This window comes from Pseudomonadota bacterium (genome assembly GCA_034189865.1).
Taxonomy (GTDB): Bacteria; Pseudomonadota; Gammaproteobacteria; order UBA5335; family UBA5335; genus JAXHTV01.
Window position 1 is genome coordinate 1 of record JAXHTV010000001.1, and the last position, 115,343, is coordinate 115,343.

111 protein-coding genes (1 of these 111 running past the window's edge) are annotated in these 115,343 nt (G+C 57.6%); 56 read left to right on the forward strand and 55 right to left on the reverse strand.

Annotated features, from left to right (window positions below; genetic code table 11):
- The 8 genes from prmA to SVU69_00040 form a co-directional block, all read left to right on the forward strand.
- The coding region (gene prmA, locus SVU69_00005; protein ID MDY6941374.1) for a 50S ribosomal protein L11 methyltransferase at positions 1-692 on the forward strand (692 nt) is incomplete at its 5' end.
- Between the two features lie 6 nt (positions 693-698).
- Positions 699-1,571: a zinc-ribbon and DUF3426 domain-containing protein gene (locus SVU69_00010; GenBank protein ID MDY6941375.1), complete on the forward strand. Its 873-nt coding sequence runs from the start codon at positions 699-701 to the stop codon at positions 1,569-1,571.
- 400 nt (positions 1,572-1,971) lie between these two features.
- A complete protein-coding gene (locus tag SVU69_00015) occupies positions 1,972-2,262 on the forward strand; it encodes a helix-turn-helix domain-containing protein (protein MDY6941376.1) in 291 nt (96 codons plus the stop codon).
- A 72-nt stretch (positions 2,263-2,334) separates the two neighbouring features.
- Positions 2,335-3,897 (forward strand): bifunctional phosphoribosylaminoimidazolecarboxamide formyltransferase/IMP cyclohydrolase, encoded by a 1,563-nt coding sequence (gene purH / locus SVU69_00020; protein ID MDY6941377.1) that lies wholly within the window; start codon positions 2,335-2,337, stop codon positions 3,895-3,897.
- 166 nt (positions 3,898-4,063) lie between these two features.
- Positions 4,064-5,350: a phosphoribosylamine--glycine ligase gene (gene purD / locus SVU69_00025; protein MDY6941378.1), complete on the forward strand. Its 1,287-nt coding sequence runs from the start codon at positions 4,064-4,066 to the stop codon at positions 5,348-5,350.
- Positions 5,351-5,382: 32 nt separating this feature from the next.
- The gene (locus tag SVU69_00030; protein MDY6941379.1) at positions 5,383-6,021 is read left to right on the forward strand and encodes an ATP-dependent zinc protease; all 639 of its coding nucleotides are present in this window, start codon (positions 5,383-5,385) and stop codon (positions 6,019-6,021) included.
- Positions 6,018-7,559, forward strand: coding sequence for a UUP1 family membrane protein (locus SVU69_00035; GenBank protein MDY6941380.1), 1,542 nt, complete (start codon positions 6,018-6,020; stop codon positions 7,557-7,559). The genes SVU69_00030 and SVU69_00035 overlap by 4 nt, the downstream gene beginning before the upstream one ends.
- Positions 7,559-8,494: an alpha-L-glutamate ligase-like protein gene (locus SVU69_00040; protein ID MDY6941381.1), complete on the forward strand. Its 936-nt coding sequence runs from the start codon at positions 7,559-7,561 to the stop codon at positions 8,492-8,494. The genes SVU69_00035 and SVU69_00040 overlap by 1 nt, the downstream gene beginning before the upstream one ends.
- Positions 8,495-8,507: 13 nt before the next feature.
- Here SVU69_00040 and SVU69_00045 read toward each other — a convergent pair whose 3' ends face one another.
- From SVU69_00045 to trxA, 3 genes are all read right to left on the reverse strand, one after another.
- Complete coding sequence (locus SVU69_00045; GenBank protein MDY6941382.1) at positions 8,508-9,170, reverse strand: class I SAM-dependent methyltransferase; 663 nt, start codon at positions 9,168-9,170, stop codon at positions 8,508-8,510.
- Positions 9,171-9,252: 82 nt separating this feature from the next.
- Complete coding sequence (rho, locus tag SVU69_00050) at positions 9,253-10,512, reverse strand: transcription termination factor Rho (GenBank protein MDY6941383.1); 1,260 nt, start codon at positions 10,510-10,512, stop codon at positions 9,253-9,255.
- Positions 10,513-10,733: 221 nt separating this feature from the next.
- The gene (trxA, locus tag SVU69_00055; GenBank protein MDY6941384.1) at positions 10,734-11,060 is read right to left on the reverse strand and encodes a thioredoxin TrxA; all 327 of its coding nucleotides are present in this window, start codon (positions 11,058-11,060) and stop codon (positions 10,734-10,736) included.
- Positions 11,061-11,351: 291 nt separating this feature from the next.
- Between trxA and SVU69_00060 the strand changes: the two genes are divergently transcribed.
- The 4 genes from SVU69_00060 to SVU69_00075 all read left to right on the forward strand — a co-directional run bounded on the left by SVU69_00060 (position 11,352) and on the right by SVU69_00075 (position 15,051).
- Positions 11,352-12,662, forward strand: coding sequence for a DEAD/DEAH box helicase (locus SVU69_00060; protein ID MDY6941385.1), 1,311 nt, complete (start codon positions 11,352-11,354; stop codon positions 12,660-12,662).
- Positions 12,663-12,690: 28 nt separating this feature from the next.
- Positions 12,691-13,512, forward strand: coding sequence for a 3'(2'),5'-bisphosphate nucleotidase CysQ (gene cysQ / locus SVU69_00065; GenBank protein ID MDY6941386.1), 822 nt, complete (start codon positions 12,691-12,693; stop codon positions 13,510-13,512).
- A 113-nt stretch (positions 13,513-13,625) separates the two neighbouring features.
- A complete protein-coding gene (locus SVU69_00070) occupies positions 13,626-13,844 on the forward strand; it encodes a hypothetical protein (protein MDY6941387.1) in 219 nt (72 codons plus the stop codon).
- Positions 13,845-13,980: 136 nt separating this feature from the next.
- Entirely contained in the window at positions 13,981-15,051 is a 1,071-nt protein-coding gene (locus SVU69_00075) for a glycerol-3-phosphate dehydrogenase/oxidase (GenBank protein MDY6941388.1), read from the forward strand.
- A gap of 23 nt (positions 15,052-15,074) precedes the next feature.
- Here the strand turns inward: SVU69_00075 and SVU69_00080 are convergent, their stop codons facing one another.
- Together SVU69_00080 and SVU69_00085 are read right to left on the reverse strand one after the other, a co-directional pair.
- On the reverse strand, positions 15,075-15,587 hold the full coding sequence (locus SVU69_00080) for a disulfide bond formation protein B (protein MDY6941389.1): 513 nt from the start codon (positions 15,585-15,587) through the stop codon (positions 15,075-15,077).
- 63 nt (positions 15,588-15,650) lie between these two features.
- Complete coding sequence (locus SVU69_00085; protein MDY6941390.1) at positions 15,651-16,127, reverse strand: YiiD C-terminal domain-containing protein; 477 nt, start codon at positions 16,125-16,127, stop codon at positions 15,651-15,653.
- 187 nt (positions 16,128-16,314) lie between these two features.
- Between SVU69_00085 and SVU69_00090 the strand changes: the two genes are divergently transcribed.
- On the forward strand, positions 16,315-17,079 hold the full coding sequence (locus SVU69_00090) for a GNAT family N-acyltransferase (protein ID MDY6941391.1): 765 nt from the start codon (positions 16,315-16,317) through the stop codon (positions 17,077-17,079).
- Positions 17,076-17,903, forward strand: a complete 828-nt coding sequence (locus tag SVU69_00095) for a lysophospholipid acyltransferase family protein (protein ID MDY6941392.1) — start codon at positions 17,076-17,078, stop codon at positions 17,901-17,903. Before SVU69_00090 ends, SVU69_00095 begins: the two co-directional genes overlap by 4 nt.
- A gap of 133 nt (positions 17,904-18,036) precedes the next feature.
- Here SVU69_00095 and SVU69_00100 read toward each other — a convergent pair whose 3' ends face one another.
- The 3 genes from SVU69_00100 to SVU69_00110 form a co-directional block, all read right to left on the reverse strand.
- Complete coding sequence (locus SVU69_00100) at positions 18,037-18,372, reverse strand: cytochrome c (protein ID MDY6941393.1); 336 nt, start codon at positions 18,370-18,372, stop codon at positions 18,037-18,039.
- A gap of 16 nt (positions 18,373-18,388) precedes the next feature.
- Positions 18,389-18,715, reverse strand: a complete 327-nt coding sequence (locus SVU69_00105; protein ID MDY6941394.1) for a c-type cytochrome — start codon at positions 18,713-18,715, stop codon at positions 18,389-18,391.
- Between the two features lie 158 nt (positions 18,716-18,873).
- Positions 18,874-19,680, reverse strand: a complete 807-nt coding sequence (locus SVU69_00110; protein MDY6941395.1) for an SDR family oxidoreductase — start codon at positions 19,678-19,680, stop codon at positions 18,874-18,876.
- 180 nt (positions 19,681-19,860) lie between these two features.
- Between SVU69_00110 and SVU69_00115 the strand changes: the two genes are divergently transcribed.
- From SVU69_00115 to SVU69_00125, 3 genes are all read left to right on the forward strand, one after another.
- Positions 19,861-20,709 (forward strand): MaoC/PaaZ C-terminal domain-containing protein, encoded by an 849-nt coding sequence (locus SVU69_00115; protein ID MDY6941396.1) that lies wholly within the window; start codon positions 19,861-19,863, stop codon positions 20,707-20,709.
- Between the two features lie 153 nt (positions 20,710-20,862).
- Entirely contained in the window at positions 20,863-21,330 is a 468-nt protein-coding gene (locus tag SVU69_00120; protein ID MDY6941397.1) for a peroxiredoxin, read from the forward strand.
- 61 nt (positions 21,331-21,391) lie between these two features.
- Positions 21,392-22,219, forward strand: coding sequence for an acyl-CoA thioesterase II (locus SVU69_00125; protein MDY6941398.1), 828 nt, complete (start codon positions 21,392-21,394; stop codon positions 22,217-22,219).
- Positions 22,220-22,268: 49 nt separating this feature from the next.
- On the opposite strand, the gene SVU69_00130 is transcribed toward SVU69_00125, so the two are convergent.
- The 4 genes from SVU69_00130 to glpQ all read right to left on the reverse strand — a co-directional run bounded on the left by SVU69_00130 (position 22,269) and on the right by glpQ (position 26,270).
- A complete protein-coding gene (locus SVU69_00130; protein MDY6941399.1) occupies positions 22,269-22,904 on the reverse strand; it encodes a hypothetical protein in 636 nt (211 codons plus the stop codon).
- 115 nt (positions 22,905-23,019) lie between these two features.
- On the reverse strand, positions 23,020-23,220 hold the full coding sequence (locus tag SVU69_00135) for a DUF2905 domain-containing protein (protein MDY6941400.1): 201 nt from the start codon (positions 23,218-23,220) through the stop codon (positions 23,020-23,022).
- A gap of 3 nt (positions 23,221-23,223) precedes the next feature.
- A complete protein-coding gene (locus SVU69_00140; protein ID MDY6941401.1) occupies positions 23,224-25,329 on the reverse strand; it encodes a S9 family peptidase in 2,106 nt (701 codons plus the stop codon).
- A complete protein-coding gene (gene glpQ / locus SVU69_00145) occupies positions 25,326-26,270 on the reverse strand; it encodes a glycerophosphodiester phosphodiesterase (protein MDY6941402.1) in 945 nt (314 codons plus the stop codon). The genes SVU69_00140 and glpQ overlap by 4 nt, the downstream gene beginning before the upstream one ends.
- A 115-nt stretch (positions 26,271-26,385) precedes the next feature.
- On the opposite strand from glpQ, the gene SVU69_00150 reads away from it, so the two are divergent.
- From SVU69_00150 to SVU69_00165, 4 genes are all read left to right on the forward strand, one after another.
- Positions 26,386-26,955, forward strand: coding sequence for an acyl carrier protein phosphodiesterase (locus tag SVU69_00150; GenBank protein MDY6941403.1), 570 nt, complete (start codon positions 26,386-26,388; stop codon positions 26,953-26,955).
- Positions 26,952-28,310: a PQQ-dependent sugar dehydrogenase gene (locus SVU69_00155; protein MDY6941404.1), complete on the forward strand. Its 1,359-nt coding sequence runs from the start codon at positions 26,952-26,954 to the stop codon at positions 28,308-28,310. The genes SVU69_00150 and SVU69_00155 overlap by 4 nt, the downstream gene beginning before the upstream one ends.
- A gap of 63 nt (positions 28,311-28,373) precedes the next feature.
- On the forward strand, positions 28,374-29,372 hold the full coding sequence (locus SVU69_00160) for a complex I NDUFA9 subunit family protein (GenBank protein MDY6941405.1): 999 nt from the start codon (positions 28,374-28,376) through the stop codon (positions 29,370-29,372).
- A 22-nt stretch (positions 29,373-29,394) separates the two neighbouring features.
- Positions 29,395-30,558 (forward strand): multifunctional CCA tRNA nucleotidyl transferase/2'3'-cyclic phosphodiesterase/2'nucleotidase/phosphatase, encoded by a 1,164-nt coding sequence (locus SVU69_00165; GenBank protein ID MDY6941406.1) that lies wholly within the window; start codon positions 29,395-29,397, stop codon positions 30,556-30,558.
- On the opposite strand, the gene SVU69_00170 is transcribed toward SVU69_00165, so the two are convergent.
- A complete protein-coding gene (locus SVU69_00170) occupies positions 30,526-31,320 on the reverse strand; it encodes an undecaprenyl-diphosphate phosphatase (protein ID MDY6941407.1) in 795 nt (264 codons plus the stop codon). The two genes, SVU69_00165 and SVU69_00170, sit on opposite strands and share 33 nt — an antisense overlap.
- Before the next feature lie 52 nt (positions 31,321-31,372).
- The gene (locus SVU69_00175; protein MDY6941408.1) at positions 31,373-32,449 is read right to left on the reverse strand and encodes an SAM-dependent methyltransferase; all 1,077 of its coding nucleotides are present in this window, start codon (positions 32,447-32,449) and stop codon (positions 31,373-31,375) included.
- Positions 32,450-32,620: 171 nt separating this feature from the next.
- On the opposite strand from SVU69_00175, the gene SVU69_00180 reads away from it, so the two are divergent.
- Complete coding sequence (locus tag SVU69_00180) at positions 32,621-33,382, forward strand: pteridine reductase (protein ID MDY6941409.1); 762 nt, start codon at positions 32,621-32,623, stop codon at positions 33,380-33,382.
- On the opposite strand, the gene SVU69_00185 is transcribed toward SVU69_00180, so the two are convergent.
- The 4 genes from SVU69_00185 to SVU69_00200 form a co-directional block, all read right to left on the reverse strand.
- Complete coding sequence (locus SVU69_00185) at positions 33,376-35,082, reverse strand: glycosyltransferase family 39 protein (GenBank protein ID MDY6941410.1); 1,707 nt, start codon at positions 35,080-35,082, stop codon at positions 33,376-33,378. The genes SVU69_00180 and SVU69_00185 overlap by 7 nt on opposite strands.
- A gap of 32 nt (positions 35,083-35,114) precedes the next feature.
- Positions 35,115-35,852: a glycosyltransferase family 2 protein gene (locus SVU69_00190; protein MDY6941411.1), complete on the reverse strand. Its 738-nt coding sequence runs from the start codon at positions 35,850-35,852 to the stop codon at positions 35,115-35,117.
- 207 nt (positions 35,853-36,059) lie between these two features.
- A complete protein-coding gene (locus SVU69_00195; GenBank protein MDY6941412.1) occupies positions 36,060-37,295 on the reverse strand; it encodes an acyl-CoA dehydrogenase family protein in 1,236 nt (411 codons plus the stop codon).
- Complete coding sequence (locus tag SVU69_00200; protein MDY6941413.1) at positions 37,292-38,479, reverse strand: acyl-CoA dehydrogenase family protein; 1,188 nt, start codon at positions 38,477-38,479, stop codon at positions 37,292-37,294. The genes SVU69_00195 and SVU69_00200 overlap by 4 nt, the downstream gene beginning before the upstream one ends.
- A gap of 560 nt (positions 38,480-39,039) precedes the next feature.
- Here SVU69_00200 and SVU69_00205 point away from each other — a divergent pair.
- The 3 genes from SVU69_00205 to SVU69_00215 all read left to right on the forward strand — a co-directional run bounded on the left by SVU69_00205 (position 39,040) and on the right by SVU69_00215 (position 42,958).
- Positions 39,040-40,167 (forward strand): acyl-CoA dehydrogenase family protein, encoded by a 1,128-nt coding sequence (locus SVU69_00205; protein ID MDY6941414.1) that lies wholly within the window; start codon positions 39,040-39,042, stop codon positions 40,165-40,167.
- 40 nt (positions 40,168-40,207) lie between these two features.
- Entirely contained in the window at positions 40,208-41,413 is a 1,206-nt protein-coding gene (locus SVU69_00210; protein MDY6941415.1) for an acyl-CoA dehydrogenase family protein, read from the forward strand.
- A 204-nt stretch (positions 41,414-41,617) separates the two neighbouring features.
- On the forward strand, positions 41,618-42,958 hold the full coding sequence (locus SVU69_00215) for a diguanylate cyclase (protein ID MDY6941416.1): 1,341 nt from the start codon (positions 41,618-41,620) through the stop codon (positions 42,956-42,958).
- Positions 42,959-42,993: 35 nt separating this feature from the next.
- Here the strand turns inward: SVU69_00215 and tal are convergent, their stop codons facing one another.
- From tal to SVU69_00235, 4 genes are all read right to left on the reverse strand, one after another.
- Positions 42,994-43,953: a transaldolase gene (gene tal / locus SVU69_00220; GenBank protein MDY6941417.1), complete on the reverse strand. Its 960-nt coding sequence runs from the start codon at positions 43,951-43,953 to the stop codon at positions 42,994-42,996.
- A gap of 46 nt (positions 43,954-43,999) precedes the next feature.
- A complete protein-coding gene (locus tag SVU69_00225) occupies positions 44,000-44,449 on the reverse strand; it encodes a DUF4124 domain-containing protein (GenBank protein ID MDY6941418.1) in 450 nt (149 codons plus the stop codon).
- Between the two features lie 86 nt (positions 44,450-44,535).
- Positions 44,536-45,339 (reverse strand): TatD family hydrolase, encoded by an 804-nt coding sequence (locus tag SVU69_00230; GenBank protein ID MDY6941419.1) that lies wholly within the window; start codon positions 45,337-45,339, stop codon positions 44,536-44,538.
- Between the two features lie 53 nt (positions 45,340-45,392).
- On the reverse strand, positions 45,393-46,127 hold the full coding sequence (locus tag SVU69_00235) for a DUF3592 domain-containing protein (GenBank protein MDY6941420.1): 735 nt from the start codon (positions 46,125-46,127) through the stop codon (positions 45,393-45,395).
- A gap of 99 nt (positions 46,128-46,226) precedes the next feature.
- Between SVU69_00235 and SVU69_00240 the strand changes: the two genes are divergently transcribed.
- Together SVU69_00240 and SVU69_00245 are read left to right on the forward strand one after the other, a co-directional pair.
- Positions 46,227-46,949 (forward strand): TetR/AcrR family transcriptional regulator, encoded by a 723-nt coding sequence (locus SVU69_00240; GenBank protein ID MDY6941421.1) that lies wholly within the window; start codon positions 46,227-46,229, stop codon positions 46,947-46,949.
- Between the two features lie 217 nt (positions 46,950-47,166).
- On the forward strand, positions 47,167-48,255 hold the full coding sequence (locus tag SVU69_00245) for a 2Fe-2S iron-sulfur cluster-binding protein (GenBank protein ID MDY6941422.1): 1,089 nt from the start codon (positions 47,167-47,169) through the stop codon (positions 48,253-48,255).
- A gap of 10 nt (positions 48,256-48,265) precedes the next feature.
- Here SVU69_00245 and SVU69_00250 read toward each other — a convergent pair whose 3' ends face one another.
- The 3 genes from SVU69_00250 to SVU69_00260 form a co-directional block, all read right to left on the reverse strand.
- Complete coding sequence (locus SVU69_00250) at positions 48,266-50,707, reverse strand: EAL domain-containing protein (GenBank protein MDY6941423.1); 2,442 nt, start codon at positions 50,705-50,707, stop codon at positions 48,266-48,268.
- A 255-nt stretch (positions 50,708-50,962) separates the two neighbouring features.
- Positions 50,963-51,727, reverse strand: coding sequence for an exodeoxyribonuclease III (gene xth / locus SVU69_00255; GenBank protein ID MDY6941424.1), 765 nt, complete (start codon positions 51,725-51,727; stop codon positions 50,963-50,965).
- Positions 51,724-53,763 carry a M3 family metallopeptidase gene (locus SVU69_00260; protein ID MDY6941425.1) on the reverse strand — a complete coding sequence of 680 codons (2,040 nt, stop codon included), beginning with the start codon at positions 53,761-53,763 and terminating at the stop codon, positions 51,724-51,726. The genes xth and SVU69_00260 overlap by 4 nt, the downstream gene beginning before the upstream one ends.
- 209 nt (positions 53,764-53,972) lie before the next feature.
- Here SVU69_00260 and gorA point away from each other — a divergent pair, with 209 nt between their 5' ends.
- From gorA to SVU69_00275, 3 genes are all read left to right on the forward strand, one after another.
- Entirely contained in the window at positions 53,973-55,325 is a 1,353-nt protein-coding gene (gene gorA, locus SVU69_00265; protein MDY6941426.1) for a glutathione-disulfide reductase, read from the forward strand.
- Between the two features lie 11 nt (positions 55,326-55,336).
- Complete coding sequence (locus tag SVU69_00270) at positions 55,337-55,870, forward strand: gamma carbonic anhydrase family protein (GenBank protein MDY6941427.1); 534 nt, start codon at positions 55,337-55,339, stop codon at positions 55,868-55,870.
- A gap of 126 nt (positions 55,871-55,996) precedes the next feature.
- Positions 55,997-56,992, forward strand: coding sequence for a potassium channel family protein (locus tag SVU69_00275; protein MDY6941428.1), 996 nt, complete (start codon positions 55,997-55,999; stop codon positions 56,990-56,992).
- Positions 56,993-57,009: 17 nt separating this feature from the next.
- On the opposite strand, the gene SVU69_00280 is transcribed toward SVU69_00275, so the two are convergent.
- From SVU69_00280 to SVU69_00290, 3 genes are all read right to left on the reverse strand, one after another.
- Positions 57,010-57,621, reverse strand: a complete 612-nt coding sequence (locus tag SVU69_00280; GenBank protein ID MDY6941429.1) for a hypothetical protein — start codon at positions 57,619-57,621, stop codon at positions 57,010-57,012.
- 199 nt (positions 57,622-57,820) lie between these two features.
- Positions 57,821-58,099, reverse strand: coding sequence for a DUF427 domain-containing protein (locus tag SVU69_00285; protein ID MDY6941430.1), 279 nt, complete (start codon positions 58,097-58,099; stop codon positions 57,821-57,823).
- Entirely contained in the window at positions 58,059-58,343 is a 285-nt protein-coding gene (locus tag SVU69_00290; protein ID MDY6941431.1) for a hypothetical protein, read from the reverse strand. The genes SVU69_00285 and SVU69_00290 overlap by 41 nt, the downstream gene beginning before the upstream one ends.
- A 141-nt stretch (positions 58,344-58,484) precedes the next feature.
- Between SVU69_00290 and SVU69_00295 the strand changes: the two genes are divergently transcribed.
- The gene (locus tag SVU69_00295) at positions 58,485-58,871 is read left to right on the forward strand and encodes a hypothetical protein (GenBank protein MDY6941432.1); all 387 of its coding nucleotides are present in this window, start codon (positions 58,485-58,487) and stop codon (positions 58,869-58,871) included.
- A 71-nt stretch (positions 58,872-58,942) separates the two neighbouring features.
- On the opposite strand, the gene aroE is transcribed toward SVU69_00295, so the two are convergent.
- From aroE to SVU69_00350, 11 genes are all read right to left on the reverse strand, one after another.
- Positions 58,943-59,767, reverse strand: coding sequence for a shikimate dehydrogenase (aroE, locus tag SVU69_00300; protein MDY6941433.1), 825 nt, complete (start codon positions 59,765-59,767; stop codon positions 58,943-58,945).
- A 26-nt stretch (positions 59,768-59,793) separates the two neighbouring features.
- Positions 59,794-60,801, reverse strand: a complete 1,008-nt coding sequence (gene hemB / locus SVU69_00305; GenBank protein MDY6941434.1) for a porphobilinogen synthase — start codon at positions 60,799-60,801, stop codon at positions 59,794-59,796.
- 6 nt (positions 60,802-60,807) lie between these two features.
- Complete coding sequence (locus SVU69_00310) at positions 60,808-61,674, reverse strand: methyltransferase domain-containing protein (protein MDY6941435.1); 867 nt, start codon at positions 61,672-61,674, stop codon at positions 60,808-60,810.
- A gap of 133 nt (positions 61,675-61,807) precedes the next feature.
- Positions 61,808-62,752 (reverse strand): LysR substrate-binding domain-containing protein, encoded by a 945-nt coding sequence (locus tag SVU69_00315; GenBank protein MDY6941436.1) that lies wholly within the window; start codon positions 62,750-62,752, stop codon positions 61,808-61,810.
- Between the two features lie 73 nt (positions 62,753-62,825).
- Positions 62,826-64,124, reverse strand: a complete 1,299-nt coding sequence (locus SVU69_00320) for an HDOD domain-containing protein (GenBank protein ID MDY6941437.1) — start codon at positions 64,122-64,124, stop codon at positions 62,826-62,828.
- A complete protein-coding gene (gene hemF, locus SVU69_00325; protein MDY6941438.1) occupies positions 64,121-65,053 on the reverse strand; it encodes an oxygen-dependent coproporphyrinogen oxidase in 933 nt (310 codons plus the stop codon). Before hemF ends, SVU69_00320 begins: the two co-directional genes overlap by 4 nt.
- Positions 65,046-65,630 carry a Sua5/YciO/YrdC/YwlC family protein gene (locus SVU69_00330; GenBank protein ID MDY6941439.1) on the reverse strand — a complete coding sequence of 195 codons (585 nt, stop codon included), beginning with the start codon at positions 65,628-65,630 and terminating at the stop codon, positions 65,046-65,048. The genes hemF and SVU69_00330 overlap by 8 nt, the downstream gene beginning before the upstream one ends.
- A 33-nt stretch (positions 65,631-65,663) precedes the next feature.
- Entirely contained in the window at positions 65,664-67,982 is a 2,319-nt protein-coding gene (gene topA, locus SVU69_00335) for a type I DNA topoisomerase (GenBank protein MDY6941440.1), read from the reverse strand.
- Positions 67,983-68,341: 359 nt separating this feature from the next.
- Positions 68,342-68,821 (reverse strand): DUF494 domain-containing protein, encoded by a 480-nt coding sequence (locus SVU69_00340; GenBank protein ID MDY6941441.1) that lies wholly within the window; start codon positions 68,819-68,821, stop codon positions 68,342-68,344.
- A 10-nt stretch (positions 68,822-68,831) separates the two neighbouring features.
- Positions 68,832-69,962 carry a DNA-processing protein DprA gene (gene dprA / locus SVU69_00345; GenBank protein ID MDY6941442.1) on the reverse strand — a complete coding sequence of 377 codons (1,131 nt, stop codon included), beginning with the start codon at positions 69,960-69,962 and terminating at the stop codon, positions 68,832-68,834.
- 33 nt (positions 69,963-69,995) lie between these two features.
- Positions 69,996-71,156: a LysM peptidoglycan-binding domain-containing protein gene (locus SVU69_00350; protein MDY6941443.1), complete on the reverse strand. Its 1,161-nt coding sequence runs from the start codon at positions 71,154-71,156 to the stop codon at positions 69,996-69,998.
- A gap of 241 nt (positions 71,157-71,397) precedes the next feature.
- Between SVU69_00350 and def the strand changes: the two genes are divergently transcribed.
- The 7 genes from def to SVU69_00385 all read left to right on the forward strand — a co-directional run bounded on the left by def (position 71,398) and on the right by SVU69_00385 (position 78,708).
- Positions 71,398-71,925, forward strand: a complete 528-nt coding sequence (def, locus tag SVU69_00355; GenBank protein ID MDY6941444.1) for a peptide deformylase — start codon at positions 71,398-71,400, stop codon at positions 71,923-71,925.
- An 85-nt stretch (positions 71,926-72,010) separates the two neighbouring features.
- On the forward strand, positions 72,011-72,973 hold the full coding sequence (fmt, locus tag SVU69_00360; GenBank protein ID MDY6941445.1) for a methionyl-tRNA formyltransferase: 963 nt from the start codon (positions 72,011-72,013) through the stop codon (positions 72,971-72,973).
- Positions 72,970-74,292, forward strand: coding sequence for a 16S rRNA (cytosine(967)-C(5))-methyltransferase RsmB (gene rsmB, locus SVU69_00365; protein MDY6941446.1), 1,323 nt, complete (start codon positions 72,970-72,972; stop codon positions 74,290-74,292). The genes fmt and rsmB overlap by 4 nt, the downstream gene beginning before the upstream one ends.
- Positions 74,293-74,387: 95 nt before the next feature.
- On the forward strand, positions 74,388-75,761 hold the full coding sequence (gene trkA / locus SVU69_00370) for a Trk system potassium transporter TrkA (GenBank protein MDY6941447.1): 1,374 nt from the start codon (positions 74,388-74,390) through the stop codon (positions 75,759-75,761).
- 31 nt (positions 75,762-75,792) lie between these two features.
- Complete coding sequence (locus SVU69_00375; GenBank protein ID MDY6941448.1) at positions 75,793-77,244, forward strand: TrkH family potassium uptake protein; 1,452 nt, start codon at positions 75,793-75,795, stop codon at positions 77,242-77,244.
- A gap of 12 nt (positions 77,245-77,256) precedes the next feature.
- Positions 77,257-77,574 (forward strand): hypothetical protein, encoded by a 318-nt coding sequence (locus tag SVU69_00380; protein ID MDY6941449.1) that lies wholly within the window; start codon positions 77,257-77,259, stop codon positions 77,572-77,574.
- A 186-nt stretch (positions 77,575-77,760) separates the two neighbouring features.
- On the forward strand, positions 77,761-78,708 hold the full coding sequence (locus SVU69_00385) for a homoserine kinase (GenBank protein ID MDY6941450.1): 948 nt from the start codon (positions 77,761-77,763) through the stop codon (positions 78,706-78,708).
- 48 nt (positions 78,709-78,756) lie between these two features.
- Here the strand turns inward: SVU69_00385 and SVU69_00390 are convergent, their stop codons facing one another.
- Positions 78,757-79,671: a lysophospholipid acyltransferase family protein gene (locus SVU69_00390; protein MDY6941451.1), complete on the reverse strand. Its 915-nt coding sequence runs from the start codon at positions 79,669-79,671 to the stop codon at positions 78,757-78,759.
- A gap of 173 nt (positions 79,672-79,844) precedes the next feature.
- Here SVU69_00390 and typA point away from each other — a divergent pair, with 173 nt between their 5' ends.
- The 11 genes from typA (at position 79,845) to tatC (ending at position 87,804) form a co-directional block, all read left to right on the forward strand.
- The gene (gene typA / locus SVU69_00395; GenBank protein MDY6941452.1) at positions 79,845-81,662 is read left to right on the forward strand and encodes a translational GTPase TypA; all 1,818 of its coding nucleotides are present in this window, start codon (positions 79,845-79,847) and stop codon (positions 81,660-81,662) included.
- 471 nt (positions 81,663-82,133) lie between these two features.
- Positions 82,134-82,571 carry a D-aminoacyl-tRNA deacylase gene (gene dtd, locus SVU69_00400; protein ID MDY6941453.1) on the forward strand — a complete coding sequence of 146 codons (438 nt, stop codon included), beginning with the start codon at positions 82,134-82,136 and terminating at the stop codon, positions 82,569-82,571.
- Positions 82,572-82,695: 124 nt separating this feature from the next.
- Entirely contained in the window at positions 82,696-83,289 is a 594-nt protein-coding gene (gene hisB, locus SVU69_00405; protein MDY6941454.1) for an imidazoleglycerol-phosphate dehydratase HisB, read from the forward strand.
- 31 nt (positions 83,290-83,320) lie between these two features.
- Positions 83,321-83,968, forward strand: a complete 648-nt coding sequence (gene hisH / locus SVU69_00410; protein ID MDY6941455.1) for an imidazole glycerol phosphate synthase subunit HisH — start codon at positions 83,321-83,323, stop codon at positions 83,966-83,968.
- Positions 83,969-84,003: 35 nt separating this feature from the next.
- Positions 84,004-84,741 carry a 1-(5-phosphoribosyl)-5-[(5-phosphoribosylamino)methylideneamino]imidazole-4-carboxamide isomerase gene (gene hisA / locus SVU69_00415; GenBank protein ID MDY6941456.1) on the forward strand — a complete coding sequence of 246 codons (738 nt, stop codon included), beginning with the start codon at positions 84,004-84,006 and terminating at the stop codon, positions 84,739-84,741.
- A 30-nt stretch (positions 84,742-84,771) separates the two neighbouring features.
- Positions 84,772-85,545: an imidazole glycerol phosphate synthase subunit HisF gene (hisF, locus tag SVU69_00420; GenBank protein MDY6941457.1), complete on the forward strand. Its 774-nt coding sequence runs from the start codon at positions 84,772-84,774 to the stop codon at positions 85,543-85,545.
- Positions 85,546-85,694: 149 nt separating this feature from the next.
- Positions 85,695-86,087, forward strand: a complete 393-nt coding sequence (hisI, locus tag SVU69_00425) for a phosphoribosyl-AMP cyclohydrolase (GenBank protein ID MDY6941458.1) — start codon at positions 85,695-85,697, stop codon at positions 86,085-86,087.
- Positions 86,077-86,430: a phosphoribosyl-ATP diphosphatase gene (locus SVU69_00430; protein ID MDY6941459.1), complete on the forward strand. Its 354-nt coding sequence runs from the start codon at positions 86,077-86,079 to the stop codon at positions 86,428-86,430. The genes hisI and SVU69_00430 overlap by 11 nt, the downstream gene beginning before the upstream one ends.
- A gap of 8 nt (positions 86,431-86,438) precedes the next feature.
- Entirely contained in the window at positions 86,439-86,678 is a 240-nt protein-coding gene (locus tag SVU69_00435) for a Sec-independent protein translocase subunit TatA (GenBank protein MDY6941460.1), read from the forward strand.
- A 56-nt stretch (positions 86,679-86,734) separates the two neighbouring features.
- The gene (tatB, locus tag SVU69_00440; protein MDY6941461.1) at positions 86,735-87,028 is read left to right on the forward strand and encodes a Sec-independent protein translocase protein TatB; all 294 of its coding nucleotides are present in this window, start codon (positions 86,735-86,737) and stop codon (positions 87,026-87,028) included.
- The gene (gene tatC / locus SVU69_00445; protein ID MDY6941462.1) at positions 87,025-87,804 is read left to right on the forward strand and encodes a twin-arginine translocase subunit TatC; all 780 of its coding nucleotides are present in this window, start codon (positions 87,025-87,027) and stop codon (positions 87,802-87,804) included. The genes tatB and tatC overlap by 4 nt, the downstream gene beginning before the upstream one ends.
- A 23-nt stretch (positions 87,805-87,827) precedes the next feature.
- Here tatC and SVU69_00450 read toward each other — a convergent pair whose 3' ends face one another.
- Complete coding sequence (locus SVU69_00450) at positions 87,828-90,602, reverse strand: pitrilysin family protein (protein MDY6941463.1); 2,775 nt, start codon at positions 90,600-90,602, stop codon at positions 87,828-87,830.
- Positions 90,603-90,953: 351 nt separating this feature from the next.
- On the opposite strand from SVU69_00450, the gene SVU69_00455 reads away from it, so the two are divergent.
- Entirely contained in the window at positions 90,954-91,742 is a 789-nt protein-coding gene (locus SVU69_00455; GenBank protein ID MDY6941464.1) for a sulfite exporter TauE/SafE family protein, read from the forward strand.
- Between the two features lie 86 nt (positions 91,743-91,828).
- On the opposite strand, the gene SVU69_00460 is transcribed toward SVU69_00455, so the two are convergent.
- Positions 91,829-93,235, reverse strand: a complete 1,407-nt coding sequence (locus tag SVU69_00460; protein ID MDY6941465.1) for a DegQ family serine endoprotease — start codon at positions 93,233-93,235, stop codon at positions 91,829-91,831.
- A gap of 610 nt (positions 93,236-93,845) precedes the next feature.
- Between SVU69_00460 and SVU69_00465 the strand changes: the two genes are divergently transcribed.
- The 4 genes from SVU69_00465 (at position 93,846) to SVU69_00480 (ending at position 98,229) form a co-directional block, all read left to right on the forward strand.
- Complete coding sequence (locus tag SVU69_00465; GenBank protein ID MDY6941466.1) at positions 93,846-95,996, forward strand: adenosylcobalamin-dependent ribonucleoside-diphosphate reductase; 2,151 nt, start codon at positions 93,846-93,848, stop codon at positions 95,994-95,996.
- 110 nt (positions 95,997-96,106) lie between these two features.
- On the forward strand, positions 96,107-96,787 hold the full coding sequence (locus tag SVU69_00470; protein MDY6941467.1) for an NrdJb: 681 nt from the start codon (positions 96,107-96,109) through the stop codon (positions 96,785-96,787).
- Between the two features lie 53 nt (positions 96,788-96,840).
- The gene (locus SVU69_00475) at positions 96,841-97,524 is read left to right on the forward strand and encodes an RES family NAD+ phosphorylase (protein ID MDY6941468.1); all 684 of its coding nucleotides are present in this window, start codon (positions 96,841-96,843) and stop codon (positions 97,522-97,524) included.
- 27 nt (positions 97,525-97,551) lie between these two features.
- Complete coding sequence (locus tag SVU69_00480) at positions 97,552-98,229, forward strand: acetoacetate decarboxylase family protein (protein ID MDY6941469.1); 678 nt, start codon at positions 97,552-97,554, stop codon at positions 98,227-98,229.
- A gap of 48 nt (positions 98,230-98,277) precedes the next feature.
- Here SVU69_00480 and SVU69_00485 read toward each other — a convergent pair whose 3' ends face one another.
- The 6 genes from SVU69_00485 to SVU69_00510 all read right to left on the reverse strand — a co-directional run bounded on the left by SVU69_00485 (position 98,278) and on the right by SVU69_00510 (position 105,504).
- On the reverse strand, positions 98,278-100,173 hold the full coding sequence (locus SVU69_00485; protein ID MDY6941470.1) for an EAL domain-containing protein: 1,896 nt from the start codon (positions 100,171-100,173) through the stop codon (positions 98,278-98,280).
- Positions 100,174-100,506: 333 nt separating this feature from the next.
- Positions 100,507-100,758, reverse strand: coding sequence for a hypothetical protein (locus SVU69_00490; GenBank protein MDY6941471.1), 252 nt, complete (start codon positions 100,756-100,758; stop codon positions 100,507-100,509).
- A 186-nt stretch (positions 100,759-100,944) separates the two neighbouring features.
- Positions 100,945-101,832, reverse strand: coding sequence for a peptidylprolyl isomerase (locus SVU69_00495; protein MDY6941472.1), 888 nt, complete (start codon positions 101,830-101,832; stop codon positions 100,945-100,947).
- Positions 101,802-103,592 (reverse strand): DUF3604 domain-containing protein, encoded by a 1,791-nt coding sequence (locus tag SVU69_00500; protein MDY6941473.1) that lies wholly within the window; start codon positions 103,590-103,592, stop codon positions 101,802-101,804. Before SVU69_00500 ends, SVU69_00495 begins: the two co-directional genes overlap by 31 nt.
- A gap of 219 nt (positions 103,593-103,811) precedes the next feature.
- The gene (locus tag SVU69_00505) at positions 103,812-104,819 is read right to left on the reverse strand and encodes a hypothetical protein (protein MDY6941474.1); all 1,008 of its coding nucleotides are present in this window, start codon (positions 104,817-104,819) and stop codon (positions 103,812-103,814) included.
- Positions 104,820-104,865: 46 nt separating this feature from the next.
- On the reverse strand, positions 104,866-105,504 hold the full coding sequence (locus SVU69_00510; GenBank protein MDY6941475.1) for a hypothetical protein: 639 nt from the start codon (positions 105,502-105,504) through the stop codon (positions 104,866-104,868).
- Positions 105,505-106,236: 732 nt separating this feature from the next.
- On the opposite strand from SVU69_00510, the gene SVU69_00515 reads away from it, so the two are divergent.
- On the forward strand, positions 106,237-107,070 hold the full coding sequence (locus tag SVU69_00515; GenBank protein ID MDY6941476.1) for a mechanosensitive ion channel: 834 nt from the start codon (positions 106,237-106,239) through the stop codon (positions 107,068-107,070).
- An 80-nt stretch (positions 107,071-107,150) separates the two neighbouring features.
- Here the strand turns inward: SVU69_00515 and SVU69_00520 are convergent, their stop codons facing one another.
- The 7 genes from SVU69_00520 to SVU69_00550 all read right to left on the reverse strand — a co-directional run bounded on the left by SVU69_00520 (position 107,151) and on the right by SVU69_00550 (position 113,444).
- Positions 107,151-107,633 carry a cytochrome c gene (locus SVU69_00520; protein ID MDY6941477.1) on the reverse strand — a complete coding sequence of 161 codons (483 nt, stop codon included), beginning with the start codon at positions 107,631-107,633 and terminating at the stop codon, positions 107,151-107,153.
- Positions 107,634-107,709: 76 nt separating this feature from the next.
- Positions 107,710-109,437, reverse strand: a complete 1,728-nt coding sequence (locus tag SVU69_00525; GenBank protein MDY6941478.1) for an EAL domain-containing protein — start codon at positions 109,435-109,437, stop codon at positions 107,710-107,712.
- Between the two features lie 171 nt (positions 109,438-109,608).
- The gene (gene gloA, locus SVU69_00530; protein ID MDY6941479.1) at positions 109,609-109,995 is read right to left on the reverse strand and encodes a lactoylglutathione lyase; all 387 of its coding nucleotides are present in this window, start codon (positions 109,993-109,995) and stop codon (positions 109,609-109,611) included.
- Between the two features lie 181 nt (positions 109,996-110,176).
- On the reverse strand, positions 110,177-111,349 hold the full coding sequence (locus tag SVU69_00535; protein MDY6941480.1) for an acyl-CoA dehydrogenase family protein: 1,173 nt from the start codon (positions 111,347-111,349) through the stop codon (positions 110,177-110,179).
- A gap of 48 nt (positions 111,350-111,397) precedes the next feature.
- Positions 111,398-112,555 (reverse strand): acyl-CoA dehydrogenase family protein, encoded by a 1,158-nt coding sequence (locus SVU69_00540; protein MDY6941481.1) that lies wholly within the window; start codon positions 112,553-112,555, stop codon positions 111,398-111,400.
- A gap of 187 nt (positions 112,556-112,742) precedes the next feature.
- The gene (locus tag SVU69_00545; protein MDY6941482.1) at positions 112,743-112,940 is read right to left on the reverse strand and encodes a hypothetical protein; all 198 of its coding nucleotides are present in this window, start codon (positions 112,938-112,940) and stop codon (positions 112,743-112,745) included.
- Positions 112,941-113,045: 105 nt separating this feature from the next.
- Entirely contained in the window at positions 113,046-113,444 is a 399-nt protein-coding gene (locus SVU69_00550; GenBank protein MDY6941483.1) for a hypothetical protein, read from the reverse strand.
- A 222-nt stretch (positions 113,445-113,666) separates the two neighbouring features.
- Here SVU69_00550 and SVU69_00555 point away from each other — a divergent pair, with 222 nt between their 5' ends.
- Positions 113,667-115,343, forward strand: the 5' portion of a protein-coding gene (locus SVU69_00555; GenBank protein MDY6941484.1) for a tetratricopeptide repeat protein. It continues 540 nt past the right edge of the window; 1,677 of the gene's 2,217 nt are visible here — the first part of the coding sequence; its start codon is at positions 113,667-113,669; its stop codon lies off the right edge, out of view.

Consider the following 115,343-nt stretch of genomic DNA (forward strand, 5'->3'; position numbering starts at 1 on the left):
ACGAAATCGAAACCCTCTTGCGCCTGTGCGCGCAACTGGGCGTGGCGAAACTCCCCAGCCATCGATTCGAGACGCTGGACGACCAGGTTTGGGAACGGGCCTGGATGGATGCCTACCAACCGATTCAATGCGGAAAACGTCTCTGGGTCTGCCCGAGTCATTGCGCGCCCCCGGATGCCAGCGCGATCAACATTCGACTGGATCCGGGCTTGGCGTTTGGCACGGGAACCCACCCGACAACGCGTTTGTGCTTGGAATGGCTGGCGGAGCACGATTTAACGCGGCAACACATTTTGGACTATGGTTGCGGTAGCGGCATCCTGGCAATCGGCGCCGCCCTGTTGGAGGCAAGTCAGGTATGGGCCGTCGACATCGACCCTCAAGCACTAACGGCAACTGACCGCAACGCGGCCTTGAATGGTGTCTCGGCACGGTTAGAGGCCATGCACCCGGACTCGCTTCCCATGGTGACTGCCGACGTGGTTGTAGCGAACATCCTGGCAGGCCCACTGCAGCGGCTAGAAGCCCGACTCGCCGAGTACACCAAACCCCACGGTCAGATTGTCCTCTCCGGGATTCTCGAACGACAAGCGTCGGCCGTTATAGACAGTTATCAGATGCACTTCAGCCTCGTCAGCACAAAAATCTCGGAGGGTTGGGCCCGCATCGAATTACAGCGGCGGGCCACCTAAGGAACCATGTACACCGAATGCCCGGCCTGCAAAACGCTTTTTCGAATCCAGGCACATCACCTACGGACCGCCCACGGAGTCGTGCGGTGCAGCATCTGTCACACCACCTTCGACGCATTGGATTACCTACAGGACGATCTCGCCGAACAGCCGCCGGAACTGACGACCGCAACCGAACACGAGGAGGATGCGAGTCAGACTGAACCCGAGGCCGAAGCGTCCACCGATGCCACCGCGTCATCGACGGAAGAACTCGAGTGGGTACCGGAACAAGAAAGCGAACCCGTCACTGATACCTGGGAAGAAATCGAACCAGAACCCTCAGATAGCGAAGACGATTCGCGCGCGGCCGCCTTCTTGCCCACGAACAAGCCGCGCCGTCCCAAGCGTATCTGGCTATGGGGCATCTTGTCGTTTCTCGCGGCGACCGCCCTGTTGACCCAGTGGGCTTGGTACACGTTTCCCGCGTGGTCACAGAACCCGAACATGCGGCCCGCAATGGAGCGTGTTTGCGGCCGACTGAACGAGTTGTTTTCCTACCGGTGCGATCTGCCACCGCTGGCTGACCTGGCCGCCCTGCGACTGATCGATTATGAATTTACCAGCCATCCGAACCGCGAAGATGGCTTGTACTTTAGAGCGATTCTGGTCAACGATGCAGAGTTCTCTCAACCCTACCCGTTGGTATTTATCAGTATGGACGACGTATGGGGAGAAACCGTCGCGGTCGGACACTTCGGCGCCGCCGACTACCTGGATGAACCCTTAGGTGCCAACGCCGGCATCTCCCCTCACGCGCAAGTCCCCATTCGTCTGGAGCTAAAAGATCCCGGCGCACAGGCCACCGGATTTCGTTTTGACCTGCAATCCCTGCCGTAGCATGGCGTTAATAGCACACGCCACGAGGAACGTAGCAGCCCGTCCTTGAGGACCGAGTAGAGCCGTTCTATTATTAGCACACGTTCGCTAAGCGTACCGCGTTGCCAAGCCCGGCATGTTGTCCCGTAGGCGGGCCTTTTACGAAGAGCCGTCGGCAAAAGTGCGCTTATTCGACGAGTGATGTACTCGAGCGCATCGCCGCTAAATCTGCTTTACCACTAAAACGGCAAGATCGGTACCAAAAATTATACCGATGACGCGGCAAACCCCGGTCATCGGCTAGTGAATAGCATCACCCAATAAGATCGCTCCGGAGTCGAAGAAACTCCTGGGTATTATATCGTATCGATGGTTAGCACGAGAGACCGGGGTCACAAGAATTATGAAGGAATTGGCGCCAATGGAAAACGCGAAGCGGATCGGCACGCCCTATGCGGTCTCAGTCGAAAATGAATTCGAACCCCTCCATGTCTGTGTGGAACGAGCGATTCAACGCTACTTGGATGATTTGGGGGACTTTCCACCGGGAGAGATGTACCGAATGGTACTGGAAGAATTTGAGCGCCCCCTTTTGAAAACCGTCATTAAACATACCAACGGCAACCAGACCACCGCCGCCGATATTCTGGGTATCAACCGCACGACGCTTCGCAAAAAATTGCGGCATTACCAACTGGACAACATCAGTTAACCGCCGGCGTAACCTCGGCACGCGAAGTGCCTCCGAATAATCCCCCGCCTTTTTAAGGGAGCAGCCAAACCTATGGCTAAGCTACAACGCGCTCTGCTTAGCGTGTCAGACAAAACTGGCATCATCGAACTCGCCCGAACACTCGCCGATCTGCACGTAGAAATTCTCTCTACAGGCGGTACCGCCCGCCTTCTGGCGAGGCATGGAATCGCCGTCACCGAAGTATCGGCCTATACCGGTTTTCCCGAAATCATGGACGGTCGAGTGAAAACCTTGCACCCGCGAATTCACGGTGGGCTGCTGGGCCGGGCGGGGTTGGATGATGCCACCATGGCGGACCACAACATCCCGTCCATTGATCTGTTGGTGGTGAATCTTTATCCGTTCGAACAAACCGTTGCCATGCCGGGATGCAGCCTGGAAGAAGCTATCGAAAACATCGATATTGGCGGCCCGGCCATGCTCAGAGCCGCCGCGAAGAACCATCATCGCGTCACCGTCGTCGTTGACCCCAGCGACTACGACGAAATTGCCCAGTCGTTGAGAAGCGAAGGTGGCGTGGATCAACCCCGCCGACTGGAGCTGGCCAGCAAAGCCTTCGCGCACACCGCCCGCTACGACGGCGCCATCGGCAACTTCCTGACCGGACTTCAAAGCGACGGGACGGCTGGCGAGTTCCCCAGAACGTTGAGCCGACAGTGGCACAAAATCGAAGACATGCGTTACGGCGAAAATCCACACCAAAACGCGGCGTTCTATCGGGACTCAACCACGCCACCCGGCACCATCGCTGGCGCCAAGCAACTTCAGGGGAAACCCCTGTCCTTCAACAACATTGCTGATGCCGATACCGCGCTGGAATGCGTAAAGCAATTTGAACAAGCGACCTGCGTCATCGTCAAACATGCCAATCCTTGTGGCGTGGCGGTCGCTGAGAATTTGATCAGCGCGTACAACCGCGCGTTCGCCACCGACCCGACCTCGTCGTTCGGAGGAATCATTGCGTTTAACCGCACACTGGACACCCAAACCGCGTCCACGATAGTCGAGCGACAATTCGTAGAGGTCATCATCGCCCCTGATTTCGAGCCGGCGGCCGTCGAAGCACTGGCTAAAAAACCCAACGTACGGGTACTCGCCACCGGCGAACTGTCGGCTTCCTCACCGAACCAGTGGGAGTTACGGACGGTGGGCGGCGGCTTGCTCGTGCAGCAGCGGGATGGTTTAGCGCTCAACCCCGACGCCCTTCGCGTGGTGAGCCAGCGCGCGCCGTCTGACGAAGAACTTCAGAATCTCCTGTTTGCCTGGAAGGTTGCCAAGTTCGTGAAATCCAACGCCATCGTCTACGCCGGCGCGGGCTACACCATCGGCATCGGTGCCGGCCAGATGAGCCGGGTTTACAGTGCACGTATCGCCGGCATCAAGGCGGCAGACGAAGGCCTGGAAGTCAAAGGCTCCGTGATGGCATCGGACGCGTTCTTTCCCTTCCGCGACGGGATCGACGCAGCAGCCGAGGCAGGCGTGACGGCCGTGATACAGCCCGGCGGGTCGGTTCGCGACGAGGAAGTGATTACGGCAGCAGACGAACACGGTCTCGCTATGGTCTTCACCGGGATACGACACTTTAGACACTAGCTCGGGCGTATAAGTTGTGCATCCCCGTCCGCGAGGGCGGGGCCGCTGACAGCCCGCATCGTCAGGCTTGAACGGCGACCCGAACGCTGGATTAGTGCTATGCTTAGCCGCCGAAACGGGCACGAAAACATCGTGCCCCCGGGGTTGAGTGTGGAATGGAGCAGACATGAAGGTTCTGATTTTAGGTGGTGGTGGACGTGAACATGCGTTGGCATGGAAGTGTGCTCAGTCTGCCCAAGTTCGAACCGTCTTCGTCGCGCCCGGAAATGCGGGCACCGCAGCCGAACCCAAAGTTCAAAACATTGCCATTGCGGCGGATGATATCGACGCACTCGTGAAGTTCGCCATTTCAGAGCTGATCGATCTCACGATCGTCGGCCCCGAAGTTCCCCTGGTTGCCGGCGTAGTCGACCGTTTTCGAGAAAACGGACTGCCATGCTTCGGACCGACGCGCTCGGCAGCGCAGTTGGAAGGCTCGAAGGCATTCTGCAAGGCATTCATGGAACGCCATGGCATTCCAACGGCCCATTATCAATCCTTTACCGAGCTTGCGCCGGCCCTGGACTACTTAAAGCATCAGTCATTGCCTATTGTCATCAAGGCCGATGGTCTGGCGGCGGGCAAGGGTGTGGTCATCGCCAACACCGCGCGAGAAGCCACTGCCGCGGTGGAAGACATGCTTTCCGGCAACGTGTTCGGCGAAGCCGGGCATCGTGTGGTCATTGAAGAGTTTTTACAGGGCGAAGAAGCCAGCTTCATCGTCATGGCGGACGGTCAGCATGCCCTGCCCTTGGCCAGTTCACAAGATCACAAGGCACGAGACGATGGCGACACCGGACCCAACACCGGCGGCATGGGCGCCTATTCGCCGGCGCCGGTTGTGACACCCGAAATTCACGATCGGGTAATGGCCGAAGTCATCGAACCAACCATTCGCGGCATGTCGACGGAAAACATGCCTTATACCGGATTTCTCTATGCCGGACTCATGATCGGCAAAGACGGCTCGCCGAAAGTGCTGGAATTCAACTGTCGATTCGGCGATCCTGAAGCCCAACCGGTGCTGATGCGTCTGAACACGGATTTGGTGGAACTATGCCAACTGGCGCTGGCCGGACGTCTCGACGAGGCCCATGCCGAATGGAATCCTGACACCGCCTTGGGTGTGGTCATGGCAGCCGGTGGCTATCCAAACCAATACCGACGCGGTGATATCATTACCGGACTGGATAGCCAGTGGCCGGAAAACACCAAAGTGTTTCACGCCGGCACATCTCACGGAACAAACAACAATCAAATTGTGACCAATGGGGGACGCGTACTGTGTGTGTGCGCGCTCGGATCAGATACGGCCGATGCCCAGGCCCGAGCTTATGATGCGGTCGGCCGCATCGATTGGCCAGGGGTGTACTTTCGGACCGATATCGGACATCGAGCGATTGGTCGATCTTAATATTTAAAGCATCTCTAGCGGAGAGGTTGTTGATGAATATCATGCGTGCTGCCGCATTGGTCGCGTGCGTGTGTCTTCCCCCTGTGGTTTCTTACGCCGAAACAACTGACGACACGTTCTCAGCGTTGGACGCGACATGCTCCTGCGGCAATGGGCTGGAAACCGAGCGGGATCGGGAGATTACTGCAGACGACGATACCGATTCCTCCGTTGATGAACCAGCGCGCGAACTGAAAGAACGTCTCATACTGGGTTGGGCGGAACCGATTCGTCTGGAGCCTTGGGGCATCACCGTGGAAGCGCGGCTGGATACAGGCGCCAAGACATCTTCTCTCCATGCCACCAACATCGAGCGGATTCGACACGGCGAAGAAAAATGGGTGCGTTTTCAATTCGACCCCGATGACGAAGAGCCGACGACTATCGAGGCGCCGCTTGTTCGCAACGTCATTATCTTACGCCACGACGGCGACCATCAGCGGCGCCCCGTGGTTAAGCTTGGCTTCTGCCTCAATGGAAAACAGTTCGAAGGTCAATTCAGCCTCATCGACCGCAATGAACTCACCTATCCAGCTCTACTGGGACGCAGATTCCTCAGGAACGTTGCGCTGGTCGACCCCGGCCACCGTTTTTTGACCAAGCCGACGTGTGGTGACGAGGCCACGAAATGAAAGACCTCCGGGTGTGGCTGATAGCCGCTACGCTGGTCACACTGGGTTGTGCCTTGTTCATCTACAAGTGGCAATACCTGCAATTCCCGTTACATCCAGAGCAGCGCAGCGCGCTCTGGATGGTGGAAGCTCGGGTGGCTCTGACGCCGAAATCCGGTGTGCCGGTTCAAGTTCAAATGCAATTACCCGGCCCGTTCAGTTCGTATGCCCTGTTGAGCGAAGACTTCGTATCACGCAAATTCGGCTTGACGACCGAGACGTATGACGATTTTCGTCAAGCCAATTGGGCCATCCGCCGCGCCAACGACGAGCAAGTTTTATACTACCGTGCGGTGCTCCACGAGCAGCCGACGGCCAAAGGCGCAGACAGCTCAAGCCGCCCACCGTTTCCCGAAGTACCGGAATACGAAGAACCTTATCGATCCGCCGTGATGACTTTGCTGGACGAAGTCAGAAGCCGTTCCGCTGACATCACCACGTTTACCAGCGAACTATTGGTTCGCATGAACGAACCCAATGGGGATGAAAACGTCAATATACTCCGTCGCGGCCACGACGATCGCGCCGATTGGGTCAGACAATTGGTTCGGGTTCTGGCGGGTGCCCGCATTCCAGCTCGCCCGGTTTCCGGGCTCAAACTGTCGGAAGGTCTCACGACGGCCGAGCTGGAGTGTTACCTGCAGGTTTTTAATGGCCGGCGATGGGTCATATTCGACCCTTATACCGGCCGTCCCGGCTTGCCTGACAACTTTCTGGTTTGGCATGTGGGCGAAGAGCCCATCATCCGAACGCGTGGGATTTCCGACGCAGAAGTGAAATTCTCCGTCGCCAAAACCTACCGCGAAATGATTGCCGTCGCTCAGCAGGAAGCGTTGATCACCAACCCCGGCCTGGCGCGATTCTCGCTGTTGAGCCTGCCGGTACAAACACAGAACATCTACCGCATCCTGCTCACGGTGCCCATCGGCGCCCTGCTGGTTGTTTTCTTGAGAAACCTTATCGGCATCAAAACCTTTGGTACCTTTATGCCGATTTTGATCGCCTTAGCCTTCCGCGAAACCCAACTTTTGTGGGGCTTGGTGATGTTCGTCCTATTGGTCGGCGTCGGGCTCGCGATTCGATTCTATCTTGAACAACTCAAGCTATTGCTCGTCCCACGGCTTTCCGCGGTATTGATCATCGTGGTTCTTCTGATGGCGGCATTCAGCATTCTCAGCCACCGCCTGGGTCTGGAGCGTGGCTTGTCCGTGGCATTGTTCCCCATGGTCATCATGGCCATGACCATCGAACGCATGTCGATCGTTTGGGAGGAACATGGACCGAACGAGGCCATCCGGCAAGGTGCCGGTAGCCTCATGGTGGCCGTTGCAGGCTACTTGGTGATGACCAACGTCTATGTGGCCCATCTGGTGTTCGTCTTTCCCGAGCTGCTGCTACTGATCCTTGGCATCACATTGGTCATGGGGCGATACACCGGATATCGGCTAACCGAGCTACGCCGGTTCCGGGCGCTCGTCAAGGAAGACGGAACGGATTGATGTTCGGCATCCGGTCACTCCAGAAGCAAGGTGTGTTAGGAATGAATCGGCGTAACGCCGATTACATCTCCCGATACAACCCCCGTCACCTCTACCCACTCGTGGACGATAAAACGCGAACCAAAACGCTGGCCCTGGAAGTGGGTATCCAGGTTCCCGAACTCTTCGGCGTCATAGAAGTCGAGCACCAGCTCAGATCTCTCGGCGATATCGTGGCGCGTCACGATGCGTTCGTGGTGAAACCTGCCAACGGCAGCGGCGGGAACGGCATCCTGGTGATCGATGGCCGGATGAACGGACAGTTTCGGAAACTCAACGGCCAATTCCTCCATCTCGATGAGATCGCTCACCATATATCGAACATACTGAGCGGTATGTACAGCTTGGGTGGCCAACCCGATAAAGCCCTCATCGAATACCGCGTGGAATTCGATCCTTTGTTCGAGAAGGTGAGCTACCAAGGTGTCCCGGATATTCGAATCATCGCATTTCAAGGCGTGCCGGTCATGGCCATGGCACGACTACCCACCCGACAATCCGGTGGTCGCGCCAACCTTCATCAGGGTGCCGTAGGGGTCGGTATCGATATCGCCAAAGGCATCACAACGGGCGGCGTATGGCGAAATCGCGCAGTCAGCGTCCACCCCGACACCGGCGCAGATATCGCCAACATCGCCATCCCCCGGTGGGACCATCTTTTGGAACTCGCCGCTCGCTGTTACGACTTGACCGGCCTGGGATACTTGGGTGTCGACGTCGTCTTGGATCGTCATTTAGGCGCTTTAGTGCTGGAAATGAACGCTCGACCGGGTCTGAGCATACAGATCGCCAACCGCGCCGGGCTGTTACATCGACTCCGTCAGGTGGAGGCCTGTGCGCCATCGGCGTCCGATCCGTTGGCGCGTGCGCAACTTTGTGTGGCGCTGTTTGCCTGATCCCTACGTCCCGCTAGCGTTTACGGATCAGCGTTAATCCATCCGCCAGGGGAATCAAGCTGATGTCAACCCGCTCGTCCCCGAGCAGCATTTGATTGAAGGCGCGAATCGCTTGGGTGTCTTCGTCCTGAACACTCGGATCGGCCACATGACCCGACCACAACGTGTTATCGACGCAGATTAAGCCGCCTCGCCGCAGCAAAGGCAGGCTGGCCTCATAGTAAGCCAAGTAGTTTTCCTTGTCGGCGTCGATGAAGACAAAGTCAAACGACTCCCCATGGCCGCCCTGCATCAAAGCTTGCAAGGTTGCTAACGCCGGGGCCAGACGCAAATCGATCTTCTGTTCAACCCCCGCCCGACGCCAGTATTTTCGAGCCAGAGTCGTCCACTCAGTGTTCACGTCACAGGCCACCAACCGGCCATCTTCCGGCAGCGCGAGGGCCGTCACTAGGGCGCTATAACCCGTAAAAACACCGATCTCGATCGCCCTGTTGACGCCAATGAGTCGCAGCAACATGGCCATAAACTGCCCCTGCTCGGGGGCAATTTGCATTTGTCTTTCAGGTAATCGGTCCGTCGCTTCACGCAGTTCACGCAAAACGGGTGGTTCACGCAGGGAGACAGAGAGGAGATAGTCATGCAAACGTGAATCGAGGGTGAGCGTTTTTCGAGTCATCCCAATTCCCCACTGAAACTCAGGGCTCGTGAACGATATTGCGACTCAAATGAGAATGAAGTTAACCCTCAGCACCTATCGATCATCCGCGTTTCATGGAGTCGAAAAACTCCCCATTGGTCTTGGTGTTTTTCATACGATCCAAAATAAACTCCATCGCGGCCAATTCGTCCATCGGATGCAACAGTTTTCGAAGAATCCAAATCTTCTGCATCTCTTCGGGGTCGGTGAGCAACTCTTCTCGGCGGGTACCGGAGCGATTGATGTTGATGGCGGGGAAAATGCGTTTCTCGGCAATTCGGCGATCCAAGTGCAGCTCCATGTTGCCGGTGCCCTTGAATTCCTCGTAAATCACGTCATCCATTCGCGAGCCGGTATCAATCAGGGCCGTGGCGATAATTGTCAGGCTGCCACCTTCCTCCACGTTTCGCGCAGCACCGAAAAATCGCTTCGGCCGCTGGAGTGCATTGGCGTCGACACCACCGGTCAACACTTTACCCGACGATGGGACGACGGTGTTGTAGGCGCGAGCCAAACGGGTGATCGAATCCAGCAGAATCACCACATCTCGCTTGTGCTCGACCAGACGCTTGGCCTTGTCGATTACCATTTCCGCAACCTGAACGTGGCGACTGGCCGGTTCGTCAAAGGTACTGGAGATCACCTCCCCCCGGACAGAGCGCATCATTTCAGTCACTTCCTCCGGACGCTCGTCGATCAACAATACGATCAAGTAGCATTCGGGGTGGTTGGCAGCGATGCTCTGGGCGATATTCTGCAGCATCATCGTCTTACCCGCTTTGGGTGGCGAAACGATCAAGCCGCGTTGCCCTTTTCCGATGGGTGAGACCATGTCGATAGTTCGGGCCGTCAGATCTTCGGTGCTGCCATTGCCCTGCTCAAGCGTTAACCGCTCTTTGGCAAACAAAGGCGTGAGATTCTCGAAGAGAATTTTGTTGCGTGAGGCTTCGGGCTTTTCAAAATTGATTTCGGTGACTTTTAACAAGGCGAAGTATCGCTCGCCTTCTTTCGGAGGCCGGATACGTCCCGCCACCGTGTCCCCCGTTCGCAAGTTGAACCGTCGAATTTGGCTCGGCGAGACGTAGATGTCATCTGGACCGGCGAGATAAGAGCTATCCGCTGATCGCAAAAAACCGTAACCATCCTGGAGTATTTCCAGCACGCCGTCGCCGTATATTTCGTCACCGTTCTTCGCCACCTGTTTCAGGATTGCGAAGATGATGTCTTGTTTCCGAGATCGGGCCGTACCCTCAATGTTCATCGACAAAGCCAAATCGATGATTTCACCGGCGGGTTTTTTCTTGAGTTCAGTCAAGTTCATGATTAATGACTCGGGGGGATATCGGTATGAGCCGCGGATACACGAAACGGGTACCGTCAATTCATACCTTTAATAAGGACTAATGCGAGGACAATACTCTTGGGGGTTAAAAACTCAATGCTTGCTCATTCGGTGGATACAATCGAACAACAACCGTATGAGCGAGGCACCGCCTGACGCAGCCGATCAGGCGGAAACCACATAATTCGTCTAAAATTTATTCAAATATTGCTGTCGAGGAAGGCATTGAGCTGTGACTTGGACAGCGCACCAACTTTCGTTGCCTCGACGTTTCCACCTTTGAAAATCATCAGGGTCGGTATACCCCGAATTCCGTACTTCGGTGGTGTACTAGGATTCTCATCGATATTCAGTTTAGCAACTTTCAGCCGACCGCTATACTCGGCTGCGACTTCATCCAATAAAGGCGCCACCATTTTGCACGGGCCGCACCATTCAGCCCAGTAGTCCACCAACACCGGCTGCGCCGATTTGAGGACCTCTTCGTCAAAACTGTCGTCGGTAACGTGGGTGACCACACCGCTCACGAACTTTACCTCCGGATTCGAATCAAATGCTGTGAGTTAAATCGGGGGAGATTCAAGAAAGCCACCTGAGTCGGGGCATTAATGTGACGCAGCCCCCCAGTTAAGGCACAATACTAAAAGGAATGGATGCCATCGACGTGCCGCTTATGAATGGTAAAGATAACGGCAGGTCCCGCCCGATGCAAGTACTCCCTTAAAGATCGAAATCCGAGTCTCAAGCGGAACCCAGCATGCATCCCGCACCACAACCTTCACTGGCCAGCGGCCCGGAGCTGTTAGACAACACCCGATATGAGTAACAAAACCCATTTAACGCAACTCGCTTTCGAGGAACTCGGCTTGCCCGAACCCCTGCTCGAAGGCGCGAAATCCGCTGGCTTCGAGTATTGCACCGCAATCCAGGCAGCGACCCTTCCGATAGCCATGAAAGGAGTCGACCTGGCCGGTCAAGCCCAAACGGGAACTGGCAAAACCGCAGCCTTTTTGCTGGCCGCCATGCATCGGCTCCTGACGCGGCCGCCATCACCGAAACGACGCCCGAACCAACCCCGCGCCATTATCCTGGCGCCCACTCGTGAACTGGCGATACAAATCCACAACGACGCGCAGGCGCTCGGGCAGCATACGGAGCTTCGCTTGGCTTTGGTATATGGCGGAACAGGCTACCAGAGCCAGCGCCAACAGCTCGAAGAAGGCGTCGACATTCTCATCGGCACACCCGGCCGGATCATCGACTACTTCAAACAACGCGTGTTCGATTTGCTCGCCATCGAAGTGGTGATATTGGACGAAGCGGACCGGATGTTCGATCTGGGTTTCATCAGCGACGTACGTTACCTGCTGCGACGCATGCCAGCGCATGATCGGCGCTTAAACCTGTTGTTCTCGGCCACTTTGTCCTATCGCGTGACGGAGCTGGCATACGAGCACATGAACAACCCTGAACTGATCCGGATCGACGCTGAGCAAGTGACCGCCACCGGCGTGCGGCAAGCAATGTACCACGTGGCCATGGAGGATAAACTCCCGCTGCTACTCGCTCTGCTTGCCGAGATGCAACAAGAACGTGTGATCATTTTCGTGAATACGAAGCGCGCTGCGGAACAGGTCACCGCGACCTTAGATAGCAATGGCCACAAAACCGCACTGCTCAGTGGCGATGTGCCGCAGAAAAAAAGACAACAACTGCTGCACGCATTCAATCAGGGCGATGTCAGCATTCTAGTCGCGACCGACGTCGCCGCCCGAGGGCTGCATATTCCGGAAGTCTCGCATGTGGTGAACTTCGACTTGCCGCAAGATGCGGAGGACTATGTCCACCGCATCGGTCGCACGGCACGGGCAGGAGCCGAAGGTGATGCGGTCTCATTCTGCTGCGAAGAGTATTGTTATTCGCTGCCGGAGATTGAGGAATATGTCGGTGAAAAGATTAACGTCAAGGCGGTACCCGCAGAACTCCCGACACCAGCACCGGCGGCCAAATCCCCTCGGTCTCGCCGCGGCGGCAAACCGACCCACCCGCGGAATCGGTCGAAACAAGGATCCAAGCAGCGCAGCGGGCGCCAAAATCGGGCTTCCGACGCATCAGATACCCACAATTAAACCAAGCGCATCTCGGAGTGAATAGCGTATGACCATCAAGCAAGAACTCCTCGAGGCCGTCAATCGCATTGGCCGCGAAGCAGGACAAAAAATTCTGGAAATTTACGCCACCGATTTCGGCGCCGAAGAGAAAAGCGACAACTCACCCCTGACCGCAGCCGACATGGCCTCACACGAGGCCATCCTAGCGGGACTCGAACCGCTCTTGGAAAACACCCCAGTCTTATCCGAAGAATCAGGCCTCGCGGACTACGAGACACGAAAAAAATGGTCGCGCTATTGGTTGGTGGACCCGTTGGATGGAACCAAAGAATTCATCAAACGAAACGGCGAGTTCACCGTTAACATCGCCTTGATTCAAGACCACCGCCCTGTTTTGGGGGTCGTTTACGTACCGGCGAAGGCCATGGGCTACTATGCCGCCGAAGGTGTGGGCGCGTTCCGATTCGAAGAAGGTCAAAAGCCCGTTTCGATTCATGTTCGCCGGCTCGCCCCCGGTCAACCCATCATCGCGGTAGCCAGCCGAAGCCACCAAACGCCCGAGGTCGCCGGTTTCCTATCGAAACTCGGGGACCACGAAGTCACCTCGATGGGCAGTTCTTTAAAAATTTGCTTGGTTGCCGAAGGCCTCGCCGATATCTATCCGAGACTGGGGCCCACTTGCGAGTGGGACACGGCGGCCGCCCAAGCGGTGCTCGAAATCGCGGGCGGCCAGCTCACCGACACCGACATGGCGCCGCTTCGGTACAACACCAAAGATTCGCTGCTCAATCCCTACTTTCTCGCCTTTGGCGACGCAGCCCACAACTGGTCCGACTGCTTGCCTGATCTCCCATCCGATGCGAGCTAGTCGGCCCGGGATCGGAGAACTCAGCGTAGCTGCTTGCCGTGGTAGAACGACCCACCTAAACTGAAGGATCAACCCCATGAGAGGGTGGGGTGTGCTTTAGGAGGAACCCGGTCATGTTGGTTTTCAAAGTGGTTGATAAAAATAAAAACCCAGTCAAAAAAACGAAGGTTACAGTTAAAGTCACAGATGGCGGCGATGCCACCGCCTGGACTGACAAACAAGGCTTTGTCGCCCAACCCATCACAGGCGGGCAACATGGAAAAGTATTGATCAACGGCAAAGAGGTCTACGAAGGCCCCCTATACGTCGATGAAATCGTTGCGGACATTTAAGCGGCCGACAGGTGGCAGCGGGACGTAAAAACCCGTTCGCCACCACCCATAAACACGCACGCCGAAAGGCACCCCTGACAGTCCGGAGAAGAACACTTCGACGTTTCACGACGGTAAATAACAAAGGAAAAACCGTTTGAGAGTTGCAATCGTCGGGGGAGGAATTAACGGGATCTGTAGCGCCTGGGCCTTGGCGCGGCGCGGCCATCAAGTCGACCTGTTCGAGTCGGGCCAGTTGGTGCGGGCCACCAGTTCCGCATCAAGTAAACTACTCCATGGTGGTCTTCGCTATCTTGAGCACGGTGAGTTTCGCTTGGTTCGCGAGGCACTGCGAGAACGACGTTGGTGGATCGATCGAGCCCCACATCTTGCCCGGCGACTGACCTTGTTGCTTCCGATCTATCGTCACAGTCGCCGCCCCCGCTGGCTTGTCAAAATGGGCCTCGCAACCTACGACTTGCTGGCTGGAAGATCCGGCTTGGGACGCCATCGCTGGCTGAGCCTCGCTGAGTTAGAACAGACCTCGCCCGAGCTACGCCAAGAGGGACTGCTTGGCGCTTATCGCTTTTTCGATGGGCAGATGGATGACTTGCGATTAGGGCTGTGGGCGGCGGAACAGGCCCGAAACGCCGGCGTGACCATCCACGAACACTGCCGGATTCTTAAGGTCACGACCCGTGGTGGACTTCGCCATCAAAACGGTGAAGTTGAGTACGATCGTATCGTCAATGTTGCAGGCCCTTGGGCCGAATCACTGTTGAACGAAAGCGGGATCGACCATCGTTTCAAGCTGGATCTTGTGCGCGGAAGTCACCTGCTGATTGAAGGCCGACTCGACAATGGTTTTCTTCTAGAAACAGGCGTCGATCAACGCATCTTCTTTGTTCTCCCGTATGGTGAACAAACGCTGATTGGCACCACGGAAGTTCGACAATCACTGGATGATCCGATTGTCTGCAGCGCAGCCGAGCAAGACTACCTACTGACGGCCTATAACCGCTACTTTTCTCGCCCAATCAAGGCGGACGATATTGTCCGGACGTTTGCCGGCGTGCGACCGCTCATTCACTCGGCCGACGATCCAAGTTCTGTCAGCCGGGAATACAGAATCACCCGCAATGGTCGTCTCGTCACAGTCTATGGCGGAAAATGGACAACCGCACGCGCACTGGGCGAACAGGTGGCCAACGTTTCCGAGCGCCCGTAGCCGACCGCTGTCCGTGATGGCCATCAAGTTTGACTTTGTCGTGTTCGGCGTCCGAGCCACTCATTCGTCACGACGCCGCCCCCGCCTAGAACAAGGAACCAGACCAAAGCCCAACCAGGGATCGTCAATCCCAAGAAACGCCAATCCACGTTGGCGCAACTCCCTGACCCCCGCAAAACGGTGTTGATGGTCTCTTGCAGGGGGAAATTGCGCAGCATAAATGCCAGGTCGGGTCCGCACGCGGGAACGCGGTCCGGCGGAAGGCTCTGGAGCCAGAGGTGACGAATGGCCAAGGCGATCCCGGCCACGGCCGTCAATACCAGCAACGCAGTATAGACGTGTCGCCCGAAACCTTTCGGATTATGCAAAGCGGCGGCCAGAAACACCAAACCCAACGCTAAAAATGCCACCCGTTGAATGATGCAGAGCGGACAGGGATCGAGCCCTTGTCCGTATTGCAAGTAGTAAGCAAAGGCCAGTAACCCGGCGCAGCCAAGAAATCCCAGTAAATTGGTGTAGCGCGGATTGATTGACAAGCCGTCACCTGATTCCATCTGTGCGTTCATTGGTTCTACTCTCTCGGCGTCTCCCCATTCGCCTCAATCACCCGTCCGCTCAATCGCCATATAAGCGCCGGTGAATTCCATGGCGTTTTTTCCATTCTGTTGGATTACGACATCCAAATCCAGACGGGCGCGACCTCTGTTGTCGAGTTCCTCGAAGTATCGGTCCCATGAGAACGCTTCGGCGACCACACAATAGCTTTCAAGGTCGGCGGTTACCGGCCGCAGAAAACGGCTTTCGGCACGATAGATCACCGATTCGCCCGGGAAATGCCGGGCTCGAAGTTGCAATTCCAACAGCGCCCAGCCTGTCACCACCGATAGCGCTTCCAGACTTCCACCGAACGCGGCGCCCTTGTGGTTCCGGTTTTTCTCGTAAGGCGCCCGCAAGCGGATAGAGCGGTGATCGCAGGCGACCAACTCGACCCCCATACACTGACACAAGGGAATCCCTTCGCCCAAGATCTGGCGAACGGTCTCCACCGCATTCTGATTGACCGAACTAATCGCCACTCCCCCCTCTATTGTCCTTGTTTTTGTGTACTACGCTTCTGTTTCAACTCGGTTTCACGAAAGCAGCCACCAACCGCCGACTGCGCGACGAAAAACGCCTGACAATCACGGAAACGTCAACGGACAGTAACACATCGGTCATAGATCGCGCCTAACCTTCCGGGAAATTCACTATCCGGAGGCTTGTATGCGAATCGAATCTGCCATTGCACCCCAGCGACCGCGGGTCGGTCCACGTCTGCAGGCGCGATTCGCCATCACTGAAGACGAAATTCGTGAAGCGCAGCGATTGCGCCACGCGATTTTCGCCGGCGAAATGAACGCCAAACTTAAATCGCCCACCCCGGGATTGGATTCCGATCTGTTCGACGACTACTGCCAACACCTCACCGTCATCGACCGAGCCACTGACACACTGGTGGGTTATACCCGCATCTTGACAGAAGAACGAGCCGCCGAAGCGGGCGGGTTCTATTCGCAAACCGAATTCGCGCTTGAGCGAGTGCTCAGTCTACCTGGGCGGTTCATGGAAATCGGCCGTACATGCATCCATCCGAACTATCGCTCCGGAGGTACCATCGCGGTGCTATGGAGCGCTCTGGCCGATTTCATCAGCACACATGGCTACGACCACCTGATCGGCTGCGCAAGCATCCCGTTACAGAGCGGACATGCCGCCGTGCGCACCCTGATCCGGAACCTGCGGACCGATCAAACCATTCACCCCGACTTTGCCGTGGTTGCCAAACACCAGCTGCCGCAACACAGTCCGGCCATTGCCCACAGCAGCGTTCAGATGCCCGCACTGATACGCGCCTATTTAAGGCTTGGCGCGCAGCTTAGCGTCGATCCCTATTGGGACCGAGATTTCAATGTCGCGGACGTTTTGGTTCTTCTCTCCCAGAACCACGTCAATCCGCGCTATGCACGTCATTTTCTAGCCGCAGCGTGAACTGGGCTTCCTCGATTCGCTCGTCGCTGAAACTGGCGACACTCTTGTTGCTTTTGGGTTACGCCCTCTTACTCGGGGTGTTTCTCGTAATCGGATCAAAACTCGTCGCCCCGAACCGGGCCCGCCAAGCTCGTCAGGCGCTGACGGCTCATTGGTTCGCCGGGCTGGCGCGGGTATTGTCATTACGCATCACGGTTCATGGCGCCCCCAGCGATACACCCGCCCTGATCGTCGCCAACCATATCTCGTGGCTGGACATCGTGGCATTGAATTCGGTGCTTCCGCTGCGTTTTATCGCCAAAGCAGAAGTGGCGAACTGGCCCCTGATCGGCTGGCTGGCCCGACAATGCGAGACACTGTTTCTGCGCCGTGGTCAGGGCACCAGCTCCAAGCAGCTGTGTGATGATATCGTTGTGAGCCTGCAGAACGGCGACCGCGTGGTTTTGTTTCCAGAAGGCACAACAAGCAATGGTGTGCGACCGCGGCGTTTTCACCCCAGACTCTTCCAAGCGGCACTCAATACCGACAGGCCTGTTCAACCGGTCGCGATTCGCTACCCCGACCGTGATGGTGATGGCCGCGGCATGAACCCGCTGGCGCCTTTCGTGGACGAGGACACGCTACTGCGCCATTTGCTGGCGCTTCTGAAAGCCGAAAGCCTTTGCATTGAGCTGTTTTTCATGGCGCCTATAACAGCGACCGGAACGCGAACCGCACTATGCCAGGCGACCGCGAACGCGATCCGTGCGGCCATAGACCACGCGGAATCCGGCGTGAAATGCCCTGAGATCACTCCCGAAAACCCGGCCTGCCCATCCACATAAAATCTGTCCATACGGTTGATGGCCCAAAAAAAAGCGCCCGTTTTGAAACGGACGCTTTATTGTGGCTTCGCCTGACTGCTGCTGGCCCCGGACCGTCTGACAGCCGCCAAATCGGGAATCCACTGCGTGATAATCAGTAATCCTTGATGACTAATCCTTCCTGGGCCTCGAAGTATGCCGCCAGATCACGCATGTCTTGCTCACTCAAACTTTTCGCAAATCCGGCCATGATGGCATTACTGCGAGTACCGTCCTGGTAACTTTTTAACGCCTGATAGAGGTAGTCGGCATATTGCCCCGCCAAGACGGGATAGTTGGGGGCCACGGGGGCCTTACCACCCACGCCATGACAGGAAACACAAACCTGAGCCTTTCCTTTGCCTGCCTCCGGATCGCCGGCAGCCGCATATCCCGGCGCCACCGATAAACTCGCCAGCAACAGCGCGAACGAAATCAATCTTGTGGTCATCAACGAGATCCCCTTCCTAGTCGTTACCCGCAGCAAAATATGCTGCCATATCGCGCATCTGCGCTTCGGTCAAAGAAGCCGCCTGGGCCTGCATCGTGGCGTGGGTCCGTTCACCGGACTTGTAGGCCTTCAAGGCCGCTACGATGTATTCGGCCTGCTGTCCGCCGAGTTTCGGCCGCGGATAGCTGGGATACGTATCCGTCTGGGTCGCGGAACCCGCGCCGTGACAACCCATGCAGGTATCCGCGAGTACGCGACCTGCTTCAACATCTCCCTGCGCGAGGGCAGGCCCCGCAATGACCATCGTCGCAATCAGCGACACCGTGGTAAATAAACGCATCATTGTTCTGTTCAGCCTCTTCTTTAGACTCGATAATGGCGTAAATCGGGCAACCGAATTACGCAGGTCAGTCTGCCGGCGGAAAATGATCGGAGCGCAGATTATAGGGAAGTCAATGCGCGAGTGATAGCCAAGACGCGACCGACGTCATCAACGCACGACTACGCATCGGTATTTCGGCGGATCAGCGCCAAAAAAACGGACTCCGGAAGGAGGCGTCGAAGCAGCAACAATGGGCGCGCGTACAAGCCCCCCGCGTAACGAAAACGACGAGAAGGATCGGTGGCGGCACGATATATCAACTGCGCCAGTTCACGGGGCGGCGTTCCGGAGGTGCCCGCCTTCAGCCGCTCGGTCAGTCGACGAATACGATCCCGATAGAAAGGAATGTCCATCTCACCCAGAATCAGCCCCTTGGTCGCGAATTCGGTCTGAGTAAACCCCGGCTCGACCACCTTGACCCGCACACCGCTGTCGTAGAGTTCGTACCACAAGGCCTCCGAAGTCGCTTCCAAGGCGTGCTTTGCGGCGTTGTAGTAACCGTAAAACGGGAAGGCGAACCGACCACCAATGCTGGTGACAGTAATGACCGTACCCTGGCCGCGATCACGCATCTCGGGAAGAAACGCACGCATCACCCGAACGGTGCCGAAATAATTGGTATCGAATGACGCCCGAATCTGCGCCTCAGAACAGGTCTCAATGGCACCGGTCAGACCGTAACCGGCGTTATTCACCACCACATCGACACTACCGAATCGAGACAGAGCCTCCTGCTTGGCAGATTCCACACTCTCGGCATCGTCGAGATCCAAAGCCATGGGGTGGACGTTGGATGGCCAGTTAAATTCTTCGGCCCGATCAGGACGACGCATAGTGGCGATAACATCCCAACCGTGGTTCGCGAACAATTCGACACAGGCTTTCCCGATGCCCGATGAAGTACCCGTGATCAAGACTGTGGGCATCACGCCCTCCTTTTATTCCTTTGCATGGCGGTAACGGCAAGAGGTATGGTATCGCGCTGTTTCAAAACCTTGGACCATAACGAGGAGACGGCGTTTCCTTGACGATACCCTCATGGTCTACCTACTATCTGTCCGTAACGATCATTCACCTCTGTTGACGGACCAGCAGGACTAGTAACTATGGCAAAAAAAATCTCACCCGATCTCGTCGGCGAAACGTTCAATCCAATGCCCGCATCCTGGACCAAGAAGGATGTTCAATTGTACGCATTGGGCGTGGGATGTCAGCCCGACAAGGAACTCGAATTCGTCTATGAACAAAAGGGCCCGAAAGTCCTTCCCACCTATGGCGTGATTGCTGGCATGATGTCCATGGGCGGCATGATGGGCAAAGTCGAGATGAACTTGGCCAATCTGCTCCATGGCGAACAGGCCATTACGCTTCACCGACCGATTCCGCCGCAAGCCAAAGTGGAATGCATCGGCAAAATCACCGAGGTATGGGACAAAGGCAAGGCCGCCGTATTGGGCGTAGAAGGTCTCGTCCAGGACAAAGACGGCCCCATCTGCACGACCCACGCGACGATTTTCTTGAAAGGTGCCGGTGGCTTTGGTGGTGAACGCGGGCCGAGCTCCGAAGGCATCAATGAGGCGCCGGATCGTGAACCCGATCACGTCATCACCTATCCCACCCGCCCGGAGCAAGCCGCCCTGTATCGGCTCTCGGGTGACCCGAACCCGATTCACATCGATCCGGCTTTTGCCATGATGGCGGGCTACAAGAAACCGTTCCTGCACGGATTGTGCACCTACGGATTCGTCGGACGGGCGATCCTGCACACCCTATGCGGTGGCGACCCGGCCCGGTTTGGCTCGTTCGAAGCCCGGTTTGCGGACCAGGTATATCCCGGTGATGACATTGTCACCAAGCTCTGGGTGGTGGGCGACGGCGAAGCCATCGTTCGCGCAGAAACGCAAAACGGCAATACCGTGTTGTCCAAATCCAGATGTACTTTCAAGCCTGAATAAGGCCGGCTGCACAGCACAAGATGAAAGGGCCCGCTACGGGCCCTTTTTTATGACCAGGATAATGCGTCCGTTGATCTGCCCGCGGTTTCACTTCATGATCTAGCTGAGCAAAACAAGATGATTTCGTGCGCACCACGGAGAGGAGAAACCAGGATGGCGAAAACCACCATTGAGGTCGGCCAGACGGCCCCGGATTTCACGCTTCCGACCCAAGACGGGGCCACCGTCACCCTATCGAGCTTCCGGGACAAGTGTCCGGTGGTCGTGTATTTCTACCCGAAAGACGACACGCCAGGCTGCACGGTTGAGGCCTGTACCTTTCGTGATCAATATGAAGATTTTCGAGAAGCCGGCGCCGAGATCATTGGCATTAGCGCCGACTCGCCGGATTCCCACCAACGCTTCGCGTCCAAACACAGTTTGCCGTTCATCTTGGCAAGTGACGAGCAGGGCACCGTTCGCAAAGCTTACGGCGTTTCGAAAACACTCGGGCTTTTACCTGGGCGGGCAACGTTCATCATCGACAAAGGCGGTATCGTCCGCCATACATTCTCCTCACAATTGCGAGCCAAACAACACGTGGCCGAAGCACTGGAAACACTGAAGTCACTATCCACTTAAGGCCCTTGGACGCATTCCACGGAACAACGTGCACAAGCGCACGGACCTTTCCTGTTGCCACATGAATCTGGAAGATCTCAAAAAACTGCTTGATCTCGAACCACTGGAAGACCTTCTCTTCCGCGGCGAGAGCTGGGACGTGGGGGGGCGTATGGTTTTCGGTGGCCAAGTGCTGGCTCAAGCGCTGATGGCCGCCGGCCGAACGGTTCCCGCAGAGCGCCATGCTCATTCCCTACACGCTTATTTTCTTCGACCCGGCGCCATGGATCAGCCCATCGTTTTTCGGGTCGAAACTCCGCGCGACGGCCGAAGTTTCACCACGCGTCACGTGGCGGCGATCCAACGCGGCCGCCCCATCTTTCAACTGTCTGCATCATTTCAAATCGACGAAACCGGACTGGATCATCAATCCCCCACGCCGCAGGTTCCCGATCCCGCCACACTCACGCGCACGACCCCACCGCGGCGGTCTCGACCGTTCGACTTCAGACGCATATCGCCTTCGGAGCAAACCTCACAAGACGCTAGACCGAACGAGCAGCAACTGTGGCTCAAAACCCGGGGCGAACTGGAGGAAAACCGCCTGCTGCACCAGTGCGTGCTGGCTTATGTATCGGATTTCCATCTGCTGAGCACTGCGCTATTGCCCCACGGACTGACGTTCCAAGCACCCGGTGTACGCGGTGCGAGCCTGGACCATGCCATGTGGTTCCACCGACCGTTTCGGGCCGACGACTGGCTCCTATACAGCATGGAAAGCCCCAATGCCACCGGCGGGCGTGGCTTGGCGCACGGCCGGTTTTACGACACCAACGGCCAACTGGTCGCCTCTGCCAGTCAGGAAGGCCTTTTGCGATACCAAAACCCGGCTCCTGAAAGCGACAAATAAAAAGGGCGCCGTCAAGGCGCCCTTCCGGAAAACCACTCTCGCGGCGAACTTAGAAGCTAAAACGGGCTCCGACTCGCCATTCGGACAACTCGAGCGTATCGAGATCGTCATCGTACTCACCGCTAAAGTAGGAAGCCAGAACCCCCAGCTTTTCGGTGAACTGGAACACACCACCGACGGTATAGCCCAGGAGCGCCGTATCCAAATCGGTATTTTCGGCGGACAAATCACTGTAGTCGACCGAAACGAACAACTCCAGGAAGTTATCAATGCCCACCCGGACACCGGCCTCTGCACCATATCCGTCGAGTTTGCCGACTCCGACCACGTCATCGGATTGGCGATCGTAGGATAAGCCGCCGTAGAGATCCAAAGAGGCCTTTCGATAAACATCCGCAAAGGTGTAGTGCGCACCGGCACCTATTGACAAGGTATCGTAGGCAAAAATGGTTCCCGACACGTCGAGATCGCGACCGGTAGCCTCGCCAGCGACGTAGAAGTAATCGCCTAAACCCACAGACGCCTCGATGCCATAGCCATCTCCGTCAATGCCACTGGCCGATTCCAGCTCGGTATTCACGACGTAGCTCAGGTCGACATAATCGTAGGCCAGGGGGGCCGCCATCACCGGAAGACTGGCTGCCGTCATCGCGACGGCGCTCGCAAACGCAACTCGCTTATTCAATGTCATCTACTCCGTTGGTTAACCGATGAGCGGCGCATACAACCGTCCGCCAGGCCGCATGTTAGCTGCTATCTCGCCTGAGAAACAAGGGATTATGTCGTGACACGAGAATGTTTCAACGATTAAACAACCAGAACAACAAGGTAAGCGCAAGACTCACCAAAATGGAGGTCGTTAACGGGAAATAGAAGCTGAAATGCTCTCCGCTAAAGACGAAATCGCCCGGCAATCGGCCAAGTCCCGACCGCCGAATCGCTGGCCAAGCCAGCCCCACGAGCACCAACACCACGCCGATCAGAATGAGTGTTTTCTGCATGACCTAACCTTGACCCGTCACCTTGATTCGAGTGGTTTCGTCTTCCGCCGCGTGTACGCAACCCAGGGCGTCCAGTAAAAATGCATAAACGTCGGCCACTTCCCGCAGCATAGGGTAACGTCCAGCTACCCCGGCGTGGCCCACGTCCATATCGGTCTTCAGAAGCAAAACGCCCTCACCCGTTTGGCACGCCCTCAGACGAGCCACCCATTTGGCGGCCTGCCAATAGGGCACGCGAATATCCTGAAAGCCGGTGGTCACCAACAAGGAGGGATAAGCTCCGCGGCGAACATTGTCCAACGGCGCATAGGACAGCATGGTGCGGTAGTCGTTTAAATTCGCCGGATTACCCCATTCCTCGTACTCGATGATCGTCAGTGCTTGGCCGGGATCCATCATACTGGCCAGCACATCAACAAACGGCACCTCGGCCACGGCCGCACAGAACCGCTCCGGCCAGCGATTGATCGCGGCGCCCACCAGCAAGCCGCCCGCACTGCCCCCGGATATCGCCAGGGCATCGGCACGGGTGATGCCCGCTTCGACCAATCCTTTGGCCGCCGCGGCGAAATCGCCAAATGTGTTCTCTTTCGCAGCCAAACGCCCGGCATGGTGCCATGCTTCCCCCAGCTCCCCACCACCGCGGACGTGAGCCACCGCGTACACCACCCCGCGCTCCAACAGGCTCGGCCGAGTCAAGGAAAACTCGGGATCCAGGCTCGCGCCGTAGCTGCCGTAGCCATAAAGCACCGTGGGCGCCGGACCGGACGCCAGGACGTCTCGCCGGGCCATCAACGAAACCGGAACCCGAACGGCGTCGGCTGCTTGAACCCATACCCGCCGGCACTCGTAGCGGCTGGAATCGTAACCGCTGCCGACTCGTTGTTGCTTCAACAAGGTGGCGAGCCGGCGCGTCGGATCGTAATCGTAGACCGAATACGGCGTCAGCCAGGATTCATACTCCAAGCGTAGCTGATTCGATTCATAGTCCGGATTGTCCACCGTATCCACGGTGGACAAGGGTTCGGGAAACTCAACGGTATGCCACTGGCGGTCACCGAAATCATAAACGCGAACCTTAGCCGACCCCGATTCGCGAACGGAAAGTGCCAAGAACCTGCGAAATACGTCCAGCCCTTCCAGCTTGACCGATGCATCACCCGAGACCAAAGCCGGCCAGTCCGACACACCATCCCAGGCCAGCGGCGGGCGAACCTCCGGCGGGGTGCGAAGCAGTTCAAAATTGTCCACGCGCAAGTTGGTGAGCAGTAGAAAACATCCCTCGTGGGACTCCACCTGATATTCCACACCGGTGCGTCGGGGCAGAAAAAGCCGAAGCTCGGCGGCCGGATCGCACGCGTCCAATAGATAAGTGCAGGAGCTGGTGTGGCTGGCCGATTCGATCAGAAGATAGCGGCGATCTTTGGTCTGTCCGAGGGACAAATGGCACGCACCATCCGGCTCTTCAAGGACCAACCGATCGGCGACTGTAGACTCACCAATACGGTGCCGAAATACCCGCCATGGCCGGCGGGCCGCATCATCCACCGTATAGAGCACCGTCCGGCTGTCCTCAGCCCAGATCAGATCGCCGTGAACAGGCGTGATCACCTCCTCCAGAAGCGCACCGGAGTTGAGATCTTTGATTCGGAGCATAAACGTCTCGGAGCCGTCACGATCTTCGGTCCACGCCAGATACCGGTGATCGGGACTCACGGCCCAGTCGGCGATATCAAAATAGGGGGCGTCGGACGCCCAGGCGTTGACATCGAGAATGACCTCTTCCGCTCCATCCCGGAAACGACGGCAATGAATGGGGTGATCTCGCCCCCGCTCCACGCGGCTGTAATAGGCGTAGTCGTCCACCACCACCGGAACAGACTGATCGTCTTCTTCCAGGCGCGCCACGAACTCCCGATACAATCCCTCGCGGATCGGTCTCAGGCGTGCGAGCTCGTGCTCGGTATAGGCGTTCTCCGCCTCCAGATACGCCATCACCGCCGGATCGTCCGGATTCTCCAACCAGGCGTAGGGATCGACCCTGGCGTGACCGTGGGCCTCTCGGCGCTCGGGTTGCACGCGCGCGATGGGAGGACGAGGCCGGTTCACGGCTCTACGGCCGTTTCAGCCAGCGTCCGCAAGCAGTGCATGACGCGATCGGTATGGTCCGTGAACAGGCCGTCCACGCCGTAATCCTTAACGAATCGCTGTATTTCACTGAGCAGCGTGGCATGCGCTGCTGGCAGGTCATCATCGCGGAAAGTCCAGGGATGCACTTGTAGACCCATGCCTTGGACCTGACGAACCCAGTCGGCTCCGCCGGTGGACTCACCATCGGCCGACTCGATTCGGCCTTTCCACGGGCCCACGGCCTGCGCATAGGAGGCAATGAATGCCAGCCCGCCCGGTTCGGTCATGGCGTCCTCTTCGGCGGTGTCACCGATGAGTTGCACCAGTGGAAGCTCAGTGCCCAGGTCGTGACGCAATCGCTGCAGATTCTCGGGCTCAAAGGACTGGATAAACACCGGCGCACTCGCCCCCCTGTAACCATAGCGAGTCAACAACGCCAATAACGGCTCTTCGAGCGCTAATCCGGCCGCCCGGTGCCAAGCGGGGGATTTGGTCTCGGGGTATACCCCGACGCGGCGACCGGTAGCCCGATTGAGTTCAGCCACGAGCTGCAGGATTTCTTCGAAAGTGGGGATGGAAAACCCGCCGCCATCCTGTCGATAGCGGTCCTCCAGGCGTTCCCGCGCTTCCAACTGTTTGATCTCGGCCAAGCTGAAATCGGCGGCATACCAGTGCCCATCAGCCCGCGCCCGACCTGGAAATCGTACGGCGACATTGCTGGTTTCATCCAGCGTGATGTCGTGCCGTGCGATCAAAACGCCGTCGGCGGTCATCACCAAATCGGGCTCCAAATAATCCGCGCCGTAGGCATAGGCCATCGCATACGCCGCCAGCGTATGCTCCGGCAAGTAACCGCAGGCGCCGCGGTGGGCAATGACAATCGGTCGTACGGCGCCCATACTATCGGAAGCTTCTCTCACGTGGCGATACCGTCTCGAAATGGCGCGCAGCTTGCGCCCGCCGACCTATACCATGAATCATCTTTGTCATCTTGTACTCTCTGAAAACGAACCCCTGGCCCAAGTGGGAAATCTCATGGGAGACTTCGTCCGCGGAGCCATCGACCCAAGCTATCCCGAAACCGTTCGCCGCGGAATTCGGCTGCACCGACGAATGGACAGCTTTGCGGATCGCCACCCATTATTTCAGCGTAGCCGAGCACGTTTGCAAGCGCCCTACCGACGGTTCGGCGGGATATTGATTGACATCTTCTACGATCACTACCTGGCCGTTCACTGGGACCGTTTCAGCCCCTTGCCTTTGGAAGTCTACAGTCGACAAGTCTATCGTTCACTGGCTCGTCACCATCGGATCATGCCAGCGCGGATGCGCCAGTATGTCGGCTACATGACCCAGCGGGATCTGCTCACCAGCTATCGCGGCATCGACGGGATTCGAAGCGCCTTGAGCGGGGTGTCGAGACGCCTGAGCCGACCCAATCCCCTGGCGCAGGCGGACCAGGAGCTGGAACGCCTGAGAGCAGAGTTGGAAGAAGATTTTCTGGCATTCTTTCCGCAACTGGTTACTTACGTCCGAGGCGAAGTGCCCGCGAACAGCGCCCTCAGCCTGGATCACGCCCACGTGACCGAGGATAAAGCAACATGAAGCGCATTTGGATCCCGCTGCTCGCACTTCTGGCATCGCCGATCGCGATCGGCGATGCCCTATCCTCAAACTGCCATACGGAAGACGCCGGTATCGTCTTGCCACCGGGATTTTGCGCCACGATCTTCGCAGACGGACTCGGGACCGCACGCCATCTGGCGGTACGCGATAACGGAGATGTGTTGGTGATGAGCCCGGATACGGACGGCGGCACCTGGATGGGTAAGCCCCGGGTTTCGGGACGGGGCGTTGTGGTTGCGCTGCGCGATGAAGACGAGGATGGTCGAGCCGACCGGGCGCAGCGCTTTGGCCAAGGTCGCGGTACCGGCATCGCCTTATCCGAGAACCATCTTTACCTGGGTCTTAACGACGCAGTGGTGCGCTATCGCATCGACCCGGACGCGTTTGTCCCGACCGGATCGCCGGAGGTTATCGTTCGTAGTTTTCCCTACCAGCTGCAGCATGCCGCAAAATCCTTGGCCCTGGACGGGGATGGCGGACTCTACGTGAACGTGGGCGCCCCCTCCAACGCCTGCCAGCGAATACCCCGCACGCCCGGAATCGAAGGCAAGGACCCCTGCCCGCAAAGGGAGCTGCAAGCCGGAATCTGGCGCTTCGCCGCCGATCGAACAAACCAGCGCCACGGAACCGACGGCCACCGGCTGGCCGCCGGCGTGCGCAACGCCATAGCCTTGAGCTGGCGCGCCCAGGACGGACAGCTCTATGCCGTGCAACACGGACGCGACCAACTCCACCAACTGTGGCCCGAATGGTATGACGCCGCCCAAGGCGCCGAGTTGCCGGCGGAAGAATTTCTGCGTCTGGATACCGGCAGTGACTTTGGCTGGCCCTATTGCTACTACGATCACCAGCGCGCGCAGCGAATGCTGGCGCCGGAGTACGGCGGTGACGGTCGCTTACATGAGCGCTGCGACAACTACCCACCACCCATTGCCGCGTTCCCCGGACACTGGGCACCCAATGCCTTGGTGTTTTACGACCGGCAGGCGTTCCCGGAGACCTACCGCGACGGCGCATTTATCGCTTTCCATGGTTCGTGGAACCGCTCGCCACAACCCCAGCAGGGCTACCGGGTCACCTTTCTGCCGTTCGACGAGAGCGGCCCCAGCGGGCCACCCATCACCTTTGCGCACGGATTCGCCGGATCAGAAGCCATCAGCTCACCCCGTCAGGCCCGTTTTCGGCCCACGGGTCTGGCGGTGGCGCCGGACGGCGCGCTATTCATCGCCGACTCCCAGCAGGGCCGTATCTGGCGCGTCCACTATCAACCGACAGCCGAGAAAACCGCCGCTCGATCAATATCAGGTTACCCAAAGACCTCCCCGGTGCCATAAAATGGCTACACATCCATCACCATAATCGGCAAGCTCGCCCAATACGAGGAAGTGCGAAGCATCATGAAAAAACGGGATATCTGCATCCTGGGGGGTACTGGGTTTGTAGGGCATCATCTGGCACAGGTTCTGTGTAACCGGGGACACCGGGTCAAGATCTTCAGCCGTCATCCACAGCGGCATCGTGACCTCAACGTCCTACCCAACGCCAAAGTCGTCGCCGCCGAGCTGAACGACGAATCGGCCTTGGCCCAGGCCTTCTCCGGCAGTGACGTCGTTATCAACCTGATCGGCATCCTCAACGAGCGCGGCCACGACGGCAGCGGCTTTCGGTTAGCTCACGTCGAGTTGCCGGCACGTCTTTCCCGCGCCGCGGCCAAGGCGGGTGTTAAACAATTCCTGCACATGAGCGCATTAGGGGCGGACAGCGCCCGGGGTTCCAGTGATTATCTCCGCTCCAAGGGCGAAGGCGAGCAGCAAGTGCGCTTGAATGCCGGCGACCGTACGGCCGTGACGATTTTCCGCCCATCGGTCATTTTTGGGCCGGGCGATGCCTTCATTAATCGCTTCGCGGGCATGTTGCGCCTGATCCCCTTTGCTTTCCCCCTGCCAACTCCCGATACCCGCATGGCACCGGTTTACGTGGGTGATGTGGTCACGGCCATGGCCGATTGCATTGATCGCCGCGATACCCACGACCAACGTTTCAGCCTCTGCGGACCGAAGATTTATACCCTGAAGCAAATCCTCCAATTCACCGCCGAAACCGCCAGTGTGAAACGCTGGATCATCGGTCTACCACCTGCGCTATCACGCCTGCAAGCGACCATCTTGGAGTATGTGCCGGGCAAGCCTTATTCGCTCGACAACTACCGCTCATCGCAGGTCGACAGCGTTTGCGAGGACAACCACCTGGTGAGCTTCTTTCAACGGCAACCGGCGGCCATAGAGACCGTGATCCCCAGCTACCTCGGCCAGACCAGCAGCCGCGGCCGATTCGCGAACCTGGTTCGGCAAACACGTCATGAGTTCGGTCAACACCGAGAAACCGGTCAAAGCTGAGCCGGACCGAGATTGCGCCTAGGTGGTCGCGTTGGAAACCTACCTGGTAGGCGGTGCGGTCCGCGACGCGCTGCTCGGCTTGCCTGTCCATGAGCGAGACTGGGTGGTCGTCGGGGCCACGCCGGAAGAGATGAAAGCGCGCGGATTTCTGCCGGTGGGCAAGGACTTCCCGGTCTTTCTCCACCCCAAGACGCGGGAGGAGTACGCCCTGGCCCGGACTGAGCGCAAATCGGGGCCCGGCTATCACGGGTTTACCTTCTACGCGGCGCCGGATGTCACCTTGGAGCAGGATCTGCGCCGGCGCGACCTGACCATCAACGCCATGGCCCGCGCCCCCGACGGAACCCTGATCGATCCCTACGAGGGACAGCGCGATCTCAAAGCCCGGGTGCTACGCCATGTTTCACCGGCCTTCAGTGAAGACCCGCTGCGGGTCTTACGGGTCGCGCGCTTCGCCAGTCGGTTTTCACCACTGGGCTTTCGCATCGCCAAAGAAACCCAGCGATTGATGGTCGCCTTGGTCGAAGCCGGCGAGATCCACGCCCTGGTCCCGGAGCGGGTATGGCGGGAAATGGAACGGGCATTGGGAGAAGCGGCGCCGCACGTATTCTTCGAGGTGCTTCTGGAATGCGGCGCTTTGGCCGTGCTGATGCCGGCGCTGGCCAACGCCCTAGAATATGACCGCCGGGCGCTTGATGCACTTCGTCTCGCCGCAGAGCGCGGTCACAAGCCCTCTATCCGCTATGCGGCGCTACTGGAATTCGCGCTGGACGACGAAACCCACGTACGCACGGAGAGCAAACGGGTGAAAGCACCGAATACCTTCGTGGACCTGGCGACCCTGGCCGCACGCCACCGCGACTCGATACACCAAGTGATGGCGAGCAATCCCGAAAGGCTACTGAGCCTGCTGGAGGCGGTGGATGCATTTCGGCGCCCACAGCGCCTGGATGATCTGCTGGCGGTTTTGCGAACCGACGCCACCATTCGCGCCAAGGCCGACGATTATCCCCAGGAAAAACGCCTGCTGGCGGCCTTGACGGCCGCACGGCAAATCAAAGGTCAGACATTGGCCGAGCAGGGTTTTTCCGGGCCGGGGTTGGGTGAGGCTTTACACCGGGCACGCCGCGATGCCATCGGCGCGCTGGAAAGCTCAGAAAACGACCAGCAACAGCAAGCCGAGTAGCAAACGATAAACCACGAACGGCAACATACCGACCCGCTCGACCAAACGCAGAAAGAAATCGATGGTCAGATAGGCCGTGACCGCCGAGATCAAGCCACCGACCAATAAAGCCCGCCAGTCGAACAAGCTCGGGTCCGCCCACAACTTGGCACCCTCGTAACCGCCGGCCAACACGATGACCGGCACGGCCAGTAGGAAGGAAAAACGAGCCGCCGCCGTTCGACTGAGCCCCATCGCCAAACCGGCCGTCATGGTGATACCGGAGCGCGAGGTCCCGGGGATCAAAGCCAAGGCCTGCGCGACACCGATTACCGCGACATCCCTCAGCGTCACACCGTATTCGCCTCGATCACCGCGGCCTGTCCGGTCGGCCCACCACAGCAACAATCCGAAGACGATGGTTGCCCAAGCGATGACGGTCGGGGAGCGTAAGTAAGTCTCTACCCAGTCATCGGCCAACAGCGCCGCCAGACCCACCGGAATGGTCGCCAACACCACCGCCCAAGCCAGACGGGCATCGGCCGTCATGCCGCGGCCGATCATGGATCGCAGCCAGTCACGCAGCATTCTTGCCAGCTCGTGCCGAAAATAGACCACCACCGCGAGCAAGGTTCCCAGATGAACCGCCACATCGAACATCAAGCCTTGGTCCTCCCAGCCGGCAAGCACCGGAACCAAAATCAGGTGCGCGGAACTGGAGATGGGTAAAAACTCGGTAAGTCCCTGAAGCAGGGCCACGATCCAGAGGGCAAATGATTCCATGCGATCCTCAAAGTCCATGTATGACGGGGTGTAGACGGCGACGCCAGATAATCTAGCGGGCAAACGGATAGAGCCGATCGCGCAAATCTCTATGATGCATCCCCGAGAGGGCAGGCACATCGCCCTTGGATAAGGCCATCACCTTGAATCGCTCGCCCATCTCCCCCGGCAGGAGCAAGCGCTTCGCGCCCTGAGCCAACTCGTACTGAGCCACGGCATCGTCCGCCGCGGCGGCCAGGTAGCGCTCCATGCCCGAGCCCAGTAAAAAGTGCGCCTGAGTCGTGTAGCCAGACACGTCTAACCCCTGTGCCAGAGCGGCTTCTGCCAGCGCGGTAAAATCAACCCAGGCCGTGATGTCCTGCAACCCGGGCCAAAAGTACGGGTCATCATGTGCGCGATGCCGGTAGTGGCACCTCAATGTGCCACAGCGTCGCTGTGGCTGATAGTACTCATGACGCGCCATCCCGTAGTCAATGAACAAAAGCACACCCTGAGACAAGCATCCGGCGACCGTCGCGAGCCATGGCGCCAAGTTCACGTTAATCTCGGATTGATAGCCCTCGGGCAAATCATATCCCAGCGCGGTTTCGAGACCCTGCAAGCGCTCAATCAGCACCTTATCGGCTGGTTTGGGCGCATCCTCGAAACCATCGGGGCCGAGGCTTACGCCGATCTCTTCCCACCCGGCTTCGGTCCTTTTAAACCGTTTGACCACCAGCGCATCGATAATCTCGTTGCCCACCACCACACCGGCGAAGGGCGCCTCGGGCGGACCATCGAGCCACCGCACTCGGGAGGCCAAATCCGGCGCTTGCTGCCTGAGCACGTCGTGCTGCCGCTGCCGCAAGTCCGCACTGACTTCGACGATAAGGTAACAATCGGGAAGGCAATCCAAACGGGCCAGTGTACGGAGCATTTCAACGGCCATTTTTCCTGTACCCGCGCCGAGCTCCATCACCGTGCGCTCGCCGGCAGGCAACGCGCGCAACGCCTCGGCGCATTGATCCGCCAGACAACGCGCAAACAAGGGCGACACCTCCGGCGCCGTGATGAAATCCCCTTCGGCACCGAACTTTCTCGCCCCGGCACTGTAGTAACCCAAACCGGGGGCGTATAGCGCCAGAGACATATACCGATCGAAGCCGATCCAACCGCCGGCCCGACTTATCGCTTCACCAATATGGTGTTTGAGTCGGTCACTGTGCGAGCGCGCGTCAGCACAGGGCTGCGGCAAGCCGGAATCGGTGTGGATCATCGGTGGTACCATAAGGAGCTTTAATCGTGGCTGCTGCGGACGAGTATGCAGAATAAACCAAGCGCTTTAGCGGGCAAAACAGTCTTGGTGACCGGTGCTGCGCGCCGCATCGGTGCCGAGATCGCCCGTGATCTTCATGCCGCGGGCATGAACGTGATTTTGCACTACGGCCGTTCTGCGGCCGCCGCCGATGCCCTGCGCCAGGAATTGGAGCAGCAACGGTCAAATTCCGTGGCGACCTGCCAAGCGGATTTGCTGGACTTGCAGGCGATCGACGCACTGTCCCGATCCGCCGCCGAAGCCTTCGGACAGCTCGATGCACTGGTCAACAACGCATCGACGTTCTATCCCACACCCGTTGGCGACACCCTGGCCCACCATTGGGACGACCTCGTCGGCACCAATCTGAAAGCACCCTATTTTCTGATTCAAGCCCTGGCGGCGCCCCTACGCGAAACACAAGGCAGCATTGTCAACATTGTGGACATCCACGCCGAGCGCCCCCTCAAAGAGCATCCAGTTTACTGCGCCGCCAAAGCCGGGCTTGCCATGCTCACCCGGTCGCTGGCGCGAGAGTTGGCGCCTGAGGTGCGGGTCAACGCCGTCGCGCCGGGCGCCATTCTCTGGCCCGAATCGGGCAGCACCGAATCGGCCGACGTCCGCACGGAGATATTGAATCGCATCCCCTTACAGCGCACCGGCGCCCCCTCGGACATCGCCCGAACGGTTCATTTTCTCATTGCCGAAGCACAATACGTCACCGGCCAGATCATCCCCGTTGACGGTGGCCGCAGCCTGGGTCACTGACCCGACGGAGTGCCTTGATCAGGACAAGGGAGGACTATTTGGGCGTTCACCAGGTACCAGCGCTCACGGTGCGCCAAGCCCACGAACTCGGCCGCCGACGAGTCGAAACACGGAGATAAGTGTTCATCGGGCAGCAACACCCAGCGCTGATCGCCCTGCCTAAGCCAGTTGATCGCCTCCTGGACCTCCGCGCGCCGATCACGCGCGCGAAAGCCGAAATTCACCACGGGCCGATCGGCCTGATAGAGAAACTGCTCCCGCCAATCGACCAGTCCCAGCTCACCCCCATCGCCCATACGTTGGGCCACTTCCTGCATCAAGGCGCGCCCCGAGCGAACCGAATCGAAGTTGGGATAAACCCAAAGGCCATAGACCAGCCACATGGCCAACAGCCAAGCCAACAACGCCTGCCCCCCGAGCGACGGCCGGCGAGCCAGCACGGCAAGCAATGCCGCAGCAGCCAAGGCGATCAAAGCCGGCCAGGGTTCAAATTGGTGTTTCGCTACCAGTTCAACGCCGGCACTCGGGTCGATCCACAAAAAGTAGGCTGCGGCGCCCGCGAAGGTGAGCCCGAACACCAACACCAAGGACCAGCTGAGATAGTGAATCGCCCTTCCCGCCCACAAGGTTGGCAACATGGGCGCCGCGGCAAGCACCGCCACCGGCAGCGCCGGCAGAACATACAGCCCGCGCTTGCCCGGGCTCAAGCTGAAAAACAGCACCACCAGTCCGACGTATCCCAGCAACACGACAAAACGGCCATCGCGCACCCGGAGCTGCCGCCACCAGCGGGGAACCAGCCAGAACAACAGCACCGACAGCGGGAACCAGAACAGCGGAATGACTTCAGTCAGGTAATACCACGGCGGCTTGATGTGCCCCCAGGAGCGAGCATAGCGCTCCACCGTTTGCCGGAATAACAAATCGTCCCGATAGGCCGAATACGCTGGATCGCTGCTAAACGCCACCGCCAGCAGCATCGGGATACCCCAAACGCCCACCGCGCCAAGGAGCACCAATGGTGCCCACAGCCAGCGAGACGACACAATAGGAACCGGCGCAAGATGGGAACCGTTCATCGCCCGCGCCAACACGAACGGAATCAACGCGAAAACCGGCAGAAAACCCACGCCTTTGGTGATAATGCCCAAACCCATGGCGGCAAAGGCTGCGTAGCACCAGCGCCATTGCGGCCCCAACAACACATGGCGAGCCAGTCCGTAAAAGGCCAGCGTGGCCCAAAAACAGAGAAAAGCGTCGATTTGCGCGGTGCGGCCTTGCACGGCGAATTGCACCGTAAAGGCCAGCAATATCGCCCCCATCAGACCGGCCCTTGGACCCCACAACCGCCGCCCCAAATCGTAGGTCAGGTAGACCGTACCCAAGGCCGCCAGCAGCGAGGGCAACAGAAAAGCAATCGACATATGGCCGGTCAAGAGGTAACTGACGGCGATGGCCCACATAAAAAGAGGCGGTTTATCCGGGTAGAGGTGACCACCAATGCGCGGCAGTAACCATTCACCGCTCTCTACCATCTCCTGGGCAATCTGGGCGAATCGAGGCTCATCGGCGGGCCACGGATCCCGGAGGCCAATGCCCGTCCCCACCAGCAATAAAACCAGAACCGTCAGCAACAGCCAGTGGCGAACGTAAGACGCCGAACTTTCCGAGTTGGGAGGGGAAACGTCTAATGGAGTCATAGAAGCCGCCTAATCGAAGGGCCTATCGCCTACTATTCCTCACTGACCTGCTGCGGTGAACGGGCACGCCGGTTGAGCCAGATCATCCCCAACAGGTCCACCAGTCCGACCCACAACCGGTTGTTGAGTCCGTACTTGGAGCGACCCGCCACTCGCGGACGGTGATCGACTGGAACCGATACCACTTGGCCACCCGCGCGGATGACCAGGGCCGGAATGAATCGATGCATGTGATCGAAATAGGGTAGACGAAGAAACAACTCACGCGGCAACAGCTTCAAACCGCACCCGGAATCCGGGGTATTGTCGTTGAGCAAACCACCGCGAACCGTATTTGCAACCCGCGAAGAAATCCGCCGTAACCAGGTGTCCTGGCGGGATACGCGGTGGCCATTGACCAACACGTTCGAATCAGCGGTGCCCGGAAGGCCGACTCTGGCCAAGAGTTTGGGGATATCAGCCGGATTGTTTTGCCCATCCCCGTCCAAGGTGGCGATCCAAGGCGCGCGCGCATGGCGAACACCGGTGGCGACGGCGGCCGATTGGCCGGCGTTTCGGGCATGCCGCAGCAGCCGCAAATGATCGCCGAGCTCGACGCGTGCGGCGAGAATACGCTCCGCGGTGGCATCGGAACTGCCATCGTCAACAAAGATCATCTCGAAAGGTATGACACCCTTGAGGGCTGCGTGGATTTCAGCCGCTAGATTCGCGACGTTTTCGGCTTCATCCTTGACGGGGATAACGACGGACAATTCGGGTTGAATCGGCATAATGATAGCTGGTCAACGAACGGAAAAGGTCAAGCCCAATGGAAGCGGGCAAAGCATATCAGATTTCTTCGCGAACACATGCCATCGACGAGTAAATCCGGGTCACTGACCAGCAAATAGGCCAAGTATCACGCGGCGCCGCCCTGCTAAAAAAATGGGCGCCTTCCGTGGGAAAGCGCCCATTTCAATTGGACGATGGCGCTCCACTCAGCCTAAAACTTCTCCGCTGGTACTGAGTTGCACCCGATCAAAGATGTTTTTGGCCACTACCATCTGTTGAATTTGGTGGGCACCTTCAAAGATGTCGAATACCTTGACATCGCGGAACAGCTTTTCCGACAGACTTCCCTTGGCAGTTCCGGTCGCGCCCATCATCTGAACCGCAGTCGAAGTCACCTCCATACCCACTTCGGGGCCGTACAGTTTCGACATCGAGGCTTCCTTGGTGTTGCGAATGCCGTTGTCGGCCATCCAGGCGGCCTTCCAGCACAACAAGCGGGCGGCGTCGATCTTGCGCTGAAGATCGGCGAGCTTGTCTTTGATGGCCTGATAACGGGGAATTGGCCGGGACAACATGTAGTTGTCTTTCGCCCATTGGACCAGCTCTTCGTATGAGGCACGGGCGATGCCCACCGCCATGATGCCCACCAGCGGACGGCTGGTATCGAAAAACTCCATAGCCGTTTTGAAACCGGCTTTGGTATCGCCTTGATAGGAATCTTCGCCGCCCAGAAGGTTCTCTACCGGAACCCGGCAATCCTCCAGGCGCAACTCAGCAGTCTCGGTCGCCCGAAAGCCGAGCTTGTCTTCGATTTTGCCCACGGAAAAGCCCGGCGTTCCCTTCTCCACGATAAACACCCGCTGGCCGGCGTGACCCAACGACGGATCGATAGTCGCGAACACCAATGTCCACTCTGCCCGCGCGCCATTGGAGATGTAGCACTTGGTGCCATTGATGACATATTCATCGCCGTCCTTATGGCAGCGGGTGCGGATCGCCGCCGCATCCGATCCCGTTCCCGGTTCGGTCAACGCATAGGCGGCCCACCGAGGCTCGGAGCCTTGCAGCATGCCGAAATACTTTTCTTTTTGCTCATCGGTGCCCCGGGCGGAAAGTGCCGGTCCGCCCGTGCCGGCGCCGGGCATCACCAACGCCATGGAGGGATCCCCCCAGCCAAGCTCTTCCCCGGCGACTACCGCCAGCAAAGCCATGTTTTTCATACTCATGGCGCTGCCGGCGCCCTTCTTCTTGCCGGAGCCGCTGCCGCCCCCGAGACCGCCGCTCATGCCTCGGGCCAAAGGCGCCAGTTCTTTGTAAAAACTGTCCGGGTAGCCGGCATCCTGGTCGGCCTGCAGACACAAGGGGCGCACTTTTGTGTCCATGATGCTGTGAAGCATCTCGCGCGCCATCTTCATTTGGGGGGTGATAGTGAAATCGATCATGCGGTGGCCACCTTCTGCGTGCTTTCCTTGCTGACTGCGTCCGTCGGCGCGTACAGGAACTCTCCAAGAACGGCGATATGATCCTCGGAAGTGCCGAACATGTTGCCTAGCGTGCGGACATCCCGCATATAGCGTTCAACGGGCATATCTTTCATGAAACCAGCACCGCCGAAGACCTGGACGGCATCCACGGTGACCCGAACACCCGACTCACAGGCGTAGATCGCGGCGTTGCAACTCGATACGGTGGCGTCCTCTCCGTTCTCGAGTTCATAAGCGGCTTTGAGCACCAGATTCCGGGCCGCCTCGGTCGCCACTTCCATGTCGGCGATAAAAAACGCCAACCCTTGGTGACCGCAAATGGGTTTACCGAACGTCTTGCGGTCCTGGGCATAATCGATGGCGTAGCTCAGGGCGCCGCGGGCGGCACCCACGATACGGGCGGCGGTGACGGTGCGGGCGATATTAAACAATCGGCCAAGCGCCGCGGTCTGATCGTCCGCGCCGTTCAAATGAGCATTCGCGGACAGGGAAACGTTGTCGAATCGGATTCGGCATGCCCCGCCGGCCCGAAGGCCCATTCGATCTTCCGGCGTAATCTCCACCCCTTGGCAGGTGGGATCAACCACAAACGCATCCAGGCCAGACAGCCCTTCCGCATCGGAAGTTTTGGCCAGTACGATCAATTTCTTGGCCCGTGCCGCGTTGTAGACACCCAGTTTCTCGCCGTTCAGCACAAACCCGCCGTCTTGCCGCTCGGCGCGGGCCGACATATAACCCAGATGGGCGGCCGGGTCGGACTCCGCGGACGCGAACGCCAATGAGTAGTCCGCTTGATCGGCCAGCGGGGATAACAAGGCTTCGGCTTGCTCGGACGTTGCCAGCGCCACGATAGCCTGAGCGGCCAGTCCCGCGTCGTCCAAGGCGACGGCTTGCGCCGCGTCGGTTTTCGACAAGGCCTCTTCCGCCAGCACCTTGGCGGTCAGACCGAAGCCCACGCCACCGTGAGATTCAGGCAGCCCGACCAAGTGCATCGCGGTTTCGCGATACGTATTACGGACCGAATCCGCTACCGTCATGTTCCGGTCGGCTTCGCGAACGGCCGGTGCGAGACTGTCTTCAGCAAAACGCTGAATGGTCTCGAGCAACGCGCGCTCTTCCTCGGATGGATAGAAAGAAATCATTCTTGAACTCCTGATGTGATCGCGATCTGATCACGAACGGTGCCCGAGGTGGACACAGCCGATCATTCGCACAATCCATGTCTGCTCAGGGATTCTTATTTTTTTAAGGCCATGATGTGTCGGCAACGGTAAGACATCGTCGATACTGATGGGGCCTTGTCGTTCGCCTTCCCACCGCGTCCGGCCGACGAGTTTGGTCAGCCCACATGACACGCCGAGCGGCGCGGAACACACTCCCTGTGCACTCGAAAGCCATCCTAGGCTTTAACGCGGCCAAAAATCCAGTCAAACGAACCATACGTACCCGCACGGCCACTGCAGCGCTTTGAAATTCTTGCGAAATACCCGGCCGAAATGCTAGGATTTCGCGCTCTTTCCAATCGAATCGACCAACCGTCTTAATCAATCGACCAACCCATGCCTTCTGTCACTCGCGGCTTTTTTGGACTGGTTCGCCGGCCGTCGCATCGTTGTAAAAAACAAACGGACGGCCTCGCAAGCCGGTTGTGTCGGATCGTCAAGCTTCTGTTACCGCATGAGACAAAAAAGAGGACGAGCTCATGACTCAATCAAGCGCTAAACAAGCGCCACTGTTCGATCTCACACCCACCGACGAACAGCGCATGACCCGCGAAGCGATGCAGCGTTTCGCCGAATCGGAAATGCGGCCCATTGCCCGGAATTCCGACGAAAACTACGAACTGCCCGCGGAGTTCCTGCAACAGGCGCATGAGCTGGGCATCACCATGCTGGCCGTGCCGGAAGAATTCGGCGGCGCGGGACAGGATCGCTCTCCTATTTCCAATGTGCTCATAGCCGAAGATTTGGCCAAAGGCGATATGGGACTGGCCTTGGCCGTGCTCTCACCGCTGGGCGTGGTCAACACCTTGCTTGACCAAGGCTCGGAAGGACAGAAAGCTAAATATCTGCCGGGTTTCGTTGGCGAGTCTTTCAAACCCGCGGCGGTGGCGATCTCCGAACCGCGTGCCACGTTTGACGTGCGCGACATTCAAACTCAGGCAACCAAAGATGGCGACGGATACGTTCTCAATGGCGTCAAATCACTGGTTCCCTTAGCCACCTCGGCCGAGCTCTTTATCGTCATTGCGAACCTTGAAGGACAAGGCCCGCAGGCGTTCATCGTCGAAGCCGGAACGGCCGGTGTCACCACCGAATCGCAACGTTACCTAGGCGTGCATGCGATCCAACCGGGCATCGTGAAGCTAGAGAGCGTCCGAGTTGGGGCTGACGCCCTCCTGGGCGAACAGGAAAAAACTTTCGATTACAACCGCTTGCTGGACCTGAGCCGCCTCGGCTTGTGCGCCGCCGCATGCGGCACGGCACAGGGTCTGCTCGAGCATGTCACCGAATACGCCAACGAGCGGGTGGCTTTCGGCGAACCGATTTCCCACCGTCAGGCGGTCGCCTTCATGGTCGCCAATATCGCAATTGAACTGGAAGCCGTCCGCCTGCTGACTTGGCGCGCCGCCTCCCGTGCGGAACAAGGCCTCGAATTCCACCGCGAAGCGCATCTGGCCTACATCAACGCATCGGAGCGGATGCTCGAGATCGGTAACAACGGGGTACAAATCCTCGGTGGCGCGGGCTTCATTCGCGAGTACCTGGAAGAGTTGTGGTACCGGAATCTTCGCGGCGTAGCCATTGTCGAAGGTTGCTTCGCCATTTAAAGCGGCGCTACGGAAACGAATTCGAAGAGGACAAAACGCGATGATTAATCTGGAACTACCGCCAAAAGTCACGAATATTGAGAAAATGGCCCACGGCTTGGCCAAATCCATGTTCCGACCCATTTCACGAAAGTACGACGCCGCCGAGCACGAGCCGCCGAAAGAGCTCGATGCCATGAAACAAATGCTGGGCAGCATGGGCGGCTTCGGAGACTCCGGCGGGAAGAAAGACAAGGGCGAGAAGAAAGAGCAGGCCCCTGGAGTCAAGAACGGCCAGAACCTGATGTCGGTGCCAGCCATCACTGCCATGTGTTGGGGTGACGTCGGCCTGATGATGGCAATCCCAGGCCAAGGCCTCGGCAACGCGGCCATCATGGCTGCGGCCACGCCGGAACAAAAAGAAAAGTTCGGTAAAGTCTGGGCGGCGATGGCCATCACCGAACCCGGTACCGGTTCCGACGCCGGCAACATCCAAACCTCTGCCAAGCGTGACGGCGACGACTGGATCATCAACGGCGAGAAAATTTACGTCACCGACGGCGGCCGAGCGACGCATGTCGTTGTATGGGCCAACATCGACAAATCCAAGGGCAAGGCGGGCATTAAGTCCTTCGTCGTGCCGAAGGACTTGCCGGGTGTCGAGGTGGTCCGGCTGGAGAAGAAGATGGGTATCCGCGCCTCGGATACTGCCGCGATCAACTTCACCGATGTTCGCGTGCCCTCGGAAAACCTGCTGGGAACGGCCGAAATCAAGGACAAAAAGGAAGGGTTCGGCGGCGTCATGCAGACGTTCGACAATACCCGCCCGGCGGTTGCCTCCATGGCTTTGGGCGTCTCCCGCGCGGCCTTGGATCTGACTACGGAACTGCTGGCCCGGGAAGGTGTGGAAATCACCTACGAGCACACCCGGTTCCGTGGTAATGCACTCGAAGCGGAAATGGAATGGATGGAATCGGAGTGGGACGCCGCTCGCCTTCTGACCCTTAAAGCTGCCTGGCTGGCGGACAATGGAATCCCCAATTCCAAAGAAGCATCGATGTGTAAGGCAAAAGCCGGTCGCGTCGGCAGTTACATCACGCTTCGCTGCGTGGAGCTGTGCTCCAACCTCGGCTATAGCGAAGTTGAGCTGCTCGAGAAGTGGGCCCGTGATTCGAAGATCCTGGACATCTTCGAAGGCACTCAACAAATCCAGCAACTCATTGTCGCCCGCCAAGTGCTGGGTAAAAGCTCGAAAGAACTCAAGTAGTCGAATTATCGATTCATTGAGTTTATCTAAACCCCTGTCAACGTGCTGTTGATGGGGGTTTTTATTTGGGCTCGACGCGGCTCACCAGAAAGGACATCATATACGTCGACAGTGAATCTGTCCGACGACCAAATGATTAGCTAGATACTTGTAAGAAATTGGGGGCCCACCTTCCATATCATCCGGGTTTGGAGAGCGAACCAGATGATCGATGCCGCGACAAAGACAAAAATGCGCATCGCCAAACGGGAGATGGTGACCGGACCAGGAAAGAATAACTTGATAGCCGCAGAGAAACGTTCTGGCTTCCGAAGCTTCGAGCTCAAGGGACCGGGCGCACTGACCCGAAAGCGCCAAACGGCATCCCGAGCCGCACTGATGGGAAGCTTTTTCTGGTTTTTCCTTGCCGGAATGACAGTTTGGACCCGACAACTGGGACTCACGGACATCCCGATGGCCGATCTATCCCGGTTTATGGTCTTCGCCGCGTTGATCGTTGCCGCCAACTACACGTACTTCCGGACCGACGTGTGTCTGCGCGTGCCCATTCACTTCCGTCATGTCACGCTGTTCGTCACGATGGGCCATGCCCTGTTGATGATGGCCTTTGGCGTGACGGACGGCTTCACTTATCTGACAGTATTCACCTCCGTGATGGGGTTGCTGACCATTCTGGCATTTCTGGGACTGACCCACGGTTTCACGGTGAGCTTTATCGCGGGCATTTCCCTGTCATTGGCGTTTCACGGCGCTTATCACTTCACCCCCCATCACGGCTTGACGGTGCCCCCCAATATCTACGCCGTGGTCACCGCGACAGGAATCACGCTGTCTCTGGTCACGTCAGTGGTCAACGGATTGAACCGGATCACAAAATACCGTTTCGTCGAGTTGTTGAGAAAACAACATCGCCAGACCGAAATCATCCGGGAACAAAACGAGGAACTCGACAGGAAAGCGCTGGAACTGACCCGTTTCAACGAATCGCTCCGTCAAATGACCATGGTGGACGGACTGACTCAGGTCGCAAACCGGCGCTGTTTCGACGACACGCTGCGCCGGGAGTGGATTCGGCTCCTGCGCCTGGGGGACAACCCCCAGCGGCTATCAGACCCGGAACACCCGCCACAGATCTCGCTGATTTTGCTCGATATCGACTATTTCAAGGCCTTCAACGACACCTACGGCCACTTGGCCGGTGATGACTGTCTGCGGCGGGTGGCCGAAGCCATCCGTGGCGCCACGTTACGGCTAACCGACCTGACCGCCCGCTACGGCGGGGAGGAATTCGCCGTACTTCTACCCGACACAAACTTGGATGGCGCCGAGCAGGTCGCACGAAGAATATTCAATAATATTAATGAGTTATCCATACCGCATGCCGACTCAGGCGTAGCCGACCATATCACCGTCAGCATGGGGGTTGCGCACGTATCGGAATTCAAGAACCTACAAGCGAGGCACTTGGTCCATTTGGCGGATAAAGCCCTTTACGACGCCAAAAATCAGGGTCGGAACCGCATCATCGTTGTCTCGCGCCCTTAAGACGCAGTGGATCAGCCCTACTTAGGCGGCTCTGTTCAGACTTCGAGGGACGCCAAGCAACGCTCCAACTGGATGGCATCGACGGCGAACCGACGTATCCCATCCGCCAGCTTTTCCGTCGCCATGGCGTCTTCGTTCAACGACCAGCGGAACCGCGCCTCGTCCATTTCCATCCGAGGCAAATCGGCGCGTTCCGCCGCATCGGGCGACAACATGGGCGGAACCGCGCCACTTTCACCGCTCAATTCTTCCAGCAACGAAGGGGCGATGGTTAACAAATCACAACCCGCCAATGCCAAGACTTGATCCTTGCTGCGGAAGCTCGCGCCCATGATTTCGGTCGAAAAGCCGTACTTCTTGAAATAGTGGTAGACACGGGTCACAGACAATACGCCCGGATCTTTGTCGGGCGGATAGCCATCGACCCCGTCCCGTTGGCGATACCAGTCGTAGATGCGACCGACGAATGGAGAAACCAGTGTGGCACCGGCCTCGGCACAAGCGACCGCCTGGGCCAGACAAAACATCAGGGTCATGTTGCAGTGGATCCCTTCTCGTTCGAGTTCGCGCGCGGCCTGGACGCCTTCCCAGGTCGTGGCCAACTTGATCAGTATCCGATCGCGCGACACCCCGGCTTTCTCGTATAGCGATATGAGCCGGTGGGCTTTTTCAATGCTCGCCCTGGCGTCAAACGACAAACGCGCATCCACCTCCGTGGACACGCGCCCGGGAATCATGCGTAAGATCTCACAGCCGAAGTTGACCGAGAGTTTGTCCATCGCCGCGCCGAGGCGTTGCGACTCAGTCTCGTGCTGCCGACGACCGAAGGCCACGGCTTCCTCCAGCAGTGATTGATAATCTGCCTGCCGAGACGCGGCGAGAATCAACGTGGGATTGGTCGTGGCGTCTGTGGGCCGATAGTGGCCAATTGCAGCGATATCCCCAGTGTCCGCCACCACCACACTGTGCTGGCGGAGCCCTTCCAATTTATTCATCTTTGATCACTCGGTTAGCCCATCTGCGCGATAGAACAGATCGGTTTTAGTCACAATTTTCTCGGATACTTTCTCGGAGCCCCTGCAACCGCTGCTCACGCTCGCCCTCGTCCAGCCAACGCTGCTGCTCGGGGAGAAAAACCCGCGGGCGCTGCTCATACCATTGCAATTGCTGACGGGCCTGATCGCATCTTTCGGAGCGCTCGGCGGCGGCCGCCGCCTTTTGCTTTTCCGCCGACTCCTTTTCCAACCGTTGCTCGCGAGCAGCTTGGGCTGCCTCTTCGGCGGCTTGCGACGGCCGACTGTCGATACCCTGATGCATTGATGGATCGGACCGGATAATTTCGGCCTCTGCACCTACCGGCGGATGATCACCATAATGCACCCGCCCGTCCTCTACCCAGCGGTAAGTCTCCGCGATTGCCGCAGGCGTCAACCCACTGACGAACAGACAGCCTGCTGAAAAAACCAAGAAGATTCTGGCGAACAACCTCATTTCGAGTTTCTCAATGGTTGTGGGCCCGCTCGGCCGACTATCATATCGGATTCGGCCAAACTGAGGCACATGCGAAGACCGGCCATTTAAGCAGCGCACGCGTCGTCGCCGGGCCAGTTGAAGAAACGCTCGGCATTGGCCCGCGTCACCACCGCCAGATGATCCATCGGCTGCTGTCGCGCCTTCGCGACAGCAGCCAGAACGCGCGGCAAATACATCGGTTCGTTGCGACGCGATTTTGGCCTCGGACGCAAATCTCGCGGCAGCAAATAAGGGGCGTCGGTTTCGATCATCAGACGATCATCCGGGATCAGGCCGGCTAAATCCCATAAGTGAGCTCCCCGTCGTTCATCGCAAATCCAACCGGTTAACCCCACATATAAGTCCATATCCAGGTAGGCCGCCAGTGACTCGCGATCACCGGTAAAACAATGCACCACTGCAGCGCTGATGCGATCGCGATAACGGGCTAGAATCGCGATAAACCGGGTATGGGCATCCCGCTCGTGCAGAAACACCGGCAAACCCGTATCAGCCGCGATCTCCAGCTGCACTTCAAACGCCCGCTCCTGATCTACGCGGGGCGAAAAATCGCGGTAGAAATCCAGTCCCGTCTCACCCACGGCACGCACCTCCGCCACCGCCGCCAGATCCGCGATATGCACGAATTCGGCCGCACCATGGCTCGCCGCATGATGCGGATGAACGCCAGCGGTGCAGGCCAGGCGTGCCGGATAGGCTTGGGCGAGCGCCAACGCTTGTCGGCTGCATTCAAGCCCGCTGCCCGTCACCACGATCCGCTCAACGCCAGCGTTCTCGGCCCGTTGCAGCACGGCGTCCAAGTCCTCGTGGAAGCTCTCGTGGGTCAAGTTGGCGCCGATATCAATCAATCGAAATTCCGGATTTGCCGCGGATGGCGCGAGTGGCCCGGGGGACGAGGCGATCATTTCGCCTCCCCGGATGTCCGGATCTGACGCGATTGCCGCCAGAACTTGGCCGCGAGCCACAAAGGAACCAAGCCCAACAACACATAACAGACCGTAACCACCACCGGCGCGACACCATAGGGTGGCGGCTGCAGGCGGAAGTAATGCCCCCAAACCAGCAGGCCACCGAGCTGCCAGATGGCCGTTGAAGCCAACGCACTCATCGCGCGAATTCTCACCGGCGAGGTCCGGCTGGGCACCCCCGCCCGCCCTTGCCACCGCGACAAACTAAACCCGATAGCGAGCAACGCCACGCCGAGCAAAGTGAAAAGGTAAGAGTTGAACCTCAGAGCTGGCCGCAGAAAGGACTTCTGTGGATCCTCGGGATCAAAATAGGCGATCACCGTCGCGCCTTCCGGGTAATCCTGGACGAAACGCTCAGCCGCCGCGCGATCCATTCGCCGCGGATTAGAGAACAACTGATCGGAACGATAAATCCCATCGCCGAGTTGGTATCGGTAGCGCACCACGGGAACGAAAGCGCCATCGTCCAACTGCCGAACCTCGGCGCTGTATACTTCAGCAATCGCCTCGCTCTTGTCCACAATGCTGCGATGCTGGACCACTACGCCTTGCAGACCGATAAACAAGGACAGCACGCTCAACAGCACCGCCGCCAAGAGCATGCTGCGCCGCGCTGCTGACTCGGGCGCCGTATCCGGTGGAGGGTCACCCGGAACTTGTGTTGTCATTTCACACTTTCTCCCCAACTAAAATGGCTGCACCGTCGCGTGGAGATTCCGAAACTCGCAGCCGTATAACCCGTGATTTTTCACTGAAATTGAAATGAATTGAACGACGGTATAGAATTGCGGCCTTTCACGATTCCGCCCAATGCAGTCATCCGAAAAGCCGTGAGCCGCACCCCCATTTCCAAGCCAGACGAACAAGAAACCGGCGAGCGCATTCTTCAAACCGCGTTTGAAATGTTCGGACGCTACGGTTACGACGGCGTATCCATCGACCAGATTTCCCGCAAATGCAGCTTGAGCAAAGGCGCATTGTACTGGTACTACCGGAACAAGGAAGCCTTGTTTTTCGAGTGTCTTAAACGACTGCGGAAACTGATGGTCGCCCATGTTTACGGTCCGATGGCCGCAACGGACGATCCGCGTGAACAAATGCTGCTGTTCTTCCAGGGCATCGAGAGCGTGCTCAACGACTCCGAGAATCTCGAAAGCGTATCGGGTCTTCTGATCGGCGTCGGCCGGGTTGACCGCTCGTTGATTCAGGAGTTCCGCTCCCGGGCACGTCTGGATGCCGAACAGTTTCTGGCCCGCATCCTCGACAACGGGCGAAAAATGGGGCATTTCCGATTCTACGACGAATCCAGCATCCCCATCGCACGCGCGCTGTTTGTCATTATCGAAGGCTGTCTGGTTCAGGCTCGGTCTGAGACCGCGGAGCATACCGCGGATGCGCTGCATCAAATCGCGATCGGCTTTTTCCTGGCCTGTGGTTGCCGACCACCGGCGGCACTGGGCCACGAACCGGCCAGATCGCGCCCGTCTTGACACCCCTTCCGGGCCAAACCTATAGTGCCAAACGGCAAGATTCCTACCGTTGCTCCATTCAGTCGGCGCTGTATTAGCCCGTCCCGGAGCGGCTATACCCCCTTGCCACCGCGAAAAATCCGAAGCGACCAAGGCGAGCTGCGGATAATGAACGCCCGCACGCCCGATGACTTTTCGTCGCCTGAGGACCAAAACAAGCCTAGGACAGGGATTTCTCATGTTCTCCAGATTCTTCAAGCGCGACCAAGGCCCGTTCACCCTCACCATTGAGGGTTTGGACAAACCCATCGAATGCGATGGGAAAACATTTTTGCTATCTGCAGCCCTTCGAGAAGGCATCCCGATCCCTTACAGCTGCCGGGTGGGCGGCTGTGGTACCTGCAAGGTTCGTTTAATCGAGGGGAAGGTGAAGGAATTCACGGATAAAACTTACTTACTTTCCCAAGAAGAGCTTCAACAGAACTATATCCTGGCCTGTCAGAGTCAACCGCGGAGCAACGTTCGCATCCACGTCGACGATCTAGACCTGTCGGCGGAGGCCCGGGCTTCGGTTCACAAGGAAACCGTGCGCGAAGGCACCATCGCCGGCACGCGAGTGCTCACCCACGATATCGTGGAACTGACCGTCGAACTCGACGGTCCCATGGATTACACGGCCGGGGAGTACGCCGACATCAGCGTTCCGGGCGTCATCGAAGAGTCACGGTCCTACTCGTTTTCTACCAAACCGGACCCAGAGAACCCGAATGTCGTGGTATTCCATGTCCGCAAGGTGTCCGGTGGCAAGTTCACCGAATGGCTGCACGGTGAAGACCGCGTGGGTTCCCGGTTGTTGGTCAAAGGCCCCTATGGCGACTTCTGGCTGCGAACAGCTGATGCACCCATGGTTTGTGTGGCCGGCGGTAGCGGCATGGCGCCGCTCAAAGCGCTGTTGGAGCAAGCAGTGGCCGATGGTGCTTCACGAGACTGCACATACTTGTTTGGCGCCAGAACGCAAAAAGATCTCTACTGCCTGGACGAGATGACCCAAATCCAATCGCAATGGAAAGGGCAATTTAAGTTCGTACCGGTCCTATCTGAAGAACCAGAGGATAGCGACTGGCAGGGACGCCGAGGCCTGGTTACGGATCTTCTGACAGAAATACCGAATTTATCGGCATCTCACGCCTATATGTGCGGTCCCCCACCAATGCTCGATGCGGCACTCGCGGTGCTCGAGCAATCGGGCGTTTCTGAAGACCACATTCATTTCGACAAGTTTCTAGACAAAAGCCACTTGGCAAAGATCGATCACACGGAGTCATAGCAAGGCCCGACTACGGCAGCGCCGAATACCGGTCATCTCCGTTTCTTGCGTCATTCAAAAGGCCGGTAAACGCCTCCGCAGGCACGGCCGGACTGAATAAGAAACCTTGATAGGCATGGCAACCGTTGTTTTGCAAGAACTGAAGTTGCTGTCGGGTTTCAACACCCTCAGCGATCACGCTGAGTTTGAGGTTTCGCGCCATGGCGATGATGGTGGCAACGATTTCCATGTCGCTCGGGTCTTGGGGGATGTCTCGGACGAAGCTTTGGTCGATCTTCAGCACATCGATTTCAAAGCGCTTGAGGTAGGCGAGCGACGAGTGACCGGTGCCGAAATCATCAATGGACAATGCAATCCCAAGGGATTTCAGCTGCGCCAGGGCCTGATGGGTACGCTTGTCGCTCTTCATCATCGTGCTTTCCGTGATCTCCAAGCCCAGGCGTTCGGGCGCCAAGCCCGTCTGGTCGAGAATTCGTCGTACCGTATCGGCCACACCTCCGCGAACGAACTGGATCGTCGACAGATTCACGGACAGTTTGAACCACGACGGTAGCGAACCCTCCCAAGCCTGGGCTTGCCGGCACGCGAGCTCCAACACCCGGGCGCCGATGGGAACAATCAACCCAGTCTCTTCGGCCAAGGGAATAAATTCAGCGGGCGAGATCATCCCATCCTGCGGATGTCGCCATCGGACAAGCGCTTCAGCCCCCACGATCTGCCCAGTCTCGAGTGAGACCTGGGGTTGATAGAAAACCTCGAATTCATCCCGCTCCACAGCCTTTCGCAGCTTCGTCTCGAGGGCCAAACGGGCGTTGGCGGTCTCGGTCAGCTCATCGGTATAGAACTGAAAAGTATTGCGGCCATGCTCTTTGGCGCGATACATGGCGGCATCGGCATGCTGAATCAGTTGCGTGGCATCTGAGCCGTTGGCCGGGTAAATACTGATGCCAATACTGACCCCAATGTAGACTTCCTCACGGGCGCCAAGCGTAAACGGTTGCGCCAATGCCTCGATCAATTGCTGGGCGACCGTCGCCGCCTGTGTTGACCGATCAACATGTTCCAAGACCAAGACAAACTCATCCCCGCCCAGGCGAGCCAATGTGTCATCGTTGCGGATACGGGCCGTCAATCGCTGGGCAATCCCCTTCAACAAACGATCGCCCATGGGATGGCCCAAGCTATCGTTCACGTTTTTAAAGCGATCCAAATCGAGAAACAACACCGCCAGCTGATGTCCACGTCGCGCGGCACGATCCAAGGCACGGCTTAGACTGATATCCAACATGTGGCGGTTCGGCAGATCGGTCAGCGGGTCGTAGTGAGCCAGCCGTTGTAATTTTTCCTCGGACTCCTTGATTCGGCTGATATCCGAGAAAACGGCGACGTAATTGGAAACCCGCCCCGCTTCGTCCTGCACCACGCTGATGGTCGACCAAGCCGGGAACAGCTCACCGTTCTTACGTCGCTCCCAAATCTCGCCCTGCCAATGGCCAGAGCCGATGATCGAAGCCCAAATCGATTGATAAAATTGATCATCGTGAACACCGGAGCGCATCGTGCGACTGGCGGAGCGACCTTCGAGCTCTTCCGACCGATAGCCGGTGATGTCACAAAAAGCGCGGTTGACTGCCAACACGCGCTTGTCGAGCCCAACAATCATCACCCCGTCTTGTGTACTCTCGAAAACGGCCGCCGCTTGCCGCAACTGCGCTTCCGCCCGATTGCGTTCGACGATCTCCGATGCCAAACGTGTGTTGGTGGTTCGCAACTCCGAGAGGGTCTGGCGCAAATTGGTCATCGTGAAATACGTCAGCAGACCCACCGTCGAAACCAGCATGATGAAGAACAGGGAGGTCGAGAAAAACTCGCGCGCGACCGAATCGATCATGATCGGCGGAACATACAGTCCGGTCAGTTCAAGTACGAGTAATAGAATGGCATAGCCGGTAACCGCCGCCGTCATGGCCAAAGCATACGCCGGCGCGAGTAACGTCCCGCCAATCATGATGGTCCAGATGAACAACATCCAAGCGCCGGAGTGAATGCCGCCGAATACGAACACGCCTGCCCCGATTCCGATCAGGTTGCCAAGACAATGCAACCAAATCATGGCGCGAATTCGCCCGCGCTTGGCCTGCCAGATACAAATAATCGAAACGGGACTGAATAGAACCGGGAACGCAAGGCCGGCCGCGGCATGGGCCTTGGGCATGACACCCAAATAGCCGGCGATAATAAAGGTGATGGCAATTGCGGCGACGACCCCCGTACTAATCACCATCAGGGTGTTAAAGACCTGACCCAGTTGAGCCGTTTCAGGATCTTCGGACTGCACAGAAACCAACCGCGCCCACCAACTGGCGATCACGTTTCCGACTGTCGATTTGGCGTTGTTCATGCGTCCGGTATCGTCCCCCAGGCGGCGCTCACCCGCATGCCGGCCGCTCATTTAATCCAGCCCGGTATGGATAAAACGGCTACAGGACAGGTTCTTTTTTTTATTCAGTCACAGCGCGACCGACCGATCATTTGTCGCGCTAAACACCGGATTAGCGCCATGCGCCTTTGGCGTAAGACGGTCTGAAATCGAAATTGTCGTCCGTCAGTTTTTATCGGCGTGAGCGAAGGAGTCTTTACCCATATCTCGGGGCAAGGGCAGCGAATGGATGTCAGTCGTTGGTGTCAAGATAGCGGTCGAAACTGACTAACGAAGTTCCGCCACCACGGGTACGTGATCGGACGGCCGTTCCCATCCCCGAACAGCGGCGTCGATTGCGCTGTCAGTGCAGCTTTGCGCCAACGTTTCGCTGAGAAGAATCAGATCGATGCGCAAGCCCCTATTGCGACGATAGTTGTTCATTCGGTAGTCCCACCAGCTGAACGCGTTGTCGGCTTGTTCAAACAAGCGAAAACTGTCCACCAACCCCAACTTCAACAACGATTCCAGGGCAAGGCGCTCCAAGTCGCTACAGAGCACTTTGCCCCGCCATTCGTCCGGGTCATGTACATCCCGGTCCTCCGGCGCGATATTGAAATCGCCCACCACAGCCAGCCGACTGTGAACGCTAAGTTCGCCCGACAAAAAGGACTGAAATTTTTCCAGCCACCGCAATTTGTATTCATATTTATCGGAGCCCACCTCCTGGCCGTTGGGGACATAAACGTTGATGAACCGCAAATCTCCAACGGTACAGGCCAATAGGCGGCGCTGCGGATCCTCGAACCCAGGCAGATCGGTGATGACGTCCGAGACCGGCGCTCGAGTCAAGACAGCGACACCGTTGTAGGTGGGCTGACCCGCGTACACGACCTGATAACCGGCCGCCTCGATCGCCTCGGCGGGAAACCGTTCATCGGGTAACTTCGTTTCCTGCAAACCCAGTACGTCGACCGGATTGTCCGTCAGCCATTCCAGGACCTGGGGTAGACGGACGTTAAGCGAATTGACATTCCAACTGGCGATTTTCATGCTGCGATGCCTGAGTGTCGCAACAGCGGCTCAATGTTCGGCTCCCGCCCGCGAAAGGCAATAAACGAGTCTCGAGCATCCCGCGAGCCACCTTGTTCCAAAATGGCTTCAAGGAAATGACGACCAATCGCGGGGTCGAACAAACCGCGTTCTTCAAATGCGGCAAAAGCATCCGCCGACAACACTTCGGCCCATTTGTAGCTGTAATACCCAGCCGCATAACCACCCGCAAAAATGTGGGAGAAGCTGTGAGGAAAACGATTCCAGGCGGGCGGATAAACGACGGCCACGCGCTCACGAATGGCATCGATAACCTCCTGCACCCGTCCGCCCTTCTCCGGGTCATAGTCGCTGTGGAGACGAAGATCGAACAAGGCAAACTCCAACTGCCGGACCATCTGCATGCCCGACTGGAAATTCTTTGCATCAATCATTCGGGCAAACAGTTCATCCGGCAACCGGTCCCCGGTTTGCACATGCGCGCTGATCAAATCGAGCACTTCCCGCTGCCAGCACCAGTTCTCCATGAACTGACTCGGCAGTTCCACGGCGTCCCATTCCACACCGTTGATGCCGGAAATGGGTAGGTAATCGACTTTGGTCAACATATGGTGGAGACCATGCCCGAACTCATGAAACAGCGTGACCACTTCGTCGTGTGTCAGCTGTGCGGGCTGGTCACCCAAAGGTGGTGTGAAATTGCAGACCAGGAAGGCTACCGGTGTTTGAACATGCGCTCCAACCAACCGTCGGCCGACACAATCAGCCATCCAGGCTCCGCCTCGCTTATCTGACCGCGCATACAAGTCGGTAAAAAACTGCCCGCGCAAGCGCCCGTCGGGGTCTCGAATTTCGAAAAACTTCACGTCCGGATGCCAAAGCTCGCCGTGATGGCCTTCGGCAATCTGCACGCCATACAACCGCTGAACCAGCCCGAACATGCCTTCGATCACGCGGGGCGCGGGAAAATACGGCCGCAAATCCTCCTGCGACAACGCATGTTTGGCCACTCTGAGTTTCTCGCTGTAGTAAGCAATATCCCAAGCTTCCAGCGGCTTGATCCCGTCGGTCTGGGCGGCGAAATCGGTCAGCTCATCAAGTTCCGACTGGGCAACTGGCCGCGAGCGTTGGACGAGATCTAGCAAGAACTCGTTTACTGCGTCCACATCAGGCGCCATCTTGGTTGCCAACGACTGCTCAGCGTAGTCCGCATACCCGAGGATCCGAGCCGCTTCGTGGCGCAAGCGTAAAATGTCTTCCATCACCGACGTATTGTCCCACCGGCCACCGTGAGGGCCTTGATCCGAGGCCCGCGTGGTATAGGCTTCATACACTGCTCGCCGCAATTCGCGGTCATCGGCGTAGGTCATCACGGCATGGTAGCTGGGGAACTCCAGCGTCACCAGATACCCTTCCTGCCCTTCCCGCTCGGCGTATTGGCGGAGCTGGGCTATTGCCGATTCGGGCAGCCCGTTCAGCGCTTGGGCATCCCCAAGCGGTTTGTTCCACGCACGGGTGGCATCGAGCAAGTTCTCTTGGAATTTCGCGCCGAGACGCGACAACTCCTGCATGATGACTTTGAAACGCGCCTTATCCTCGCCGCCCAGGGTGACGCCCGCCAATTTAAAATCCCGCAGCGCATTGTCGATCACGCGCCGCTGGGCCGGCGAGTATCGAGCGTAGTCGGCACTCGCCGCGATCTCGTGAAAAGCCTCGTACAGGGCGTGGTTATGCCCCAGTTCGGTACCGTACTCGCTTAACTTCGGCAAACACGCATTGAACGCGTTCCGCCAGCCTTCCGAATCCTTGACCGAGTTAAGATGGCTGATGGGCGCAAAGACCCGATCCAAACGGTCCTGCAACACTTCCAGTGGCTCCACTAGGTTCTCCCAAGTGGGCGTTCCCTCCTGCTCCAACAGGGCCTGGATACGACGACGATTGTCCTCGATTACGCCGGTTATCGCGGGCTCCGCATGTTCCGGCCTGATGGCGGAAAACCGGGGCAAGCCGTTAAATTCCAACAATGGGTTATCCATGGGGCTTTCAGTTTCCACGGTTGGTTTGCCAGTCGAACACGAAAATTCATCGGCAAGTTTGAGTACTAGCGGTATCTGAGCGCAGCATCAGGCACCAGACCGATCCGGCGCACCGATGAGCTACCGAGCGAGCTAATGTACCATGGCCTTTTTGGGCCCACCAAGATGCCCTTTCCTGGTCCACTTTGTCACCGGAGCTAATACAAATCATGGCATTCGATTTCGACCTATTCGTGCTGGGCGGGGGCAGCGGCGGACTGGCCGCTGCCAAGCAAGCGGCCGACCACGGCGCCCGAGTCGCGCTGGTTGAACGTGAACGACTGGGTGGAACCTGCGTCAACGTGGGCTGTGTCCCCAAAAAAGTGATGTGGTATGCGGCCCACATGGCCGATCAACTGGAGGACGCGCCCGCCTATGGATTCGAAGTCAAACGGCCGGAGTTCGACTGGCCCGGGATCAAGGCCAAGCGGGATCGGTATTTGCAACGGCTTAATGGGATTTATGCCGACCAGCTGGATCGCCGAGACATCACTACGCTCCGGGGCGAAGGCCGATTCAAAGGACCAAACACCCTCTCCGTCGGCGAGAAAATATACACCGCCGAGCATATTGTTATCGCCACGGGCACCCGCCCCAACATTCCCACCACCCCGGGCGCCGAGCTCGGCATCACATCCGATGGGTTCTTCGAACTGGATGATCGCCCGCGCCGAGTCGCGGTGGTGGGAAGCGGCTACATCGCGGTGGAACTGGCTGGCTTGCTGAATGCGTTGGGAACGGAAGTCGAGCTACTGCTACGCCGGGACAGACTGCTACGCCACTTCGACCCCATGCTGGGAGAGACGTTGGCCGAATATATGGCGGAGGACGGCATCCGGATCCATCACCATACCCACATTCAACAAGCCCGACGGGTGAGCGAACAGGAGATTCGCATCGTCACCGACGCGGGTGATTCTTTCGACGGCGTCAATCAACTCATATGGGCGATCGGCCGACGGCCCAACGTGGAAAACCTGAACTTGTCGAGCGCCGGTATCGCGCTCAACGCGCATCATTTCATCCCAACCGATCGGTACGAAAACACCAATATCCCCGGCATCTATGCCCTCGGGGACATCACGGGCAAGAGCCAGCTGACGCCCGTGGCCATCGCAGCGGGCAGACGACTGGCCGATCGCTTGTTCGGCAATCAGCCTGACCGGCACCTCCACTACGAGACGATCCCGACGGTGGTCTTCAGCCATCCGCCCGTTGCCACGGTGGGATTGACTGAGCCGCAGGCAAAACAACAATACGGTGAGGACAACGTGCGCGTTTACACCAGTCAGTTCGTGCCACTCTACGGTGCCATGTTGGACACAAAGCGCCGCACCCGTATCAAACTTATCACCACGGGTCTCGATGAGAAGGTCGTCGGCCTTCACATGATCGGCTCGGATGTGGACGAAATTCTCCAGGGTTTCGCCGTGGCGATCCGCCGCGGTGCCACCAAAGCGGAGTTCGACGACACCCTGGCCATACACCCGACCACGGCGGAGGAAGTGGTCACGCTCCGCTGAGGATACAGCGCATGACAATTCGAACATACGGAAACACACAACCCAAGCTAGGGCACGGCGTTTACGTCGATAGCGCCGCGACGGTCATCGGCGATGTTGAACTCGGTGATGATTGCTCGGTCTGGCCCGGTGCGGTGTTACGAGGCGATGTTCATTCGATCCGGATCGGCGCCCGAAGCAATATCCAAGATGGTTCCATCTGCCACGTCACCCATGATGGGCCATTCAGTCCCGGCGGTCTGGCACTGAGCGTGGGTGAGGATGTTACGGTGGGTCATCGGGTCATTCTCCACGCCTGCCAGGTGGGCGATCGCTGTTTGATCGGCATGGGTGCGATCGTGATGGACGGTGCGGAGATCGAAGATGAGGTCACGGTAGGTGCCGCCGCACTGGTCACTGCCGGCAAGCGACTTCGAACAGGGTTCTTATATGTGGGCACACCTGCCAAACCGCTACGGGCGCTCACGGATGAGGAACGGGCGTTTCTCCGCTATTCGGCGGAGCACTACGTTCGGCTAAAAAACAAGCATGCCGCCCGGGGATGATCAATCGTTGTGATTCGACGGCTCCTATAATTTGAAATCATGCTGGGCTCCAAACGAAAAAAAAACCGGCACAGCAAAGCGCCCACGGTAAGCGGCAGGCCGGGAGGTCAGCTTTACCGGATACTGTTGCGCCTACAAACAGCCGCCATGGTATTGGCCGCCATCGTTTTGCTTGGGACTGCGGGATTCTACGGGCTGGGGCCCAGCGACGTATCCATCACCGACGCCCTGTATATGACATTGATCACCATCACCACGGTGGGCTACGACGAAGTTATTCCCATAGAAACCCTCACCAGCCGGATCTTCACCGGCCTTATCTCGATCAGCGGGTTCGGTACGCTGACTTTTCTATTCACCAGCCTGTCCGTTTTGTTTTTGGAACGGGATCTGGACGAAACCCTACGGAGACGCCATGTGGAACACGAGATAAAAAAACTCTCGGGGCACTACCTGATCTGCGGCTTCGGCCGCGTTGGTCGCAACGTGGGCAGAGAATTGAAAGCCACTCACCGCCACTTCGTCGCCGTCGACCCGGATGAAACGATGCTTAAAGCGCAACTGGAACGGTTCCCGGGTCTGCTCTATCTGGCGGGCGATGCCAGCGACGACGACCTACTGTTCGCCGCGTGTATCGAAAACGCCCGGGGCGTATTCGCCGTCACCGGTGATGACAGTTTAAATCTGATGATCGCCCTCACATCAAAGCAACTGAATCCGAAGGCACGGGTAGTGGCACGCTGTCAGGAAGTGCGCAATGCGCCCAAACTGCGAAAAGCCGGTGCCGATGCCATCGTTTCTCCCGACTTTACCGGCGGCATGCGGATCGCTTCTGCCATGGTCCGCCCGCACACGATGTCATTCTTCGACGAAATGCTGCGAACGGAAGAAGGATGGCGAATCGAAGAAATCCCGCTACCCGAGAGCACACCCACGTTCGAACTACAACGCTTGCCACCGCGCAGCGAACACTACATGGTGGTGGCTGTCAGCACGGACAAAGACTTATTGTATAACCCCTCGCCCCAGCAGTCGGTTTCTAGTGGCGACACCCTCATCGTCATTGCCTCGCCCGAAGGGCGAGCGCGGGTCGAACAAGCCATCAACGCTTTCAACCGATAAGTGCGCGTGAATGAACCTTAGTAGGCGTCCAGTCCGAAGAATTCGTAATGTAGAAGCACGCTTAAAGCCACCATCAAACGTTTGTCAGTCACGCCGTTCCTGGACGGACCGATACGGATCGTCCCGGCAGCTTGTTCATGGCGTTGCGACCACAATCGTTTCCACCAAGCCGAAGACCAAGGGGAAGTCGTAGCGACGCTATGCTGAAACACCGCGACTAACTCATGACTGACGGCGTTTCGTATTTTCAGCATGCGATGATCGCCGCGAACGATGTTGCGGCAGAAACCGGGTAGACCCCCGTCGGTATTCCGGATCAGGGTCGTCACCTCTCCGACGCCGTTTTGGAATCGGTAGCCCAAAAGACGACCAAAGCTCGCCATCCCCTCGCAATCGGACAACGCATAGTCGGTCACACCGACGCCGGGCAAGCGTATCATCACGAATGGACGCCCGATGTTTTGTTCGACCGGGCGGAATCGGAGCTCGTAAATCGTTCCTAAACGAGTGACGGCATCGACATCATAGGTGGGCTCTTTCGAACTGCCATAGATACGGTAGGTGCGCAGATACCCATTGGGCTTACCTTCAGGCTCCGTGCGCCAAGTCAGGGAAAGTTCTTGAGACATCTCGGGTTGGCTCTTTATAGTTAGCGTTATCGGTATCCCTACACGAGATATAAGCGTTTCACCACCCTAGGTAAAGTTCACGAAACGCTCCACTTTTGTCACCAACCAAAGGCTGGGAACATCAGCGGTTTCAAGACAATTATCGGCTAAGGCCTGAGAAGCTGGAGCCCGACAGAATCACTCGATCTGTCGATCTCCGCTAAACAACCTCAACCTCTCGCCAAAAAGCCACCCGCCCCCTGATGGCATTTGCGGACGGTTTGGGATCCGGGTAATACCAAGCGGCGTCCTTATTGACCTCGCCAGCAACGATTACATCGTAATACGAAGCTGTCCCTTTCCACGGGCAAACCGTTTCGGTAGAACTGGTGCGCAAAAAATTTTGATCTACCGAATCGAACGGAAAATAGTGATTACCTTCAACCACCACGGTGTCGTTACTCTGCGCAATTACTTGACCATTCCAAATCGCTTTCACACCGATCACCTCCAACACTGGCCTCACAATCCCTCACCGCCGTCACGGCACCGAGCAGATACATGCCCGATTCAACCATGAGACCGGACAAGCGCTCTTTGGCTTTCAGCGTGCTTAGTTCAAGGTCAGAAACTGACGGTACGGGTCCAACAATGACAAATTCTTTCAGCCAAGGGGTGACGTAACGCGTCAACCCTCCCAATTCATCTGATGCAAAAAAAACAACAAAAACAAATAATTTCATGAGGTTAAACACGACGAATCATTCTTCAAAACGCAATTGGCACGAATACCGCTTGAATTACGGCGATCCGGTGGCAAAACACCAAAATGCCCGTTGAGGGCCAACACATAAAGACGACTACAACGATTCGGGAGACACCCCATGCGCAAGCTGACTTGCACCTTCGCTTTTCTATCTGCCCTGATGGTGTTGCCGTTCGCGGCGAACGCCGAAATTCATGAACTTACCGACGGCGAGTTGTCCGCGATCTATGGCCAAGGCTATATCCTCATGGCCGGTGATATGACGTTGCTCGAGGTACCCTATCTGAGCGAACTCACCATGATGGTGGGGCCGGTTAATCTGGGTGATATCGGCGGGATGCTGGAAGACAAATACCCCGCGCTGTTTAGCGAAGGACGCGACCGTGTGGTTGACGTCGCAAGCACACTGCTGCTAGGCCCGATCAATTTCGAACTGGGCTTACTGCCTTTCGGTATCGGCGAAGCCTTCATGTTGTCCCTGAGCCACGCGCCTTCCATGCCGTAATCTGGACAACGACAAATACAAAAGAGAGCGGCCTCGGCCGCTCTCTTTTTTTTCAGCACCTCGACCACCTCTCACGGGGGAGCATGCCTTAACGCATTGATCACCGCCGCTGTTTCGGGAAGTATTCCTCGCCAAATCTCGAACGAGGCAGCCGCTTGCTCAACCAGCATACCGAGCCCGTCGATCGCCTGCGCCGCACCGTGGCCCAATGCCCATCGCATAAACGCCGTGGGTTCCCGAGCGTAGACCATGTCGTAACAAACCGTTGTGGGCATGATGAGCGTCGCGGGCAAAGACGGCACCTCACCGCGCAAACTGGCGGATGTGGCATTGATGATGACATCGAACGGGAGCACGCCCACATCGGTAAAACCACCGGCCGCGACGGAACCGAGATCACGAAACCTCTCCGCCAGTTCATCGGCACGCTCCGGTGTGCGGTTGGCCACGAACAACTGTAGCGGACCGGCCTCCAATATGGGCGCCATAACGCCACGGGCCGCTCCACCCGCACCCAGCAATAAAACGCGTCGACCCGCCAACTCGACGCCGTGGTTCCGCTGCAGATCGCGCAATAACCCTTCGCCGTCGGTGTTATCGCCCACAAGCACGCCATCCACGGTCCGCATAAGGGTATTGACCGCGCCAGCTTGTTCGGCCCGGGGATGGGTTTGATCGGCAATCAGAAAAGCGTCCTGCTTGAACGGAACAGTGACATTGATACCCTGTCCGCCGCGTTCGAAGAAGTCTTGAACGGCTTGGCGAAAACCATCGGCGGGAACGAGAATGGCCTCGTAAGACAAATCCTGATGGGTCTGCTCGGCAAACATCCGGTGGATCTCTGGCGAGCGGCTGTGGGCAATAGGATTGCCCATGACGGCATAGCGATCGGTCATGGTGGCACCCTTTTTGCAGTGATATTCTAAAGCTGGCGTAGCCAAGCCGCCGCTTGTTTGGCGAAATAGGTCAAAATGGCGTCCGCACCGGCCCGTTTGAACGCGATCAACGACTCCAAAACCACCGCCGTCTCGTCCAACCAGCCATTTTCGCTGGCCGCCTTCAACATGGCGTACTCGCCGCTGACCTGGTAGACGAAAGTCGGCACGCCAAATTCATCTTTGACCCGCCGAACCACGTCCAAATAAGGCATACCCGGCTTGACCATCACGATGTCGGCGCCTTCGCCCAGATCCAACGCCACTTCGTGGAGCGCTTCGAGCGCATTGGCCGGATCCATCTGATAGGTTTTTTTGTCCGCACGGCCGAGATTGGCCGCCGATCCCACGGCATCACGAAATGGCCCATAGTAGCTCGACGCATACTTGACGGCGTAAGAAAGAATGCGGGTTTCCGTGAACCCGCCGCACTCCAACGCCGCGCGAATGGCGCCGATCCGCCCATCCATCATATCGGATGGCGCCACCATGTCCGCACCCGCCTCGGCGTGGGAAAGGGCTTGCTGAACCAACACGGCGACGGTCTCATCATTGAGCACATCGCCCCGAGCGTTCAATAGGCCGTCCTGGCCGTGGCTGGTAAAAGGATCCAGCGCCACATCGGTGATCACACCCAACTCCGGAAGTGCGGACTTCAGCGACCGCACAGCCCGCTGAGCCAAGCCGTCGGGATTGAACGCTTCCTCGCCATTTGGAGTTTTCTTTTCGGGGGGAGTGACCGGAAATAACGCGACCGCCGGCATCCCCAGTTGAACCAATTCGCGGGCTTCTTCCACCAACAGGTCAATGCTCAAACGCGCCACGCCTGGCATGGACGGAACCGGCTCACGCCGATGTTCGCCCTCAACGACGAACACCGGCAAAATGAGATCATCGGTCGTCAGGACATTTTCCCGCACCAAGCGCCGGGAAAATTCCGCTTGCCTCAAACGCCTGGGACGGGTTGCCGGATAGCTTGCGCCGAATCTGGTCATCGCGTGCTAGGCGGGTTTGCGGGCCGAGAAAATCCCGTATTGCCACAAACCCTGCTGCAGCGCCAGCCATTGACGATGAACCGCGCGTATGTTGCCGTCTTGCGTGCGATTGCGAATCCGGAACAACAACAGGATTTTTGCACCCCATCGGGAAAGTGCTGCGTATTGGTACAGCCGTTTTGCCGACGGTTTGACGTGCTCTGTGGCGTCTTCCATATCGACGTCGACAAAGCCAGTTTCATCGAGGTCGCGGCGAAAATTGCCACTGTATTCCAAATCCTGAACACTCCAGCCGGATATCCATTCCTGGAGAATTTCGGTTTCTTCCGGCGCGTATTGAGGACGGGAGAAAAAGAAGTCGGCCACGACAAGACGTCCACCCGGTTTCAAAATACGAAACGCCTCTCGAATGAAATCCGCCTTGTTCTCAGCGTGACAAACCGACTCGACACCCCAAACAACGTCGAAACTCGCATCGGGATAGCCGGTGTTGATGAAATCACGTCGCTCGAAGGTGACTTTGTCGGCCACGCCATGCTTGTTTGCGTTTGTGGCCGCGTGATCCACTTGTTGTTGGCTCAGAGTAATGCCAGTGACCGAACAGCCGATTTCTCGGGCCAACCAGATCGAGCTGCCGCCAACCCCACAACCGGCGTCCAATACACGATCTTCCGCTGTGATACCCACGCGTTCGGCTAACACCTGGTTCTCGCGCAGCAAGGCATCGGATACGCCCTTGGTGGTCTCGTCCCAATAGCCGAAATGCATCGCCATGCATCGGTCGAGACGCCAAAGCATTTTGTAGTCGATCTCGCAATTGTCGTAGTAGTCGATAATTGCGTTTTCGTAATCTTTGCTGGTCGCCTGGTTCACAACCTCGCTCCTCCCAAGAATCGTTCATACCGGCGCACAAAAGTGCCCGTAATTCCGGGAAATTGCAAGCAGGGTGGGGCTGGGTATCCGCAAGTAGGACACGCGGACACTCCGTATCGGCAGCATAGCTGAATCAAATACCGACGGCTTCCACCTGCCGTTCTATGTAGCTGACGCCCGGAAGCCGACAATCCAAAATCGCGCGGCGCAATATTTCGACGGCCTTGGGCCGGGGAAAGCTCCGCCGCCAGACCATGACCACGCGGCGACAAGGGACTTTCCCTCGAAACGGTCGAATGGCCAGCAAACTATCCCATTGCGGAGCGCTCAACGTCGATGTTTTTGGCAGAACCGTCACGCCCAACCCGCTGGCGACCATATGGCGAATGGTCTCCAGGCTACTGCCTTCTACCCCTCGCTGCATCGACCCGTTATCCCCGCGACCACACCCCGGACAGGCATCGAGCACCTGCTCTCGGAAGCAATGGCCTTCGCCCAGCAGTAACAAATTCTCACTCGCGAGCTCTCGCGCCGACACGGCGTCGCGGCGAATCCAGCGATGGCTGGAAGGTATGACCACCACGAAGGGCTCATCATAGAGCGGCGAAATTTCGATCTGGGGTTGGTCGAACGGCAAAGAAACAAGAATCACGTCCAATTCCCCTTGCTTCAACCGCTCGGCAAGCGTCCGCGTGTAGCTCTCTTCAATAACCAGTGGCATCTCAGGCGCGAGCCGGCCAAGACGAGGAATTAAATGAGGAAGCAGATACGGTCCGATGGTATAGATGGCGCCCACGCGAAGCGGACCCACCAGTTGATCTTTGCCCTGCTGCGCGATCTGCCTCACAACCGCGGCTTCTTCCAAAACCCGGCCGGCCTGTTCCACAATCCGCTCGCCGACGGGCGTCAGGCAGACTTCGTTACGTCCCCGTTCGAACAGGGCGACGCCCAGCTCTTCCTCCAGTTTACGCACGGCAACACTCAATGTCGGCTGGCTGACGAAGCAACTCTCCGCTGCGCGGCCGAAATGCCTTTCACGCGCGACGGCGACGATATATCTCAGTTCGGTAAGCGTCATCGACAACGTCCCTGTTCGGTCGGCACGACTGGCCGACCTCTGGGTCAAACGGCGGCGAATGTCTGTGTATGACTCAGGCACTCACCATGAACTTCGATGCCTCATCGCACCAAGCGATGGCATCGAAATAGCACTGCCGCACGTCCGCTGGAGACAGATCAAAGTAGCCTTCTGGTCTCCATGTGCCACGCTCTTGGTCTAATACGCAGGTCAGCAGCTCTCCGGCGGCACCGCCGCGATTCACTAAAGCCTCTGCGACTTCTTCGTTGAGTGGGAGCGAGTCCACGACATCCTTCATGGACATGTCCATCAAGGTGTCGAGTGTGGAAAACAACCCCATAGTAAAGAATTTTTCGACGGACTGCTCGCCCAGCATGTCCGCAAGGGCCTCGGCCATCTTGGCCCGGATCAACGCAATTCGCATCAACTCCGCAGGCTGGTCTTCCATTCGGGACAATATAATCAAGCTGACCCACACCTTGAGCGGCTTGAGTCCCAAGTAAATCACCGCTTCTCGGATCGATTCGAATTTGCGCACCAGGCCGAAAAACGCGGAATTGATATAACGTAGCAACTTGACGCTCAACACCACATCGTTGCGGATTATGTCTTCAAGACCTTTAACCGAAACGGCGGGATTCTCAACTTCCGCCAGCAACCGCAAGGTATGAACCCGGTTAACCGCCAGTTGCTTACCCGCGATCAGACTGGGCTTGGCGATAAAATATCCCTGAAAATAATCGAAACCCAGTTTGCGATAAAACTCGAAATCGGGCTTGCTCTCGATTTTTTGGGCTAACAACTTCACGTCGAAGTTGCGGAGTAAGGCCAATTGGTCGAGCACACCGGAACGGCCCAGCCTTTGAACATCCAGTTTGACGATATCGGCGTAGCGCAGCAGGGGGCGTAAGTGAGGCTGAAAAATGAAATCGTCCAGAGAAATGGTAAATCCTTGCTCGGAGAAACGTCGGACGGAGTCGATCACCTCTTCGTCGACACCCACTTCGTCGAGAATCTCAAGGCCGACACGCTGCTGGTCTAATGGCAATGGTATTCGACCGGTGACAAAGCTGCGGGTGAGATTAATAAAAACCGGACGGCTGCTGGCGATTCGGTCGAGACCGATTTCGATCATACTGTTGTTCAGCAACTGGGAAGTGGCTTCGTCTCCATCTTCGAACTCGGCCCAGTCGACCCGACTGGAACGGTAGAGCAACTCGTAGTACTGAACCTTAAGATCGCGATCAAAAATGGGTTGCCGTCCAATGTAAACGTCACGCATGTCCACGATAGACGGCGATACTCGGTCGCTATCACGCGCCTCGGCAGGAAGGCCCGGTGAAAATCCATCATGAACTGACACGTCCGTCACACTTGTTCCAACTCCCCGAGCCAATCCCGAGGCTTGAGATACTCATCGTACAATCGCGCCTCTGGGCTACCTTGTTCGGGCTGCCAGCCGTATCGCCAGCTGACAAGCGGAGGCAATGACATCAATATGGATTCAGTTCGCCCGCCGGATTGCAGGCCGAACAAAGTGCCGCGATCGTAGACCAAATTGAACTCCACATATCGACCTCGGCGGTATAGCTGAAATTCGCGTTCCCGGTCGCCAAAGGACATTGCACGCCGCCGGGCAGCAATCGGCTCATACGCTTGCCAGAAGGCATCTCCGACACGGCGGAGAAACGCAAAACAATGCTCGAATCCACCGTCATTCAAATCGTCGAAAAACAGCCCGCCGACACCGCGCGTTTCGTCGCGATGCCGTAAATAGAAATACTCATCGCACCACCGTTTGAATCGCGAATAAGCTTGCTCGTCAAACCCCGCACAAGCTTCTCGGGCCACCTGATGCCAATGAATCACATCTTCATGGAAGGGATAGTAGGGCGTCAGATCGAATCCGCCCCCGAACCACCATATGGGCGGTTGACCGGGTTTTTCAGCGACGAACAACCGCACATTGGCGTGAGTCGTCGGGACATACGGATTGCGCGGATGAAAAACAACCGAAACCCCCATGGCCTGGTAGCTGCGCCCCGCCAGCTCGGGACGCTGAGCAGTGGCTGAGGGCGGCAAGGCATCACCCATGACGTGGGAAAAATTCACCCCCGCCTGTTCCATCAAGCCGCCATCTCGCAGCACCCGTGTACGTCCCCCTCCGCCGCGGACTCGCTCCCATCGGTCTTCGTGAAAACGCGCGACCGCGTCGGCTTTCTCCACCGCATCGCAAAGGCGATCTTGAAGTTCGGTCAAATAGGCCCGAACGGCCAGCACATCGACAGAGCTATCAGGCATGACCCTTTCCCATCGCTGACGCTCCAGCGCGGAGAATCCGACCCGAAAGTGCGTGGCGAATCTCTGTTGGGCCAAGCAATCCGCCCGTCGGACCTGGAACGATATAGTCAATTTTATCGGCGAAATAACGCCGGACTTGATGAATAGAATGCGCAGCGGGGCGGCCACTGGGGTTGGCGCTGGTCGAAACCACGGCCATATCAGCTGCCAGGCACAAACGCGCTGCCTCGGGGTGGGCGGTCACGCGAACGGCAAGCTCGCCTGTACCGCCGGTAAGCAAAGGGGAAACACCTTCTGCCGCCGGCACCACCCAGGTGTAAGGGCCGGGCCAAAGCGCCGTCATTCGCGCCATGACCTCGGTGTCGATCGGCGCCAAATAAGGTCGTAACTGATCAACATAGGCCGCTAGGAGAATCAGCCCTTTACGCCAAGAGCGACCTTTCAGGGCAATAATTCGTTGGACCGCCGACTCATCGCCGGGGTCACACCCTAAGCCAAAGACGCCTTCGGTGGGATAAGCGATCACGCCGCCGGCACGCAGGATTCGACGGGCGTGGCGAAGATGCCAGGGAGTCACAAACGATGCCTCCGGCCAAAGCTCAGATTGGCACTAGGTGTTGGCGGACTCAGCTTCGGGGGGCGCCAACTCCGGCGCCGGCTCGGAAAAGCCACACTCTTTTTGCGGACACACTTTTTCGGTGCCGCGGCGCTTGGTCGTCTTGACGGTCAAAATGGGCCAACCACACTTTGGACAAGGTTCCGCCAAAGGTGGGTTCCAAACCGCATATTTGCATTTCGGGTATCGGTCACAGGAGTAGAACAACTTGCCGTAACGGGACTTGCGCTGAACCAACGACCCCTGCTTGCACTCCGGACACTGGACACCGGTCTCCTGTGGCTTTTCCAACGGTTCGATATAACGGCATTTCGGGTAACTCGTGCAACCGATAAATTTGCCGTATCGTCCCCGCCTGACCGCCAGGTCCGACCCGCATTCAGGACAGCTGCGCCCTTCCACTACTTCGCCCGGCGAATCATCCTCCGCCGACTCATCCAGACTGCGCGTGTAGTCACACTCGGGATAACCGCTGCAACCCACGAACCGACCACGCCGGCCCAGCCGAATGGTGAGCTGACGGCCGCATTTGGGGCACGGCTCCTCGAGCGCCTCAGTGGTCACTTCAGCCCGAGTGACATTCTCCTGCGTATCATCAACCCGCGATTTGAACGGCGCCCAAAAATCTTCCAGCACCGGAACCCAATCGCTTTCTCCGCGAGAGATCGCATCCAGCCGGTCTTCCAAACGGGCAGTGAATTGGTAATCGACATACTGCGTGAAGTACTGGGTCAGGAAACGATTGACGATTCGGCCAACATCCGTCGGCACGAAGCGCTTGCGATCCATCTCCACATACTCGCGATCCTGCAGCGTGGAAATGATGGTTGCATAGGTCGACGGCCGGCCGATCCCAAATTCCTCCAAGGCCCGCACCAGCGTGGCTTCTGAATAACGCGGCGGTGGCTCCGTGAAATGCTGTTGCGTCAGAACATCACGCAAATCCAGCACGTCGCCTTCTTTCATGTCCGGCAGCGTGCGCTCGGCATCATCGTCGGTCTTACCCACATCATCCCGGCCTTCCTGATAAACGGCCATAAACCCGGGGTTGACCAACGTTTGACCGGTGGCTCGAAATGCGTGCCCGGACCCCGGACTCAGCGTCACGGCCAGCGTATCGTAGGTGGCATGCACCATCTGGCTGGCAACGGTGCGTTTCCAAATCAGCTCATAGAGCTTGATTTGTTCCGCCGACAGGAACGCCGTTAAGGAAGCCGGGTCTCGTAGCACGGAGGTCGGCCGGATGGCTTCATGTGCTTCCTGTGCGTTCTTGGCGCGGGTCTTATACACCCTGGGTTTGCCAGGCATCTGGACCTCGCCGTAACGGTCAACGATCAGCGCGCGAATTTCCGCTATGGCGTCATTGGACAGCACCACCGAATCGGTTCGCATGTAGGTGATCAGACCCACCGTCTCACCACCGACATCAACCCCTTCGTAAAGCTGCTGTGCCACCCGCATGGTCCGCTTGGTGGTGAACCCGAGCTTACGTGCCGCTTCTTGCTGCAGCGTCGAGGTAATAAAAGGTGCCGTGGGGTTACGCCGACGTTGCTTTCGCTCGACCGACTCAACCCGTATGTGCCCTTGTGCGGCCTTCAGCAGCGCGTCGCGGACTTCTTGGGCACGCGCATCGTTGGTGATGGAGAACTGTTCGACTTTCTCGCCATCGAACTGCGTCAGCTTGGCATCAAAAGCCTGATCCTCTTTGGCGGCTTGAGCGGCCAATGTCCAATACTCTTGGGATTGAAATCGCTCGATTTCCTCTTCCCGCTCGACGATCAGACGTAACGCCGGGCTCTGCACACGTCCGGCCGACAGACCGCGCCGGATCTTCCGCCACAACAAGGGGGACAAATTGAATCCCACCAGGTAATCCAAGGCGCGGCGGGCTTGCTGCGCGTCCACCAAATCGCTGGAAAGCTCCCTGGGATTGGCCATGGCGTCAGTTACCGCACGCTGCGTGATTTCGTGAAACACCACGCGGTAGACAGGTTTGCCTTCCAACAAACCACGATCTTTCAGAAGTTCGTAGAGATGCCAAGAAATGGCCTCGCCTTCGCGATCGGGGTCAGTGGCCAGATAAAGCGAATCGGCCTTTTTCAGCGCTTTACAGATCGCTTCGATGTGTTTCTCGTTGCGATCGATCACCTGGTACTTCATCGTAAAACCATGCTCGGTATCGACCGCCCCTTCCTTCGGAACCAAGTCGCGAACATGCCCATACGACGCCAAAACATGGAAGTCGTTGCCGAGGTATTTGTTGATGGTTTTCGCCTTGGCGGGCGACTCTACGATGACAAGTTTGCTACTCATTACGGAAATTCAGTGGCCTTCAGGCAAATCAGCCAATACGGAATAATTTGGACGACAACAGCCGGCAACGTTGACCCTGGAAGGCTCCGCCGCGCAGTCGGATTCTAACAGCCTTCCTGCGACGGGAAACCCCTTCCCGGCGACCGAACAGGTCAATACGAACCCAACCTGTGGTTTGAATGAATCAAAAACGAATATAGATCTCAGAGCGTCTGCCCAGAGAGCGGATCGTGGCGATCCCTCTGGCGAATAGCGGATAAAGTCGCCAGCTTCTTTAATGACGAGGCCGTATCAGCCCCGCCCAACATCCGACGCGGAGGCCAAAATTAAGGCCTGCAGCCGAATAAGCGTAGCCTAACTCAATGAAACAAGCCGACGTTGCCGTTGAACATCAAGTCTTCCATCCAGGCGTAAGTGGCTTCCTGCCCTGGCATATTGAACAACACCATGAGGACCACCCATTTAACATGTTCGCTGTCGATTTCTTCGACATCTAACGCCATGATACGCTCGATCACGACTTCGCGATGACTGGGCGTGAGAATTCCGTTTTCACAGAGATACATGATGAATCCCCGCGACTCCGCGTCGATTCGGTCGATTTCCGGTTGAGCAAAAATACGGATCGCACGCTCAGTGCGTGGTGACGACTTTGCGAGATCGTCCCGATGATTGGCTAGGCCGTCCAACCAAGCCAGCGCTTTTTCGATTTCACCGTCGCGAAAACCTGCTGCCTCTAATTCGAGAATCAGGTCTTCTCGGTTCGGCTCCCAATCGCTTTCCTCATCCATATAGTTGTCGAACAGATAAATGAGGACATCGAGCACGTTTTCCGTCATATCAGCCCCTCTATCGGACCCGGCTATAACGACCGCCGGGCGCGGATTCCACTAGCCCTTCAAGCTCCAATATCAGCAGCATGGAGGAAAGCTTATCCGCCGTCAATCCGCTACGGGCAACCAACTCATCCAATCCCGTCGGGCTAAAATCGAGACAGGCGAGCAACTGACGATACTCCTCGTCCAGCCCATCTTCGGGAGATGCCGTTTCAGCTTCCGGCACAATCGAACCAACCCTTTGCAAGGCGTCCGGTGAGAGTAGGGGAGCGAGTTCTTCCAAAATGTCTCGAGCTGTTTCCACCAACTTGGCGCCATCGCGAATCAAGGCGTGACAACCACGCGCCAGGGGATTGTGGATCGAACCGGGAATGGCGAATACCTCACGCCCCTGCTCCATTGCCAAGCGGGCGGAAATAAGCGAACCGCTTTTCAATGCCGCCTCAACCACCAGCGTACCAATGGAAAGCCCGCTGATTATGCGGTTGCGCCGGGGAAAATTGCGAGCCGCCGGAGGCGTACCCGGGGGCAGTTCCGAGACCAACGCACCATCGTCCAACAAACGATGCGCCAAATCGCGGTGTCGAGCAGGATACACCGTGTCCAAGCCATTACCGCAGACCGCGACGGACAATCCACCGACGGACAAGGCGCCTTCGTGCGCGGCAGCGTCGATCCCGACCGCCAAACCGCTTACGACGGTTAATCCGTAACCCACCAGATGGGCGGAAAATTCATGGGCTGAACGCCGACCGGCCGACGTCGGATTACGGCTACCAACAATAGCCAGAGCCGGGACAGATAAGACATCCAAATCGCCCCGCACGAACAGCAACGGCGGGGGATCTGCAATCTGGGCGAGATGTTCAGGGTAGGCTGGCCGGCCGAGGAGCAGGATGTGGCAATCGCTCGCCTGCGCCCACCGCAGATCGGCCTCCACACTGCCCCAGTCGGGTGTTTTCAAATACTGGATGACCGCTTGCGGGGCACCAGCGTCGCGCCACGCGCTCTGACCGGCCCCGAGACAGGCTTGGCAACTTCCGAAGCAATCCAAAAGACGACGAAAGGTCGCCGGCCCCACTCCAGGGGCACGAATCAGCGCCAACGCGGCCGCCAGCTCATCCGTCGGCGTCGCTTGAATCAAGAAAAGTTCCTTACGTCGGGTCGGCGTTTTCCCTTACGGCATCCGCAGATAGTCATGTTCGTAGATGCTGCGGGTCGACCGCATCACCAGAGCATAACTGACTCGATCATAGGTGCGAAATACCATGACCTCTCCGGCCCTGAGATCAGGCAACTCGACATGCTTTCGCGTCAGCGGATCTTTCGCCGTGCCGCCGGGCTGGTACACCGCCAATACGTGGCCGTTCGCCAAGCCGTCCCGCGCACCCCGGTTAAGAGAGACGACCTGATACTGGCCGACTTGAGCAACGGCGTTGTACACCGCGATGATCTGCCCTTCGATGGGCTTTTCGGGCGAGCGGGGGACAAACCGCTGTTTCAACAAATCGTCCCGGATCGGCAGCAAGCGGTCGCGAATAAGAATTTCACGGGTGGTGCGCGTCGCCAGGGCCAAGGCCGGGTCGCCGCCCCGTTCGATCACCGCCGCGCCGACATCAATGGCTTCGAAACCCAGACTCTCCCCCGTCTCGGGATCCAGCAGCGGGTCACCAGGACGAACTACCTGGTAGCTGCTGGCCTGGGCATCCAAGTCCCCTCGCACATACATGCGATCCCCTGCGCCGAGCATGAGCTGCTCTTTCTCTAGCGGCCGCAACACGTAAGCGGCCCGCTCCAGTTCGTCCTCATCGACGACTCGCGGCTCGACCAAAAATGGCGCCACGTCGCTGTATGGAATGGTGGTAATGGCCTCGGCCAAAGATTCGCTGCGCACATCGGGCTGCAACCGGGCACTCGAAGTGGGCCGGACAACTAAACGGGGCTGACCGGCCGTGCGGTCATAGGTCAATTCGATGGTATCTCCCGGGTAGATCTCCAAAATGTTGCCGGGATAGATCAGATGAGGATTCTCGATTTGCGGGTTGACGTACCAGACCTCGGGCCACAACCAGGGGTCCCTCAAAAACAGCTCGGCGATATCCCATAGCGTGTCGCCCTTTCGGACAACATACGTCTCCGGGTGGGCCGGCGCCAAGACAATCTCTGGTGCCGTTGGAGCCGCGGTCTCGGCAGAACTTGAAATTCCGGCCGGTGCCTCCACTTTAGGAGGTGGCTCGGATACAGGGGCCGTTTTTCCGGCACATCCGCCGACAACCACGGCGACGCCTAACATGGAGAGTAAAGGCCACCGCTTCAGTGCATGATGACTGCGCTTCATTTTAGGTAGATTCCTGATCATATCGCGATAATTTGGAAACCATTTACCGACCCACGTGGTCCAAACAAAGGATGCTACGGTATACTGCCCGGACGACGACTCCGACTCGTCATCCGAATTGGCCGATCTGGACACGGCAGCAGTCGATTGACTGTCACGCTCAAGATGGTGGCCACCTCGCCCGATGACGTTGTTGTAGCAGTAATAGCGACCCAACTCGACTCAACTTTACGACCCGACTATGGCTGTACTCGACATCTTGCATTTTCCGGACCCACGCCTACGCGAAAAAGCGAAGGCCGTCGCTGAAGTCGATGAGCGCATCCGGCAACTGGTAAGTGACATGCTGGAAACCATGTATGACGCCTCAGGTGTCGGGCTGGCCGCCATTCAGGTTAACGTCCGCGAACGGGTCATTGTGGCCGACGTCTCGGACAACCGGGATGAGCCTTTGCACTTCATTAATCCCGAAATTGTCTGGCAGGAGGGTGGCAAGGAGAGCGACGAAGGCTGCCTGTCGGTCCCAGGCATTTACGAACCGGTCCGACGCGCTGAGAAGATCCGCGTCAAAGCCCTGAACACCGAAGGCGAATCGTTCGAACTCGAGGCTGATGGACTGCTGTCCGTTTGCATACAACACGAAATCGATCATTTGAACGGCAAGTTGTTTGTCGATTACTTATCGGAACTCAAGCGGCAGCGAATTCGCAAGCGCCTAGCGAAAGCGCAGCGTCAACAACCGGGCTCGCCCGAGGCTGCAAGAATCTGAGTCCTCCGGGAACCAAGCGCCGGCGGCCTGAATACTTCGCTATCACAAATCAACCACCCCGCCCCGATTAATCAGACCGAGGATCATGGCCGCATCCCCGCTACGCATTGTCTTTTGCGGAACTCCCGAGTTCGCCGTTCCGTGCCTGGATATGCTGGCCGCGTCCCGACACCAGGTCGCTGCGGTCTACACCCAGCCCGACCGGCCCGCCGGCCGCGGCCGCAAACTCACGGCCAGCCCGGTCAAAGCGCGGGCACTCGCGCTGGGGATTCCCGTTCGCCAACCCAAGACCCTTCGAACTGAAGACGTTCAGATGGAACTGGCCGGCTGGAACGCCGATTTGATGGTGGTGGTAGCCTATGGACTGATCCTGCCACCGGCCGTTTTGGCCCTGCCCACGTCGGGTTGCATCAACGTTCACGCCTCGTTGTTGCCCCGCTGGCGCGGTGCGGCACCTATTCAACGTGCTATTTTGGCCGGCGATTCGACGACTGGCATCACCATTATGCAAATGGATGCCGGACTGGATACCGGCCCCATGCTGCTCCGCAAGACCTGCCGTATCGCCCCTGAAGAAACCGGTGGCAGCCTCCATGATCGCCTGGCCACACTCGGAGCCAGTGCCCTGATGGAAGCGTTAGAGGGTGTTGTCACCGGCAACTTACACCCTCAGCCGCAGCCTGCGGACGGCATCAGTTACGCCGCGAAGCTCGATAAGTCAGAAGCCCGAATTCAATGGAACCATTCAGCGATCGCGATCGAACGTCAGGTCCGCGCGTTCAACCCCTGGCCTGTGGCACAAACCGTGCTTGAGGGCGAAACGCTTCGGGTATGGAAAGCACGCGCTTTGGAACCAGACGACAGCATCGACCGTGAGCTCACGCCGGGGACGGTGGTTGAAGCAAGCCGTGGCGGCATCAAAGTCGCGACCGGCCAAGGCGTGCTTGAATTGCTGACGGTGCAGTTACCCGGCGGAAGACAAATTTCCGCCCAAGACTTGATCAACAGCCGTGACCTGTCCGCATGCCGACTCGGCGAGACGGGATGAGCACGCGCGCCAATCCGAAGGGCACCTTGAGCGGACGCGCCGCAGCGGCCGGCATTCTGACCCAAGTGCTGATCTCGGGTCAGTCGCTATCGGCGGCATTGACCACAGGACTGCCCCGCGCCGCTCCGGATCAACGAAGCTTCGCCCAAGCGCTTTGCTACGGCGTACTCCGACACCATGAACGCATGGCGGCATTGGCCGAACGCCTGTTGAAACGCCCCCTCAAAAGCCGCGATCAAGACATCCACGCACTGATATTGATCGGGCTGTATCAGCTGATCGACGCCGGCACACCAGCCCACGCGGCCGTGGCGGAAACGGTCTCGGCCACGCGCGAACTCAATAAAGCCTGGGCCGGCGGGCTGGTCAACGCGATACTACGCGCATTCCAACGACAGTCGACTGAACTATTACGCCAGGTGGATCAAACCGACCATGTTCGCTTCTCCCACCCACGATGGCTGCTGGAACGTATTCGGCAGGCGTGGCCGGACGACTGGGAATTAATTGTCACGGCGAACAATCAACATCCACCCATGACTTTGCGGGTCAACCGCCAACGGATCGAGCGCGAATCTTACCTTGAGCGCCTGGCGGCTGCCGATATTCTGGCCGTGGCCACTACCCACAGCGACACAGGGATCCGCTTGGCCGGCCCGGTTGCGGTTGATCGCCTGCCGGGCTTCGCCGACGGTTTGGTTTCCGTCCAGGACGAAGCCGCCCAACTGGCCGCCATGGTACTCGACCCGAGCGCGCAGAACCGCGTGCTGGATGCCTGTGCCGCGCCCGGCGGCAAAACCGGGCATCTGCTGGAGCGTACCCCGGAAGCAGACGTACTGGCGATCGATATCGACGGCCAGCGTATGCAACGGGTCGAGGAGAATCTGAGCCGCCTTCACCTACGGGCCGAAACCTTGGTCGCCGATCTGACCGAAGCTCAGCAATGGCCTAAACAGAGCCCTTTCGATCGGATTTTGCTCGATGCGCCCTGTTCTGCCACGGGCGTAATTCGGCGACATCCGGATATCAAGTACTTGCGTCGCCCGGAAGACATCACGGCTTTGGTGGCGCGGCAAAGTCGGCTGCTGGATCTGGCATGGCGTCATCTCGCTCCGGGCGGTCGATTACTGTACGCCACCTGCTCGATTCTGCCGGATGAAAATGAGCGGTGCATCACCGATTTTCTGACCCGACACCACGAGGCCAAGGCACTGGAGCTCCCGACCACGTGGGGACGACCGGCATCCATCGGGCGCCAGATTCTTCCCGGACAGGATGACATGGATGGGTTCTACTATGCGTTGCTGGCCAAGCCTTAGGCTGAGCTACCAGACGGAGTCCGACTTCGGTCACAGATCCTCGAATGGACGACCAACTTGATTCCCACCGCACAAAGCCGTAATTTGCGACGGTCATGAAGATCATCATCCTGGGTGCCGGGCGGGTCGGATCTTCGCTGGCCCAGCATTTGGCCAGCGAAGCCAACGACATCACGGTCGTCGATCTCAACGAATCCCTACTCCAGGAGCTGCAGGCCCGGCTCGATATCCGTACGGTGAGGGGTCACGCCTCTCACCCGGACGTGCTCGCGCGCGCCGGTTGCGATGATGCCGACATGGTCATCGCCGTCACCGAAAGTGACGAGGTCAATATGATCGCATGCCAGGCTGCCTATACCCTGTTTCACACGCCGACCAAAATCGCACGAGTACGCTCCAACGAGTACCTTCGGCACGAGCGCCTGTTCGTCCAGGACGCCCTGCCGGTGGATATGCTGATCAGCCCCGAACAGCTGGTGACCGATCACATCCGTCGGCTGATTGAGTACCCGGGCGCGCTGCAGGTGCTGGATTTCGCAGGTGGGCGTGTTCAGCTGGTGGGTGTTCGAGCCTATTATGGCGGTGCGCTGGTGGGCAAAGAGCTGCGGACCCTGCGCGAGCACATGCCCGGCGTGGAGACACGCGTGGCAGCGATTTACCGTCGCGGCCAAGCCATTCTCCCGGAAGGCGAAACCGTCATTGAAGTGGATGACGAGGTGTTTTTCATCGCCGCCCGCAAGCACATCAATTCCGTCATCAAGGAACTTCGGCGGCTCGATAAACGAGTCAAAAGACTGATCCTGGCAGGCGGCGGTAACATCGGCGTTCGCTTGGCCAAATCGCTGGAGCACAAATGCCAGGTCAAGATCATCGAGCGGGATCCGCGCCGGGCCAACGACATTTCCGAGATACTGGACCGCAGTATTGTCTTGCTGGGCGATGCCGCCGACCATAATCTACTCATGGAAGAGTCCATTGACGCGGCGGATGCCTTTTGCGCCGTGACCAATGACGACGAAGCCAACATCCTTTCGGCCATGCTAGCCAAGCGCTTGGGTGCCCGAAAAGTGATGTCTCTCATTAACCGTGCGTCTTATGTGGATCTGGTGCAAGGCAGCGTGATCGATGTCGCCATTTCGCCACAACAAGCCACTTTGGGGGCCTTGCTCGCGCATGTCCGCAGGGGGGATGTCGTCGCGGTTCATTCATTGCGTCGCGGCGCCGCGGAAGCCATTGAAGCGGTCGCTCACGGCAACCCCAAATCATCCAAAGTTGTCGGCAAAGCCATCGAGCAGATCCCGCTGCCGCCGGGCGCAACAATCGGTGCTATTGTTCGGGGTGATGAAGCGCTCATGGCTCACCACGATACGATTATCGAGGCTGGCGATCACGTCATACTGTTCGTTGTGAACAAGCAGCACATCACCGATGTGGAAAAACTGTTCCAGGTCAGCGTCACGTTCGTTTGAGCCGACGGCCATAAACCAGGTTTAGAACACCATGCAGATCTTCGTTGTCCAGCGTATCGTCGGGCTACTGTCGATGATCTTCAGCCTCACCATGCTTCCGCCGATCTTGGTCTCGCTGTTTTATCGAGATGGCGCCACGATCAGTTTCATCGCGGGCTTTTTGGTGACCCTCATCGGCGGAATGAGCTTGTGGTTCCCCGTGCGCCGGGAAAGCCGCGATTTACGTTTGCGGGACGGCTTCATCGTGGTGGTGTCGTTCTGGGCCGGACTTGGGCTTCTGGGTAGCGTGCCACTGATGTTCGGGAGCGGCGCCGATCTGGGCGTAACCGATGCGGTTTTCGAATCGGTCTCAGGACTCACAACCACCGGCGCAACGGTCATCGTCGGTCTGGATACGCTCCCACCGTCGATACTGTATTACCGACAACAACTGCAATGGCTAGGCGGCATGGGAATTATTGTGCTGGCCGTGGCCATTTTACCCATGCTAGGCGTCGGCGGAATGCAGCTCTACCGCGCGGAAACACCGGGGCCTATCAAGGACAGCAAACTCACCCCACGCATCACACAAACGGCAAAGGCCCTCTGGTATATATACCTTGGCCTGACGGTGCTCTGCGGCTTGGCCTACTGGGCCGCCGGCATGACCCCGTTCGATGCCTTGGGTCATGCATTTTCCACCGTGGCCATCGGCGGCTTTTCGACCCATGACGCCAGCCTTGGTTTTTTCGACAATCCGCTGATCCCACTGATTGCGATTGTTTTTATGCTCATATCCGGTGTCAATTTCGCCCTGCACTTCATGGCTTTTCGTCATGCCAGCCTGACCCCATACCGCGCCGACTATGAGTTTCGGATGTACATCGCCGGCATGGCGGTACTGTCAGTCGCTACCTGCGGTTACCTTTGGCTTGCTCACACCTTCGAGGACATGGGTGAAGTCATGCTGGCCGGGATTTTCCATGCCGTTTCCATCGGCACGACCACGGGTTTTACCACCGCCTCTTTCCACACTTGGCCGGGCTTTCTGCCCGTGCTGCTGCTGTTTGCCAGCTTTGTGGGCGGCTGCGCCGGCTCCACCGGCGGTGGGATCAAAGTGATTCGTTTCTTGCTGTTGCTGAAGCAAGGATTTCGGGAAATCAACCGCTTAATCCATCCCAACGCCCAACTACCGGTCAAAATCGGTTCTCGCGTCGTGACGCCCCGCGTTATCGAAGCAGTCTATGGTTTTTTCTCCGCGTACATCATCGTCTTCGCCGCCATGCTGTTGTTTCTTATGGCAACCGGTCTCGACCAAATCACGGCATTTTCGGCGGTCGCCGCCTGCCTCAACAACTTGGGCCCAGGCTTGGGTCAAGTCGCTGCGCACTACGGAGAAATCAACGACCTGTCCAAGTGGGTGTTGGTCATCGCCATGATTCTGGGACGTTTGGAAATTTTCACCTTGCTGGTGATCATTACACCCATGTTCTGGCAACGCTAGGAGTGCACGCCGGTGGGACTTGCTGAAAACTTCGAGCGACTTCTCGCCCAAGGGGAAGACAACAAACTCATCCGATTCAGTCTAGGACAGCATTATCTCCGGATGCAGGAATATGCCGTCGCGTGCGAACATTTACGCCGTTGCCTCACCTTCGATGCCGACTATTCGGCCGCCTGGAAGCTGTACGCCCAGGCATTGGCCGCAGACGGTCAAAGCGAAGCCGCCGTCTCAGCCTACCAACAGGGAATTGACGTGGCGGAGCGCAATGGTGATCAACAAGCGGCGAAGGAAATGCGGGTGTTTCTGAAGCGAATCACATCACCCCGTTAACCTCGGTATAACCGTTGGGATGCTCCGAAAGGCCCTCAGAGAGCGGCGCGGCCAGCCGATAGCTCATTGGGCGAACCAGCGATCTGCAGCCAAAATCACAAGGCCTTTGCTTCTGTACGCATGGCAAGCGCTGCGGTAAGCTTGGCGCCCGCGCCAACCACGCTTCCATGTTTGGATTGACCGTTTATGTCTGTCTACACGACCATCGACCGCGCTGATCTGGAATTGTTTCTCCAGCACTACGCCGTCGGAGAACTCGTCCGCTACGAAGGCATCACCGCCGGGATCGAAAACACCAACTACTTCGTCACCACCACAGAGGGCGAGTGGGTGCTGACCATTTTCGAGACACTCACGGAAGCCGAGCTGCCGTTTTGCCTCAACCTCATGGCACATCTGGCCAACCGTGGAATTCCCTCGCCCGCGCCCGTGGAAACAGACACCGGCCAATTCTTGCTCAAACTGAAAAAGAAACCGGCGGCGTTGGTTCAACGTCTATCCGGACGCAGCGTCAAACGTCCCGAACTAGTCCACTGCGCCGCACTGGGCACTGTCCTCGGCAAACTACACCAAGCGGGCACAGACTATCGCGAACATCGCCCGAATAGCCGCGGCCCCCACTGGTGGCGCGAAACCGCCGCCAAGGTGTTGCCGCTTTTAGCGGATGAAGATGCCCGCTTGCTGCGGGATGAACTGAGCTACCAGGGGGCGCGCCGGCACCTCAACCTCCCCCGCGGCGTCATCCACGGTGATCTGTTCCACGACAATGCATTGTTTACCGGGGATCGGCTCTCGGGCGTGATCGATTTTTACTACGCCTGTAATGACGTTCTGCTGTTCGACATCGCCACTGCGGTCAACGACTGGTGTGTCGAGAAAGATGGCAGTCTCGATGAGGCGCGCGTCGGTGCGGTCCTGAGTGCCTACGCGCGGGAGCGAATGTTTACCGATGCCGAACGCAATGCCTGGGTACCGCTGTTGCGTGCCGGTGCGTTGCGATTCTGGTTGTCACGGCTACACGACATGCACTTCCCTCGACCCGGCGAACTGACCCACACCAAAGATCCGGACATCTTCAAAAACATACTCCGGCAGCGGATCGACCACCCCCCCAAATTCCCCGATTTGAATTGAGAATACTCGCCTGCTTCGCGATACCCTCGCGCACCCGGCGTTACAGTTTCAGCTCGGTGCTGCCCGCTTTTTCTTGCGGCGACGCCGGGGATAGATAGCAGGCTCACCGGGCGGACGGCGTCGAAAGCGACGATAGGTCCATAAGTACTGATCGGGAATTTCTCGGATACAGGCTTCCACATCGCGATTCAAAGCCGCCGTAGCAGTCGACACATCGACATCGCTGATGACAGGGGAACCCAGACGAAAGTGAAGATCGAAACCGCGACCGCCGGGTAAGCGTGCAGCATAGGCCAGAATCACCTGGGCACCACTTTTGTTGGCCAATTTGGACAGCAAGACCGGGGAATGCGCGGAAACCCCGAAGAAATCGACGAAGACGCCACCGGCCCCGGGATCCTGATCAGGCAATATGCCGATCAACTCGTCACGCTTCAGCGCCGCGGACAAGGCCCGCACGCCGCGTCGATCGGCCGGCACCAACGTCGCGCCCATGCGCTCCCGGCTATCGAGAATCACCTGATCCACCGCTCCGGCCTGGGGGCGATACATCGCCGTCAAAGGATAGCGGCTCGAGAGATAGTAGTTCACCATCTCCCAACAACCCAGATGGGGCGCGGCAATGATCACGCCACGTCCCCCAGCGAGCGCCTGTTGAATGTGCGTCTCGCCGTGAACCTCGCGAACGGACTTCAGCACCTGCTCAGGAGACCCCAGCCAGACCCGTCCCGACTCCATCACGAGGCAACCCAACTGCATCATGGCTCGACGCCACAAACGATTGCGGTCTGCCTCGCTCATGTGCGGAAAACACAATCGGAGATTGGTGAGCGCCGAGACTCGGGCTCGGCTCGGAACCCAAGACAGGAGCCAACCCAATGTCCGACCGATGCAGTGGCTGACGGGCAACGGGACGTGAGAAAGGAGACGAAGAAGTTGAACCGAAACGGGCGTCCTGCTCAAGCAATTTCCTATTTATTGTGATCTGCACTCGGTAATGTATTGTAGCCGGCCACGGGGTCGAAAAGGATAATCGCGACCGCCCCGACCGCCTGTCAAATACATGAAGAGATTTTCGAATAATCGCATATAATACGCCGTCACTTTCCTGCCAGCCGTCTAAACGGACACCACCCGTGATCGAAAAACTCCGAAACGTCGCCATCATCGCCCACGTCGACCATGGTAAAACCACACTGGTCGACCGCCTACTTCAGCAATCCGGCACCTTAGATTCCCGGGCGACTCCAGTCGAACGGATGATGGACTCCAACGAGCTCGAGCGGGAGCGGGGTATCACCATTCTGGCCAAGAACACGGCCATCCGCTGGAAGGATTACCGCATCAACATCGTGGACACACCCGGCCACGCCGACTTCGGCGGAGAAGTCGAACGGGTCCTTTCCATGGTGGATTCGGTGCTGTTGTTGGTTGACGCGGTCGACGGCCCCATGCCCCAGACCCGCTTTGTTACCCAAAAGGCGTTTGCCCTCGGGTTGAAACCCATCGTGGTCATTAACAAGGTCGATCGACCCGGCGCACGGCCGGATTGGGTCCTGGACCAAACCTTCGACCTCTTCGACCGCTTGGGTGCCACGGACGAACAACTCGACTTCCCGGTCATTTACGCCTCGGCACTACACGGCTTCGCGGGCCTGAGCCCCGACGTCACCGAAGGCGACATGGAACCGCTGTTTGAATTGATTGTCGATCGCGTGCCGCCGCCGGAGGTCGATCCCGAGGGGCCATTCCAGATGCAAATCAGCAGCCTGGACTATAGCAGCTATGTGGGCGTCATCGGCATCGGCCGGATTACCCGCGGCAAGATCAAAAGCAACACCGCCATCACCGTGATAGATCGTGAAGGCGCCCAGCGACCGGGCCGGATATTGCAAATTTTCGGTTTCCTAGGACTCGAGCGGGTCGAAGTCCCCGAGGCCAGCGCCGGCGATATCGTCGCCATTACCGGCATCGAAGGCTTGGGTATTTCCGATACCTTGTGCGCGCAAGCACACGTGGAAGCGCTGCCCGCCCTGAGCGTCGATGAACCGACCGTGAGTATGGCCTTCCATGTCAACGACTCACCCTTCGCCGGACGGGATGGCAAATACTTGACCAGCCGGCAATTGCGCGAGCGTCTGCAGCGCGAAACCATACACAACGTGGCTTTGCGGGTTCAAGACACGGATGATCCGGATACGTTTCGGGTCTCGGGGCGCGGCGAGCTTCACCTCTCCGTGCTAATTGAAACCATGCGCCGCGAAGGTTATGAGTTAGCGGTCTCGCGGGCCATCGTGATCCAAAAGCCCATCGACGGCGAGCTGTGCGAACCATACGAACAACTCACCGTCGACGTCGAAGAGCGGCACCAGGGCACAGTCATGGAAAAACTCGGCGAACGCCGGGGCGATCTGCAGGATATGATCCCGGACGGACATGGCCGCGTTCGCTTGGATTACATCATCCCCGCCCGGGGTCTGATCGGTTTTCATACGGAGTTTCTAACCGCCACCTCCGGTACCGGCTTGCTCTATCACGTATTCGATCATTGGGGGCCGGCACAAAAAACCCGCATCGGCCAGCGACAGAACGGCGTATTAATCTCCAACGGACAAGGGGCGGCCGTTGGTTATGCCCTATCTGCGCTCCAGGAACGAGGACGTCTGATGGTCGGGCCGGGCGACGAGATATACGAAGGGATGATCGTCGGCCTGCACTCCCGCGACAACGACTTGGTCGTGAACCCGCTCAAGGCCAAGCAATTGACGAATGTTCGCGCCTCGGGCAAAGACGACAGTTTGGACTTGTCGCCCCCATGGCGGCTGACACTGGAGCAAGCGCTGGAGTTCATCGATGACGACGAACTGGTCGAGGTCACTCCCAGCCATATTCGCTTGCGCAAAAAACACTTGAAAGAGAACGATCGGAAACGGGCCAGCCGCACAAACGCCTGAGGCAAATAAAAAAAACCCCGGGTGATTCATTCACCCGGGGCCGCGTTAGCCATAATGGCTGGAGGTGTTTGAGTCCTCGTGTGCACTTCAGAGCTGAAAGTACGCTTCCCTCCGGCTTCCTGCCTCACCTGGCGTTACAGAACATCCTTGCTCCACCAGACTCGCAGCCCTGACATGGTTTCCTTTCCTGGATGAGGCCAGTGACGACCTCAACACGGCATTCCTTCGCCGCATGTCCCGCACTCGTCCTGTGTATCTATCCATGAATGTTTTGGCATCCTGCCAATTCATCCTTGCTCGCAAGTTCCCTCTTGCGTTGCGACTTCCATGCCGCGTTATGCTTGGGACGCTTGTCATATTGCCCGAGCCGCAGGGGACGAACAGTCGGCGAAGACAGATAAATACTGTAAGCATATTCGGACATCGCTGTGGGCACGGCACCGCCCACCATCACGACAACAAGGCGACTTCATGATCGGACTCATACAACGCGTAAGCTCCGCCCGGGTCGACATCGACGCATCGACGGCGGCTGCGATCGCACACGGCATCGTCGCCTTCATCGGCGTCGAACGGGGTGATACGGCCCAACGTGCGGACGGACTGCTCCACCGAATAGTGAACTATCGGATCTTCCCGGATAGCCGCGACCGCATGAACCTCAGCCTACTCGATATTCGCGGCGACTTGCTGCTGGTGCCGAATTTCACCCTCCCGGCCGATACGCGAAAAGGCAATCGACCCAGCTTTACGCCGGCGGCCCCGCCGGAGTCGGCCGAGCAGCTCTTCAGTTACCTGTGCGCCCAGGCACAAGGGTCACTTGAACAGGTGGGCTGTGGACGCTTCGGTGCCGACATGCAAGTCACCCTGACCAACGACGGCCCGGTGACGTTCTGGCTGACAAGCTAAAACCAACGCATCGAGATTCCGAATTCTTAAGAATACCGCTATTCTATTAAGCAACTTAAACGAAGCGGACACGCGTTTTTTCGCGGGACCGTTACCGATGACCACGATACACGGCCAACGAACAATGAATCCCAGGACGGCGACCGTCGAGCGAAACACACTCGAAACCCGAATCAACATCACCCTGAATCTGGATGGTTCGGGCGAATGCCGGCTCCGCACCGGCGTACCTTTTTTTGAACACATGCTGGAACAAGTGGCCCGCCACGGCCTGTTTGACCTGGACATTCAAGCCGACGGCGACCTGGCCATCGATGCGCATCACACGGTGGAAGATGTGGGCATCACACTCGGCGAAGCTTTCCGGCAGGCCCTGGGCGACAAACAGGGCATTCAGCGCTATGGTCACGCCTACGTGCCACTGGATGAAGCCCTATCGCGCGTGGTGATCGATTTCTCCGGCCGCCCCGGTTTGGAATACGCTGTGGAATACCCCCGCGCACGGGTGGGTGAATTCGACGTGGATCTGCTCCGCGAATTTTTCCAGGGATTTGTTAATCATGCGCGCGCCACTGTGCACATCGACGGGCTCAAAGGTCGAAACGCCCACCACGTTGCAGAAACGGTATTCAAAGCCTTCGGCCGGGCGACCCGTTATGCGGTCGCGCCCGATCAGCGAATGGCAGGCATCACGCCTTCAACCAAGGGAACGCTCTGAGCAACACCCGAGTTCCTAGGTTCCGTATCCGATGAATCGCATTGCAATTATTGATTACGGCATGGGCAATTTGCACTCGATGGCAAAGGCTCTGCAACGCGTTGCGCCTAAAGCACAGGTTGAAATCACCGCCGAGCCGAGCCGTCTGCGGTCGGCGAACCGATTGATTTTCCCCGGACAAGGCGCTATCGGCCATTGCATGGAAGAATTGCAGCGCCGGGAGCTCCATGTATTACTCGGCGAGCTGGTAACGCAAAAGCCCATGCTCGGCGTCTGTCTTGGCCTGCAAGCGGCACTGGAATACAGCGAGGAAAACAGCGGAACGGATTGCCTGAAGTGGATTCCCGGCCGCGTTCGCCGTTTCACCGCCGACCTTCGCGAAACGCCAAACGGCGATACCATACGAATCCCGCATATGGGATGGAACCGTGTAGAGCCGCTGGACGCGCATCCATTGTGGCGTCACATTGAGCCTGGCACCCGGTTTTACTTTGTTCACAGTTATTACGCGCCCGCAGACACCCGCGGCGCGGCTGCCACGACCGCCTATGGAGTCGAGTTCGCCAGCGCCTTGGGGCAAGATCTATTTTTTGCAGTCCAGTTTCACCCAGAGAAGAGCCAGAAGGCGGGCCTTCAGTTGCTAGAAAATTTTGCGAATTGGGACGGCGGAAGCCACTAACCACTGCATCGTGCTGCATTGAGGTTGACTTGACTATGTTGCTCATTCCCGCGATTGACATCAAAGACGGCAAGTGCGTGCGCTTGCGGCAAGGACGTATGGACGATGTCACCGTCTTTTCGGACGATCCGGTGGCAGTAGCTGCCCGATGGGTATCGGAAGGCGCCAGAAGACTCCATTTGGTGGACTTAGACGGTGCGCTCAGCGGAAAACCCATGAATTCCGAAATCGTCAAGGCGATTTGCCAAGCCCATCCAGACCTCCCGGTAGAAATCGGCGGCGGCATTCGGGATGAGGAAACCGTCCAGGCCTATCTGGACGCCGGCGCCGATTTTGTGGTGATCGGCACCAAAGCGGTCAACACGCCGCACTTCGTCAACGACCTGTGCATGGAATTTCCCGGTCACATCATTGTCGGACTGGACGCCAAGAACGGGAAAATCGCCATCGACGGATGGTCCAAGCTGTCCCACCACGATGTCACCGACATGGCCAAGCGATTGGAAGACGATGGTGTTGAGGCCATCATCTTTACGGACATCACGCGCGACGGCATGATGGGCGGATTCAACGTCGAATCGACCGTCGACCTCGCCCAGGCCATACACATTCCGGTGATCGCCTCCGGCGGCATCGCCAGCATGGACGACATCCGCGCGTTATGTGCTGTAGAAGAAGAAGGCGTCAGCGGTGCGATTATCGGGCGAGCGCTTTATGAAGGCAGTTTTACCTTGCCGGAGGCCCAAAAGCTGGCCGACGAGCTCAGCGGCTAACTCGATCCCATACCAGATAAAGTTGATCAAATGGCACTCGCCAAACGCATCATTCCCTGCTTAGACGTTGACGGCGGCCGTGTCGTCAAAGGCGTCCGCTTCGTCGATATCCGCGATGCCGGCGATCCGGTGGAAGTGGCCCGTCGCTACGACGAACAGGGCGCCGACGAGTTGGCGTTTCTGGACATCACCGCCAGCTCCGACAATCGGGAAACCATCGCCCATGTGGTGGAGGCGGTAGCGGGTCAGGTTTTCATTCCATTGACCGTGGGCGGCGGGGTCCGCAGTTGCGAGGACGTTCGACGCCTGCTCAACGCGGGCGCCGACAAAGTCTCGATAAACACAGCCGCGGTGAAACGGCCGGAATTTATCAACGAAGCCAGTGACCGCTTCGGCTCCCAGTGTATCGTGGTCGCCATCGACGCCAAGCGGGTCACGGGGCCGGACGAACTGCCACGATGGGAGATTTTCACCCACGGCGGCCGCAATCCCACCGGACTTGACGCCATCGAGTGGTCACGGCGAATGGCTGAGGCGGGCGCGGGTGAACTGCTGGTGACCAGTATGGACCGGGACGGTACCCGTAGCGGATTCGACAATGCACTCAACAGGGCCATCGTCGAGGCGGTTCCCGTGCCGGTCATTGCCTCCGGTGGGGTAGGTACCCTGGCCCATTTACGTGACGGAATCGTCGAGGGAAAAGCCGACGCGGTTCTGGCCGCCAGCATTTTCCATTTTGGCGACCATACGGTGATGGAAGCAAAGGCGTTCCTTGCCGCGCATGGCATCGAAGTTCGCACCTGAGACCCCAACGCTCACACGCTCGCAGCCGACAATGGCGCAGAACGTGTCATGATGAACCCGCACTTCTTTCGGTCAGACACCTCTAAAGTAAATAGGGTGCCCCGGGCTTCCGCGGGGCAGGAAACGATTCACTTCTCGAGCACCTCTGTATGATTGACACAAACTCGCTCGATGCAGTGCGCTGGAACGACCAGGGTCTGGTCCCGGCCATTGCCCAGGACTCACAAACCGGCCGCGTGTTGATGGTTGCTTGGATGAACCGCCAGGCCTTAGAAAAAACCGCGGAAACAGGCGAAGCCGTTTATTGGTCCCGGTCCCGCCAGCGCATTTGGCATAAAGGCGAGCAATCCGGCCACATTCAACAGGTGGAGGAGATCCGCCTGGACTGTGATCAGGACGTTATTCTGCTACGAGTCAAACAAAAGGGCAGGATCGCCTGTCATACTGGAAGGGAAAGCTGCTTCTTCCAGCGGCTTGAGCACGGTCAATGGAAAACCGTAGACCCGGTGACCAAAGACCCGGAACATATCTATGGCCAGTAACCACATCGTGCCCGAGAATATTCTGCAACGGCTGCAAGAAACGCTAGAAGCACGCAAAGACGCGGACCCGAACAGTTCTTATGTGGCAGGGCTCTACGCGAAAGGCGTGGATGCTATTCTAAAGAAGATCGGCGAGGAAGCCACCGAGACGGTGATCGCAGCAAAAGGCGACGATCCCTCTCAGCTTGTGTATGAAGTGGCCGATCTTTGGTTTCACTGTTTGGTTCTACTCAGCCATCAGAACCTCGGTCCGGACGACATTCTGATGGAATTGGCTCGGCGTTTCGGCCTGTCGGGCATTGAAGAAAAAGCGGCACGGAGCAATACCCGCGCCGGGGAGTAAATGACATCATGCTTGGTGGAATTAGTATTTGGCAGCTATTGATTGTGCTCGCCATCGTGATCATGGTTTTCGGGACACGTCGTATGAGGAACCTGGGCGGCGACTTGGGTTCGGCAATTAAAGGCTTCCGAAACGCGATGCGCGAAGACGACAAACCGCAAGGCGAAAAACAGCCCGACCGGCTCGTTCATGAGGAAGACGAACCTCTTGCTCACCGTGCAGAAGAACGCGACCGGGAAGCCCGCTAGATCCATCGCCCAACGACGGCCGCGGATGATCTTGATTCGCGGCATATGAGGTTCCTATGTTCGACATCGGCTTCTGGGAGTTGCTGGTGGTTTTTGTAGTGGCGCTGCTGGTGCTGGGCCCGGAACGTCTGCCAACCGCCGCACGGCAGTTCGGGACATGGGTTCGCCGCATCCGGGGATTCCTCTCCACCACCCAAGCCGAAATTGAGCGCGAGTTGAGACTTGCAGAGCTGGAACAACAACTGCGTAATTCCTCGACTATGAACCAGCTCAAAGAAGACACCGACCTGATGAATCAACGGATCTTGCCGGACAAGCCGGAATCCGAGTCACGAGACACGCATCGATGACGCGATCCGATCCGGACGAAGCGTCCCTACAAGAACAACCGCTGATCGCACACTTGGTGGAGCTGCGCACCCGGATTTTGCGCAGCGTAGTCGCAGTGTTGATCGTGTTCGTACCCCTGGCCTTTCTTGCCGACCAATTGTTTACCTATTTGGCAACGCCTTTGCTGGCCCACTTGCCCGAGGGCACCAGCATGATCGCGACAGAAGTCACCACGCCGTTTCTCACGCCGTTCAAATTGGCATTTATGTGTGCGTTTTTTCTGACCGTGCCGGTGGTGCTATGGCAGGCATGGGGCTTTATCGCACCGGGTCTCTACCAACACGAACGGCGATTCGCCTACCCCTTGCTGGTCATGAGCATTTTTTTGTTCTATGCCGGCGTGGCATTCGCCTACTACGTGGTGATGCCATTGGTATTCGGCTTTATCACTCAGGTGGTACCCGACGGTGTGGCCATGATGACCGATATCGCCCGCTATCTGGATTTTGTGCTGACGCTGTTTTTTGCTTTCGGCGTAGCCTTCGAGATCCCGGTGGTCATCATTCTCATGGTCTGGGCCGGCATCGTGACGCCCGGAAAACTGACCAAACAACGCCCCTATGTGCTGATCGGCGCCTTCGCCGTCGGCATGCTGCTGACCCCTCCGGATATCTTCTCCCAGACCTTACTTGCCCTACCCGCTTACTTGTTATTTGAAATCGGAATCATCCTGGCGCGCATACTGGTTCCCGGTCATCGGGAAGTCGACGCACAAAGAGACAGCGGCGCCCCTTAAGGGGCCTCGCTGTTCTTAGGCTCTCAACGAACCGGCCGACCATCCACATCGATCACTTCCACCGCCTCGAATCCCAAGGCCCTCACCTCGTCCTCGATCCGCGCCAAATCGCCGACCACCACCCAAATCAGTCGATCCACTTCGATCTGACGCGAGGCTTCGGCCTGAACCTCATCGGGTTGCAAACCACGGACCTGGCTGACGAAATGATCGTAGTAGTCGTCCGCCAATCCGTACCGGATCAGGGACTCAACGCTACTGGCCACTTGGCCCGCCGTTTCATGCTGTCCCGGCAATTTCAGCGTGAGATTATTTTGCGCCTTGGTCAGCTCGTCACCCTGGATCGGCTTGCTTCCCACGATTCCCGCAAGCTCGGCTCGCATTTCGCCGATGGCTTCCGCTGTCTTGTCGCGCTGGACCGGCGCCCAAATCATCCACGGCCGCTGCCCCTTGGCGTTTGGTAGGTTCGCACCAGCGCCATAGGCCCAGCCTTTGTCCTCTCGCAAATTCATGTTCAGCCGAGAAGTAAACATCCCGCCGAACAGCGTGTTGGCGGTTTCGAGAGCAATGTCGCCCTCGTAACCTGTGGGCGGCATGATCTGCCCAGCAAAGATCATGCTTTGTTCGTAGTCCGGCCGATCCACCAGATAGAGCTTTTCGGCTTCGGGTCGCACTCGCCCCGGCACGTCAACTTCAATAGGTGCTTGGGCGGGCTCACCCCAATCACCGAATACCCGCTCCAACTGGGGAACCAACTCAGCCATTGCCACGTCACCCACGACAATCAGGGTCGCATGTCCCGGATGCACGTGACGTTCATAGAAGGTTCGAAGATCCTCGACGTCGACCGTGGCAACGGTCTCTTCCCGACCCGTGCCGGTCAAAGGCTGACCGTAAGGGTGGTCGGCACCGTACAACAGCGGCGGCAGTAAGCGCATCGCCAACGAAGAAGGCTGGGTTTTCTCCTGGGCGATGGCCGCCAATCGACGCCGTTTCAACAGCTCCAGCTCTTTCTCGGGAAACGCCGGATCACGCACCATTTCCGCGTAGAGATCCAGCGAAGGCGCCACCGTATCGCGAAGCGCGGACAAGCCCACCACCGCGGAATCCAAACCGGCGCCGGCCCAGATACTGGCGCCCAAACGCTCTTTTTCCGCAGCGAACGCCTGCGCAGAAAGACGGCTCGTGCCTTCATCGAGCATGGCCATGGTTAAACTGGAAAGACCCGGCTGTTCGGACGGATCCGCCGCGTAACCGGCATCTAACAACATCCTGAATTCGACCACCGGCGTATCGGGACGGCGCGCCAACACCACGCTCATACCGTTGCTGAGTGTCGCCCGCGCTAACGGAGGAAAGTCCAGATCAGGCGGGGTCCCGGTATCGGGCAGCTGAGAGCGGTCGGCGGTAGAAACCTCGGTGGCATACTCCGGAAAAGGTTTGACAGCCAGGGTAAAACGCCCGTCGCCCACCCACCGGTCCATCGCCCGAATGAGATCATCCGGAGTCGCGGACAACAAGGTTTCGAGCTCATCCCGCCACGCATCGGGACGACCACCGAACACTTCACTTTCTGCCAGCACCTGGGCCTTACCACCAAAACCGCCCACATGTTCGATACCCCGCAGGAAGCCCGATACGATACCCATACGCGCCCGCTCTAATTCATCGGCTGTGGGCCCTTCGGCGAGAAAACGGGCGAACTCGTCTTGAATCAACGCCTCGACGCGCTCCAACGCCACACCATCCCGCACGCTGGCCACCGCGTACAGTTGCGAGCCAATCTCCGCCGCACCCACGCTGACGCTGACTTCCGTTGCCACCTGCGCTTCTTCGACCAGACGGCGGTAAAGACGGGAGGTGCGACCGCCACCCAAAATACGTGCCCCCAGAGCCAGGTAGCTCACATCCCGGCTACCCCACTCGGGAACATTCCAGGTGATGTAAATACGCGGCTGCGCGACACGGTCTTCGATGACCATGCGACGATGGGTGTCGAGCGGCGCGATGTTGCGTCCGGGATGAACAATAGGCGGACCGGCCGGGATATCGCCAAAGTAATATCTGGCCTTCTCGAACGCGGTTTCGGTGTCGATATCGCCGGCGATGACAAGCACGGCGTTGGCGGCACCATAGTAGGTCTCGAACCACTCACGAACATCATCCAGTGAAGCCGCGTTCAGATCGTCCATCGAACCGATGGTGGTCCAAGAATAGGGATGGCCACTGGGGTAGGTGTTGGTCGCCAGCAGTTCCCAGACTTGGCCGTACGGTGAGCTCTCCCGCTGGCGCTTTTCGTTTTTGACCACCGAACGCTGTTCCTCCAGCTTGTCCTGGTCGATCGCACCCAGCAAATGACCCATGCGGTCAGATTCCATCCACAAGGCCAGATCCACCGCGGGCGATGGAACGCTCTGGAAGTAATTGGTCCGATCCCGGCTGGTGGTGCCGTTCATGCCCGTGGCACCGACTTGCTCGAAAGGCCGAAAGTAGTCGTCGTCGAAATTCTCCGAACCGTTGAACATTAAATGTTCAAACAAATGGGCAAACCCTGTGATTCCGGGCCGTTCGTTCTTGGATCCGACGTGATACCAGACGGTGACATTAACGATCGGTGTCTTGTGATCTTCATGGACAATCACCGTCAGACCGTTATCCAAAACCTTTTTGGTAAACGGGATGTCAATGGACTCGGGGTCGATGGTGAGATTTTTTTCAGGCATGGTTGATGGACCGGCACATCCCACAATCATCAGGGAAAACAGGTAAATCCCCAGCCGATGGCCACGCAGAGTCATGCTCACGCTCCTTAAGTCCACGTTCGTCACAGTCACCGGATCGGTATCGCGCATGCCGGATCATTTCCAGTGCCCCTGTTGATTGAGCGCCATGGCCTATGAAGGTTCCCTGGCGGCTGATCTGCGACACCTTAACGGGAGAACCCCGGCGCCAGCAACCCATCAGCCCGGGCCCACGGCTGGTCACGAACAAACCGCTTGTGTCATGCTGACGAGTGTCCATCCCCGATTGTATCGGCGCGGACTCCAAAGCCCCCTTGTCGAGTCGGGTTCTGCGACAACGTGTATCGTTCGGCATCGCCCCAATCACCGCTGACGTCGCCCTATCCGCGCACCGAAGGCACAGAGATCATGCTGAGCACCCTACCGCTCTTTTTCGGCGTTGGCCTGTTGGCCGGCATCATGGCCGGATTGTTCGGCATCGGTGGCGGGTTGGTCATCGTGCCGGCACTTCTCGTGGCTTTTCGCAGTCAGAATATCCCGCCCGAACTGACCATGCATTTGGCGCTGGGCACGTCCCTGGCCACGATTGTCGTCACGTCCATTTCATCGGTCCTGGCGCACCGGGCCAAAGGCGCCATCCGCTGGGACGTGGTGAGCCGCTTGGCGCCGGGGGTCGCACTGGGCGCTATTCTGGGTGCGTTTGCCGCAGATTTCATGCCTGGTGCCCTGCTACAGGCCTTATTTGCATTGTTCGCTTTGATCATGGCACTGACCATGGCCATGGACTTCAAACCGTCAGCCCATCGCAGCCTGCCCGGCCGGTCCGGTCTACTCGTCGTCGGCAGTGTCATCGGGACGCTATCGGCCCTCGCGGGGATCGGCGGTGGCTCGCTCACCGTCCCGTTCTTGAGTTACTGCAACGTCGCGATGCGTTATGCCGTGGGTATCGCCGCAGCGTGTGGCTTTCCGATCGCCTTGGCCGGGAGCGCCGGATACCTTTTGGCCGGCTGGGGACAAGCGGACTTGCCTGCCTACAGTACCGGCTACATCTATTGGCCCGCGTTTTTCGGTATTACCGTGGCCACCGCGACGTCAGCACCGTTGGGAGCGCGACTGGCACATCGTTTTTCGGAACGTCGGATGAAGCAGCTGTTCGCCGGGTTTTTGGTAATTGTGGGATTAAGACTGCTCTTCTAACCATCCTTCGGCACGGTCATAAACGGACGGCGTAAAAAAGAGCCGGCGATGACGCCGGCTCCAACGCGTGTTCAGGAAAGACTCGTTTACTTGATAACCAAAAACAGCGCTGCACGCCCGCGTTGAATGGTTAACAGCAAGCTGTCTTCCCCCTTGACCGCCTTTTTGAAAGCCTGAAGATCTTTGACCGAAGCGCGGTTGACGGCCGATATCAAATCGCCGGGTCGCAAACCCGCAGTGGCCGCAGGACTGCCAGGCTCCAATTGCTTGACGACGACACCGTCCTGCCCTTCGGCGTTGCCGAATTCAGCCCCGATCAACTTCGGATGCAGGTCGGCAGCAGCGACAGCACCCGCCGCGGGCGCTTCGCCGACCCGGGTCGAGACCTTCATCGGTTTGCCGTTCCGCAACACCTGAAGATCCAACTTATCGCCGACACGCAGGAGGCCAATGGTGTTTCGCAAATCCCGATAGTTGCGGACTGGTTTATCGTTCACCCGGACTATGACATCCTCCGGCTTCAGTCCTGCTTTCTCTGCTGAGGAACCCGGCTCTACCTGAGCGACGACCACCCCGTCGGTACTATCCAAGCCAAACGCTTCGGCCAAATCCGGCGTGAGGTTCTGAACGATGACGCCCAGGCGCCCCCGTTTGACCTCACCGAACTCAATGAGCTGTTGCTTGACTTGCAACGCAATATTGACCGGCACAGCAAAACCGATGCCGATATTGCCGCCGCTTCGCGACAGGATGGCCGAATTGACGCCGATCAGCTCGCCGTTCAGATTGACCAGGGCGCCGCCGGAATTTCCCGGATTGATTGAAGCGTCGGTTTGGATGTAGTCCTGAAACGAATCCGCGTCTCCGATGCCCGATCGCCCCAAAGCGCTGACGATACCCGAGGTCACGGTGTGCCTTAAACCAAAGGGATTTCCGATAGCGACGACAAAATCGCCGACCCGGATATTGTCGGAGTCGCCCAGGGGCAGCTCCGTCAGTTTATCCGGGGAAATTTTAATTACGGCGATGTCGGTCTCTTCATCGGCACCGATCACCTCGGCCGTGAACTCACGCTCATCGATGAGCATGACTTTGATTTCTTCCGCTCCCTGGATCACATGCGCGTTGGTAATGATATAACCCTTGCGCGCATCGATGATCACACCGGAGCCCAAACTCTGGGTTTCGCGGTACCTCGGTTCGCCATCCGGCTGACCGAAAAAGCGGCGGAAAAAGGGATCTTCAAAGAACGGGTGATCCATGAGCGGGTTCTGTACCTGCACACGCCCCCGGGTTGAAATGTTGACGATGGCCGGGCTGGCCTGTTCGAGCATCGGCGCAAGGGTCGGTACTTCGCCATCGTTCAAAGACATGGGAAGCGCCGCCAGAGCAGCGGGCATCGCGGTAATGACGGTCAACAAAAGTGCCGCGAATACCACACGCCGCCACCCCGAGCGGCGATTTCGCTGCACGCCATATCCAGATATCTGCATCGGTTTCCCTCTAATTAGGAGTTCGCGTTTTTCTGACTCTGCGTCCTGCCTGTTGAAGACGCCGAACCACCCGCCCACCGTACCTCGTCCGTGTGTGAGGTCAATCGCGACCACTCACCCCACCGACTGGGCGCGGCATGGTTCAGAATAGCGGATCGTTCATGTCACGAAAATGCGTGATTCACGTTTGAAGCGATGAATGAGACAACCTAGAAGGCCGTCGGTTCGACAGACGGGACGATAGGACAAATAGCGGCAGCACGCCAAAACACGCACACCCCCAATATATTGGGGGTCCGAGATATCTTCGATGAATGCCGGCCGCCCCATTTCGGGGCAAAAAACAAATCGTTGAAAACTAAAGGACTAAATTCTTAAGTTATTGTTTTAAATGAATTTCGATTGAGCTAATATGAGGCATAAACCACCCTTGACAAGGCGCATCCACCCATCTAGCCTTGTCGACACTCAACCACAATATCTTGTACTGACGCAGGCAATTTACCCCTATAGAGCGCAGCCACCGCTCCGGTCAATGGTTACGCCGAGTCAAAGCCATTCAACCATTTAAAACACAATACAGAATGCTACGCATGGAGATGCTTCCCTGATGAGTACCGTGCCAAAAACACTTCAAATCCAATCGCCCGCCGACATTCCACTGCAACCGGCATCCGAAGATATTTGGGATAAGAAGTACCGTTTAAAATCAAAGGACGGCGAAGTCATCGACGCCAGCGTGGATCACACCTACCGTCGGGTCGCCAAAGCCCTGTCGGAAGTGGAATCGCCCGGCGTACGGGAGCATTGGTACGAACGTTTTCTGTGGGCGCTGCGGCGCGGCGCCATTCCCGCGGGCCGGATCACGTCCAACGCCGGCGCCTTGGAACATAAACCGGCCACTTCGACCATTAATTGCACGGTGTCGGGCAGCATTCGCGATTCCATGGACGACATTCTGGACAAGGTCCACGAAGCCGGACTGACCCTAAAAGCCGGTTGCGGTATTGGTTACGAATTCTCCACCCTGCGACCCAAAGGGGCCTACGTGTCCGGTGCCGGCGCCTATACGTCCGGCCCGCTATCGTTCATGGATATTTATGATGCCATGTGCTTTACGGTCTCCTCGGCCGGAGGACGCCGCGGCGCCCAAATGGGCACCTTCGATGTCGGCCACCCCGACGTCGTGGATTTTATTCGCGCCAAGCGCCGGGACGGTCGGCTGCGTCAGTTCAATCTGTCCTTGCTGATCACCGATGAGTTCATCCACGCGGTCAAGGCGGATGAAGACTGGCCACTGGCGTTCCCTATCAAGCGTAAAGAAGCCGAAGCCGACGGCACCGAGGTGGAGAAGGACGATAGCGTGTTGTGGCGCGAGTGGCCCATTCATGAGGACTACATCGTCAATCCCGAGGGGCTGGTCGCCTGCAAAATTTACAAAACCATACGGGCACGGCGTTTGTGGGACCTGATCATGTCCTCCACCTACGACTTCGCCGAGCCCGGATTCATTTTGATCGACCGGGTTAACGAAGACAACAACAACTGGTTCTGCGAAAACATTCGCGCCACCAACCCCTGTGGCGAACAGCCGCTGCCACCCTACGGTTCGTGCCTACTCGGCTCGGTGAACCTGACGCGGTTTGTGGAAAACCCCTTTACCGAGGCCGCTCGCTTCAACTGGGACGAGTACCGGGAGACGGTGCGGATCTTCACCCGCATGCTCGACAATGTGGTGGAGATCAATGGCCTTCCCTTGGATCAACAACGCCATGAAATCCACCACAAACGGCGTCACGGCATGGGCTTTTTGGGTTTGGGTTCCACCCTCACCATGCTGGGCGTCAAGTACGGTTCGGAAACCTCTCTTCAATTCACCGAAGAAGTCGCCCGGGAAATGGCCTTAGCCGGCTGGGAAGTCGCCCTGGACCTGGCGGAAGAGAAAGGACCGGCACCCATTATGGAAGAAAGCTTCGAGGTCACCCAGGAAATGCTGCGCCTGCGCCCGGAAATGGCCCGGGACGGTTACAAAGCGGGCGACCAGGTTCTGGGCAAGGTGTTGTGGGCCAAATACAGCCGTTATATGCAACGGGTCGGCAAAGTACGTCCTGAACTCATCGAGCGGCTGGCCGAGCAGGGTGGACGCTTTACTCACCACACCTCCATCGCACCCACGGGAACGATTTCCTTGTCTCTGGCCAACAACGCCAGTAATGGCATCGAACCCAGTTTCGCCCATCACTACTTCCGTAACGTGATACGCGAAGGGAAGAAAACCAAGGAAAAAGTAGATGTGTATTCGTTCGAGCTGTTGGCCTACCGGGCGCTGATCAACGCCAAAGCGATGCCATTTTCCGAACAAGCGGACGAACAGCTGCCCGACTATTTCATTGCCGCCGATGACGTCACACCCAAGCAGCATGTGGATATTCAGGCAGCCGCACAAAAATGGGTGGATTCGTCGATTTCCAAGACCGCCAATGTGCCCACGGATTACCCGTTTGCCGATTTCAAGGAAATCTATCTGTATGCCTATGAGAAGGGGCTGAAAGGTTGCACCACCTTCCGCTTCAACCCCGAAGCGTTCCAGGGCGTGTTGGTCAAAGAAAAAGACTTAGAAAACACCACTTATGCCTTCACCTTAGAAGACGGCTCGGTGGTGGAAGCGAAAGGGAACGAAGAGATTTATTACGACGGCGAGATGCACACCGCCGCCAATCTCTTCGACGCCCTGAAAGAAGGATACTATGGCCGGTTCTGAAGCCGTCGGCACCAGCGCGCCTTGAAGGCGAGCGGCCGTGAACCCTATACCGGACCTGCAGTCTCAACGGAATGACTTGAATCGCGCTTGAGCGCGGTGGAGAACATCAGATGACAACCAAGATCGACAAACCTATCGTCGGCTACAAAGTCCTCAAGAAGGACGAAAAGCCCAGCGAAGCGCCTGTGAAAGAAGCAACCGTCATCCAAATGCACGAGCGTTTGGAACGCCCGGAAATGCTGGTGGGCTCGACTTACAAAATCAAAACGCCGGTCTCGGATCACGCGATGTACATCACCATCAACGATATTGTGCTCAACGAAGGCACGGAGCACGAGCATCGCCGGCCGTTCGAGATCTTCATCAACTCCAAAAACATGGAGCACTACCAGTGGATCGTGGCGTTAACCCGCATTATGTCCGCGGTGTTCCGTAAGGGTGGCGACATCACCTTTTTGGTCGAAGAAGTCAAAGCCGTGTTCGATCCCCGGGGCGGCTACTGGAAGCCCGGCGGCAAGTACATGCCCTCGTTGGTGGCTGAAATCGGCGATGTGATCGAACGCCATTTGCGTTTTATCGGTATGCTGCCGGATGCGGAACTGGACGAGCGTCAGTTGAAGCTGATCGAGGAAAAACGGGCAGAGTACGAATCCCGCACGGCCCGCGCCAAAGCCGGCAGCAGCGCCTTTCCCGAGGGCGCCCAGCTGTGCAACAAATGCCACACCAAGGCCATGGTGCTCATGGACGGGTGCATGACCTGCCTGAACTGCGGCGACAGCAAATGCGGTTAGAGGGCGAGGTAGTTGATATAGCACGTATCACCAGCACAGTCCGTTGCGACATCGTGCGAGGCAGGACGGGCCGAGAAATCGCCAATGCCGGCCTGGACCAGGTTCCCGAAATCGAGGCCTGGCTGGCGTTGGATGGCCACGCGTTTCGTGCCCATCGATGCTACGAAGACTTCTTGGAAGATGCCCAAAAGTGCCAATTCAAACCGGGCACCGGGGACCTTACGCTGTATCGTGGACGCGACTTCCCCCGCGGCCATACGCCGCAGTCGAAGGAATTCGGACCGCCCCCTGCCAACAAAAGCCCCGCCAACCGTTATAACGAGGCCGGCGAACCGGCTCTGTATCTCGCGAACACGCGGGACGGCGTGAGGCGGGAGCTGGTGAGGGGCTCCATTCCATCCCCAAGGCTATGGGTCCAGGAGTTTAAGGTCCCCTGGTCGCAACTGGTTTGGCTGGACAGTCGCTCGCAAATATCAGATGAGGCGAATTCGGTCCACTTGCTACCCGCCGTATTCGACGTTTGCGAACACGGCAGCGACCCGGAATACGCCGCCAGCCGGAAAATCGCCGCGTTGATTCGCGAGCGGAATTTTGACGGCCTGATCGTACCCGGCGTGCAGGGAACGCGTGGCCATCATTATTTCAACGTGGTCGTTTTCGTCATCGCCAACTGGCAGCAATGGTTGGCCCCAAAACCGCCCTATCTGATGAATATCGACCCAAACCCATACGATTAACCGCGAGTTAAGAGCATCCAACCGATCGTGACTGATTCAGCGCTCAAAGCCGATGTCCCGGCGCCGTGGACCCTTCACGGCGTCGGCTACATTTTGGCCATCCGTATGCCTCGGGATCTGCTGGACAACGAATCCAATATCCCGCCGTCACTGGCCGGACAACGCAAAGGCCCCATTGCCTGCGTGATGCTGGTGGACTACGCCCAGTCCAACGCCGGGCCTTATCGGGAACTGCTTTATATTCCTGGCCTGTTTCGCTTTCCCGGGGCGATCCGCCCGTCCATCACCCGCATTTACGTATCGACCATGACCTCGGTGATGAACGGGCGGAAAAACTGGGGTATACCTAAAGATCGCTGCGATTTCGATATTCGCTATGGCGCCGATGGAATCGACCATTTCACCATGCAAGCAGAAGACGGAACGGTGTTTGCCGAATTCAGTTTTCGACATAAAGGTTTCCAGATCCCGATCAATACCCGGCTGATACCGAAGGCCTTTCATACGTTCTCACAGCACTGGGAAGGGACCGAATACACTTACACGCTGGAAGCGAAAGGCCGCGTGAAACCCGCCAAATTGCTCTCGGCCCGGTTCAATCCAGATTACTTTCCGGATCTCGCTCGTGGAAAGGTACTGGCTTGTGTCAAAGCAACCCAGTTCGAGATGGTGTTTCCCGTCAGCAAGACTCGGCCGCTGACATAGTTGTGGCCGCCCATTCAGGCTCGGCCCAATTGTTATCAGTCGGCCGGCTCAGCGCTTTAAAAAGCGAGTAGAAAACTCATCCGCCGGTAGTGGCCGAGACCAGTAATACCCCTGAAAAATCTGGCAACCGGAATCGGCTAGCAACTGTTTCTGCTCGGCATTCTCAACCCCTTCGGCAACAACCGTCAGGCCCAGACTCAAACCCACGGCCACCGCCGCGCGGGCGATAGCCATATCATTTCCGTCCACCTGGATATCACGAACCAGCGTCTGGTCGATTTTCAGCTTATCGAAACGAAAGCGTTTTAGATTGGCAAGTGATGAGTAACCGGAACCGAAGTCGTCCAAGGCCAAGCGGCAACCGATGCCCTGGAGCTCATCAAGCAACCGCGATGCTTCGGCATAGTCGCGGAGAAAATCCGATTCGGTCAACTCAAACTCGACCCGGGCCGCCGGGACGGCGGAGCGAAGCACAATCTCTTTGATCCGCCGGATAGAGGCGTCCTCGATCTGACGGGGAGACAGGTTGATCGATATCGATGGGGGCGGGCATCCCGCCGCCGACCAACCACTCAACTGGTGGCAGGCTGCCTCGGTCACCCACTCGTCGAGCGCGACGATTAGCCCGGTCTCTTCGGCAACCCCGAGGAACTCCGCCGGCCCCAGCAATCCCCGCTGCGGATGATTCCACCGAACCAGCGCCTCGCAGCCTACGAGATCACCGCTAGCGCCTTCCACTTGAGGTTGATAGAAAAGCAGCAACTCGTCGTCTCGCAGGGCACGATGTAGTTCCGACTCGGTCCGAACCCGAGAACGCGCCTTTTCGGCGAACTCGGGGCAATAAAAGGAGATTCGGCTGCGACCGCGTTCCTTCGCCTGATACATGGAGGTATCGGCCTGCTTGATGAGCTGTTCGGGTGTTTGCCCATGCTGGGGAAACAGCGAGACGCCAATGCTGGCTCGCAACATGACGTCCTGGTCGCTGATGCGGAACGGTTGCGCGAATCGGGCGATCAGTTCGTTGCCCAACTGTTCAGCCTCGGCTTGCGAGCCGAGTTTCTCTCGCAACACCACAAACTCGTCGCCGCCCAAGCGTCCCAAGGTGTCACCTTCCTGCAAGGCGCCACGCAAACGCGCCGCGACCTGCAGCAGCAACGCATCTCCCACAGCATGGCCGTAGGTCTCATTAATATTCTTGAACCGCGCGAGATCCAGACAAAACACACCAATCATCGTCTGGCCCTGCACGGACCGTTCCAACCTCTGCTGGAGCCGGTCGACGACCCGGTTGCGGTTAACCAAGCCGGTTAGGGGGTCATGGTAGGCGAGAAATTCAAGCTTGTCCTGGGTGGATCGAAGCTTATCGGTTTGTTGATCCCGGTACAGAACGATACCGGCCATATGGGCACATATGCCGAGCAATGTGCGATGAAAACCGCCGGGATCACCCGATTCAAAACTGGTCAGCGCGAATGAGCCAATGGTCTGTCCGCACTCGCCGCGAACGGGAACCGACCAACAGGCGCGTAAATCGAACTCCAATGCGAAATCGCGTAGATCCGCCCAACAGGCGTCATCTACCGTATTGGCGACGTAAACCGGGGCTTCCCGATAGACGGCATTACCACACGACCCCGCCCGCGGTCCGGGTCGCAAACCGTTGAGCCATTCCACACCGCGTGGTGGGATGGTCGGTGCAGCCCGGACGTTGAGCAAACCCGAGGATTGGTCCACGACCATCAAAGATGCAACCGCGTTGGGAACCAGCCGTTCCGCCAAGCGACAGATTTCATCGAGGATTGTTTGGCTGTCGGCGCCGAAGGCTACCATTTCCAGCACAGTCTGCTGTAAGCGGAGAACGCCTTCTTGCTCAGAGACCGCCAAGGCAGGCGCTATCGCCGGCGAACCCTTGTTTGGCGACGGGCCATCAGATTGATTGCGCATACCCTTTCCCCGGACGGACGCCGGCTCCCCCACGAAGGCCGGAAACCTTCAGAAACTCCGCCGACTCATTTTTACCGCAAAAGCGGCGTTATACTCAAAGTCAGATGATCGCTTTGGACTATTGCGCCCCTGCGTCTCTTGATTTCAGCAGCCTTCTCACTTAAGAAGATCACCCAGATTTCAAGGCCCGGCTTAAACACGGCAACCGGCACGTTCGACAACAATAGCCTGTGGCCAACCGATGTGTAGCATATCGGCCCAAACAAGGTCAGATTGAGAGATCACCAAAGTGGCCGGTACGCGCGCTATTAAAACAGTTTGCGGGTGTACGACTTATCGTTCGCCAATCCCCTTAACAGCCCACATCACGGCCTCTTGAAGACGAAGACGCGCCTGCTCCAAGTAGGCGTTGTTGCAACCCGCGTGCTCGGCCTCCGATAAATTGAGCTCGAACTGTTCGGCCAAGACGCGAATTGCGTTGGCCCTCGTAATCTCTTCACCGGTAAAGGGTCGAGCTTCTCTCACCATCGGTCCACGACGTGAAACTTCCATTCCTTCTAACGTCGGAATATCCATCTCATCCATCCCATTCCTCCACGGCGGCTGATCAGGTTCGCCCTCATTGTAAGCGAACTCTTACAGTTCATAAAAAAAGTGATTCTTGACGTGAGAAAGAATTCGTTCAATCTCCGCTGAGAGGAGAGAACACCCATCTTAAGAACGAGTTGCCGCGACGTGCGCTGACCGAGATCACCTGCGGTATTATTGACTTCACTCAACGTCTTTTGAGGCACACGGAACGGCACGGGGCGGTTCATTGCCCACTCGCAGACGATAGCGGGATACAATCTCGCAAACCGCGCGCTCCGTTTGCTGACTTTGCGCCTGGGCGTAATAGTCAGCTAGGACCCGCGAGTAGACGGAATCAAGCAAGGGTAGCCGAGGGGATTGGCGAGTCTCTACCCACACGAGATGAAATCCAAAAGGACTTTCCCAGGGACCCTGCCACTGGCGAAGAGGCACCTCTGCGATCGTTTCCGCAAACGTTGGTCCGAACATGTGAGCGACTTCGGATAACAAACGTCCCTTGATGAATTGGCCGTGAATGAACGGATCCCCGCCATCGACGGGCCATTGGGGGTCGTCCTCCTCGCGGAGCTGAAGCAGTCGGTCCTCGGCATCGCCGAACGCCTTCACCCCCCGTCGCTTTTCGCTAAAAAAAACATGTCGAAAATCGACCACGCCGGGCAATTCGTAGCGCTCTTGGTGGCGCCGAAACCAGTCTTCAAGCATGGCCTCAGTTGGCTCGGCCGGTGTTTGCGAGGCCTCTAGATATAGCATCAATTTGCGACCCATATGCCGTGCCAGAATCCGGTCGTGCCGATCCAGACCCAACGCCACGGCTTCCTGTCGCAGGATCTCTTCGCGTACGAAATCCCAGAAAGCGTCTTCCCGCTCGGCCGTCACCGCTTGCGGCTGTTCCATCAACAGTTGCCGGGTTTCGGGGAGGATAACGATCTCGAGGGGATCCTGTTCCGAGGCGAGCTTTCCACCGCGCCACCCGGCCACCAGAAAAATCAAACCGCCCAGGAGCAAAAAATGCAGTAACGGCTCGGAAGAAACCCGGATTAAAGGCCGTACCAAATAGCGGAAGTCCATGCCCGTTCCCGACCCTCAAATCGCGCCGCACAGATCAGGGGTTTGACTTCTTCATCCCCCAGCTCGTCGCATGCGATATCACTCCATCGAGGCGTCGGAATCTGAAGCACGCGGGCGTAATAGGCCGCAGGCCGAGAGGGGTCAAACTCGGAATCTTCCCAAACCGCGCAGAGCTCTGCTTGTCCCGACGCTTCATCAACAGCGACTGCCACATCGATGACGCTTTCCCGTCGCTCACGGTCTTCGTCGGGCCACACTTTGACGATTTGAACCCGCTCAAGTGGGGTTTGATCCTGCGTGGCCCACACCAAAAATTTCGGCTGGGCAGTCTCCACCGCAGATGTCTCGGGGAGCCGTCCGCCCATAGGGACCCCACTTTCGTATGCGTTCTCAATCATATCTGAATCTTCGCAGGCCGAGGATCCGAAATCCCACCCGCCAAAGAACCGAACCGGAATACGTGGGCCACTGGTGGCATAGGTCTCCCGTCGGTAGAGCGCTTCGAAAAGCGCATCGCGCGAATTCTCGACCGACCAAACGGCGGCCAAACCACCACTTCCAAAATACGGCGTCTGCAACCGCTCCAGCGGATCGATTTGTTCTAATCGCTTATGGCCAATAAACTCTGACTCTTCGACCAAACCTGGCGTGGCATTGTGGGTATCGGTACTGGCGATCACACCCAACTCGTAAGGGTTGACGCCTAACCGCTCGAACTCCACCAGTCCGGCGGCCAAGACTTCCCGGACATAGTCCATGCGGTCAGCGCACACGATGCCAAGCCCCTCACCGTCTTTGCGACAAGGTTTGATGGGTAGAAGCTCGAATTTACACAATTCATCGGCGCTGAACAGATCATTGCACTCTGAGGCGCCTTTGGTCTGGTAGATTTCCATCAACCGTTCGATTTCGGACCGGAGCTTAGCGTCTTCATACGCGCGCTCATCTCTCAATAGGAACCGTCCCGTGGCGCCGAACATACCGCCACCGGACTGGTTGCTGTTGTGGGGAATGGCGATGACTTCACAACCCGTACCGGCATCAATACATTCGTTTTTCAGGCGTTTCCAGAGCTGGTTTGGCTTGGGTGCCTCAAAATAGGAGGTAGGCGCCGCCGGAACTTGATCGTTGCGGAACAATACATTTCGATGCAAAGTTTGACCATAAGTCGCCGCCGTGTATTCGTAACCGACGAAGGTCGTGAACCGACAATCGGTACGATCGTAATAGTCTTCCGCGGCCTGCTGGGTCCGGATCCAAGTATCTTGAGATGCGTCCCGACAAGCTCGGCCATCCGTGAAACAAGCCGGCGGACGAAACGGAATCGGTAACGCACTGAGCGCAACGCCCACAACACCAATCGTGGGGTGGCGGAAAATTCGACAGTACGGCGAACCGTAGGCGGATGAACGAGGGTCGCCGCAAATCTGGGTCTCGCCCAAGAACTCTGAGTGGTCCGTCACGGCAGCAAAATCCAGCGGCCTGCTCAATTGAACGCTGCGCTCCCCCAACATCACCGCTTCGCCGCGGGCAAAACGATATGCATCCGCGGGCTCAAGTCGCAGACCACGCTGCCAAGCATCCCACGAGAAACTTGTGTGAACATGGAGATCGCCGAAATAGAGGTTTCCGTTCAGATTTCGATCTGCACAGGCTTCGCGATTTTCGGTGTAACGAACAGGCTCTGGCTGGCTGGCTACAGCGTATTCAAAGGGCAAAACCAGAACTAACAGAAAAAAACTGACCGAAGCTGATCTCACGATTGGTATCGTTATTGTCAATCCCCCAATCCCGCAGTCTCGCAAACTAATTTAATCCGTTAAATCGAGCTACTCACATTAGTCGCTGCAACTCAGATTGGCAACCGCGTAGATTATATCGATAAGCAGAACCGTTCGTGATCAACCGCGCGAGAAAACCATGGGCCGGACAAAACCTGAGAAACCCAATCGGCGGAAACGGACCTGTGCGCCGGTGGATTAAATCCCTTCGATCGGAAACCGCTGACGATCCAAATTAACGAAGCCCCGAGCCGGCAACCGCCTGGACTGATCGTAAATCGTATCGAATGGCCGACGGTAGCGCGTGTAGACGTTAAAGCCATGAAGCCGGAGAAAGGCCTCACCCATCCCGTCAACAGGCCCCAACTCCGATTCAATGGAAGGATAGCTTGCCAAAAACAATGCCACAGCACTGCGAGGACCGCTGTTCTGAAGCCCCGGCGCAAAGAACCCAACCGCCAGCGGGACAGGATCCAGCAAATTGATGTAGTGAACATAACGCGGCCCGGAGGGATACCAAGAAGCCGCCGAACCATGGGTTTCCACTTTCAACAAAGGCAAGCGATTGTTCATAGCCTCTTGGGGACCATACCGACTAAACGCTGCCCGACGCACTTTGCCCAACGTGTCAGCAATGATAATGGTGCCTCCGCTGCCACCGCGAACATGAAACGCTTCGCCCCGCTCCATTGCAGATAACATGAGGTCCTTGAGGGTATTGATCGCCTCGCTGCGAAGCACGGGAGATTTCGGTATCGGCAAGACTCTCAGGATGTCCGCCAAGGACTGGGATTGACTCGCGTAGTAGATGCCAATCACCGGTATGTTGCTGCTTTCGGCCAAACGCCGAAGACGATAGGGCTCCCGGCCCGGTGCCGCACCGAATCCATTCACGTAAAACAAGGGTTGTTGACGAGGACCCGAGCGGGTGCGACCAAGAAACGGCGGCACCTGATCTAGCGAGATACTACCGGGGTCGTAAAGGCAGCCGCCCTCACCGACCAAATATCCGTCGTAGGCACTGGGATCCAGTCCGGCCGGGGCAGCACGCGAGTCGTTACATGCCCATGCCGGCCCCAGGCTGATAAGCGCCAACAAACTTGCCGACGCCAAGAGAAAAAAGACCATACGACCTTGGGAGAACAACCGCCCCATCTTGCTGAGATTCGAACTCGTTGGTCCACCCACCCACGTCAGAGGCCTCATCCGAACCCCGGAAACCCGGCGTTCGGGTCTCGACGAACATCGGACACTACCGCGCCGCCATCGTATCGGCGATCAGCCGATTTTGCTGCTCGATGTGGAGCAACATCTGGGGCATGAGGCGGGACATCACTTTCATGCGACCACCGCCTTGCTGACCGTGCCCCCCTTGAGAGTTGCCCTCACCGCTGTCCTTCCCGCCATGTTGTCCGTGGGAACGTTCACCACCACCCCCTTTACCACCTTGGCCGTGCCGCTTTCCGCCATGCTCTCCTTGAGATCCTCCAGCACCATGGCCCTGGCGGCCATGTTCAGCGCCGGCCGCCGAATCCGAGGATTGATCTGAACCGCCGCTACAGTGACCGCCTCCTGCACCGCGGCCGTGTTCGCCTGCACCACCGGATTGCCCCTTTTCTGACTTCCCTCCGCCACAACCAGTCGATCCACGCTGTCCGGTGGAGGCAAGCAGCGTTTTCATCATGGCCATATGGCGACCAAGCATCTCCACACGTGTGGCAGGATCGTCTGTGGCCTGAATTTCCCCCATCAGCGTTTCCATGCCGGTGAGCATGGCGTCCACCATCATATGTCGGGTATGGCCGCCACCCTGACCATGTTGCTGGGCAAACGCCGTCGAGCAAAAGAACAGTCCTAACAAGAGGCAAAAGTACGCAGGCCATTTCGTCATTCGGTCGATCCATCCATCGTTGTGTCACGCACTAAGGAAGTAGTAGGCGACAAAATTATCCTAACCAAAACTCACCGGATGCCATTTTGATTAACATCAAAATCGATGATCAAAAAACCGCACCGACGGTGTCGAGAATTAGATTTATTCTGAAATCAATAAGCATTACTATAGATTCCCTGCTTCGCCGAATAAATCTCAATATGGTGAAACTGCTGCATGAACCCAGCCGTTCTCGGCGCCGGTTGCGTGCGAATCGGGACCACAACACTCAAAACCGCCTTGGACAGGCTTGGTTTTAGGCCGGTTAGCACATGATCAAGATGTTCGATAATCCGCCTCATGCCGAGCAGTGGTGAGGCGCGGCTGAAACCGATCACGGAAACTGGAACCCCGGTACGCGGACGCGAAAGTGATACTGGCCGTGTGTCGCACGCAAGCGTGGTACTCGCGTTCGCGGGGTTACCAGCGACTCAATCAGGACGTCAAGATATGACTCCAACCGAGCGTGTAGGCATCCAATGTATAGGATAACCGGGCATCACGCTGTCACGTTCCCCGAACGCCGGCTGCTGAAAGCATATTCCCGTATGCCAGCGCCTCAGGAGAGTTCCAGCGCCACCTCATGGGCCATTCACCATTCCCGAGCGGTACACATTTACGTCATTGCCTGTGTCGCAAGCATCAAATTCTCGTCTGATTAGAACTGAAACACTGCTTAAGGAAGCAAAGATGAACCCGCAAGAAATGATCGACAAAATTGATGTGGAATACTTATCTGCTTTTCTAATCGAGTTCGGTTTGAACCTGCTCGCGGCGGTTGCGATCTTCATTATCGGTCGCTGGATCGCCCGAGCACTGGCCAATCTGGCTCGTCGAGCCATGACCCGGGCAAATGTCGACGAGACGCTGGTCGGATTTGTCGGCAATCTCACCTACATCGGCTTGCTCGCGTTCACGGTGCTGGCAGCACTCAGCGCGCTGGGCATTCAAACGACATCCTTTATCGCCGTTTTAGGTGCCGCAGGCTTGGCGGTCGGTCTGGCACTCCAAGGTTCATTGGCGAACTTTGCCGCCGGCGTTTTGATGCTGATTTTCCGGCCCTTTAAGTTGGGGGACTTTGTGGAGGCCGCCGGTACAGCCGGAGTCGTGGAAGACATTCACATCTTCACCTGTCAACTGCGCACTCCGGACAACAAAACAATCATCGTACCCAACGGCCACATCATGTCAGGCAACATCACAAACTATTCGGCCAAACCGAAACGGCGAGTGGATTTCGTCTTTGGCGTTGGTTACGAAGCGGATATCGACACAGTGAAAGCCGTCATCGAAGATCAAGTTAAAAAAGACGACCGCATCCTGCTAGATGACGGGATCACCATCGGTGTGTTGGAACTGGCGGATAGCAGCGTCAACTTCGCCGTGCGCGTTTGGGTCAATGCCGCCGACTATTGGGATGTTTTCTTCCATACCAACGAGGCGATGAAGAAGCGCTTCGACGCGGAAGGTATCTCCATACCCTTCCCGCAAAGGGATGTTCATCTGCATCAGGTCAACGCCTGACACCGCGCGCTTCCATTCGCCGACCGGTCACCGTCGAAAATCGCCCCCGACGGTGCCGGTCGGCGAATATCGCCCCGCGCTTAAGGCTGTTGTATTTCTTTCAGGTATTCGATAACACCATCGACGTGACGTGTCACTTCGGCGTCGCCGCCATAATGCAAGGCGGAGAAAATTGCTCCCCAAACCGGCATTTCCTTGTAACCGTGAGCGCGGATATTGGTGCGGCTCGACTGCCGTCCATCAATCATGTCGCGCATTTCCCTCTCGGGAAACACACCGCCGTTCTGCTCGGCCATTCGAGTCAGATCCGTGGGTTTAACCGACATAAATTCGGCAATGGGCCCATCTCCCAGCCCAGCCAAACCGTGACAACTACCGCAGTAGGCGACGTACTGTCCGCGGGGCGTTCCCAGTGGAGGGAGATCTTTTAATGCTTCATCCGAATACTCAAGACCGCTGGCCGACGGGCCGGAGGCCGAAATGCCGCCGCTGAGGACGATCATGGATAATCCGATGGCAAGATAACTCATTCGCCCAAGAAAACGTGTGCCCGCGATGACCATTCCCTGACTCTCCCGGTTTCTGATCGAAACGTTACCGAGAACTGAGAATATCCCCCGCCGAGCCCGTAGCGTTGATTCAAATCACTTTTCGGTTATCTGACGCCTTCACCACGGCCCTCAATCCACCCTCGGCCAGCACCTTGGACATCTGATCAGCGGGGGCGGGGCGACTGAATAGAAAACCCTGAGCCTGCTCACAGCCCATCTGCTCCAACGCCAGCACTTGATCGACGCGCTCAACACCTTCCGCCACTGTCGTCAGTCCCAGCTTCCTCGCCAAGGTAATGACGACCTCAACGATACCGTTGTCACGAGGGGTGTTGATTTGGGAGACAAATGATCGATCGATCTTGAGAGCATCCACCGGCAAATCGTGAATATACTTCAGGGAGGAATAGCCAGTGCCGAAGTCGTCGATGGAGATCAGAATACCCAGTTCTTTTAGACGGCCCAGTAGTTGCCCCTGCGCCCGAATGTCGTCCATCGCCATGGTCTCGGTGATCTCAACCTCCAGCCATGTGGCGGGAACGTGGGTCTGCGCCAACATACTCTCGATACGCTCGACGAGGTCTCCTCGATTCAGTTCTTTGGCCGACAGATTGATCGCGACGCGGATGTCATGGCCGGCTTGCCGCCATATTTTGATTTGCCGAGCGGCCTCCCGCATTACCCAATCCCCCAGGCGGAAGATCGAACCGCTTTCCTCAGCCAACTCGATGAATTCGCCCGGAGGGATCAACCCCCGGTCGGGATGCCGCCAACGCACCAACGCCTCGACCGAGGCGATACGTCCCGTTGTAAGCTCCACCCGCGGTTGGTAGTGCAGTTCCAATTGACCATTGTCGATGGCCTTTTCAAGTTCGCGTTCCATTTCGACACGACTACGCAGCCGTTCGGCGTCAGCCAACTCAAAATGTGCAAACACCTGCCCACTGAGCTTTGCCTTGTACATGGCGATGTCGGCATGTTTCATGAGGTCGTCTAGATGATCTCCGTGACCTGGGAAACTCACCACGCCGATGCTGGCCGAGACTCGCAACTTGTGCCCCGCCGCCTCAATGGGCTGCTCCAGGGCGTGCAAAATCCGGCGGACGACAGTTTCAGCACGGTCCTCGTCGGTATCAGGGAGCAAAAAAACGAACTCATCACCACCCAGTCGAGCAACCGTATCACTGGCCCGCACGCAACGCCGAAAACGCCGGGCCACCTGCATCAACAATTGGTCGCCAACGGTATGCCCCCAGGTGTCATTGATATATTTAAACCGGTTCAGATCCAGATAAAGCAGCGCGAGTGGACGCTGTTGTCGCTTGGCCAGCGCGATATCCTGCGGAGCTTGCTCCTGCAACAATCGGCGATTGGGAAAACCCGTGAGCGGATCGAAGAATGCCAAGTGGCGGATCCGTGCTTCGTGCGCCCGACGCTCGGTGTTATCGACTAATGTCCCGAATACACCCGACTGACCTGCTAATCGGGTCTTATGACCACGAACCTCGACGTGGCAGGAGGAACCGTCAGCCCGAAGCCCACGAAACTCGTAGTGCAAACAATCGGTCTCCCCATCCACCCGCCGCTCGATATTGTTCTCGACCAGCGAACGGTCTTCCGGCACGACTAAATCCTCGACGCGCATACCGATAATCTCGTCTGGACCGGAATAACCAAAAATATCGGCAAGCCTTGGATTGACATAGGAAAAACAACCATTTTGTATCAAATAGACGCCGAACAGCGCCCGCTCGATCAAATCGACCAGGAAACCTTCGCGCTCGAGCATGCGTAGCGTATCGGCGCTCGAACCCATGTGCCGGCCTCCTTCCTCCCCAGAAACCAGAAAGATGATCCGCCCAGCGTCGGAATGACGCTGGAGGAAAACGGAAAAGCTAAGACGCTTTCTTCAAATCTAGAGGTCGGCTGAGGGCAGTCTTTCTTGACTCATCGCCCTGTTCCCGACAAAGCGCCCGGAAATTCCAAACTATCCGCGTTTTCCGAGTAGTTCGATGGCATATCCGTCCGGGTCCCGAACGAAAGCCAGCACGGTACTGCCCCCTTTCATGGGACCGGCTTCACGGGTCACGTCACCGCCCCGGGAACGAATCGCCTCACATGCCGCATACACGTCGTCCACTTCGATGGCGATGTGGCCATAGGCGTTTCCGAGATCGTATTGATCCGTGTCCCAATTGTGCGTCAACTCCAAGACCGCCTGCTCGGCTTCGTCACCATAACCCACGAAGGCCAGCGTAAATCGACCTGCGGGATAGTCCTTACGGCGGAGCAATCGCATGCCCAGAACTTCGGTATAGAAAGCCAGTGACCGCTCCAGGTCCGTCACTCGAAGCATGGTGTGAAGGATTCGCATCGTCTGACTCCTCAATGGGGGTTGAATCACGAATCATAACCATGAAAACTCGAATGCCAAATCACGCAATGGCTCACACACATACCGTCGTCGCACTGGGTTCGAAACGACCCGAACCGGCACACCAATAAAAAGGGCGGCCCGAGAGCCGCCCTTTTTAACGCATGACATCCATCGGCTATTAGAACGGCAGCATGTTCGCGTCCGGTTCACCCTCAGGAATCGGCATCATGTCCGCGTATTTGGCCAAGTGATGGTCCTTGTCACCGAAATGGGCGTCGATGGCAGCCAGCCGGACAAAATAATGCCCAACTCGCAACTCTTCGGTTTGCCCCATGCCACCGTGCAACTGCACCGCACTTTGGCCGACGAAACGCCCGGCTTTGCCGACCATGTGCTTGAGCGCATGGACATCCAGCTTGGCGTCTTCATGCCCTGCCTGGACTTCCAGGGTAGCCCGGTATAACAAAGAACGCGTCAACTCGGCGTCGACAAACATATCGACGATCCGGTGCTTGACCGTCTGGAAGTTGGCCAGCGGATGACCGAATTGCTCGCGCTGGCTCGTGTACTCGGTCGTATCCTGATAGAGCACCTCCATCATTCCCACAGCCTCCGCACCGAGCGCCAAGATACCGCGATCCACCACCTGCTCAATGACCGAAAGGCCTTCGCCCACCTGGCCCAAAACGTCAGCATTGGTGACTTTGACATTCTCAAAGGTCACTTCGGATGCACGCAAACCATCCACCGTGGGGTAGTCGAGCCGCGAAATCCCCTCGGCATTGGCGTCGACGAGAAAGAGCGTAATCCCGGCCGAATCGGCACGTTCCCCGCTGGTGCGGGTCGTCACGACGATGTAATCGGCCGTGGCCGCATTCATCACGACCGATTTGGTGCCGTTGATCAGGTAACCGCCGCCACTCTCGGATGCTGTGGTGGCCACATCGGCCAGGTCATAGCGGGCCTGTTCCTCTACAAAGGCCACGGTGCCCTTGGCTTTACCCTCGACGATTTCCGGAATGATTTTCTGTTTTTGTGACTCCGTGCCACCGAGTAGCAACGCGTTGCCCATCATGACCACGGTGGGGAAATACGGCTCTAGCACCAAACCCCGGCCGAATTCCTCCATAACCACCATAGTATCGATCAGATTACCGCCGATACCGCCGTACTCTTCTGGAAAGGGTACGCCCAACCATCCGAGCTCGGCATAGGTCTGCCAGTTCTCTTCGCTGTAACCGGGCTTTGGCTTGGCCAATTTACGCCGCGTCGGCAGCTCGTAGTTTTCGCGCACGAACTTTTGAATGCTGTCACGCAGCAACTCTTGTTCTTCCGTGAAAGCAAAATCCATGATTAATTCCTCTGTCTAACATCCTGTCATGGGCTGGTTTGGCTCGGATCAGTCCTTGATATTCAGGACCTTCTTCGCGATGACGTCTTTTTGAACTTCACTGCAACCACCGTAAACGGTCGCGGCGCGGCCATTGAGATACATCATCATGCCCATCTTGGCGAACTTGGGACCGAACTTCTTGAAGCCCCAATTCAGCGAATAGGGTCCACCGGCCTCGATGGTCAGCTCTTGAATTCGCTGCTGCATGATCGTGCCGCGAAGCTTCAAGATCGAGGAAACAGGTCCGGGCTCGCCGGTGCGCTGCGCATCGGACAAACTTCTGAGCTCAGCGATTTCGAGCGCCCGAAGTTCGATCTCCGCCTCGGCGATCTTGGCCCGGTAACCGAGATCGTCCATTAGGTTTTTGTCGCCAACCTTCACCGTCTGGGCGTTGCGCTTCAGCTTGTCAAGTGCAACGAGCGAACGGGAGATACCGGCGATGGCGCTGCGTTCATGCTGTAACAAGCCTTTCGCGTAGGTCCAACCTTTACCTTCTTCACCAACCCGGTTTTCAACCGGAACTTCGACGTTGTCGAAAAACACTTGGTTCACATGGTGACTGCCGCCGAGGGTATAGATCGGCTTCACGGTAATCCCGGGCGTTTTCATGTTGATTAGCAAGAAAGTAATTCCTTCCTGCTTAACGCCCGTGCTTTGAGTGCGGGTCAAACAGAACATCCAATCGGCCATGTGCCCCATGGTGGTCCAGATTTTGGTCCCGTTGACGACATACTGAGACCCGTCCTCGGACAGTTCCGCTTTGGTCTTCAAAGAAGCCAGATCGGAACCGGCGCCCGGCTCGGAATATCCTTGGCACCAATTGACTTTGTGGTCACGAATATCCGGTAAAAACCGCTCTTGTTGTTCTTGGCTGCCGTATTTCATCAGGATGGGAGCCAACATGACTTGACCGAACGGCAAAACCGGCGGCAGGTTCTCTTTAGAAGTTTCTTTATCCCAAATATAGTGCTGGGTGGGGGTCCAGCCTGGCCCGCCAAACTCCGGCGACCAACGCGGCACATCCCAACCGCCTTTGGCTTTTAGGGCATCGAACCATTGCTTGCGTTTTGACCAAATCTCATTCCCTTTCGGCAGATGCTCAGCCAGAAACTGGCGCACCTCCTGCTGGAATGACTTTTCTTCCGCCGTGAACTCGAAGTCCATCGATAGTCCTCCTTGACATGAAATATCATTTTCCGGGTCCATGTCGTTTCGGCTCGTCAGGCCGACATTTGCCCGAAAAGTGCCCTAGATTAACTGATTCGCCGACAGCAACATAGGTTTTGGCCGAGCACTTCACTCAATCAGGAGACAAAATCCAGGACATTCTCCAGCGGAAGAACGCCGAGAGCTAGCGTGCCTGCGCCTCCAAGGCCTCACGCTGGCGCTGATCGGCCTGCTCCAGCACGTCATTGAGGTCTTGCGCGCGCTGCAATGGCGTCGATCGTTCATCCACCGCCGAATCCGCACCGACGGAATCATGATCCGCACAGGCACCGAGCACGAGCGTGAACAACGCAATGACGAACCAACCGGCTAGACGAGCCATTCCCAACATCCCCCTCTCTTGAACAGAAAGGGGCGCATCGTGCGCCCCTACAATCAACCCGTCCCATTCACAAAGCGGAATAGTGAGTCCGATAACACATCCAGGTCACGGCGTGGGCGTAGCCAGGCGCCGCCAGAACTCGGACATGCCCGAGAGCACTTGACCGAGATCCTCAATTTGGTCACCGACATCCCACATGGCTCGCGCACGGGCCCAGCAAACACCCGTTTGACTTGCGCAGGTACCCGCGATGTCTGTGGCTAAGCCGTCAGCCCAGTCACGACCGGCAAATACTCGCGAAGCCAGGTCACCCAACGCGTCGGCACGGGATCCCGAAATCAACTGCAGCGCCAAATCGACCCGGTACAACACCTCCTCCATTGAAGGGCCGTACTGGCCCGATACATCCCGAAGCTCCAGATCGTCTAATGCATCCATTTCGGCATGGACAGGGGCCCAGAATAGGTATAGGAAGGAAGCCAAAATAATCGAAGCTAGTCTCATAATCTCATCTCTCACGGTTGGGGGGTTAAGTGAGGCATACGCATCAAGCTATCGGCGAAGGGAAAAGACTCTTTAACCACGCTAAACGCAAACTCTTTGGTTTGGTTTCTTCGGTGGGAAGAACTGAGGTTCGCCACGCACCTGGGTGGGTGCTGGGAAAATTCATCCAAAGATGGCAACATCATCGCAATATGCTTATATAGCGTGGGAAAGCTCGTCGGCATGATTGCCAACGCACTTTTTGATCCAGTGCCAGCCCCCAACATGAACAACGACCTACAACAGATTACCGATACAACAGCCGACAATAACGGCGGCACATGGGGCTTATTGCTTCTGGCCACTGGCTTGGCCCTTCCCGTTTTCACGCCTTATGTATTGCCGGTGACAGGCGTTTTAGTCTTTGCGCTGTTAACCGGGTTGCTGGGCAGCTTGTTTGCCTTTTTTTGGATCGGTTACCTCAATGACACCTCAATGCGGGCGTTGCCACTGGGTCGTCTCGCACTTCAGTTGGCCGGCAGTCTTTTAACGTTTGGCGTGGCGTTTGCGTGGTGGTTCGGACCACTAGGTCCCATGCACCCCATACCCAACGAGTTCGAGAGCAACTTTCGTATCCACGGCCCTATCGGTCTCGACGACGACGGCGGACTGGCGTCGCAACTCCGGCGTGACGAGATTCCGGCTTATGCAGCAACCGACGATTCACCAGCGGAAGGGCAATCCGCACCATCCAATCAACTTGGAGCGGAAGCGATTCACCAAGCGCTTGCCAGAAGGGGGGTCCCTGCCAGCGCAGCATCGACCTTGACGGCCGCACTGAGAGATCCCCAGCTTTCACCGGAGCAATTGTCCGGACGGATAGACGAGTTCGCGACCCAGTATGACCGTGTGCGCACACGCATTCTTGAAACGCCGGAATACGGCACCAACACGGAGCAACTAAGGCTAGCTGCCATCGGAGCCGCCGACCGGGGAGAGCTGGTCCTTGCGCAGTCACTATTACAAGAAGCCAGTCGCCCTGGATCGGAAACAGCTGGCATTGATCGTGCTGGCAAACCCACGACCAACTCTATCAAGCAAGCCGAGATTGTCGAGTCGACATCCTCAATCAGCCAGACGGAACCGTCGGCCAACTCGCGTATCACCCCACCCCTGGGTGTCGGTGGGTTCTTACGAGTTAACGACCCCGCGACTCCAGCATCGGCGGAAGTTCTGGTAGACGTCACACCACCACCGGCAACTTCGCCGTCCGTGCCGGCGGATACGGGGTTCGATGCCAACATCCTCGGCGCGTTGCCGCCGATTGTCAGCGCGCTAGTAACCAATGCACTGCTTTCCCCTGGTGGGGAGAACATCACTGGCAGGATCGTCAATGCAGGCGCGGACGCCACGACGATTGCCGTGCCAGCAACGCTGAACCAAATGAGTATGTCGCTGCTGCAACAAGGCGCCCTGAGTGATGCAGAAGCCATGGCCACACGCAGCTTGGAGGTCAGCCGAACGCGCTCCGACGACATCTCAGACAATGACGTCAATGCATTGAATCTGCTTGCCGCGATTTACCGCGAACAAGGGCGACCCGAGTTGGCGCGAGCCGTCCTATTCGGCACATTGGATACTCTGGTTTCGGCGAACCGAACCGGTAGCTCTGCCTACGCCGTTACCACCGCCAATCTGGCAACCCCCTTTGCGGACACCGGCCAGCGAGACGTGGCAGAAACCCTTCTGCGACAGAGCAGCGCGCAGTTGAAAGGCATCTCAGATGTGGATCCACAAATCCCGGCCACCGTGCTGAACAACTTGGCCCTGGTGCTTCAGCAATCCGGACGATTGGACGAAGCGCAGACGGTTCAGCGTGAGGCCGTCGACACCTTGGCCAGCGCAGGCGGCAACCCCCAA

Bases quoted from the DNA above. Each gene is read 5' to 3' on its own strand.
- SVU69_00010 (MDY6941375.1), top strand. From the start codon at position 699: ATGTACACCGAATGCCCGGCCTGCAAAACGCTTTTTCGAATCCAGGCA.
- SVU69_00015 (MDY6941376.1), top strand. From the start codon at position 1,972: ATGGAAAACGCGAAGCGGATCGGCACGCCCTATGCGGTCTCAGTCGAA.
- purH (MDY6941377.1), top strand. From the start codon at position 2,335: ATGGCTAAGCTACAACGCGCTCTGCTTAGCGTGTCAGACAAAACTGGC.
- purD (MDY6941378.1), top strand. From the start codon at position 4,064: ATGAAGGTTCTGATTTTAGGTGGTGGTGGACGTGAACATGCGTTGGCA.
- SVU69_00030 (MDY6941379.1), top strand. From the start codon at position 5,383: ATGAATATCATGCGTGCTGCCGCATTGGTCGCGTGCGTGTGTCTTCCC.
- SVU69_00035 (MDY6941380.1), top strand. From the start codon at position 6,018: ATGAAAGACCTCCGGGTGTGGCTGATAGCCGCTACGCTGGTCACACTG.
- SVU69_00040 (MDY6941381.1), top strand. From the start codon at position 7,559: ATGTTCGGCATCCGGTCACTCCAGAAGCAAGGTGTGTTAGGAATGAAT.
- SVU69_00045 (MDY6941382.1), bottom strand. From the start codon at position 9,170: ATGACTCGAAAAACGCTCACCCTCGATTCACGTTTGCATGACTATCTC.
- rho (MDY6941383.1), bottom strand. From the start codon at position 10,512: ATGAACTTGACTGAACTCAAGAAAAAACCCGCCGGTGAAATCATCGAT.
- SVU69_00060 (MDY6941385.1), top strand. From the start codon at position 11,352: ATGAGTAACAAAACCCATTTAACGCAACTCGCTTTCGAGGAACTCGGC.
- cysQ (MDY6941386.1), top strand. From the start codon at position 12,691: ATGACCATCAAGCAAGAACTCCTCGAGGCCGTCAATCGCATTGGCCGC.
- SVU69_00070 (MDY6941387.1), top strand. From the start codon at position 13,626: ATGTTGGTTTTCAAAGTGGTTGATAAAAATAAAAACCCAGTCAAAAAA.
- SVU69_00090 (MDY6941391.1), top strand. From the start codon at position 16,315: ATGCGAATCGAATCTGCCATTGCACCCCAGCGACCGCGGGTCGGTCCA.
- SVU69_00100 (MDY6941393.1), bottom strand. From the start codon at position 18,372: ATGACCACAAGATTGATTTCGTTCGCGCTGTTGCTGGCGAGTTTATCG.
- SVU69_00105 (MDY6941394.1), bottom strand. From the start codon at position 18,715: ATGATGCGTTTATTTACCACGGTGTCGCTGATTGCGACGATGGTCATT.
- SVU69_00110 (MDY6941395.1), bottom strand. From the start codon at position 19,680: ATGCCCACAGTCTTGATCACGGGTACTTCATCGGGCATCGGGAAAGCC.
- SVU69_00115 (MDY6941396.1), top strand. From the start codon at position 19,861: ATGGCAAAAAAAATCTCACCCGATCTCGTCGGCGAAACGTTCAATCCA.
- SVU69_00120 (MDY6941397.1), top strand. From the start codon at position 20,863: ATGGCGAAAACCACCATTGAGGTCGGCCAGACGGCCCCGGATTTCACG.
- SVU69_00125 (MDY6941398.1), top strand. From the start codon at position 21,392: ATGAATCTGGAAGATCTCAAAAAACTGCTTGATCTCGAACCACTGGAA.
- SVU69_00135 (MDY6941400.1), bottom strand. From the start codon at position 23,220: ATGCAGAAAACACTCATTCTGATCGGCGTGGTGTTGGTGCTCGTGGGG.
- SVU69_00150 (MDY6941403.1), top strand. From the start codon at position 26,386: ATGGGAGACTTCGTCCGCGGAGCCATCGACCCAAGCTATCCCGAAACC.
- SVU69_00155 (MDY6941404.1), top strand. From the start codon at position 26,952: ATGAAGCGCATTTGGATCCCGCTGCTCGCACTTCTGGCATCGCCGATC.
- SVU69_00160 (MDY6941405.1), top strand. From the start codon at position 28,374: ATGAAAAAACGGGATATCTGCATCCTGGGGGGTACTGGGTTTGTAGGG.
- SVU69_00170 (MDY6941407.1), bottom strand. From the start codon at position 31,320: ATGGAATCATTTGCCCTCTGGATCGTGGCCCTGCTTCAGGGACTTACC.
- SVU69_00175 (MDY6941408.1), bottom strand. From the start codon at position 32,449: ATGTCTCTGGCGCTATACGCCCCCGGTTTGGGTTACTACAGTGCCGGG.
- SVU69_00180 (MDY6941409.1), top strand. From the start codon at position 32,621: ATGCAGAATAAACCAAGCGCTTTAGCGGGCAAAACAGTCTTGGTGACC.
- SVU69_00185 (MDY6941410.1), bottom strand. From the start codon at position 35,082: ATGACTCCATTAGACGTTTCCCCTCCCAACTCGGAAAGTTCGGCGTCT.
- SVU69_00190 (MDY6941411.1), bottom strand. From the start codon at position 35,852: ATGCCGATTCAACCCGAATTGTCCGTCGTTATCCCCGTCAAGGATGAA.
- SVU69_00195 (MDY6941412.1), bottom strand. From the start codon at position 37,295: ATGATCGATTTCACTATCACCCCCCAAATGAAGATGGCGCGCGAGATG.
- SVU69_00200 (MDY6941413.1), bottom strand. From the start codon at position 38,479: ATGATTTCTTTCTATCCATCCGAGGAAGAGCGCGCGTTGCTCGAGACC.
- SVU69_00205 (MDY6941414.1), top strand. From the start codon at position 39,040: ATGACTCAATCAAGCGCTAAACAAGCGCCACTGTTCGATCTCACACCC.
- SVU69_00210 (MDY6941415.1), top strand. From the start codon at position 40,208: ATGATTAATCTGGAACTACCGCCAAAAGTCACGAATATTGAGAAAATG.
- SVU69_00215 (MDY6941416.1), top strand. From the start codon at position 41,618: ATGATCGATGCCGCGACAAAGACAAAAATGCGCATCGCCAAACGGGAG.
- tal (MDY6941417.1), bottom strand. From the start codon at position 43,953: ATGAATAAATTGGAAGGGCTCCGCCAGCACAGTGTGGTGGTGGCGGAC.
- SVU69_00225 (MDY6941418.1), bottom strand. From the start codon at position 44,449: ATGAGGTTGTTCGCCAGAATCTTCTTGGTTTTTTCAGCAGGCTGTCTG.
- SVU69_00235 (MDY6941420.1), bottom strand. From the start codon at position 46,127: ATGACAACACAAGTTCCGGGTGACCCTCCACCGGATACGGCGCCCGAG.
- SVU69_00245 (MDY6941422.1), top strand. From the start codon at position 47,167: ATGTTCTCCAGATTCTTCAAGCGCGACCAAGGCCCGTTCACCCTCACC.
- SVU69_00250 (MDY6941423.1), bottom strand. From the start codon at position 50,707: ATGAGCGGCCGGCATGCGGGTGAGCGCCGCCTGGGGGACGATACCGGA.
- xth (MDY6941424.1), bottom strand. From the start codon at position 51,727: ATGAAAATCGCCAGTTGGAATGTCAATTCGCTTAACGTCCGTCTACCC.
- SVU69_00260 (MDY6941425.1), bottom strand. From the start codon at position 53,763: ATGGATAACCCATTGTTGGAATTTAACGGCTTGCCCCGGTTTTCCGCC.
- gorA (MDY6941426.1), top strand. From the start codon at position 53,973: ATGGCATTCGATTTCGACCTATTCGTGCTGGGCGGGGGCAGCGGCGGA.
- SVU69_00270 (MDY6941427.1), top strand. From the start codon at position 55,337: ATGACAATTCGAACATACGGAAACACACAACCCAAGCTAGGGCACGGC.
- SVU69_00280 (MDY6941429.1), bottom strand. From the start codon at position 57,621: ATGTCTCAAGAACTTTCCCTGACTTGGCGCACGGAGCCTGAAGGTAAG.
- SVU69_00290 (MDY6941431.1), bottom strand. From the start codon at position 58,343: ATGAAATTATTTGTTTTTGTTGTTTTTTTTGCATCAGATGAATTGGGA.
- SVU69_00295 (MDY6941432.1), top strand. From the start codon at position 58,485: ATGCGCAAGCTGACTTGCACCTTCGCTTTTCTATCTGCCCTGATGGTG.
- aroE (MDY6941433.1), bottom strand. From the start codon at position 59,767: ATGACCGATCGCTATGCCGTCATGGGCAATCCTATTGCCCACAGCCGC.
- hemB (MDY6941434.1), bottom strand. From the start codon at position 60,801: ATGACCAGATTCGGCGCAAGCTATCCGGCAACCCGTCCCAGGCGTTTG.
- SVU69_00315 (MDY6941436.1), bottom strand. From the start codon at position 62,752: ATGACGCTTACCGAACTGAGATATATCGTCGCCGTCGCGCGTGAAAGG.
- hemF (MDY6941438.1), bottom strand. From the start codon at position 65,053: ATGCCTGATAGCTCTGTCGATGTGCTGGCCGTTCGGGCCTATTTGACC.
- topA (MDY6941440.1), bottom strand. From the start codon at position 67,982: ATGAGTAGCAAACTTGTCATCGTAGAGTCGCCCGCCAAGGCGAAAACC.
- SVU69_00340 (MDY6941441.1), bottom strand. From the start codon at position 68,821: ATGACGGAAAACGTGCTCGATGTCCTCATTTATCTGTTCGACAACTAT.
- SVU69_00350 (MDY6941443.1), bottom strand. From the start codon at position 71,156: ATGAAGCGCAGTCATCATGCACTGAAGCGGTGGCCTTTACTCTCCATG.
- def (MDY6941444.1), top strand. From the start codon at position 71,398: ATGGCTGTACTCGACATCTTGCATTTTCCGGACCCACGCCTACGCGAA.
- fmt (MDY6941445.1), top strand. From the start codon at position 72,011: ATGGCCGCATCCCCGCTACGCATTGTCTTTTGCGGAACTCCCGAGTTC.
- rsmB (MDY6941446.1), top strand. From the start codon at position 72,970: ATGAGCACGCGCGCCAATCCGAAGGGCACCTTGAGCGGACGCGCCGCA.
- trkA (MDY6941447.1), top strand. From the start codon at position 74,388: ATGAAGATCATCATCCTGGGTGCCGGGCGGGTCGGATCTTCGCTGGCC.
- SVU69_00375 (MDY6941448.1), top strand. From the start codon at position 75,793: ATGCAGATCTTCGTTGTCCAGCGTATCGTCGGGCTACTGTCGATGATC.
- SVU69_00385 (MDY6941450.1), top strand. From the start codon at position 77,761: ATGTCTGTCTACACGACCATCGACCGCGCTGATCTGGAATTGTTTCTC.
- dtd (MDY6941453.1), top strand. From the start codon at position 82,134: ATGATCGGACTCATACAACGCGTAAGCTCCGCCCGGGTCGACATCGAC.
- hisB (MDY6941454.1), top strand. From the start codon at position 82,696: ATGAATCCCAGGACGGCGACCGTCGAGCGAAACACACTCGAAACCCGA.
- hisH (MDY6941455.1), top strand. From the start codon at position 83,321: ATGAATCGCATTGCAATTATTGATTACGGCATGGGCAATTTGCACTCG.
- hisA (MDY6941456.1), top strand. From the start codon at position 84,004: ATGTTGCTCATTCCCGCGATTGACATCAAAGACGGCAAGTGCGTGCGC.
- hisF (MDY6941457.1), top strand. From the start codon at position 84,772: ATGGCACTCGCCAAACGCATCATTCCCTGCTTAGACGTTGACGGCGGC.
- hisI (MDY6941458.1), top strand. From the start codon at position 85,695: ATGATTGACACAAACTCGCTCGATGCAGTGCGCTGGAACGACCAGGGT.
- SVU69_00430 (MDY6941459.1), top strand. From the start codon at position 86,077: ATGGCCAGTAACCACATCGTGCCCGAGAATATTCTGCAACGGCTGCAA.
- SVU69_00435 (MDY6941460.1), top strand. From the start codon at position 86,439: ATGCTTGGTGGAATTAGTATTTGGCAGCTATTGATTGTGCTCGCCATC.
- tatB (MDY6941461.1), top strand. From the start codon at position 86,735: ATGTTCGACATCGGCTTCTGGGAGTTGCTGGTGGTTTTTGTAGTGGCG.
- tatC (MDY6941462.1), top strand. From the start codon at position 87,025: ATGACGCGATCCGATCCGGACGAAGCGTCCCTACAAGAACAACCGCTG.
- SVU69_00450 (MDY6941463.1), bottom strand. From the start codon at position 90,602: ATGACTCTGCGTGGCCATCGGCTGGGGATTTACCTGTTTTCCCTGATG.
- SVU69_00455 (MDY6941464.1), top strand. From the start codon at position 90,954: ATGCTGAGCACCCTACCGCTCTTTTTCGGCGTTGGCCTGTTGGCCGGC.
- SVU69_00460 (MDY6941465.1), bottom strand. From the start codon at position 93,235: ATGCAGATATCTGGATATGGCGTGCAGCGAAATCGCCGCTCGGGGTGG.
- SVU69_00465 (MDY6941466.1), top strand. From the start codon at position 93,846: ATGAGTACCGTGCCAAAAACACTTCAAATCCAATCGCCCGCCGACATT.
- SVU69_00470 (MDY6941467.1), top strand. From the start codon at position 96,107: ATGACAACCAAGATCGACAAACCTATCGTCGGCTACAAAGTCCTCAAG.
- SVU69_00485 (MDY6941470.1), bottom strand. From the start codon at position 100,173: ATGCGCAATCAATCTGATGGCCCGTCGCCAAACAAGGGTTCGCCGGCG.
- SVU69_00490 (MDY6941471.1), bottom strand. From the start codon at position 100,758: ATGGATGAGATGGATATTCCGACGTTAGAAGGAATGGAAGTTTCACGT.
- SVU69_00495 (MDY6941472.1), bottom strand. From the start codon at position 101,832: ATGGACTTCCGCTATTTGGTACGGCCTTTAATCCGGGTTTCTTCCGAG.
- SVU69_00505 (MDY6941474.1), bottom strand. From the start codon at position 104,819: ATGAGGCCTCTGACGTGGGTGGGTGGACCAACGAGTTCGAATCTCAGC.
- SVU69_00510 (MDY6941475.1), bottom strand. From the start codon at position 105,504: ATGACGAAATGGCCTGCGTACTTTTGCCTCTTGTTAGGACTGTTCTTT.
- SVU69_00515 (MDY6941476.1), top strand. From the start codon at position 106,237: ATGAACCCGCAAGAAATGATCGACAAAATTGATGTGGAATACTTATCT.
- SVU69_00520 (MDY6941477.1), bottom strand. From the start codon at position 107,633: ATGGTCATCGCGGGCACACGTTTTCTTGGGCGAATGAGTTATCTTGCC.
- SVU69_00525 (MDY6941478.1), bottom strand. From the start codon at position 109,437: ATGGGTTCGAGCGCCGATACGCTACGCATGCTCGAGCGCGAAGGTTTC.
- gloA (MDY6941479.1), bottom strand. From the start codon at position 109,995: ATGCGAATCCTTCACACCATGCTTCGAGTGACGGACCTGGAGCGGTCA.
- SVU69_00535 (MDY6941480.1), bottom strand. From the start codon at position 111,349: ATGGATTTTGCTTTCACGGAAGAACAAGAGTTGCTGCGTGACAGCATT.
- SVU69_00540 (MDY6941481.1), bottom strand. From the start codon at position 112,555: ATGGACTTCGAGTTCACGGCGGAAGAAAAGTCATTCCAGCAGGAGGTG.
- SVU69_00545 (MDY6941482.1), bottom strand. From the start codon at position 112,940: ATGGCTCGTCTAGCCGGTTGGTTCGTCATTGCGTTGTTCACGCTCGTG.
- SVU69_00550 (MDY6941483.1), bottom strand. From the start codon at position 113,444: ATGAGACTAGCTTCGATTATTTTGGCTTCCTTCCTATACCTATTCTGG.